Source organism: Brevibacterium sediminis (assembly GCF_024895295.1).
Taxonomy (GTDB): Bacteria; Actinomycetota; Actinomycetes; order Actinomycetales; family Brevibacteriaceae; genus Brevibacterium; species Brevibacterium sediminis.
Map to the genome: position 1 here is coordinate 1 of NZ_JAHQRN010000002.1, position 115,343 is coordinate 115,343.

The following is a 115,343-nucleotide window of genomic DNA, read 5'->3' on the forward strand; positions in this document are numbered from 1 at the left end:
GGGGAATGTCTTGGGGAATAGTCCGGAGAACCCTACTTCGGAGCAAGTCGTTTTGTCAGTAATGTGAACATTATGACGACGAACGATACTGCGCTTCACGCACAAACAGCAGAGCCGGAAGCGAAACAGGCGCGGTCACGGTCGCGCTGGATCGGTGTCCTCTGGGCCCTGCATTGGCTGCTGCGCATCGGATTGGCGATGGCGCTCCTGCCCTACGCCTGGACGAAGATCTTCCACGTTCAGATGGGCTATGCCGACTATGCCGACGCAATAGTCCAGTACGGCGAGATGAGCCCCATGGGGCTGCTGTGGCGTTTCATGGCCTTCTCCCCGACCGTTCAATTCCTGGCGGGCCTGGCCGAGCTTCTCGCGGTCATCCTGCTGCTCTTCCGTCGTTCTGCCTGGCTCGGCGCACTCATCGCAGCTCTGGACATGAGCGTGGTCTTCCTGCTCAACCTGACGTTCGACGTGCCGGTGAAGCAGCTCTCAGGAGCGATGGCCCTCGTCGGTCTCATCCTTCTCATCCCCAACGTGCCCCGAGTCGTGAGTTTCGCACTCGGGCGCAGCGTCGGGCCGGCAGTCAACGGCCTCATCTGGCACAACCGGATCTTCGTTCGCATCACCCGCTGGGTCTCCCCGATACTCGCTGTTGTCATCATCGTCGGCAGCGGACTGGCCACCGGAATCAGCCTCAATTGGGGCCGCCCTGGCGCTCCTGAGGAGATCTCAGGCGTCTATACCGTCACCACGTCAGGCAAGCCCGCCCTGATCGAGGGCACTGACCATACAACCGAGGACATCACTCAGATCGCCTTCGGGCAGATCGGATCGGGCAAAGGCAAGAGAATGAGTGTGCGGTACTCCGACGGAGACTTCCAGGATGGTGTCTACAGCGTCGATGGCCAGTCTCTCACAGCGAAGCTCTACCCCGTCCGGAAAGGCGCTCAGACGCTTATCCGCGATTCCTCAGGCACAGTCGAGTTCCAGTACTCGGAGGTAGGAGAAGGGGAGTTCTCTCTGCGAGCAGGGGAATCGGAACTGACGCTGCGCAATGATGAGGAGCGAAGGTTCCTCTTCGATCGAGGATTCCGCTGGGGACCCGAAACACCCGTCAATCGCTGAAAGCCGATAAATCAATGGGGCCCCGCCGATCGACGGGGCCCCAAGCATCCGTCAGGGATGCAACTGCTCAGCGGCGCATCAGCGTCCGAACAGCTTGGAGAACAGGCCCTTCTTCTTCGGCTTGGCGTCCTTGCTCAGTTCTTCCTCGACCGGAGTCTCCGTCTCGGCGGGTTCGACAGGCCCGTCTCCGAGTGGCCGCTCGTCTTCCGGCCGCTGCTCTCCGCGTGCGGCATCCGAAGCCTCCGCCGCAGGCTCTGCAGCTTCCTCGGTCTGAGCTTCGGCCGTCGGGGTCGCCTCCGCTGCCGTCTTCTCGTCTGGCACGGACTCCGTGGGCGCAGTTTCCGCCGCTTCCCCTGCCGAGGCCGGTGTCGGTGTCGCGGGGGTCGACGCAGGTGGTGCGGCAACATCCTTCGCAGCGGGAGCGGAAGTCGAATCGGTCGCGCGAGAGGCGGCGGCCGCCTCGGCGGGGGTGCCTGTGGGTTCCGCGGCGGCGTACTGCTCGGCGGCCTCGCCCTCCAGCGGCGCATTCAGGTCGCAGTTGGAGATGCGACGCTGATCGTCGAAGGACAGGTCGGCCGAGCCGTCGGCGAACAGCATCCGCAGGCCACCTTCGGGGAGCTCTGCCGTCGGAATGCCGCGTTTGGCGACGTACGCGTCGATGGCCGCGCGGTGGTCGGTCACTGTCGTCTGCGTCAGTCCCTGCATGAGCGCCCGCACAGAGACCTTGACCTGCGGTGCGGGCAGGGCGATCTCGGCGGCGTCGACGAGGAGCCAGACAGTGGTCCCGGCTCCGGCGGCGGCAGGGTAGTGGGCCCACTTATCGGTGGCCTCCTTCGACGCCAGGGTCAGCCGCAGTGCGAGCTCCTCATCGAGGGAGAGCTCAGGTGTCGTGAGCTCGCTGACGTCCTCGGCGGCCCCGAACTTGCGCACCTCGTGGGAGAGCCCGACGATGGCATCGGGGAAGTCATTGACGTTCTCCCAACCCCACAGCCACGTCTTCTCCCTGCCCGACTCCGAACCAAGGAGATGCGGCCGGGTGCGCAGGACGGCGCCCTCGGTCGATGTGAACGTCAGATGCGGGTCGGAGCTGAAGTCGACTTCCCACTCGGCGTCGGCGATGAGCGCACCGAAGTGCGTCTGCACCTCCGTCGAATAGAAGACGGCACGATTGACCAGGTCCTGCAGAGTTGAGCTCATGCTTTCAAGCGTATGCGGGAGCTCCCGAGAATCGAGGAGGCACGCGGTGCGAAGGCCGTGTCAGTGCCTCATGGTGAAGTGGAGGTCGTGGCAGAACGCCCCGATCTGCCGTCGGCTCGTCTATCTCTGAGAGGAGAATCAATGTAAGGTAGTCTGTTGCGCTTCGCAACTCTCACGACTCCATCATCAGCCGCTCTTCTCTCAGGACGTTCAACGTGGCATTACTCCGCCTGTCCCTGAAATACGCCAAAAACTACTGGCCGTTCATCATTCTGGTCGTCATTCTGCAACTGGCCTCGACCATCGCAGCACTGTACCTGCCCAGCCTTAATGCCCGGATCATCGACGAAGGAGTCGCCAAGGGCGATACCGACTTCATCTGGTCGACGGGCATGACGATGCTGCTCGTCTGCCTCGTGCAGGTCGTCACCGCGATCACCGCGATCTACTTCGGCGCCCGGACGGGAATGGGCGTCGGCCGCGACCTCCGCAGAGCCATCTACCGTCAGGTCGACGACCTGTCGATGCTCGAAGTCGGAAAATTCGGATCCGCCACCCTCATCACCCGCAACACCAACGACGTCCAACAGGTTCAGATGCTCGTGCTCATGACCCTGAACTTCATGGTCTCGACACCGATCATGTGCATCGGCGGCATCATCATGGCCCTGCGGGAAGACGCCGGACTGTCCTGGCTGGTGTGGGTGTCCGTGCCCGTCCTGTTCATCGTCGTCGCCATTCTCGTCTACCTCCTCATGCCGCTGTTCCGCCGCATGCAGGACCAGGTCGACGACATCAACGGCGTTCTGCGCGAACAGATCACCGGCATCCGCGTCATCCGTGCCTTCGTCCGTGAGCCCTTTGAGACCGACCGCTACGCCGATGCCAACCGTGCCCTGACCGAAACTTCGGTCAAGGTCGGCAACCTGTTCGTGCTCATGTTCCCCGCCATCATGATGATCCTCCATCTCGCGACCGCCGCCGTCCTGTGGTTCGGTGGCCACCGCGTCGACGCCGGACAGATGGAAGTGGGATCGCTGACCGCGTTCCTGCAGTACCTGCTGCAGATCCTCGTAGCCGTGATGATGGGCGTATTCATGATGATGATGATTCCGCGCGCCGTCGTCTGCGCCGAACGCATCGCCGAGATCCTCGACACCCGCAGCACGATGACCATCCCTGCCGGTGTCAGGGAGCTGCCCGGTCGCGGTGAGCTCGAATTCCGCAATGTCACCTTCGGATATCCCGGCGCCGAGGTGCCTGTGCTCGAAGGACTGAACTTCACCGCCCAGCCCGGAACGACGACCGCGATCATCGGATCGACCGGTTCCGGCAAGTCGACGATCGTCAACCTCATCCCCAGACTCATCGACCCGCAGGTCGGTGAGATCCTCATCGACGGCACCCCCGTCACCGAGTTCAACCGCCACCAACTGGCCCAGCTCATCGGTCTGGTGCCGCAGAAGCCGTACCTGTTCTCCGGCACGATCGCCTCGAACCTGCGCTTCGGGAATGAAGACGCCACCGATGAAGAGCTGTGGGAGGCCCTGCGCATCGCTCAGGCCGACGACTTCGTGGCTGAGAAAGAAGACAAGCTCTCAGAACGCGTCGCCCAGGGAGGCACGAACTATTCCGGTGGGCAGCGGCAGCGTCTGTGCATCGCCAGAGCCCTGACGGTGAAGCCACAGATCTACGTCTTCGACGATTCGTTCTCCGCCCTCGACGTCGCCACCGACGCCCGCCTGCGGGCCGCCCTCGACGAATCGACGGGGGACGCCACCGTCATCGTCGTCGCCCAGCGTGTATCGACGATCCGGGACGCCGATCAGATCATAGTCCTCGAAGCCGGGAAGATCGTCGGCCGCGGCACCCATGAGGAACTCGCCGAGACGAACCCGACCTATCGCGAGATCATCGAATCCCAGCTGACCACGGAAAAGGTGAACTGACATGGCCGACAACACCTCAACTGAGACCGTGGTGGCCGCGGAAGACGAATACATCCCCAGCGGCGAAGAGCTGGAGATGAGCGGAGGCACACCTCCGCGCAAGGCCAAGCACTTCTGGCCATCGGTCAAACGTCTGTTCGGACTCATGGCCACGGAGAAGAAGGGCATGTTCTACGTCGTCGCCCTCGTCGTCGGCTCCGTCGTGCTCACCGTCATCGCGCCCAAGGTCCTCGGCAAGGCGATGGACGTCGTCTACTCCGGAGTCATCGGCGCTCAGCTGCCCGCTGGTGCGAACATCGACGACATCATCGCCGGGGCCCGCGCCGAGGGCCGAGACGACTTCGCCGATATGCTCGCCACCGCTGAGGTGGTGCCCGGGCAGGGGATCGACTTCACGGCGCTCGGTCAGATCATCATCGCCGTCCTGCTCATGTACCTCGTGGCCTCGATGCTCATGTGGGCGCAGGGGTATATCCTCAACGCCCTGGTCATGCGCGTGGTCTACCGTCTGCGTGAGGACATCGAACGCAAGATCAACCGACTGCCGCTGCGCTACTTCGACACCCGTCAGCGCGGCGACGTGATGTCGCGAGTGACCAACGACGTCGACAACATCCAGCAGGCCCTGCAGCAGGCGTTCTCTCAGCTCGTGCAGTCTGCGCTGACGATCATAGGCATCGGCGTGATGATGTTCATCGTGTCCTGGCAGCTCGCACTGCTGGCTCTCATCGCTCTGCCGCTGTCGGCGATCATCGCCGGCGTCATCGGCACCCGTTCGCAGAAGCTGTTCAAGGCGCAGTGGAAGCACACCGGTGAGGTCAACGGGCACGTGGAAGAGTCATTCTCCGGCCTTGACATCGTCAGGGCCTTCGGTCGTGACGAGGTCATGCTCGAGGAGTTCGACCGTCGCAACGAATCGCTGTACAAGGCTTCGGCAGGAGCACAGTTCGTCTCCGGCATGATCATGCCCTCAATGCAGTTCGTGTCCTACCTCAGCTATGTCCTCATCGCTGTCGCCGGCGGACTCAAGGTCGCGACGGGACAGATGACGCTCGGTGATGCGACCGCGTTCATCCAGTACTCACGTGAGTTCTCGCAGCCGATCTCCGAAATGGCCGGTGTCGCGAATATGCTCCAGTCCGGTGTCGCCTCGGCGGAGCGGACCTTCGAACTGCTCGACGCCGAGGAGGAGGACCCCGACGAGGTGCAGCAAGAACTGCCCCCGCGCACTCCGGGCAAGGTCGAATTCTCCGAAGTGAGCTTCCGGTATGCTCCGGAGACGCCTCTCATCGAGAAGGTGTCCTTCACCGCCGAACCGGGACATACGGTGGCGATCGTCGGCCCGACCGGCGCCGGCAAGACCACCTTGGTCAACCTCGTGATGCGCTTCTACGAGATCACGGGCGGAACCATCTACCTCGACGGCATCGACACCCGCGACCTCAGCCGGGCCGACCTCCGATCACATGTGGGCATGGTGCTCCAGGATGCGTGGCTGTTCGAAGGCACCATCGCCGACAACATCCGCTACGGCCGGTTGGGCGCCACCGATGAGGAAGTCGTCGCAGCCGCCAAGGCGACGATGGTCGACAGGTTCGTGCGCCAGCTGCCCGACGGCTATGACACCGTCATCGATTCCGACGGCGGCAGCGTCTCGGCCGGCGAACGGCAGCTCATCACCATCGCTCGAGCGTTCCTCGCCGACCCCTCACTGCTCATCCTCGACGAGGCGACCTCATCGGTCGACACCCGCACCGAGGTGCTGGTGCAGCAGGCGATGGCAGCGTTGCGAACCGATCGGACGTCGTTCGTCATCGCCCACCGGCTGTCGACGATCCGTGACGCTCACACCATTCTCGTGATGGAGGACGGAGCGATCGTCGAACACGGCAACCACGAGCAGCTGCTCGCGGCAGAAGGCGCCTACCACCGGCTGTACATGTCGCAGTTCCGCGGGGAGGACGCCGAGGAGCAGTTCACTGCCGAGGTGCTCGCCGAGGCCGATGCCGACGCAGGTGCACCGCTCGACGAGGCTGCGGCCTCCGACAGCGACAGCACGGACGGACCGGATACCGAAGGTGAAAGCCACGAGGCGCCAGCAGAGGAAGGCCGCTCTCCGCAAGTCTGATCGTTCCGAGCAGTGGCAGGGTCCCCGAGCTTGAGCTCGGGGACCCTGCATCGCATTCACCGCAGAAATCAGATGGTGTGCGAAAATCCGACATAACGTTTTTCAGGGTATGAATGCCGAAGTCGATCCAAATGTGACACTGCTCTGACCGCTCTGCCGTGCGGCTCACCAGCCCCAAATAGAAGTTGTTGTGCAGGTGAGAGCACAGCCTGAGGCACGAACACGTGGGGGCACTATGACTGGGTCGCGCGAACAGTATTGCGAAGTGATAAACATTCGGCCAAACACCTCTATCACTTCTGTCATGATCTAAATGACCTAAAGTCGTGCGCTCTTCATTGCCTGCGTATGGTCCAAGCCATAACTGAAGACGGCAACCGACCAGAACTCTGGAAGGACCATCATGAAACGGTTGGCAATGGCGGCAACGTTCGCTCTGGCACTCTCCATCGGAGGATGGGGCCAGGCAGCCGCACAAGCAGATGAGCGCACAACTGCGCAGGCGGCCGACGTCCAAGCCGCAGGAGAAGCAGGAAACAGCGACGCAGATTCCCCGGGAACAGAGGACCCGCCCACGGAACCCGGTGACGACGCCGCGGATCCCGGCACACCCACCGAACCCGGTGACGGGGAGGAATCAACTGATCCGGGAGGCGACGAGAACGCAGCAGATCCCGGCGACGGTGAAGAGGCGGCCGACCCCGGCGAAGGTTCGGACGAACCGACCGAGGACTCGACCCCGATCGATGCCTCGTTCTCCCTCGACCAGTCGTCGATGCCCGTCGACGAGGCAGCCGAGGCCATCCCATACACCATCACCGGACTGAAAGCCGGAGACACCGTCACCGCCGGACCCGGCGAGAACGGCTCCATCACCGTCGACAGTGACGGAACGTTCAACGGAGAGCTCCGTGGCAACACCGAGCTCAAGGTCGGCGACGTCGTCGATGTCACCGTGACCGTCGCGCGCGACGGCGAGGAGTCGAAGACGTTCAGCGGCAGTGTGGAGATCACCGACAGCCAAAATGACTCGGATGCGGCCGTCAGCGTCGACCCGCAGAGCCAGGGGATCGACTCGTATCTCGACAACGGTGTCGACATCACCGTGAGCAATTGCGAGGCGGGCGAAGAAGTGACCGTCACCATCGTCCGCAAGGGCGAAGATACGAACATCTGGGAAGAGACGAAGACCGCCGGCGATGACGGTTCGGTCTCCACATCATTCATGCCCGGCACCGGCGGTGACGGATGGATCGGTGACTTCGTCGTCAGCGCAGAATGCGGTGACACGAGCGCAGAGACGACGTATTCCGTCACTGAAGACGACGACAGCTCCGATGCAGATCTCAGCGTCACCCCGCAGAGCCAGAAGCTCGCCGACTTCCTCGAGAACGGTGTCAACATCACCCTCGTCGACTGCCACGTCGACTCCGAGGTGAAGTTCCAGGTGAGCTCCGCGAAAGATCCCGACACCGTGATCTGGGACGAGACCCAGGAAGCCGGTGAGGACGCAGCCGGATCCGTCCAGTTCCTGCCTGATGGTGACGGCGGCAAGGGCTGGATCGGTGACTTCAACGTCCTGGCCTCCTGCGGTGACAAGAGCGCAGAGACCACGTTCACGGTCACCGATGACGGCAGCGTCGTCGATCCCAAGCTCTCGATCAATCCCGAAACGATTTCGGGGGAGGACTTCATCGACCGGGACCAAGGTGTGCAGCTGATGGTCAACGAATGCGTCCCGGACGCCGAAGTCCACTTCGAGGTCTATTCCGGGGACAAGAGCGAGAAACTCTATGAACAGACCGCGACGACCAATGAGGAAGGAGCAGCCGGAATCCACGTCTACGGACTCGGGGATGATCCCGCGTACTACTTCGGGACCTACCAGGTCTTCGCCGATTGCATGGACGTCAGCAGGTCAGGAAAGTTCGAAGTCACCGGCGGTGAGTCCGGTGGCGGCAACGGAGGAGACTCCGGCGAAGCCGGCGGCGGTTCGTCGATGCCTCGCACCGGTGCTGAACTCACCGGACTGACCGCAGGTGCCCTGCTCATCCTCGGCGGTGGAGCAGCCATCGGACTGGCTCGCAGGAAGAACAAGAGCTGACAGTGACCGGTGACCCGTCGGGTTGGTGACTCCACCCGGCCCGACGGCGAGAGGCGGTCCTGGCGGAAGCGATCGGCCCCGGTTCCTCGACTTCGAGTCGAAGAACCGGGGCCGATCTGTGCTGTCTTCACAGGCAGTGCCGAACAGTTCGCGTGCACGCCCGTTGAGTCTCGTCGGCGCCTTGCCGGTGCAGGAACAACGGGCCTAGCTTGGTGGTCGTGGAGGCAAGGAAGCTTCCACGAAACCGATGACAGAGGAGCACAACCATGTCCAATCCAGGTCAGCCCGAAACTAAACGCGGTGACAAGGGCGCCGCGGTCCTGCGTGCTCAGCGAGCACTGCGGAGAACTCCCGATCACAGCGTCGCAGTCGACGGTGATTTCGGACCGGACACCGAAGCTGGGGTCAGACGATTTCAGGAGAGTGCCGGACTGACGGTCGATGGCATCGTCGGAAAAGACACCTGGGAATCACTTCCGAACGGTGGTCCGATGCCTCTGCTGAAGACCGGGTCGAAAGGTGATGTCGTCCGCGACCTGCAGAAGGTACTCATCTCCGGTGCAGACAGCGGTGATTGGCCGTCGCCAGGCGAAGCCGACGGAGACTTCGGGGCCGGCACGAAGGAGTCTGTGGAGGGCTTTCAGAAGTGGGGCGGCGTCGACTCCGATGGCATCGTCGGGGACAAGACATGGGCCGTCCCACTGCACGCCACGAACAGCACTCTCGAGACCGCTGTCGGACTCGACTGGGCCGAGGACTGATTCCGGCCAGGGTGCTGCTGACGGTTCTGGTCCCCGGCTTCCGGAGTCGCGAGCAGGGGACCGCGGACTGAAATCTCCGAAATCGGCAATAACAATTCAGCCTGCCGAATTCCACGGAGTGATGACGATGTGATCGGCAAGCTGATCAGGACCTGTGTGCGCGTTTCACCTCGCCGTTTCTGGCAGGACCCGGTCCGACCCGGCCATGCTGGGCCAGGGGGGATGACCAGGAACGACAGTGGCGCCTCGGCGAGGGTGCCGTTGCAGGCGGCGCGTGAGTCTGAACGTCGGCTCAGCGTTCGAATCGGCAGGTCACATTGACGTCTCGAAACCGTTCGGAACGCTGTTTCGAAGTTGTCATGACCACAATGATCAGAACTCCACAGAACCATTTCGTCTTGCCTACGGTCGCATCACAACCGAATACGGCAGATCAACCCGACAACGCTTTCGGAGCATCACTGGCAAGGACGAAAGAAGGATGATCACAATGAAGAAGCTCGCACTCGCCGCAACCGTCGCCCTCGGGATCTCTGCCCTCGCAGCTGGACCGACGGCCGCTTCGAGTCTCGATGCCGCACCTTCGGGCTCTGTGCCGACCGACGGAAATCACTCGAGTGAATCTGCGGCAGCAGGGGAGGAAGCCGCGGAGGACGACCCCAAGTCTCACGATGAAGATCTGGCGCTGAGGTACGCGACGATGACACTGTACGAGGTCGCGCACGGCAAGGGTATCGAATACACCGTCGACGGACTCAAAGCAGGGGACGTCGTCACCACGAGCCTCAACGACAAGAAGTCCGTGGTGAAGAAGGACGGGCCATTCGACGGCTCGGTTGTCGTGGATGAGGAACCGGACGTCCCGACAGACCTTCCATTCACGGTCTATGTCGAACGCGGCGGTGAGACAGTGAGAGAGATGTTCACCAGAGTCGACCTCATCTCGGAGGGCGATCGAGGTGAATACGACGATGGCACTCTGTTGGTGAACCCAGAGGAGGACACGAACGACACGGCTCTCGGCACCGACGGAGTCAATCTCACAATGGTCAACTGCTCGGCCGAAGACGAGGCCGTGTTCCGCGTGTTCAAGAAGAACACGGATGGTCAGACGAAGGTCTGGGAAAAGCGTCAACTCGCCGGTGAAGATGAGTCCGCATCGGTCCGATACATAGCGGATTCAAGCAAGGACCTGTGGGGCAGATACGTCATCACTGCAGAATGCGGCGACCTCGAAGACTCGGCGCCACTGAGGGTGTACATCGACGAATAGAGGCCCGTGATCACTCCACCCGCCAACAGGATGCAAACGACGCCGGGTCCTTGACTCAGAACACTGGTTCTGAGTCAAGGACCCGGCGTCGTTCGTCTGTCGGTTTCTCCGCGGCAGCCGGTCGGCTCAGCCCTTGGCGACGAGCGTGCGCACGGCCGAGGAGAAGAACCCTTGACCGTCGATTCCGCCGCCGGACTCGGGGCCGAAGCCGGTCTCGACGGCGTGTTCGGGGTGCGGCATGAGGCCGACGACGTTGCCTGCTTCGTTCGTGATTCCGGCGATGTCTCGCAGAGACCCGTTCGGGTTGAAGCCCTGGTACCGGAAGACCACGCGTCCGGTGGACTCGAGCTCGTCGAGCACCTCGTCGGTGGCGACGAACCCGCCCTCACCGTTCTTCAGCGGAATGCGGATCGTCTGACCCTGCTCATAGTCGCTCGTCCACGCGGTGTTCGCGTTCTCCACGACCAGGTCCTGGTCGCGGCAGATGAAATGCTGGTGATCGTTGCGGATGAGCGCACCGGGCAGCAGACGGGATTCGCAGAGGATCTGGAAGCCGTTGCAGATGCCGAGCACCGGCATACCGGCATTCGCCGCGGCCACGACGGACTCCATGATCGGAGCGAATCCGGCGATCGCACCGCAGCGCAGGTAGTCACCATACGAGAAACCGCCGGGCAGGATGACGGCGTCGACTCCGGACAGGGTCGAATCCGCGTGCCACAGGTTCACCGGGTTCGCACCGGCCAGACGCACGGCGCGAGCGGCATCACGGTCATCGAGAGTTCCGGGGAACGTGACGACTCCGACGGAGACACCGGACTCTGCGGTCGCCTCGGCGGTGGGATCAGCCGCGACAGCGGTCACGATGCGTCCTCGGCCACGCGGACTGCCACAACGTTTTCGATCACGGGATTCGACAGAAGCTTCTCTGCGGCTTCGCGTGCCTGGGCGAGGACCTCCTCGGTGGCTTCGCCGTCAACCTCGAGTTCGAACCTCTTGCCCTGACGAACCTCACCGAACCCGGTGAAGCCCAGACGGGTCAGTCCGCCGGAGATCGCCTTGCCCTGGGGGTCAAGGATCTCGGGTTTGGGCATCACCTCAACGACGACACGTGCCATGCGTGTACTGCTCCTTTGTGAAAGTGTTCGGGAGTTCCTCCCGCGCTCACCCAGAGTCTACCAACCACGGCCGAATTCCCCGCCCGCGGTCCGGTCGTCGGACAGGCCGGAGCCCTCAGGAATCGAAGCCCATGCCCACTGCATCGAGGACTTTGAGCAGAGGACCGCGACGACCCTCGTTCTCATCGGCCTTGATCAGCGCATTCGTCGTCATCTTGATGCCCAGCCACGCCATCGGCTCGGGCGGGAACGGCAGGGGCAGCTTGCGCACCATCTCGAGCTCGGTCAGTTCGGTGTCCTCACCGGAGAGCAGATCGAGCATGACTGTTCCAGCGAACCGAGACGCACCCACCCCGAGGCCGGTGAACCCCGCAGCCATGGCGACCTTCTTCCCATAGGCGCTGGTGAAGAACGAGAAGAACCGTGAACAGGTGTCGATCGGTCCGCCCCATTTGTGGGAGAACTTCAGCCCTTCTAGCTGCGGAAAGGTTTCGAAGAAGTGCTCGGCGAGGGTCTCGAAGGTCTCGGGCCGCTGATCGTATCTCCACGACAGCTGCCGCCCGAAGTGGTAGACGGCGTCCCAACCGCCGAAGAGGATCCGGTTGTCAGCGCTCAGCCGGTAGTAGTGGAATCTGTTCGCACAGTCGCCGATGCCCTGACGGCCCTCCCATCCGATCGCAGCCATCTGCTCGTTGTTCAACGGCTCGGTCATCAGCGCATAGTCGTAGACGGGAACCGTATGCAGACTCACCCGCTTGAGGAGCGAGGGGAACACATTCGTCGCCAGGGCCACCCGCTTCGCCGTGACCTGGCTGCACTGAGCGGCCGCGCAGTCCTCGAGCGTCTCCGCGGTCACGCGGGTCTGGACTCGCACGCTCGTCTTCGCGTCGCTGACATCGGTGACCTTCGTACCCTCATAGACCTCGACCCCGAGTTCGCGGATGACCCGCAGCAGCTCCCAGCACAACTTCGCCGGATGGACGAGCGCGACCTCGCGAGAATCCCACAGCGCACCTTTGTACGTCGGCGACTTGATGATCCCCGCGAGCTCCTGCTGGTCGAGGAAGATGAAACCGGATTCCGGATCATGGGCCTTCCGCAGCTCGGCGACCTGGTAGTCCTCGGTGGCGACATCGAGTTCGCCCGTGCGTTCGAACTCGACGTCCATCCCGTACTTCGCCACCGCTGCTTCGATGGCGTCGAGGTTCTCCCGGCCCAGCTGCGCGAGCCGATCGTTCTCCTCCGGCAGGTGGGCTTCCCCGTTGTCGTAGCCGTGAGTGAGGCTGGCCGCGCAGAATCCGCCATTGCGCCCCGAGGCGGCCCACCCGATCGTGTTCGCCTCGACGAGCACGACCCGACGGTTCGGGTCCCGCTCCTTGGCCTGCAGAGCGGTCCACAGACCCGTGAACCCGCCGCCGACGACGAGGAGGTCGGTTTCTCGATTCTCCTGCAGCGGCGGCAGCGGCTTCGGACGGAGGTCGGTGTCGAGCCAGAACGGAATGGTCGAGGCGTCGGCCAATGCGGCATTGACGTCCATGTCACTTCACTTTCTTCGCGGTGCGAGTTGTGTGCTTCATGCGGCCATCGTCTTGATGATCTCCGTGGCGTTCCCGCCGGCCTTGCGCAGGACGAAGCCGACGAAACCGAGCGCGGCGAGGGTGAGCACGAACATCACCGTCGACATCGCCGCGACCTCGGGGCGCAGGGCCACGCGGACGGCGGAGAAGATGTAGACCGGCCACGGGGTGTAGCCCGGCTGTTGGACGAAGCTCGAGAGGATCGTGTTGTCGAGGCTGACGGTGAACGACATCAGAGCACCGGCGAGGATGCCGGGGGCCGCAATGGGCAGCGTGATGTCCTTGAACCGATTCCACGGGGTGGCACCGAGGTCGGCGGCGGCATCCTCGAGCTGGGTGTCCATTCCGGCGAGCCGGGCCCTGACGATGAACGTCACGATCGCCATGGAGAACATCGCATGCGAGATGATTAGCCTGACCAGGCCGTTGTTGAGCGGGGTGATTCCCCAATCGACGCCGACGGTGACGAACCACGGCAGGAAGGAGATGCCGTCGACGATCTCGGGGGTGACCAGGGTCAGTCCGAGGATCGCGGTCAATCCGAGTGCCCACCAAGCGCCCCTTCGGGCCCGGGCCAGAGCGACTCCGCCGAGGGTGCCGAAGATCGTCGAGACGACGGCGGTGCCGACAGCGGCCTGCAGGCTCGTGACAATGGAGGAGACGATGATGTCGTTGTTGATGCCGCTGATGTAGGCGTGCAGGCCGAAGCCGCGGAAGTTCGCGAGCACCTTGCCGTTGTTGAACGAATAGGCGATGATCACCGCGATCGGCACGAACAGGTAGATGAAGACGAGGATGCCCCAGACGTGCAGGGCGATATCGGTCGGAGTCCGACGTGCGAAAGTGTTCTTCTTCGGCATCTCAGGCCCTCCCGTCATGCAGCGGAACACTGTTCAATTTGGCCGTGATCGCCTGCCCGAGTTTGAGCAGTGCGAAGCCGACCCCGACGACAGCCAAGGTGGAGATGATGAGGATCATCGCCATGGCCGCTCCGACCGCCCAGTTCTGTGCGGTGTTGAACTGATTGGCGATGAGCTGACCGACCATGGAGCCGCTCGCTCCGCCGAGGACGGTCGCGGTGACGTAGTCGCCGTTGAGCGGGATGAACACGAGCAGGCAGCCGGAGACGACCCCGGGCATCGCCATCGGCAGCGTGACCCGCATGAAGGTCTTCACCTTCCCCGCGCCGAGGTCGTAGCTGGCCTCGCGCAGCTTCTTGCCCGAGGCGTCGATGGCGACGAACAGCGGCAGGATCATCAGCGGCAGATAGTTGTAGACGACGCCGATCTGCACCGCCGTCCGCGTGTAGAGGATGTCGAGAGGGCCGTCGAGCAGCCCGAGCCCCTGCAGCCAATTCGACAGGAACCCGTCGGGGGAGAGCATGATCTGCCAGCCGAGGGTGCGCACGAGGAAGTTCGTCCAGAACGGCACCATCACCAGGGCCAGAGCCAGCGACCTGCGGGCGGGCGCAACCTTGATCGCCAGCCAGTACGCGAACGGCAGGGCGATGATCAGGCACAGCAGGGTGCCGAGCAGCGAGATGCGCAGCGTCGCGAAGAACGTCGAGACGAAGCTTGCGCTCATCGCCTCCGGGTACCGACCGAACGACAGGCGATCGGTGGCGATGGCCGTGAACTGGTCGGGCTTGTACCCGAAGCTGTAGAAGACGATGAGGGCGAGGGGAATGATGAAGAAGAACAGCGCATAGGCCCACGTCGGAAACGACATGGCCGCCGGACCGAAGAACTTCGTCGCCGGTTTCTTCGGTCGTGGCTGCTGCGGTCGGGTCTGAGTGCTCATGCTCCGCTCCTGGCCTGGGCGTCGGTGAGGATCTTCGTCCGAATCTGATCGGCCGGAGTCTGCTTGCTCGGTTCGAGACGGTCGAGGACCTTCTGTGCCGGGAAGATGAGGTCCTGTTGGTCGAGGTCGGCCTTCTTCGCCTGCTCGGCCAGGCCCTTCGTTCCGATCGGGTAGCCGATGTAGTCGAGCTGGTCGACTGCAGTGTCCGGCGAGATCATGTGGTTGATGAAGGCGTGAGCGGAATCCGGGTGCGGGGCGCCGGTGGCGATCGCCCAGCAGTCCATCCACAGATTCGCCGAGGGGGTCGGGAAGACGAACTTCCAATTCTCCGGGTCCTTGACCTCGGTCAGGCCCTGCCGGGCGTCGCCGTTGAAGGCGTGCAGAAGGGTGAAGCTACCCTGAATCATGCTCGTGGCGGCGTTGCCGACATAGGCCTTCACGTTCGGGGCCAGATCGTCGACGATGATCTTCCGAGCCTTGTCGAGCTCTCCTTCGTCCTGAGTGTTGAGGCTGAAACCTTGTGCAGCCAGAGCGATCGCCGAGACCTCCCATGGGTCCTCGAGCAGAGCGGTCGTGCCGGCCGCTTCCTTCTGTGCGGCATCGAGGAAGTCCTGCCAGCTGGTCAGCTCCCGGGTGATCTTCTTCGTGTTGTAGACGAAACCGGTGGTGCCCCACGCCTTGCAGATCGAGTACGTGTTGTCCGGATCGAAGTACTGATGAGTGAAGTTCGGATCCATATGCTCGAAGTTCGGGATCAGGGTGAGGTCGAGCTCCTGGAGCAGGTCATGTTCGAGCATCTGCGGAATGTTCGACCCCGTCGGCACGACCACGTCGTAGCCGGACGTCCCGCGTGAGGTCGAGAGCTTCGCCACGAGCTCCTCGTTCGATCCGTAGGCGTCGACCTGGACGAGGATGTCGTTCTGGGATTTGAAGGCGTCGAGAAGTTCGGGATTGTCGTAGTCGCCCCACGAGTAGAGGTTGAGCTTCGATTCGAGCTTTCCGTCGGTCGGCGGCGATGCCGCCATCTTCGTGTTCTTGCCGCACGCGCTCAGTGCCCCGAGCCCGACGACACCGAATCCGGCCAGCAGCGCTCGCCGGCTCAACCTCGCCGAGGCGGCCCGCGGGGCCAGGAACGTCACATCGGGTCTCTTCCGGGCCATTTCAGGCACCGCCTTCGAGGAGGGACGCGACCGCGCTCGGCTCACGGTCATACACGGCGACGGCGTCGGCATTCCAGCTCAGCTCCACCTCGGTGCCAGCGCTGATCGGCTCCCGCCCGGCGGCAGGCACGCGGGCGAGGATCTCGTCGTTGTCACCGACGACGATCATGTACTGGATGACGTCGCCGAGGAACGAATACGAGATCACGGAGCCGCGGGCCGTGTTCGCCTCTCCGGAGCTCTCGCCTGCGGGGGCGACGTGCATCCGTTCGGGACGGATGGCTGCGCGCACTCGGTCGCCGACCTCGAGATTCCGGGGTTCACCGGCGGCGGTGGCCGGTTTGAGTGTCAGCGTCGGGGCCGTGAGCACAGCGTTAGCCGTGCGCAGGGTCGCGGTCGTCGAATCGGTGGACGCCACCTCGGCGGAGATGAAGTTCTGCTTGCCGATGAAGCCGGCGACGAAGCCGTTGTGCGGGTTCGCGTAGATGTCCTCACCGGAGCCGATCTGCTGGATGACGCCGTCGTACATGACGACGATGCGATCGCTCATCGCCAGCGCCTCATCCTGATCGTGGGTTACGAAGACGAAGGTCGTGTCGAGCTTCGTGTGGAGGCGTTTGAGCTCGAGCTGCATCTCCTCCCGCAGCTTCCGATCGAGCGCCGACATCGGCTCGTCGAGAAGGAGGACCTGCGGCCGGTTGACCAGCGCCCGGGCCAGGGCGATGCGCTGCTGCTGACCGCCGGAGAGCTGTTCGGGTTTGCGCCCGGCGAAGTCCTCCATCTGCACAAGGGCGAGGGCATCGCGGACGCGCTGCGCGATCTCCGGTTTCGGGACCTTCGCCTGCTTGAGTCCGTAGGCGATGTTGTCGGCGATGTTCATATGCGGGAACAGCAGGTAGGACTGGAACACCGTGTTGACCGGTCGGCGGTGCGGGGGCAGGGACACGATGTCCTTGCCGGCGAGCAGGATCGCACCGTCGGTGGGGGTCTCGAAGCCGGCGATCATCCGCAGCAGGGTGGTCTTTCCGCAGCCGGAGGGGCCGAGCAGGGAGAGGAATTCGCCCTTGCGGACGTTCAGATCGAGGCGTTCGATGGCGGTGTTGTCGCCGAAGACCTTCTTCACACCCTGGATCTCGAGGTGGTCGAGTCCGGTCTCCGCAGACGGCGTCGAGGTGGCTGTACTGGTCATGATGGCCTTTCGTCTTCAGCTGGCTGAGCCGGTGGTGGTCGGGGCGGACGGCGTGGTCGGTGCCGGTGTGCGAGGCTGCAGGTCGTCGTGGACGATGCGCCCGTCGCAGATCGTCAGTTCGTTCGTGATCTCCGCGATATCTGTCGGCGGCAGCGTGAAGGGGTTGGCGCTGGCCAAGGCGAGGTTGGCCGGCTGACCGGTGCGGATGTGGCCGTTGTCGGCCGAGCGCAGCAGGTGTGCCGAACCTGCGGTGTAGGCACGTAGCGCCGTCGTCAGGTCGATCGCCTCGTCGGGCAGCAGCGGCGACTCATCCGCGGCGGTCGGGTGCGAGCGATTGAGCGCGACATGGATCGCGTCCCACGGGTTCGCCGTTGATACCGGCCAGTCCGAACCCATCGCCAGATGGGTGCCGGAGCGGTTGAGGGACCCGAAGGGATAGAGCCAGCCGCTGCGCTCGGCACCGAGGAACGGCAGGTTGAGGTCGATCATCTGCCCGTCATAGCAGGCCCACAGCGCCTGCAGGTTCGCGGTGACGCCGAGTTCGGCGAAGCGGGGGACATCGGCGGGATCGACGACCTGGACGTGGGCGATATGGTGACGGCGTTCGCCGGTGTCAGCTGCGCCGGTCGTCCCGGTGCCGGCCGTGCCCTGGCTGCGGACGGCCTCGAAAGCGTCGAGGGCGGCCTTGACTGCAGCATCGCCGATCGCATGGCAGTGGATGTCGAAGCCGGCCGCATCGAGGGCCGCGAACGAGGCCTCGAGGTGGTCGCGAGTGAAATAGCTCGTCCCGAAGCCACCGCAGGTGCACGTGTATTCGGTCGTCATCGCCGCGGTCCGGGACTCGACGATCCCGTCGAGCATGAACTTCACCGAGGTGGCGCGGAAGCGTCCGTCGGAGCGTGCGAGATCGGTCAGTCGGGCCACCTCGGCGTCGATGTCCTCGACTCCGCGCGGCCACCACAGGCTGCCGACGACCTCTGACCGGAGCTCGCCGGATTCCGATGCGCCGACGTAGGTGTCGTACGGGTCGCGGTGGCCGCCGTAGTCGCCGACGATGGCGTCCATCCACGCGGTCACGCCGAGGGAGTTGAGGTAGCGCTGACCTTCGCGCAGACCGGCCAGGACCTCCTCCTCGGAGGCGGAGGGAACGTGGGCTGAGACGAGGTCGATGGCCGATTCGTGCAGGCACCCGGTGGGGCGGCCCGCGGAATCGGCGACGATGACGCCGCCGGCAGGTGCCGTGGACGTCTCGTCGAGTCCGGCTGCGGTCATCGCCTGCGTGTTCACCCATGCCGAATGGTGGTCGGCGCTGAGCAGGATCGCCGGCCGATCGGGGCAGGCCACGTCGAGGATGTCGGCGGTCGGGTCTCCTCCGGGAAAGTGGGCCATCGACCAGCCGCCGCCGATGACCCAGTCGTTCGCAGGGTCGGTCGCGCCGTCATCACGGTTCGTGTCGGCGACATAGTCGCGGACCATCTGCAGCGCGGTCTCGAGGCTGTCCGCTCCGCTGATATCGCAGGCCAGGGCCTCCTGACCGCCGAAGGTCGTGTGCACATGCGCATCGACGAAGCCGGGAGTGAGCAGCTTCCCGTCGGCGTTGATCGTGCGCGACGCGGGCACGGCTGCGGGTCCGGTGCCGATCTCGGTGATGATCCCGTCGCGGATGCTCACACGATCCTCGGCGCGCAGAGCCTCACCGTCGAAGATCGTGACATCGAGGATATCGAGGTCCAATGCTGCCTCCCGACTGCAGTGTCGTGGCAGAGGCGGATTGCCGAGCCCGCTCTCTGAGTGTGTTGTGGATCACTGTGAAGTCACCTTAGCGGAACATCCCCCGTGATTCCACTGATTCCGTTGCAGAAATATGCGTCAAGTGAGGGAAACTGCAACACGGATTGTCAGTAGCGCTGATTCAGCGTCTCACACTGCGATATTCGCACAGGAGTCGTTGGCGGCAATGGTGAAGCCGCGGGGCACCGACTTGTCGTCGATGCCCCGCGGCTTCTGTGGGGTTGAGAACTGAGCGCTTCAGCCGGGGAAGGTCTCTCCGGTGAGCTTCTCGAAAGCCTCGATATAGCGGGCACGGGTCTTCTCGACCACCTCGGCGGGCAGCGCCGGGGGAGGCGTGTCCGATGCCTTGTCCCAGCCGGATTCTTCGGTCAGCCAATCGCGGACGAACTGCTTGTCGAAGCTCGACTGAGCCTTGCCTGCCTCATAGCCCTCGGCGTCCCAGAAGCGGGAGGAGTCCGGGGTGAGCACTTCGTCGCCGAGGACAATCGTGCCGTCGGGCAGGGTCCCGAACTCGAACTTCGTGTCGGCGAGGATGATCCCGCGTTCCCGGGCGATCTGCTCGGCACGCTGGTAGATCTCCACGGTCAGGTCGCGCAGCCTCTCTGCGGTCTCGGTCCCGACGGTCTCGGCGACGGCCTCGAAGCTGACGTTCTCATCGTGTTCGCCGAGCTCGGCCTTCGTCGCCGGAGTGAAGATCGGAGGCTCGAGGCGATCGGCCTCGACGAGTCCGGCCGGCAGCTGGATGCCGCACACGGACCCGGTGGCCCGGTAGTCCGACATTCCCGATCCGGTGAGGTAGCCGCGGGCCACGCACTCGACGGGGAACATGGAGAGGTTCTGCACGATGAGGCCGCGGCCGGCCACGGCCTCGGGCACGTCGGAGCTGATGACATGGTTGCCGATGACATCGGCGAGCTGATCGAACCACCACAGGCTGAGTCCGGTGAGCACCTTGCCCTTGTCCGGGATCTCCGAGTCGAGCACCCAGTCATAGGCGGAGATGCGGTCCGAGGCGACCATGAGCAGCTGCTGCGCACTCGCGGCATCGGCGGCGTCGGCGGGAATGTAGAGGTCGCGGACCTTCCCCGAATACACGTGCTTCCAGCCCGGCAGCACCGGGGCGACCGGTGCGGGGGCGGCGTATCCGGAGGCGAGCTCGATACGTCCGGCGGCGGCCGCCTCGGCGATATCGGTGCGGTGCTGCTCACCGTCCCACTTGATCTGGCCGACCGCGGCATAGGCCTTCGCCCGCGCATCGTCGAGGTCGTCGCCGAGGGAGACGACGGAGAGCACGCGGCCGCCGGAGGTGACGATGTCACCGGTCTCGGCGATGTCCTTCGTGATCACGGCATCTTCGGGGGCGAATCCGCCGCTGGGACCGGTCGCGAGTTTCGTGCCAGCGTGGAGGACGCTGACGTCGGGCAGGGTCGCGACGGTGTCGAGCCCGCGGATGATGTCTCCGGTGCTCGGAGTGCCCGGGTAGTTCTCGGCTGCCATGACCACGGTCACCGAGGAGCGCGGATCCCATTCGAGGGGTGCGGTCTCGTTCAGGCGGCCCTCGGCGGCGGCGAGTAGCGTCTGGCCCAAGGGGCTGGACAGGCGGGCGAGCACCGACTGGGTCTCCGGATCGCCGAAGCGGACGTTGAACTCGATGACGCGCAGACCCTTCGACGTCAGCGCGAGCCCGCAGTAGAGGAGCCCGGTGAACGGGGTGCCGCGGCGGGCCATCTCATCGACGACGGGCTGGGCGACGGTGTCGATGATCTCGTCGACGGTGCCGGCAGGCAGCCACGGCAGCGGCGAATACGCGCCCATCCCGCCCGTGTTCGGGCCGGTGTCACCGTCTCCGATGCGTTTGAAGTCCTGAGCCGGGGCCAGGGGAACGGTGGTCGTGCCGTCGCAGAGGACGAACAGGGAGACCTCGGGGCCGTCGAGATAGTCTTCGATGACGACCCGGTCGGAGACCTCGAGGCAGGAGCTCGCATGTGTCAGCGCGGCATCGAGGTCATCGGTGACGACGACTCCCTTGCCGGCGGCCAGGCCGTCGGCCTTGACCACGTGCGGGGCGCCGAATTCGCGCAGTGCGGCCGCCGCCTCGTCGGTCGAATAGGCGACCACCGTACGTGCAGTCGGCACGTTCGCGGACTCCATGACCTCCTTTGCGAACGCCTTCGAGCCTTCGAGGTGCGCGGCTTCCGCGCTGGGGCCGAAGACGGGGAAGGAAGCTTCGCGCAGAGCATCCGCAACTCCGGCGACCAGCGGGGCTTCGGGCCCGATGACGACGAGATCGACGTCGAGGGTCTCAGCCAGCGCGGTCACGGCGGCGGCATCCGAGGCATCGACCGCCTCGGTGTGGGCGATCTGCGCGATACCGGGATTGCCGGGAGCAGCGATGACGGCGTCGACCTGCGGGTCGCGCGAGAGAGCGAGGACAAGGGCGTGTTCACGGGCGCCCGAACCGATGACAAGAACCTTCACGCCACCAGCCTAAAGGGTCGTAGGCTTGAGTGCGTGACCTTCTCGACTTTCACCCCCGCGCAGGCTGGCGAGCTCGCAGTCGTCGAGCGCTCCGGCTTCATCGAATCCCGACACATCGGGTCCGCCGTCGTCCTCGACCCGGACGGATCACCGCTGATCAGTCTGGGCGCCCCCGATGCTGCAGTGTTCACACGCTCGAGTCTCAAACCACTGCAGGCGATCGCGGCGATGAGCCTCGGGGCGCAGTTGACCGGACCCGCCGCGGCCCTGGCCGCCGCCTCGCACAAGTCCGAAGCCGGGCACGTCGAGGTGGTCGAATCGATGCTGGAGACAGCAGGGCTGAGCGTATCCGACCTGCAGTGCCCGTCCGCCCATCCCGCCGACGGAGCCTTCCGCCGCGAACTGCAGGAACGCGCACGGGCGCAGGGGGACGAAAACACCGACCCGCGCTCGCCCCTGTATTTCAACTGCTCCGGCAAGCACGCTGCGTTCCTCGCCGCCGCCCGCGCCATCGGAGCCGACACCTCCACCTATCTGTCCCCGGACCACCCCGTGCAGCAGAAGGTCGCCGAGGTGGTCGAGACCTTCGCCTCCGAGGAACCCTCCGCGGTCGGCATCGACGGCTGCGGGGCACCCGTGTTCGCGCTCAGCCTCACCGGTCTGGCCCGGGCCATCGGCCGTGTCATCCGGATGGGCAGCGCCGACGGCGCGGTTGAGGAGACGGCCGGACCATGGACTGCCTATGAGCGTGAGGCCCGCACCCTCACCGAGGCGGTCTTCGCCGACCCATGGACGATCGAGGGGCACGGCCGACCGAATTCGACCGTCATCGACCGACTCGGCGTCTTCGCCAAGGGCGGGGCCGAGGGCGTCATCGTCATGGCCACCCGGACCGGGTATGCCGTCGCCGTGAAATGCCTCGACGGATCTTCCCGGGCCACCGGGTTCGTGGCGCTGACCCTGCTCCAGCGGGCGGGAGCGTTCGACGCCGAGCCGGGAGCCGCCTCGGCGCCGGAGAACGACACGGTGGAGGCCGTGATCGCTGCGATCACGGACCCAGTCACCGGGGGCACGGATTCCGAGGGGCGGACGAACGTTGTCGGACGCCTGGAGCTCGGGGAAGATATTGCCGATATCGGTGAGAGGAAGAGGGACTGATGGCGATTCGCAGAAGGATCGACCCCGATCAGGGACGCAGCGCACTCGAGCTGTGGCTGACGCAGGCGAGGCTCGATGCGGCCCCGGCCGACCGATCGACCACCGCCACCGCAGTGCGCTTCACTCTCGAAGAGCTCGCTTCCCGTGCCGAAGGCAACAGCGTCGAAGTCCGGGTCCCGCCGTTCGGCGTCACCCAGTGCATCGCCGGTCCTCGGCACACCCGCGGCACCCCGCCGAACGTCGTCGAGACCTCCGCCGAGGTGTGGCTGGGTCTGGTCACCGGACGCACCGACTTCCAGGCCGCGCTCGCCGCCGGGGACATCGACGCCTCGGGAACCCGAGCCGACCTCGGCGATTTCCTGCCCCTCTTCACCCCTGCAGAACTCGAGGCCTGAGCATGAGCGCACAGATCACGCAGACGACGTCGTTCATCGGCGGGCGGCAAGTGCCGTCCCTGCTCACCTACGCCAATATCGACCCGGCCACCGGCGGCCAGCTCGGCGATATCGCCCGCGCCGGGGCCGATGAAGTCGACCGGGCGGTGCAGGCTGCGGCGAAAGCGCAGCAGGAATGGAAGCGCTCGAGCCCCGAGCAGCGCTCCCGTCTGCTCATCGCCACCGCGGCCGTCATCACCGCCAACCGCGACGATCTGGCCCGCATCGAATCCGAGGACACGGGCAAACCTCTCACCCAGGCCTATGCCGATGTCGATGTATGCGCCCGTTACTTCGAGTTCTACGGGCACACCATCGAGTCCTACTACGGTCATGCGATCCCGCTGGCCGAGGACATGCACGTCTACACGCGCCGAGAGCCCTTCGGCGTCACCGGCCACATCGTGGCCTGGAACTATCCGCTCCAGCTCATCGGCCGCGCCGCCGCCACCTCGCTGGCCACCGGCAACTGCGCCGTCGCCAAACCCGCGGACGAGACCCCGCGGTCGACCGTACGGCTGGCCGAACTCATCCACTCCGTCGGCTTCCCGGCCGGAGCCTTCAACGTCGTCACCGGCCTCGGCGCCGAGGCGGGAGCGGCACTGAGCGCCCACCCCGGAGTCGCACATCTGGGCTTCGTCGGATCGACGCAGACCGGCTCGGCCATCGCCCACGCCGCTGCCGATCGGGTCGTGCCCACGGTCCTCGAACTCGGTGGGAAGTCCGCGAACATCGTCTTCTCCGACGCCGATATCGATGCGGCGATCCCGTCGCTGGTGCGCTCCATCATCCAGAACGCCGGGCAGACCTGCTCGGCCGGGTCCCGGCTCATCGTCCACCGTGACATCCACGCCGAGGTCGTCGAGAAGATGGCCGCCGCCATGGCGCAGGTGACCATCGGCTACGGTCTCGACGACCCGATGCTCGGGCCCCTGATCTCGGCCAAGCAGCATGAGCGGGTGGACGGGTTCCTCTCCGAAGTCGATTCCGGGCAGATCGTCACCGGCGGAACACGGCCGGGCGGGCTGGCCGACGACCTTGTCGCCGGGGCGTTCATCACCCCGACCATCGTCGACTCCGTCGACCCGGAGTCCCGGATCGCCCAGGAGGAGGTCTTCGGTCCCGTCGTCGTGACCCTGCCGTTCGCCGACGACGATGAGGCCGTGGCGCTGGCCAACGGCACCGACTACGGTCTGGTCTCGGCCCTGTGGACGCAGAACATCTCCCGTGCCCACCGACTGGCCGCCGAGGTCGACGCCGGTCAGATCTTCGTCAACACCTACGGTGCCGGCGGGGGAGTCGAACTGCCCTTCGGCGGGTTCAAGAAGTCCGGCTACGGACGCGAGAAGTCCATCGAAGCTCTCGACGAATACACGCAGACGAAGACCGTCGCCATCAAACTGTGACTGTGCCGAAGAGGGCAGTGAGCCGATGACCTTCTCGGTCCTCGGGCTCGTCCTCATCGCCTCCGTCGCCCACGCCGTATGGAACCTCGCCGCGAAGTCCGTCACCGGCAAGGGTTTTGCCTTCGTGCTCGCCTACCACGGGCTCTCGGCGATCCTGCTCGCCCCGCTGGCAATCGTCATCATCGCCACCGGAGGCCAGTCGCTGAACTGGGGTCTGGTCGGTGCGGCGGCGCTGAGCGCGGTCTTCCACATCGCCTACTCCGTGGCCTTGCAGTCCGGCTATGACCACGCCCCGCTCGGCGTCGTCTACCCGACGGCGCGCGGCACCGGGCCCGTGGTCACGATCATCATCGCCGTGGCCTTCCTCGGTGAGCGTCCCACCCTCGCCGAGGCGGCCGGAGCCTTCACCGTCATCGCCGGGATCGCTGTCGTCACGATCCGTCCCCGCGGCGGGGTCGGCCCCACCAGCAGCCACGGATTGCGCCGCGGGCTCGCGTGGGGCGGGCTGATCGGGGCGTTCATCGCCTCATACACGCTGTGGGACGACTTCGCCGTCAACCATGTCAGCGACTCTCCGCTGCTCTACTTCGCCGTCTCCGAAGCCTGCGTCGGGCTGATCATGACCGCGGGAGCCTTCGCGCTTCCCGGCGGGCGGGAGAAGCGCGCCGATCTCAGAGAGATCCTGACGAGCCACAAGCGCGCGCTGGTGACCGTGGCGATCCTCTCACCCCTGGCGTATGTGCTCGTCCTCTATGCGATGCAGCAGGCACCGGTGGCGCTCGTGGCCCCCGTGCGGGAGACCTCGATCATCGTCGGCACCCTGCTGGCCTGGTGGTTCTTCGGAGAGAGGAACGTGGTGCTCAAACTCGCCGGTGCCCTCATCGTGGTCTTGGGTATCGGGCTCATCGCTCTCGGGTGAGAGGGCCGCGGTTCAGCGGCGGCGCCCGGGCTGTCGGCGGTTGACCCGCACCACCCGCACCGGGCACACGGCATGCGAGAGCACACCCTGCGACGTCGACCCGAGGACGGTGGCGACGAACCCGCCACGGCCGCGGGAGCCGATGACCATGAGATCGGCGGTGTATGTGGCGGACACGAGCACCTCGGTGGCGGGAGCATCGAAGACCGAGTACCGCACCTCGAGATCGAGGAAGTCGCCCTTCAGCGAGTCGGCAGCGGCAGTGAAGGACTTCGCCGCTTCGTCGTACATCCGGATGAGGTGCTCCTCGCTGGGCATCCACTCGGGCGAGAGGATGTGCGTGGCGGTGACTCCGACGAGGCGCAGCGGAACACCGTAGATCGCGGCCTGAGAGGCTGCGGCACGCAGCACCGGGGTGTCGGTCTCGAAGGGATCGACGGCGGCGACGACCTCCCCTGAGAAATCGGGTCGGGTTCGTCGGTCCGCCTCGGCGGTGGGGTCATGCGTCGTGCGGACGGGATCGTCGACGGGCAGGGGAGTCGTCGGCATGACCCGGGTCGGCCACGTGCTCGGGACGACGACAGTGGGGCACTGCGAGTGCGCGGGCATCGCCAGGGCCACGGAGCCGAGTAGACGACCGGCGAACCCGCCGCGACCGCGGGCGCCGACGACGGCGAGGGCGGCGTTCTTCGAATGCTCGACCATGACCCCGGAGGCGTCACCGGGCGCGATCGTCGTCGATACGGGAACGCCGGCCTTGGTGACGGTGGCGGCGGCCGCCTCGGCGATGTCTTCGACGGTCTTCTTCACGGCGCTGTCGAAGTCGGCGGGGTACACGATGTCGGCCTGGCTCATATTGACGCCGGGGACGGTGTAGGCGGAGACGATGCGGATCTCGGAGGAGGTCTTCTGTGCGTGCGTGATCGCCCACTGCAGGGCGCATTCGGCGTTGTCGGAACCGTCGATGCCGACGATGATCGTGTGGGACATATCGGAACCTCTGTCTTCAGTGACCGTCAATCTGGTTGAGTCCAGCTTAGTTGTGTCCAGTTTATGGGAACTGGCATGAGACTGCCTGGGAGGAACCTCAGGCTGACTCGACTAGACTGTTCGCGACCTGTTGTTCCGGGGCGATCCCGGCGTTTCATCGGCCTCAAGGCCACGTGTCCAAGGAGATCATGAAGGACCAGATCGACGTCTCCGTCCGTCGCAGCCCCAAGTACTCGGTGTTCATGGGCATCGGCGCGGTGCTCGGCATCGTGCTTGCTGGAATCCTCGCGGTCTTCGTCGACCCGGCCGATATGCCGATGGGCTACACGGTGGCCAAGGGACTGGGCCTGCTGCTGCTCGTCCTCGGGATCGGCGGACTGTTCCTCGGCGGACTCGTCGCACTCATCCTCGATTGGCGGGGACGGAAGAAGTCGAAGGAGTTCCGGGTCGGTGCGCAGATCGACATGGTCGACGACCCGAAGGAGATCGCGCGCCGTCGCATCGCCGAAGCCCGCGGGGAGGACCCGGATGCCGGCGCCGCCGAGGGTGGGACCGCCTCGGCGAGCCAGGATGCCGCACCCGAGGCGGATGACTCCGCACCAGCGGCAGACGATGTTGAGCCCACTGCCGACGATGCGGACGAGGCGGGAACGGGCCGGGATACGGCCCCCGGTTCCACAGTCTGATCACCGGGTCAGAGCGCCGTTGCGGGTATGAGACAATTTCACTCGTGGCAAGAGGAGACGGGCAGCTGACGCACGAAATCGACCCCCAGGACCGCGGACCGCAGGACGAATGCGGTGTGTTCGGAGTCTGGGCCCCCGGCGAGGAAACCGCCAAACTCACATACTTCGGGCTCTACGCCCTGCAGCACCGCGGACAGGAGTCCGCGGGAATCGCTGCCAGCAACGGCAAGCAGATCCTCATCTACCGTGACATGGGCCTGGTCTCTCAGGTCTTCCATGAGCGCGATCTCGAGCTTCTGCAGGGCCATATCGCCGTCGGGCACACGCGGTATTCGACGACCGGATCACCGTCGTTCGAGAACGCTCAGCCCACCCTGGGGCCGACTCCGTTCGGCACTGTGGCGCTGGCACACAATGGCAATCTGACGAACTTCGACGCCCTCGAGGCCATGGCCGATTCCCGTCGCGACCACGCGACGAAGGTCGTCGAGGAGGCCACGAAGAAGACGTCCCGCACCCGGCCCTTCCGTGATTCGTCGAACGACACCTCCCTGGTCACCGAGCTGTTCGCGACCGAAGAGGGTGAGAACCTCACCGAGGCGGCCCTGACCCTGCTGCCCCATGTCGAAGGTGCGTTCTCGCTGGTCTACATGGACGAGCACACCCTCTACGCCGCCCGGGACCGGCACGGGGTGAGGCCCCTGTCACTGGGACGGCTGGAGAACGGCTGGGTCGTGGCCTCGGAGACCGCGGCGCTCGACATCGTCGGTGCGAAGTTCGTCCGCGACGTCGAACCCGGGGAGCTCATCGCCATCGACGAGGACGGTCTGCGTTCGCACCGCTTCGCCGAACCGGACCAGGCCCGCTGCGTCTTCGAATACGTCTACCTCGCGCGTCCCGACAGCATGCTCGCCGGCAAGAACGTCCACGCCGCGCGCACCCAGATGGGCCGGCAGCTCGCCGAGGAGTACCCGGTCGACGCCGACCTCGTCATCGCCACTCCCGAATCCGGAACGCCGGCGGCCGTCGGCTATGCCGAGGCCTCGGGCATCCCGTTCGGCCAGGGGCTGATGAAGAACGCCTATGTCGGACGCACGTTCATCCAGCCGTCACAGACCCTGCGGCAGCTGGGCATCCGCCTCAAGCTCAATCCGATCCGGGAGAACATCGAAGGACGACGTCTCGTCGTCGTCGACGATTCGATCGTGCGCGGAAACACCCAGCGGGCGCTGGTGCGCATGCTGCGGGAGGCCGGAGCGGCAGAGGTCCACGTGCGCATCTCCTCCCCGCCGGTGAAATGGCCGTGCTTCTACGGCATCGACTTCGCCACCCGGGCCGAGCTCATCGCCAACGGACTGACGACGAACGAGATCTGCGAGAACCTCGGTGCCGATTCTCTGGGCTATATCTCTCTGGACGGCATGATCGCCGCCACCCAGCAGGAGCGCAGCCAGTTGTGCACCGCCTGCTTCTCGGGCGAATACCCGATTCCCGTCAACAACACCCCCGCCGACAAAGGATGCTGAGTTGAGTTCCGACGCGAACCCGAAGTCCACCACCTATGCCGCCGCAGGCGTCGACGTCGAGGCCGGAGACCGCGCCGTCGAACTCATGAAGGCCGCGGTCTCGGCCACCCACAACTCCTCGGTCGTCGGTGGGATGGGCGGATTCGCCGGACTCTTCGACGTCTCCGTGCTCAAGGACTTCGAGCGTCCGCTGCTCGCCTCGTCGACCGACGGTGTGGGTACGAAGGTCGCCATCGCTCAGGCCATGGACAAGCACGACACCATCGGCTACGACCTCGTCGGTATGGTCGTCGACGACATCATCGTCTGCGGTGCCCGGCCTCTTTTCATGACCGACTACATCGCCTGCGGCAAGGTCGTGGCCGAACGCATCGCTGATATCGTGCGCGGAATCGCCGACGCCTGCGCCTCGGCCGGTGTCGCACTGGTCGGCGGGGAGACCGCCGAACACCCGGGTCTGCTCGGGGTCGATGAGTACGATGTCGCCGGTGCCGCCACCGGAGTCGTCGAGGCCTCGAAACTGCTCGGCCCGGAAAAGGTCCGTGCCGGGGACGTGCTCATCGGTCTGCCGTCCTCGGGCATCCACTCCAACGGATACTCGCTGGTCCGCCACATCATCGCCGAGGCGGGATGGGGCCTGGATACGCATGTGTCGGAATTCGGGCGCACCCTCGGTGAGGAGCTGCTCGTTCCCACTCATGTCTACACCGGCGAGCTCGCCGCTCTCTTCGACGCACTGCCCGACGCGGTGCATTCGGTCTCGCACGTCACCGGCGGGGGACTGTCGGCCAATGTGGCCAGGGTGCTTCCGCAGGGTCTGGTCGCGAAGATGTCGCGCGCCTCGTGGGAGATCCCGGCCGTGTTCTCCGTGCTCGGCGACCTCGGCGGAGTGCCGCAGGACGACCGGGAGCGCACCTGGAACCTCGGCGTCGGCATGGTCCTCGTCGTCGACGCAGCGTCGGTCGATGGTGTGCTCAAGGCGAGCCCCGGAGCCTGGGTGCTCGGCGAAGTCGCCGCCGATGACGGTTCTCTGGCGACCGATCCCTACTATGTGCAGGGCGCCAAGGGCGTCGACGGCGGCGCCGCGATCCTGCAGTAGCTTTCGAGTGGCTCGCGCGGCGGCTCAGCAGATCTCAAGCGGCTGGCCTGGTCGCGGGGCATCCCTCACCGTTAGTCTCGCCCTCTCGGCGCAGAGGCTTCGCACACCGTTAGTCTCACACCCTCGTGTTCCTGCACGGGGGTGTGCTGCTTGCGGTTTGTGATGGCCGCGGGAGTGGAGGAATTGCACTCAACGGCGCGTGATGCTCCTCGGTCACAGCCGCCTCGGCGAGGGGATGGAACTCGAGTTCTCGGTCATTCGGCGCGGTTGCGCATGGCGGGCGCCGCCTCGGCGGGGGAATGCCCACGAGCGGATGGACCGGCGGGCCTACGACCGTCTGCGCGCACGACTGAGGGCGGGGACCGAAGTCCCCGCCCTCTGTGCGTGTCAGATCAGCCGTGTGCGGCTGGACTCATCCGAGATCAGTTCTCGTACTCGTCGTCATCGTCGACATTGTACTTGTCGGCGTAATCCGAGTAGTCGGGTTCATCGTCGTACGGATCGGACGGACCGGACTTGCTCGCGTCGGCGCCCAGCTCCTGCTGGAGTCTATTAAGGTCGGTATCCGGGCTGTAGTACTTCAGCTTCCGAGCTACCTTGATCTGCTTTGCCTTTGCGCGGCCGCGACCCACTGGCGTGACCCCCTCCGTCGTCAATGGGGCGAATGGCCCCGGACTAGATCTCTGCTATGCGCTTAAATCCTACCTGTTCATACTGGGAAGTTCCATTTTGTGAGTGGACCTTGGATAGGCTGAACCCATGGCCTACCGTCGCGATTATGTCGTCACCCTGCGGATCTTCGAACCCCTTGTGGTGCATTCCGAATTGCAAGACAGGCAGGTGGAGGACAACCGGTCACGCATCGAGGAGCAGATCTCCCACGACGCTGACAAGCGCTTGATCTCCCTGCCGCCTTCGCCCGTGGCTGATTCCTTTCGGCGCACTCCGATCTACCTTCCAGCGTCTCAGACCGCGGACGGGGTGGACCGCTTCTGCCCTGCTCAGGAAGACATTCGTGGATGGGAGGCGCTCGATTCGCTGGCCGAGCACACCTCGAAGGCGACCTTGGACATCGTCGCTCCGAAGTCCGCTCGCCGACGTGCCGCCAGCCGTCGTGCGGAGTGGCTGCAGGACGCCAAGGACACGCGGATCTTCACCCGCGTCTCTGCCTGGGACGTGCCCCCGTCGTGGTGGCTGTTCTTCTCTCTGACCGAGGATCAGATCATCACCGAGGAGACCGACGAGGGCCTCCGGGTGCTCATCCGTACGGATATCCTGGCCGCCTCGGCGCGCATGGAATGGGCCTCGGAGACGATCGCGGACACCTCGAAGGTCGTCGATATGGTCGAGCAGACCTCGGTTCTGGCCGAGTGGATCGACACCTTCGACATGAACTCGGTCCTCGAACTCGACCTCGGCGGGATGTCCGATGTGCTGTGGCCGAGCGAAGCCGCGGAACTCGTCGACTCGTGGGTCACGGCGCTGAGCAACAACGATTCCGAGTCAGCGGTCGCTGCCTTCCAGAAGTATGCGGCCGGCTGGGAGCAGCTCAACCTCTACGCCCGCAGCTCCTGACCCCAATTACTACCTGACGGGGGCTGAGCAACCTGGCGCCAGGTTGCTCAGCCCCCGTCAGGTAGTAAGAAGGGCGGATAGGATTGTCTGCGAACGAGCCGCACCCGAGAGGACGAGTCCCGCAAGCGTATGGAAGAGAAGAAGCGACGTCTCCTGACGAGCCAGGACCCCGCTGCTCAGGGGCCCGACCCCGCCGGTGCGTCCGATGGCCCCGGCGCCGGTGAGTCCGCGACCGACATCGCCAGGTCCGCTGGTACCCCGAAACCCGCGACCCGGGTGAAACCGCTGTCGAAGGTCTCCATCGGCTGGCGCATCGTCGTTCCCGCCATCGCCTTCGTCATCCTCACCTGCGGACAGTTCCTCAACACGAACGACTTCTTCCCGCTCGGATCACTCACCCAGTACGCCACCGCCAAAGACCTCAACGGAACCGTGAACTCCACGTGCATCGAAGCTCAGTTCCCCGGCGAGGACGAACCGCGCCGCCTCGGGTTCAATGCCGCGACCGTCGGCATCGAACGCGGTGACGTCGAATCCCAGCTCGACAGAGTCATCGCCCACCCCGAACTCCTGCAGTCGATGGCCGACTCGTACATCCGGCTGCACCCGGACGAACCGAAGCCCGAAGCGATGATCCTCTGCCGCACCACCACACAGCTGAAGAACGGCCTGGCCGTCGGCGAACCCGAACAGACGACGCTGGCGAAGTGGGAGGTCCGATGAGCAGCATCCCGACCCTGAGGTCGACCCCCACCGAGGCGGCCCCCACAAATCCGTTCCTCCGCTGGTTCATGCCCGAGGTCCCCCTCGCTCGGGTGGCCGTGTTCCGTGTCTTCATCTACCTGTTCATCATCATCGATGTGCTCACGATCTCCGGTGATGTCATCGCCCACGGCTGGACGCCGGAGTTCTACCAGCCACTGTGGCTGGCCCGGTTCCTTCACATTCCCGCCGTCAGCGTCCTCGGCGCACAGATCCTGCTCACCCTCATCATCGTCTTCTCTCTGCTCGCCGCCGCCGGAATCATCCAGCGCCTCAGCGGCTGGGCGGTGGCGCTCAGCTTCGGCGCGTGGATGTTCTACACGCAGGGCTACGGTTACGTCGCCCATGATCATATGGCGCTCGTCATCGCCGCCTTCGTCCTGCCGACGGTCGGAACGGCGCGCTTTCGGGACGTCGGCACCGCCTCGGCGCGGGCCGGCTGGGCGCTGCGGATGGTGCAGATCTCCGTCGTCCTCACCTACTTCTACTCGGTGGTGATGAAGTGGATCGCCTCAGGCAACATCACCCACTGGGCCAACGGTGCGGTCATCATCTGGGCGCTCATGCGCCGCGGCGCCGAATGGTCGAAACCGTTCCTCGAGATGCCCGGCCTCCTCATCGCCGCGCAATGGGCGACACTCGTCTTCGAGTTCCTCTCACCCGTCGTCCTGTTTCTCAAGCGCAAGTGGCTGTACGGGGCCGTGGCCTTCTTCTTCCTCTTCCACCTCATGACCTACCTGGCGCTGGGCATCCACTTCCTGCCGACCGTCATCTGCTGGGCGGCGTTCCTGCCCCTGGAGAAGCTCGTGCCCAAGCGCTTCACCAGCACGGGCACCGCCTAATCCGCGGCGTCGTCGACCCGGCTGAGCGCGCTGATCACAGCACGCACCGCGACACGTTCGGCCGTGTCCGGACGCATCACGGCTACGATCCAGCGTGTCGTCGTCACCCCCGTCAGCGGCACCAGTGACAGTCCCGCATCGCGCGGCGTCGTGAACCGGGGGAGGAGCGCGACCTGGTCCGAGGAGGCGACGATCGCTTCGATGAGCCGGTTGTCCCGGATGCGTTGGACGACGTCGAGGTCGCGACCGGTGAGATGCTCGATCGAGGTGAGGATCGTGTCGAAGGGGTATCCGCGGGGCACTCCCACCCAGCGACAATCGACGACATCGTCCGGGGTCAGCGCGGCGCGATCGGCAAGCCGATGGCCGACGGCGAGGGCCACGTCGATCGGTTCGCGGGCGAGCGGGACGACGGTGAGTCCGTCGGTACCCAGGGGGCGTTCGGCGACGAGGCTGTGTGCGACAACGATATCGACATCTCGGGTCAGCCCCGCGAATTCGTGCTCGGCGAGGTCGACATCGTCCATGCGCAGATCGATGTGCGGGTGGTCCTCCCGCAGCCTGCGCAGCGCATCGGGGAGGAGGTGGGTGAGCGCGCTCGGCAGCCCGGTCAGGGCGATCTCTCCGACAGCTTCGCCGAGGTGGCCCTCCCATTGGGCCTGCACCCGGGCAAGCGTGCGGGCCACGTCCCGACCGCCGTCGGCGAGCAGTCGTCCCGCGGCTGTGAGCGTGAGTCCGCGACCGGCGGGTTCGACGAGAGCGTGGCCGATCTCGCTCCCGGCCTGCCTCAGCTGCTGAGAGACGGCCGACGGGGAGCGATGGGTGACATCGGCGACGGCGGTGACGCTGCCGTATTCGTCGAACAGGCGCAGCAGCTCAAGATGCTTCGGATCGATGACCATGAAGCCATGCTACAGAGTCGATGAAGCACTCTGCGATTGTGCTTCATTGTTCTCGAAGTTGAGAATGGGGCCATGTCGTTCAAGCACTGTCTGCTCGCCGCCTCGGTGGCGGTGATGTGGGGACTGAATTTCCTCGCCATCGATCTCTCCCTGGCCCAGTTCCCGCCCTTCTTCCTCGTGGCTCTGCGCTTCGCCCTGCTCGCGGTCCCCGCGCTGCTCTTCGTGCCGAAGCCCGACGTCAAAGCGCGGTGGATCATCGGCTACGGACTCGGCTTCGGACTGCTGCAATTCCTCTTCCTCTACTGGGCGATGGCCGCCGGCATGCCCGCGGGCCTCGCGTCCCTCGTCCTCCAAGCCTCGGGCCCCTTCACAGTGCTGCTGGGCATGACATTCCTGCGCGAGAGGGTCCGCGGCTCGCAGATGGCCTTCCTCCTCATCGCGATGGCAGGGCTCGCCGTCGTCGGCTGGCAGCGCTTCGACTCGAACGCGAGCTTCCTGCCCTTCCTCCTCACCCTCGCCGGCGCCTTCGGATGGGCGATCGGCAATATCTGCAACCGGCAGGCTCACACCACTGAGCCGATCAAGCTGACGATGTGGATGTCGCTCGTCCCGCCCGTGCCGATGCTCGCCCTCTCCCTTGCGGTCGAAGGACCCGACCGGGTCGGGGCGTCGTTTTCGGGACTGACCACCCCAACCGGACTTCTTGCCATCGCTGGGCTGATCTATACAGTGGTCATCGCGACGATCCTCGGTTCGGGCGTGTGGTCGTGGCTGATGTCGCGCAACCCCGCCGGGGTCGTCGCCCCCTTCTCGATGCTCGTGCCCGTCGTCGGAATGAGCGCGGCGTTCGTCTTCCTCGGCGAGCGGGTCACCGTAGGCGAGCTGTGCGGGGCCGTCCTCGTCATCATCGGGGTCCTCGGCGCGGGTTTGAAGGCCGCGAAAGGGGCGCGGATTCTCGCCGCCGCTGAGGCGGTCGTGCCGGTGAGCGCGCCAACGGAGGATTCGACGCGGGCGATTCCATCAAGGCCAGTTGACAAGGGTTCGCGTAGCCTGGGGTCATGACCGCCGATGATGCGCCTCCGACCCTTCATGACGACTGCCTGTCCGCCGAGGATCTGCTCGCGTCCCCGCGGGGACGCTCGCTCGTGTTCGGGCTGGCCCTCGAGCAGGTCGAGAGTTTTCCGTGGACTGGCGATGAAGAAGCCCCAGGCGCGGAGGCGGTGGTGCGCAATCTGAGGTGCCTGTGCCCGATTGCGCCGACTTGGAGTGCAGTTAAGGAAGCCATGTCCGACGTAGTCGACGCTGCAGTGTATTGGCAGCCTCCTGATGATGACGATTGGGGGACCGCGGAAATCGGCGAGGTGCGCGAGGCTCTGCGTCCCTTCGCCGAGATGCTCGTTTCCACGGGCTTACTAGATGCCTGGTCGAAGCCACTCGATCCCGATGATCAGTGGGCGCTGGGCTGGGACGTCAAAGAACTCAATGAAGTCAATGGACGCCACACAGGACTGCCCGCGGTCTTCGACCTCGAGACAGGCCCGACGGATGAGCGCATAGAAATCACTCTGACCGATCTATACCCGCCTCTTGACGAAGACGGGGCGAGTCTCTCATGGGGATTGGACGAGTGGCTTGCAGATGTCCTCACCACGGAAACCCGTTACCGTCACGATTTCGCCAAGAACCCGTATATGGAGCTCAGCGGCGAATGGTGGTCGACTCCGCCAGACGGGCTCTGGTCGTCGACGGGGACCTGGCCGGACGGAACCCTGATCGGCGTCGAACTCGTCGAGGACGATTTCGGTCTCGAGCGTGCCCGAGCCTGCCGTCTGCGACTGCGCCCGGACGCTCGCATCGCCGAGATCCGGACACCCGAGGATTGGGCCGATCTGTGCCGCCGCTACCCGCTCGACGTCACCGCCCAGCGCCGCTATGTCTGGTCCGAGACCACCGGGCGCAAGGGCCGCTGGGTCATCCCCGACTGGTCACGGGTGGCCGAGGAATTCGACGGTGTCCACGTCGGTCTGGCCGGCTATCTGCGCACGGCCGGTGCGGTCATCGACGTGGCGGAGGGCCGCCTCGGCGAGAAATCGGAGACCATCCCCACGGCAGGTAACACGGACGATCGGACCGCGAGTCTCGTGGCGGGCTGGCACCCGGATACTACGTACTGGCTGAACAACGTCATCGAAGCCGTCACCGAGGTGGCCGAATGGCACTATGACAGCGACGCTGATCGGTGGGTGCAGGACTGAGTGAGCTGAATGAAAGTCAGTCGCCCGGGGCCAGGCTCGGGGCCTCCGTGATCCCGAACCGGGACTTGAGAGCCCGGCGGGCGGCGAACCAGCCGTTCATCCCGTGCACGCCCGGTGCCGGCGGGGTCGCTGCCGAGCACAGGTAGGCACCGGGGACGCCGAGGCTGTAGTTGTCCCAGCTGGTGCGCGGGCGGGCCATCATCCGGTAGAAGGAGACGATGCCGGTGGCGATGTCCCCGCCGATGTAGTTCTGGTTGTGGCCGGCCATCTCGGAGGCGGGGATCGCGTTGTGTGCGACGATCCGATCGCGGAAGCCGGGAGCGAAGCGTTCGAGCTGGCGGGTGATGTACTCGGTCGGGTCGAGCGGGCAGTCGAAGGGCACGTGCGCATACGTCCACAGCGGTCGCAGGCCGTTCACCTCGCGGGATGGGTCGAAGACGGTCGGATCCGAGATCAGGCACACGGGATCGGCGGGCATGCGACCGGACATCACCTGTGCCTCGGCGGCGGCCATCTGCGCCCGGGATCCGCCGATGTGGATAGTGCCGGCACGGCCGACCTCGGGGTCGGACCAGGGGACCGGTCCATTGAGGACGAAGTCGACCTTGGCAGCGGCGTTGCCGTGTTTGAAGCTGCGCAGGGCTTTGTCGACGTGGCTCGGGATGAGGCCGGAGAAGATCTGCGCGGCGTTCAGCGCCGAGGTGTCGAGCAGGTAGGCGCGGGCAGCGGGCATGTCCGATACGTGGTCGATGCGCGCATCCGTGTGCACGGTTCCGCCGTGGGCTTCGAGGTCGGCGACGAGGTAGTCGATGATCGACTGCGATCCGCCGATGGGGGAGGGCCAGCCGCCCGCGTGGGCGACGGTCGAGAGCATCGTGGCCGTGGCCGCGGTGCCCATCGCCGGCAGCCCACCGATTGCGTGCGCGGCGACGCCGGTGAACAGGGCCTGGGAGGATTCGTGGGAGAGCGGAATGTTCCACGCGGGACTGGCCTGGGACAGGAGCCGCAGGCCGAACTTCACGACGTTCGCGATGCCGGGAAGATCGCGCAGGGTCTCTGGCACAGAACGTTTGTCACCGAGGGAGAGCCAGATCGCGTCATCGACCCGGTCGAGCAGCGGAGCGAAGAAACGCCGCCATTCCGGTCCTGCCGCGCCGAGGTGGTCGACCGTCTTTTCGAGATCGTGGAAGGCCAGCGCGGCGGGTTTGCCGTCGAGGGGCTGGGCGTAGGAGATCTCGGGGGTGGTGAACTCGAGGCCGCGGGCACGCAGGTCGAAGTCGACGAAGAAGGGGCTGGCGATGGCCAGTGGGTGGACGGCCGAGCAGATGTCATGAGTGACGCCGGGGGCCAGACCGAGGTCGAGGGTGCGGGCGCCGCCGCCGATCGTCGGCTGAGCCTCGTAGACTTCGACGCTCAGCCCGGCACGGGCCATGGTGACGGCGGCGGCCATGCCGTTCGGGCCGGATCCGATGACGACTGCATCTACACCTGTGCTCATGGGGCCAGTCTAGGGGAGGAACGGCGCGGCCTATTTTCGATCGTCAGCCTCGTGGGACGCGTTTTTCTTCTTGTCGACGACGATCGACACCAGCACCAAAAGCAAGAGCACCGAAATTGAGCTGATCCAAGTGCTGGTCAGACCAGCGTTTGTTGAGACAGCGCCGATGGCAACGAGCACGGCCGTCAATGTCAGATAGACATATCGACGGTCGTTGAATTGTTCGTTCGTGTTGTCGCCGGCCGCGAGTGCGAGGGCTATCGCTGCGCTGAGCACCAGCGGAGCGAACTGAGTGATCGGAATTACTCCGTCCATCACCGGAATGATGATGCCGAATGCGAGAAAGGCGCAATCGGCAACGAGCAGCATCACCATTCCGGCCCGGTACGTCGTCAGCCCGGCGAATCTCATTCTGCGATTCCGCAGCCGTAGACATCGTCGAAGAACGCGCATTCGAGGTCGACGGCGTGCCGCCACACGCGGGTCAGGGACTCGGCGGCTTCGGCGTCGCCGGAGGGGAAGACGCGTTCGAGTTCGTCGACGAGGAACTGCACCCACCCGTGAAAGGCCTCGCCTCGGTGGAGATCGATCCAGCCTCGGTGAATATGTCGCGGCGGCATGTCCTTCCGGGACTCGGCCCAGTCGAGATAGAGCCATTCGGCGACAACGAGGACGACGAGCAGCTGCGGATACGACGCCGAAGCGACTGACGAGTCCATGAGATTGCGGAACCCAACCGTCGGGGCGGTCAGTTCCGGGTGGAGATAATCGGCTGTATCGACTCCCAATTCGGCGAAGGAGTCGACGAAATAGGTGTCCTCATCGGCGACGAGCATTCCCAGCTGTCGGGCGAACCGCAGCTTCGCCTCGAGTTCATCGGCGTGGGCCACGCACGCGCCGAGCATCGACAGAAACGACTCGAAGAACTGATAGTCCTGCACCAGATAGTCGCGCATCACTGCGTCGTCGATGCTGCCGGCGAAGAGCTCCCGGACGAACCGGTGATCGACGGCTCCCGCCCACTGCCGGCTGGTCGAACTCACCAGTGCTGATACCGCTCCGTCGGCGTCCACGGTGATCGATGTGTCGAAATCTGTGGTGGTCATTGCTTGTCCACTCCCTCCGCCGGTGTTCACCGGATCAGGTTCAAAGGGTCTGCATGCGCACTCTCAGCGCCGGTCCTTTCGGCGCTCCCCTGTAGCACTTCGACACTATCATCGGGATAAGGTGTGCTGTCAGAGCGAACGGGCCAGGGCTGGCAGATCAGGGCCGGTCGGGCCAGGGCTGGCAGATCAGGGCCGGTCGGGCCCGGACCGGCGGATCAGGGTCGGCCGTTCCAGATCGCGATTGTCGAGCACCCATGTGGCGTTTTCCCACGGAGCAGCCTCGGCGAAGTAGAGTCGCTGACCACCGACGTAGCGGAGATTCGACTCATCCTCGGGATCGGTATCGAACCGTCCGGCAAATCGCTCGTTTCCTCGTGGGACCGAGACTTCAAACGGAACATCGACCCAGATGCTCGCATCCCAGAGATCCACAAGCTCGGGACGATGGAGGAAGATTCCCTCGACCAGGAGGACGCAGTCGTTCGGCAGGCTCCGAGGTTCGGGCGCTATCGGCCGATCCTTGTCGACGTCCCACACGGCTGGAACGACCGAGTCGCCTCGTCGAAATGGTTCGACGACGGATTCGACGAAGGCTCCGTAATCATAGGAACGGCGATAGAAGGTGTCTGGCCCCTTGCCTTGGGCGTAGCGAATCGCCCGAGGGAAGTGGAAGCCGTCGATGCTGATGGCGGTGACCCGGCGGTCGGAATCTTGTCCAGGAACGTCCGCAGCGGTCTTGGCCAAATTCACGAGCTCGTGAGCGAGCATCGTCTTCCCCGCACCGTCGACCCCATCGAGGGCCACGAGAGCGCGTTGCCTAGGCCGGACTACGCGGAGATCGGCGAGCAGGTGACGTAGGACCGTGTCCCGGGACCTCACCGGGCTGTGGACCCGGCGGGGGATACCGACTGTGGGGCCGCCTCGGCGAGGGTGTCGGCGATGAAATCGGCGATACGGTCCGCGGCAGGCTGACGACCTGCCGACTGTTCGGCGGACTCGACGGACGGGTTGTAGTTCGTGTTCGTGTTGATGTCGTAGACGACCTGACGGCCGTCGGCGGTCTCGATGAACTCGACGCCGGCGATCTCGATGCCGAGGTCGGCCAACAACGTTTCGAGCCGAGCGATGAGCGGTGTTCCGGCCGTGATCTCCTCACGGCGGGCGAACTGGGGGACCGCCTCGACGTCGGGATCGGCCCCGGCACTCGGAATCGTGCAGGCATCGGCCGGGCACAGCTCGAACGACCCACCTGAGACGTCGACGCGCACCGCATAGTGGAAGCGTCCGCAGATGAATTCGGCACGGGTGATGAACGGCTGAGCTGGCTGCACATACTCCTGGATGAGGGTGATGCCGTCGATCGGCGCATTCGCTCCACCGGGCGCGAACTCATCGGCGACCGCCTCGAGCTCGGCGTGGGAGTCGAAGCGACGCACACCGAGGCCCTTGCCGCCCTGATTGTGCTTCGTGATGAATGGGGGAGTGAAGCCGGCCGCGGCGTCGACGAGCGCCCGCGGTCCGAACGCGGCGACGGTGCGCGGAACATCGAAGCCCCGGCCGGCCAGCTCGCGATGCTGACGGACCTTGCTCACCTCGAGCTCGTAGACATCGCGTCCGTTGATGACTCGGCGGCCGGCGGCGGCGAGCCAGTCGAGGACCGCACGCCCGTACTCCTTCACATGCGGATCGGTCCGGGTGTGCGCCGACGCCGACAGCCGCGACCAGAAGATCCCCTGTGGAGGCTCGGCGTCGAGATCGATCGTGGTCTCGGGCAGCAGCCATTCGACATGGGCGACGCCGAGGCGGTCGAGCGCATCCGTGAACGGAGCGATCCATTCCGGATTGTCGTGGATGATGTGCACCGCCGGACCGTCGCCGACGGGCAGGGCATGAGAACTCATCGCGAACCTTTGCTCGGGGTGCCGGCGCGATCGCTCGCCCGGCGGATCTGCTCAACGAGCCTACGCCACCCCGACCGTCGTTGGCCCCTTCGTCATGTCCGTGCTGCGGCGTAGACTCAGGTCATGGCTATCGCAAAGCAACCTGTGGTCGTACTCGATGCTCCCGACGCCGCCGAACTCGCAGAGTTCTACGGGCAGCTCCTCGATTGGAAGGTCGCGGTCGAGGAGGACGGCACCTGGGCGGAAGTCACCTCCGATTCCTGGCCCCCGCTGTGCATTCAGCAGGTCGAGGACTATCACGCGCCCAGCTGGCCCGGTCAGGCCCACCCTCAGCAGATGCACCTCGACGTCATCGTCGACGACCTCGATGTTGCTGAGAAATCCGTGCTCGAGATCGGTGCGGGCAAAGCCCCCGAACAGCCCGGCGAGACGTTCCGGGTTTTCCTCGACCCTGCCGGTCACCCGTTCTGCCTATGCAAGGGATGACCGGCCCCGCCCAGAGCTGATCCGGAGAGACCATCGGCGCTGACACGCGCCGGCTCAGACCAGGTCGGCCTCCTCGTTGAGCTCCTGGGCGAGGTCCTTCGCCTCTTCCTTCGACGCCGCCGACGGAGTCGAACCCCACAGCGGACGACGATTGCTCTCAGGCACGAAGTGGATCGTGACGAGCCCGATGACTCCAGCGGCCATGAGGTAGATCGCCGGCCACATGAGGAATCCGGTGGCGTTGATGAGCGAGGTCATGACGAACGACGTCGTGCCGCCGAACAGCGAGATCGAGACGTTGAACGCGATCGCCAGTGCACCGGCGCGGACCATCGTCGGGAACAGCGACGGCAGAGTCGAGGGCATCGTAGCGCTGAAGCAGATGAGGCTGAGCCCCATGATGAGCAGGCCGAGGAAGACCACGAAGTCGTTGTGCCCGCGGATGAGCCACAGTGACGGGAACGAGAGCACGATGAGCGAGAGCGCTCCCGCGCGCACAACGGCCTTGCGGCCCAGCCTGTCCGAGAGCTTGCCGATGACCGGGATCAGCGCCAGACAGCAGGCCATGACGATGATCTGCAGGACCTGCGAGGTCAGTTCTGAGACTCCGCCGCTGCCCTGGAGGTCTTCGACCATCGGGAAGTACACGGGAATGAAGGAGGTGAGCATGTAGTTCGTCACGTTCCAGGCCAGCACCAGACCACAGCAGGCCAGCAGGTTCGGCCACAGCTTGAAGATCTTCTTGAACTCGCCCTTAGCGTGGTTCTTCTGCTCCTCCTGTTCGGAGAGCTTCTCCATCTCCTTGTAGGCAGGAGTATCCGCGAGCTTCGTGCGCAGGTAGACGCCGATGAAGCCGAGAGGCAGAGCGACGAAGAACGGGATCCTCCAGCCCCACGACTCGAGGAACTCGGGAGTCGAAACAGCCTGCATGATCGTGGCGACGAGTGCACCGAGGACGTAGCCGGTGAACGTTCCGACCTCGAGCAGGCTGCCGAGGAAGCCGCGGCGCCGGTCGGGTGCGTATTCGGCGATGAAGGTCATCGCATTCGAGTACTCGCCGCCGGTGGAGAAGCCCTGGAGCAGACGGCAGGCCAGCAACAGGAACGGTGCCCAGAGGCCGACGGTCGCATAGTCGGGGATGACACCGATGAGGAAGGTGCCGGCGGCCATCATGATCATCGTCATCGCCAGCACCTTGTTGCGCCCGATCTTGTCGGCCAAAGGGCCGAACACCAGACCGCCGAGCGGACGGACAAGGAAGGCGACGGCGAAGAGTCCGGCGACGATGACGGTCCCGATCGGTCCTGAGTCCTCCGGCAGGAAGATTCCCTCAATCACGACGGCGAGGTAGCCGTAGACACCGAAGTCGTACCATTCGGTGATGTTGCCGATGGCCGCGGCGCCGATGGCCCGCTTCGTGACGTCGGGCTTGGTCACTGTGATCTCTTCCGGCCGCCACCGCCGGCGGACATTATCCGGTCCGAACATGTCCCTCCCTCCGATTGCCGGTGAGAGGCTTGCGGGAACGCGACCCGGGCGCGAATCCACAGAGTGTGAGAATCACGCGCAGTCGTCTCCGCGAGCCCCTCATCGTTCTGGTTGATGTCGTTGTTCTCAGCCGGGTCGCCCCGACGAAAAACACCACTCAAGGCTAGCCCTCTCAGCTCTCATGGCAACCCCGATTGCGCGGGAACCCCCGATTCCGAGGTTGTGAACAGCCCGTCGCAGGTCCGTCTAAAGTGGTTCCATGCGCCTTCTCACCAGCTTTGATGATCGTGATCCCGTTCCCTGGGCCAACGGTGCCGGGGAGACGACCGAGCTCGTCTCCCTCGCCGACTCCGAGAATCTGACCCCGCTTGCGCGGCCGTGGCGACTGAGCATCGCACGGCTCGATCGCACCGCCGAGTTCTCCGTCCTGCCAGGGATGGAGCGCACCTTCCTGCCCACCGCCGAGGTGGTGCTGTCCGTCGACGGTCGAACACACCGCATTCCCCGGCTGACTCCGCTGCGCTTCCGCGGGGACCGAGCCGTCGTGCTCACTGAACTGGGTGAGCCGTGCTTCGCAGTCAATCTCATAGTCGCTCAGTCGGATTCGGTCGACCCGCCTCGGCGAGAGCTGGCGATGATCGGCCCCGACGAGGAACACGCAGTGAGGGCGGACGACGGCGCCGCCTTCCTCCTCACCCTCGCGTCGAGCCCGGACCGCCCGCGTTTCCAGCTGTTCGAACTCACCGGTTCCGACGGTCCGGCGGACCGCCTCGGCGGAGTCCTCCTGCGTTGAGGGAAGACGGGGCCCACACCGCTGGGGAAATGGTGTGAAGCGCGTGTCTGCCGCATCACACCGGTCGTCGTTTTCGCAGGTCAACACGCCTATCCGCGGTCGGGTGGGTCAGCGATCTCCCAGACTGCGAGGGGGTGGGTCAGGATGCCCGCACACTCGAGTCCGATACTGGTGAGAAGTACGTGTTTATGGAGGACCATTGGCATCGAATCACGGCGAAACCGACCAGACGGACAAGCAGCGGACGACTCCCGGCAGTGAGGCTCCGACGAGCGCGCCGCGGCACTCTCAGACTCTGCCGCTCATCACCGAGGAGATCGCGGAGAGGCCTCGTGCCGAGGCGGCGCCGACCGAGCATGTCACTACTCCGGTGATGCCGCCCAATCCGATCCGCAGTGACGATCGGACCGGAGCAAGTCCGGCGAGGAGCGTGTCGGCGGAGACCGTGGGCACCGAGGACGGGCAGCGGACCGCCTCGGTGCCGTCGGGGGACGGAAGCCCGGCGAGAGAAGCGACTGGCGGTGCCGACGAGAAGAAGTCCGAAGGGCGCATTTCGGCCACCCAGCTGATCGCGGGTGCCGGTGCCGCGGCGACCTCCTCGGTCATCGGCGGTCAGCTCGGCGTCGCCGGCACCGTCGTCGGCGCGGGCATCGCGAGCATCGTCACCGGTCTCGCCGTCACCCTCTACGGCCGCAGCCTCGACAAAGGCAAAGAGAAGATCCAAGAGGTCGGCTCCAAGCTGGCCCCGGCCGTCAAGGCGAAGATCGCAAAGAACCCCACCGCGAAGACCGCAACTGTCGATCAGACACTTGCCGAGGATTCGGCCTTCGCCCCGCCGGAGCCCACCGGTGGCCATGCGACTGCATCAGCCGCCTCGGCGCCGGATGACAGAACAGCCGAGGACGGCGACGGCAGTGAAACCGAGAGCGAGCCCCGCTCCTGGTGGCAGAAGCTGCGTCGGAAACGGGTCCTCTACCCGTTGACGATCGGCGTTGCTGCCTTCGGAATCGGACTCGGTGCGGTCGTTGTGGCCGAGAACTTCACCGAAGCCGATATCTCACCAGGCACCTCGCAGATCTCACGATCGGTGACCGGGCAGTCGACGAACGACGAATCCGTCACCGACGACGGGGCCTCGGACTCCGGAAGCAGTGGAAACGAATCGTCGAGCGGATCCGGGTCGGGCGCCGACGGCGGTCAGAGCTCATCGAACAGCGGATCGAACACCCAGAACGGTCAGTCCACCTCGGCGGGGGAGACCGACACCGAAGGTGCGGCCGAGGGCCAGGACTCTCAGGGCACGGACACGACGACGGGCACGAGCGATTCCACCGGCAGCTCGACGAGCACCGACGGCACCGAAACGAGCAGCGGTTCCACCTCGACCGATGGCACCGGCACCACCGGGGACACCAGCGGCGGGACAAACAGCAGCACAGGCTCCGGATCCGGCTCGGACGGGTCGGGCAGCGGTTCCGGCAGCGGCTCGTCGGGTTCGGGCGGATCCGGAACCGGCGGCTCGACCGGCGGTTCCGGTGGTGGGTTGGCCGCCTCGGCGGAGGGGTGAGCCGGACAACGTCGAGGACGGGAATTTAGACAGCCCACCCTTGGTTGTATGAAGTAGAGAACATCGCTAGGTTGAAACCAACTCCGACAGTGTTCTGCCGAAGTCGGGATAACGAGACTGGGCGAACGGCGCTCAGCCGATCGATCAGCTGCACCGGCGGGAACCGCATCTCACCGGTGGCCGTGATCGCGGGCTGGGCGACGACGCCTGAAATCAAACGGTTGAAGGAGATGTTATGACGCAACATACAGATCATGAATATGCCGGTCACGACAATACGAAGGCATCGACGACCGAGTCCGGTGCGCCGCGGGAATCCGATGCTCACTCGCTGAGTGTGGGCGCGAACGGGCCGCTGCTGCTCCACGATGTGGCTCTGGTTGAGAAACTTGCTCGCTTCGACCGTGAGCGTGTTCCCGAGCGCAGCCCCCACGCCAAGGGATCCGGCGCATTCGGTGAGCTCGAAGTCACCGAAGACGTCTCCAAGTACACGAAGGCCGACTTCCTGCAGCCGGGCAAGAAGACCCCGATGCTGGCCCGCTTCTCCACCGTCGCCGGTGAACTCGGCTCGCCCGACTCCTGGCGCGACGTGCGCGGATTCGCACTGAAGTTCTACACCGAAGAGGGCAACTTCGACATGGTGGGCAACAACACCCCCGTGTTCTTCGTCCGCGATCCCATGAAGTTCCCCGACTTCATCCACTCGCAGAAGCGCACCCCCGATTCGGGTCTGCGCAGCAACAACATGCAGTGGGACTTCTGGTCGCTCTCGCCAGAGTCGGCTCACCAGGTCTCCTACCTCATGGGACCCCGCGGCCTGCCCAAGAGCTGGCGCCACATGAACGGCTACTCCTCGCACACCTACATGTGGGTCAACGCCGAGGGAGAGAAGTTCTGGGTCCAGTACCACTTCCACACCGACCAGGGCGTGGAGAACATGAGCAACGAGGAAGCCGGTCGGATGGCTGGCGAGGACGCGGACATGCACCGTCGCGATCTGTTCGATGCCATCGAGCGCGGGGACTACCCGTCCTGGACCTTCAGCGTGCAGATCATGCCGTACGAAGAAGCCAAGGACTACCGCTTCAACCCCTTCGACCTGACCAAGACCTGGTCGAAGAAGGACTACCCGCTCATCAAGGTCGGCAAGTTCACCCTCAACGAGAACCCCTCGAACCACTTCGCGCAGATCGAGCAGGCTGCCTTCAGCCCCTCGAACACCGTGCCGGGAACCGGGCTCTCGCCGGACAAGATGCTGCTGGGACGTGTGTTCTCCTACCCGGATGCACAGCGCAACCGCATCGGCACGAACTTCAACCAGCTGCCGGTCAACGCCCCTGTCACGAAGACGAATTCGTATGACAAGGAAGGCCAGATGCAGTACCACCACTCGGGTAATGCACCGGTCTACGCCCCGAACTCGTACGGACGTTCCTTCCAGGACGAGCAGGGACCGGTCGACAACGGCTGGGAGGCCGATGGCGAGCTGGTCCGCAGCGCCTACAGCCTGCACGCCGAGGACGACGACTTCGGCCAGGCACACACCCTGGTTCGCGAGGTCTACTCCGAGGAGGAGCGCCAGGGGCTCATCGAGACTGTGGCCGGCGCACTCTCCGACGGAGTCGAGGAGCCGGTGCTGTCGAACGCGATCCAGTACTGGAAGAACATCGACGCCGAGGTCGGCGCTGCCATTGAGGCCAAGGTCAAGGGCTGAACCAGCCTGAGATCTTGAGCGCCTGACGCATCGAGCGCTCGGCACAAGACGGCGGCCCGGAACCTCCCCACCGCGGGAGCGTCCGGGCCGCCTTCTCTTTTCCTCTCTTCCAATTACTACCTGACGGCGGCGCAGCAACCTCGCGCCAGGTTGCTGCGCCGCCGTCAGGTAGTTCGTGGAGTCAACTGAGGTGGGCGGCGCGTTGGGCGATGCGACCGCCGGCGAGGACCATCTCGACCTGACGCGGCGACAGGCCATGGCGGAACTCGAACTTTCGGCCGGCCGCCTCGGCGGTGATCGTCGTCCCTTCACCGAGCTCATCGCGCAGACCACGGAACTCAAGCACATCACCCTGGGACAGGGATTCATAGTCGGCCTCGTTCGTGAACTCGAGAGCGAGGACGCCGAAGTTCGCGAGGTTCTGCCAATGGATCCGCGCCAACGATTTCGCCACCACGACCCGCAGGCCGAGATAGCGTGGAGCGATGACCGCATGCTCGCGTGAGGACCCCTGACCGTAGTTGTCCCCACCGACGATCGCGTGCCCTCCGTCGTGCTCGGCGGCGCGGGTGGCATAGGTGTCATCGACCTGGATATAGACGAACTCGGAGATCTTCGGGATGTTCGACCGGTACGGCAGAACGCGGGATCCGGCGGGCATGATCTCGTCGGTGGAGACGTTGTCGCCGACCTTGAGCAGGATCTCCAGATCGATGTCATCGGGCAGCGGTTCGAAGTCCGGCAGGGTCGAGATGTTCGTTCCTTTGACGAGCTCGACCGACCGGGCTTCCTCCGGTTCCAGCGGTGGGACGAGCATCTTGCGGTTCGCGGAGTACTTCTCGGGCAACCGCACCTCGGGATAGTCAATGTCGAGATCGCGAGGATCGGTGATCTTCCCAGTCAGCGCGGCAGCGGCCGCGGTCTCCGGCGAGCACAGCCACACGGCGTCCTCGTCGGTGCCGGACCGGCCGGGGAAGTTCCTCGGCATGGTGCGCAGACTGTTGCGCCCGACCGCAGGAGCCTGACCCATGCCGATGCAGCCCATACATCCGGACTGGTGGATCCGGGCCCCGGATCCCACCAGAGAGGTCAGCCACCCGCCGGCGATGAGGTCGGCAAGGACCTCCCGTGAGGTGGGATTGATGTCGAGTGAGATCTGCTGGTGGATCTGGCGGTCGGCAAGTGTTTCGGCGACGACGGCGAAATCCCTCAGACCCGGGTTCGCCGAGGAGCCGACGACGACCTGGAAGACGTCTTCGCCGGCGACCTCGCGCACCGGAGTGACATTGCCCGGCGACGAAGGTGCGGCGATGAGTGGCTCGAGCTGGGAGAGGTCGATGACGTCGGAGAGGTCGTATTCGGCGCCCTCATCGGCCTCGATGCGCGTGAAATCCTCACCGCGGTCGACGGCTTCAAGGTAGTCGCGGACGGCATCGTCGGCGGGGAAGACCGTGGCGGTGGCGCCGAGCTCGGCACCCATATTCGCAATCACGTGACGGTCCATGGCCGTGAGGTTCTTCAGTCCGCCCCCGTGATATTCGATGATCTTTCCGACTCCGCCCTTGACGCCGTGGCGACGCAGCATCTCGAGGATGACGTCCTTGGCCGAGACCCAGTCGGGCAGGGTGCCCGTGAGCTCGACGCCCATGATCTGCGGCGCGCTGATGAAAAGGGGCTCACCGGCCATAGCCATGGCGATCTCGAGCCCACCGACGCCGATGGCGAGCATTCCCAGGGCGCCGGCAGCGCAGGTGTGCGAGTCGGAACCGATGAGAGTGGCTCCGGGCTTTCCGAATCGTGACTGGTGAACGGGGTGGGATACGCCGTTGCCGGCAGGGGAGAACCACAGACCGAACCGTGCCGCGGCAGAGCGGAGGAACTCGTGGTCCTCCGGGTTCTTCTCATCGGTCTGCAGCAGGTTGTGATCGACGTACTGCACGGACAGTTCCGTGCGGATGCGGTCGAGGCCGAGCGCCTCGAGCTCGAGCATGACCAGGGTGCCCGTCGCATCCTGGGTGAGAGTCTGGTCGATCCGGATCCCGAGTTCGTTTCCGGGAGCGAGCTCCCCGGACTCCAGATGTGACCGGATGAGCTTCTGAGCAACGTTCTCAGCCATTGTCCGCCTCCTTCGGCAGTCAGCGATCCACCGAAGCCACTCGGTTTGCGGTGGTCAATCCACGCTAGTCCTCGACCGACGGGTTCTCAAGGTCGGTCACCTCCTGCGACCGGGTTTGCGCGTCTCAGAACTACCCGACGGCGGCTCACCAACCTCGCGCGAGGTTGCTGAGCCGCCGTCAGGTAGCAATTGGGGACTGTTGGGATTGGGCGGTGAGGAGGATACTGGGACTATGCCGGAGCTGCCCGAGGTCGACGCGCTGGTCGACTTCCTGCGTCCGCGGCTGGTCGGGGACTTCGTCACCCGCGCGGACATCGCCGAGCTCAGCCTGCTCAAGACCGTCGACCCGAGCATCGATGCGCTCGCCGGACTTGAAATCACCGAGGTGGCCCGCCGTGGGCGAGCCCTCATCATCGGCTTCGACGGACTTAACCTGGTCTGCCGGTTCGCCCGAATGGGCTGGCTGAACTGGCACGACACCGCACCGAGTGGTCCGATCCGGATGGGCAAAGGGCCGTTGGGAATGCGCGTAGCCCTGGCCTCGGGAGCCGCCTTCGACCTCATCGAACCCGGATCGAAGAAGAACGCCGCCGTCTCCCTCGTCCGCGACCTCTCCGAGGTGCCCGCCCTCGCATCGCTCGGCCCCGACGCCCTGAGTCTCACCGTCGACGAACTCGCCGCGGCACTGTCCGAGTCGACCTCCCGGATCAAAACGGTCCTCGAAGATCAGAGAATCATCTCGGGCCTCGGCAATGCCTATACCGATGAGATTCTCCACGCTGCGAAGCTCTCCCCGTTCGCAACCGCGAAGACCGTCGACCCGCAGACGTTGCACACCGCCATCCATGAGGTGCTCGATGTCGCTCGCACAGCCCTCATCGGCCTGCCGCCGGGCAAGATCAAAACCGCGAAGAAACGCGGATTCTCCGTTCACGGCCGCACAGGTGAGTCCTGTCATGTCTGCGGGGAGATCATCGCCGAGGTGTCCTTTGCCGACAAATCCCTCCAGTACTGCCCCGGCTGTCAGACCGGCGGAAGGAAGCTCTCCGACCGTCGAATGGACCGCCTCCTCAAGTGATGCGCCTCCTCAAGTGAGGTCCGACCACCGGCATGGACGGCACCATCGACAGGATCTGTACCGCGCTCACCGCACTCTCACGCTGGGCGGAGGCGAAAATGGCGGTCGGCGATGCCATGGGCACGCAGGGCCACCTCGGTGATGGCGGTGAGGAACTCATCCCGGGATGATCGCTCATCGGCGGGAGTGTGAATGCGCTGCACGAGCGTCTCGGTGATTCCGCCGACGAGGACGATGCTTGTGAGGTCATTCGACGCCGCCGGCGCGGTCAGGCCGTAGGCGTGATCGAGTTCGTCGAAGGCTCCCTGCACCGAGGCGGCCAGCAGTCGCATCGTCTGATGACGCCGTTCCTCGAGTGAGTCGCAGATGCCGACGGCTTCGACCTCGAGGACGCGAGCCTTGCGCTCGTCATCGAGCATCGGCGACAGGGCCGCGCCGACGATCAGCCTGGCAGCTTCGGCCAAAGTGGCGTCAGAGGGGATCTGCGCCTCGTCGAGGACCGTGGTGATCTCCTCGTTGAGTTCGATGTAGAGGTCCTCGAGAAGACTCTCCTGAGTCGGGAAGAGCTCGTAGAAGGACCGGCTGGAGACCCCCGACTCCTGACACAGGGCTTGCACCGAGGTCTTGCGGAACCCGATCGTTCCATAGAGCTCGAGCGCCGCGTCGAGCAGGCGCGTACGACGCGCCGAATCCCGTTCCGACCGCAGGGTGCCGTGCCAGCGACGTGGGGAAGAAGGCTGGGCCGGAGAAGAATCCATCCTCCCATTATAGTGAAAATTCATATTTTCACTGGCATACTCTGTGACATGGCTTACATGATTCGACAAGGTCGTCGCGCACCGGCCCCCACCGCCCCGGTCGCCCCGGACCCTTCTCTGCCGAAGGTCTGCATCATCGGAGCGGGATCCTCCGGCATCGCCGCCGCGAAGACGCTCTACACCTCGGCCATCCCCTTCGACTGCTTCGAAAAGGGCAGCGAAATCGGCGGCACATGGCTCTTCGACAACCCCAATGGTCAGAGCGCCTGCTACGAGACCCTGCAGATCAACACCTCGTGCCCGCGCATGGCCTTCTCCGACTTCCCGATGCCCGAGCACTACCCGCACTACGCCAGCCACGATCAGGTCTTCGACTATTTCCGTGACTACGTCGACCACTTCGGATTCGGTCACACGATCACCTTCAACACCGAAGTCACCGATGTTCGCCGAGGCGGCCGTGGCGGTTGGGATGTCGACATCAGATCCGGAATAGGTCAAGATGCCGTGTCGGAGACCCGGCACTACGATGCCGTGATGGTCGCCAACGGCCACCACTGGGATGCCCGCTGGCCCGACCCTGCCTACCCGGGGGACTTCGCCGGCGAACAGATCCACGCCCACGACTACCGCAGCGGTGACCAGCTCGAGGGACGTGATGTGGTCGTCGTCGGTGCCGGCAACTCGGCCATGGACATCGCCGTCGAAGGCTCGCGCCGGGCGAACAACGTCACCCTCTCGATCAGACGCGGCCAATGGGTGATGAAGAAGACGATCATGGGCATGGCGGCCGACCAGATCGTCCTGCCCGGGTGGGCCCCGTGGTGGATGACCTCGGCCCGGCTGCGCCTCGGCGCGATCCTCTCCGGCGGGTTGAAGAAATACGGACTGCCGGTGCCCGGCCACACGCCGGGCCAGTCCCACCCCGTGCAGTCGGATGCCATCCGGGATCGCCTCAAGGCCGGTGCCGTGACGGTGCGTCCCGGGATCGAACGCCTCGAGCGCGACCGCGTCGTCTTCACCGACGGAACCTCAGCCCCGGCCGACCTCATCGTCTGGGCCACCGGGTACCGGGTGTCGTTTCCGTTCCTGTCCTCCGACGTCGTCGATGTCGCGAACAACGACCTGCCGCTGTGGAAGCGGTGTGTCCACCCCGACCGGCCGGGTCTGTTCTTCATCGGCCTGCTCCAGCCGGTGGGTGCGGTCATGCCGCTGTCCGAAGCCCAGTCGAAGCTGGTGGCGAAGATCCTCACGGGATCCTGCGAACTGCCGAGCCGTCGGGACATGGTCAGACAGATGGCTCGCGATGACTGCCGGAACAAGAAGCAGTTCTACGATTCGCCCCGGCACACGATGGAGGTCGACTTCGACCACTACCTGTGGGAGATCGACCGGGAGATGAAGAAGGGATCGATCGCCGCATGAAACGCTTCGGCACGACCCGCGGGAAGATCGTCGCCGTCACCGGAGGGGCACGCGGAATCGGCAAGGCGATCGCCGCACAGTTCACCGCGGCCGGCGCTCGAGTCGCCATCGGCGACCGCGACCTCGAAGCGGCCGAGGACACCGCCGCGGAACTGGGAGTGCGCGCCTTCGGCCTCGACGTCACCGATCCGGACTCCTTCGCCGATTTCCTCGAATTCGTCCGCCGCGATCTCGGCCCCGTCGATGTGCTCGTCAACAATGCCGGCATCATGTGGGTCGGTTCCTTCGACGAGGAACCGAACGGAGCGGCTCGCGCTCAGCTCGAGGTCAACCTCCTCGGCGTCATCAACGGAATCAAGACCGCAGCACCTGCCATGCGCGAGGCCGGGCACGGTCATCTCATCACGGTCGCCTCGGCGGCATCGATCCTGCCCACCCCGGGCGAGGCGACATACGCGGCGACCAAACACGGAGTGCTCGGCTACCTCAAGGCTGTGCGCACGGAGATGCGCGGTACCGGGGTGCACTTCACCGCCGTCATGCCCGCCGTCGTCGACACCGTCCTGGCCGCGGGGACCGGCACCGGTGCGGGTCCGCTGCTGCGTCCCGACGATGTCGCGGTCGCCGTCGTCCGTGCGGTCGCCCGGCCCCGTTTCGAGATCACCGTACCCGGCTTCATCGGTCCCGTGACCCGCCTGGCCGATCTCCTGCCGCAGCCGGTCAGGGACCGTATCTTCGGGGCCATGGTGCCCGACCAGGTCGCGCAGGTGAGGGCCGACGCCCGCACCGGTTACGAGGTCGCGGCGTTCACGACCTCCCGCGCGGGGCGCGGTCAGGGGTGGGCCGCCTCGGCGGAATAGTCCTCCAGATCTATCCGTTGTGCAGAGGTGCGGGCCATCTGAGGCCCGGACATTCTGCGAATGGAGGAAAATTTGACGTCACGGAAGCAGATCCCCGGCACCGACCTGTCCGTCTTCCCGATCAATCTCGGCACGAACACCTTCGGGTGGACGGCCGATGAGGCGCAGTCCCATGCCGTCGTCGACGCCTTCGTGGCAGGCGGCGGCAATTTCCTCGACACCGCCGAGTCCTACCCTGCGTGGGTGCCCGGCAACACCGGCCGCGAATCCGAGGCCATCATCGGCACCTGGTTGGCCTCGCGGGGCAACCGCGATGACGTCGTCATCGCCACGAAGGTCGGCGACCATCCCGAGCACAAGACGCAGGATCCCGAATATATCCGCACCGCCATCGACGCCTCACTGGAGCGTCTGCAGACCGATCACGTCGACCTCTACTACGCCCACCGTGACGATGAGGTGACCCCCATCGCCGAGGTGGCCCGCGTCTTCGATGAGATCGTCCGTTCCGGTAAGGCCAAGCACACCGCGGTGTCGAACTATTCGCCGGCGCGTCTGGCCGGGTGGTTCGCAGCGGCTGAGGACGAAGGGCTGGTCAAGCCGGTCGCGATCCAACCGCAGTACAGCCTCGTCTATCGGCGGGAGTTCGAGACCGATCTGCGCCCAATCGCCGAGCGGCGGGATCTCGCGGTGTTCTCGTACTTCAGCCTTGCCGCCGGCTTCCTCACCGGCAAATACCGCACCGAAGCCGACCTCGAGGGGGCCGATCGGGGTGGCATGGTGCAGGGATATTTCAATGCCGAGGGGCTTAAGGTCGTCGACGATCTCGTCGCGATCGCTGATTCGCACGATGTCGCTCCGACGACTGTGGCGCTGTCCTGGCTGCTGGCTAAGGGCGTGACGGCGCCGATCGCCTCGGCCCGCACACCTGAGCAGCTCGAGGCGGTCATGGCCGCGCCCGGGCTCGAGCTCAGCGCCGACGAGGTCGACCGTCTCGACCGGGCCTCGACACCGTTCGCTGTAGAAGAACCGTCCTGACTTCCCTCCCAATTACTACCTGACGGCGGCTCAGCAACCTCGCGCGAGGTAGCTGAGCCGCCGTCAGGTAGTTCTAGGGGTGTCTCAGGCGACGATTTCGTCCTTGGGCTCGACGGTGTGGGCAATGGCGGCGCCGATGACCGTGCCGATGGCGATCGTGAAGAACGTGGTCGCAGCCGCCAGCATGCTGCCGGCAACCCCAGCGCCGTCACCGAATTCGATCTGTGAGGCATTAAGGAGCCCGAACGACCCGGGGGCGACGACGAGGAACGCGGGCACGAAGCTGATCCGCCAGATCGGGCCTTTCGGCAGGCGCGAGAGCACGACGGCCACCACCGATGCGGTCAGAGCGCCGGCCAGACCGCCGATGGCCGCACCGAATTCGGCACCGATGCCCAGTTGCGCCAGCGCGGCCGCAGCGATGGTGAGGACGATCGGCACGGTGTGCTCGAGCGGAGTGTGCAGATAGATGATGAGGCCCAGCGTCGCGGCGGCCACGCCCAGGGCGGAGAGCCACCATGTCGAGGAGGTGAGCTGGGAGTTCGCAAGCGCCTCGGCGCCGGTGCCAGTGACGACGGCGGCACCGGCGACTCCGGCGATGAACATCGCCAACTGGACGGTGGCCGAGACGAGCCGGGAACTGCCTGCCGAGAGGGCACCGGCGGAGATCTCGGTCAGCCCGGTGACCACGGCGCTGCCGGGCAGCAGCAGCGCCAGGGTGGCGACGATCGTGCGCAGGGGACTGTCCAGCCAGTCGAGTCGGAAGCCGATGAGGATGAGCACCGCGACGATGAACGCCGAGGCGACCGGCAGCAGCGGTCCCAGGCTGGGGTGGCGGGCGTTGACGGCGAGGACACCCGCGACGATGAGTGAACCGAGAGCGGCGAAGGCGAGGTTGACCAGTCCCGGTTCGAGCAGCAGGCACAGCCCGACTCCGACGGGCACCGCGCCGAGGCAGGTCACCCATCCGGGCCAGCGCGGGGGAGTGCCGTAGACCTCGGCCTCGATCATGCGACGAGCGGCGTCGATGCCGAGCCGACGTGACCGCACGGCGTCGACGATGTCGAGCAGCTTCGCTGTCTGGTCGAACCGCAGGTCAGGGCCGATGCGTTCGAATCGGGTGGGACTGCCGGGGCCGATGGTGAGGAAAAGGCCCTTGGGAAGGGCAGCGACATTGATGGACTTCAGGCCGACCGCAGGTGCCAGTCCGGTGAGAGCGTCTTCGACATCGACCGAGGAGATCCCACCGGCGAGCAGCCCCGTCCCGATCGTCACCAGCAGCTCCTGTGCGGGGACGGTCTTTTCGCTTGCCTCGTGCACTCCCAATCCCTCTCGTCTGCAGATCGGCCGACGAAGTAGAAGATACCAGCCTCTTACTACCCGACGGGGGCCCAGCAACCTGGCGCGAGGTTGCTGGGCCCCCGTCGGGTAGCAATTAGGGGAATCAGTGGGCGGCGGGTGCGGTGATTCCTTCGGCGGGGGAGCCGACGAGAGCGGCCGCGGCGCGTTCGGCGATCATGATCGTCGGAGCGTTCGTGTTTCCGGTCGGCACGAGCGGCATGATCGACGCATCGGCCAGCCGCAGCCGGCTCACGCCCCGGACCTCGAACGTGGCCGGGTCGACGACAGCCTCGGCGTCCGTCCCCATCCGGCAGGTCCCGGCTTGGTGATGATAAGTCACAACCGACCCGCGGACATAGTCCTCGAGGTCCTCGTCGGCCACCTCGGGGCCCGGGTGGATCTCGGTGGGCTGCCACGATGACAGCGCCTCGGCGCGCCCGATCTCACGGCACTGCCTCACCGAGGCGACGAGAGCGTCGACATCGGCCTGTGCCGAGAGCACCTGCGGGTCGACGACGAGCGGATCCTGTGGATTCGGCCCGCTGAGCCGCACCTCTCCGCGGCTCTCGGGGCGAACCAGGCCGCCCTGCAGAGTGAATGCTCCGCCGGGTCCTGGTCCGGTCTGCGCGGCCGGCGCCGCATCCTGGGCATACATCGGCACGGAGAAGAACAACGGTTGGGTGTCGGGGACCGGCAGATCCGGTCGGGACTTCGCAAAGAAGTGCACCTCGGCGGGCGCCACCTCTCCCATCGGCACCTCCCGATCTCCGGTGGAGAAGATGACCGGCGAGAGCCAATGATCCTGGAGATTCTTGCCGACGCCCGGCAGATCGACCACCGAGTCGATGCCGACCTCGGCAAGCTCCTCGGCGGGACCGATGCCCGACCGCAGAAGCAGCTCGGGAGAGGCCAGGGCACCTGCGGAGAGGACAACCTCGTCGGCGGACACGGCGCCGACGCGGCCGCGGAAATCAATCTCGAGTCCGGTGACCGTGGTCCCGTCGAGGAGAAGCCGACGGGCGTGCGCGGTGGTGAGAATCGTGAGGTTCTCATCGCCGAGGCGGGGCTTGAGGTAGGCGCGCCATGTGTTGAGTCGTTTGCCGTCGCGGACGTTGAGCTGGATCTTTCCGATGCCTTCGACGGATCCGGAGTTGTAGTCGTCATTGACGGGTATGCCGGTCTGTGTGGCGGCCGTGAACATGTCCTCCTGCAGCGGGTTGCGCGCATAGTCGACGCGCACATCCATCGGACCGTCGGTGCCTCGATTCTCAGCGATGTCGCCGTCGAAGCTCTCGATTGCGGCGAAGACCGGCCAGACCTCGTCCCAGGACCATCCCGGACACCCGGATTCGACCCACTGTTCGTAGTCCCAGGCATCGCCGCGGACCCAGATAACGGCGTTGAGGGCATTCGACCCGCCGAGGACCTTGCCGCGGGGGAGGTGGATGCGGCGGTTCATCGCCGCCGGCTGCGGGGGAGTGTAGTAGTCCCAGTCCTGCTGCGAATGCCAGATCAGGCCGAGGTTGTTGAGATGGTCGATATTCGGATTGGTCTCGTCTCCGCCGGCCTCGACGAGGCAGACCTTCTTTCCGGCATCGAGCAGCCGACGGGTGAGGACGCACCCGGCCGATCCCGCTCCGACGACGACGTAGTCGAATCGCTCGTTCGGGATCTCAATGGGGAACGTGTCCGGGTGGTCTGAGGTGTTCGAGGCCACGGTGCCTGATTCATACTCGGTTGTCATGGCCTCAGGCTAGTGACGTCGGTCACTGGTGAGGAATGCCTGCGGACGAGGTGTGCACGATTCGGCAAGCCGTCGGCGACGGTCGTGCGCGCATCGTCAATTCCGGTCCCACCCGACCTCTCCGTGCTACCCGACGGCGGCCCAGCAACCTGGCGCCAGGTTGCTGGGCCGCCGTCGGGTAGCAATTGGGGAGGTACTGAAAGGCGGGAAGGGTGTGTCGTCGACGGCGAGAATGATTAGGCCCTATCGGATTCCGCCTCGTAAACGAGTCTGCCCTCGAAGTAGGTTCGGCAGACTGTCGTTTCGTGGATCGCTGCAGGGTCGACTGTGAAGAGGTCGCGGTCGAGGACGATGAAATCTGCGGACATTCCGGCTCGCAGCATTCCGGTCTCGTCTCCCAAACCCATGGCCTCAGCAGGGTTTCGAGTAAATGCGGCAATGGCCTGATCGATCGTGAGGGCCTCTTCCGCGTTGAGCTGGCCAGGCACAGTCGAGTCCGGGTTCGCCCGGGTGATGAGAGTGGCCAGGCCGGTCCATGGATCCGGCGTCGGCGCCGCGCAGGGCCAGTCTGATCCGCCAGAGACGGCTGCCCCCGACTCCACCAGCCGGCGCAGCGGCCATGAACGGTCAAACGTTTCCGCTGGTACCTGCTTCTTCATCGACTCCTGCATCACTGACGGAAACCATAGGTACGGTGACGCGTCGGGGACCACGCCGAGTTCGGCGAAACGGTTCAAGTCATCGTCATGGACGAACTCGACGTGAGCGATGTGGAATCTTGCCGTCCATCCCCGCAGCCTGCGTACCTCTTGAACTGCGTCGAGGATCATCCGCACTGCGCCGTCGCCGGTGGCATGGAGCTTCGCATTGAGCCCGCGATCGACGAGCGCGAGCAGTGAGGAAGTGAGCTCGTCGGCATCCCACAGCGGTTCGCCGGTGAAATTCGGATCGTCGTCGGGGTGATTGCACCTGTATGGGTGGATCAGGGCCGCTGTCCGAGTCATCGGCACACCGTCGAGGACATACTTCGCGAAGGTCGGATGCACGTGTTCGGAGTGGTTCTGGTCTCCGACATCGTAGAGTTCTTCGCCGTTGATCCCCTCCTCGAGGAAAGGGCGAGAGGGCATCGAAGCGACCACATGCGCGGTGAGTTCCCCTGCCTCGTCGATGTCGTGGAGAGTGCGCAGGGCGTAATCCATCGTCGCTGATTCCTGCACCGCAGTGATCCCATAGGAATTCAGCGTCTTCACCGCAGTGGTGAAGGCCCGCGCATGAAAATCCGCGATGTCGACGACGGTGTCCATGACGGCTGCTTCCGCCGGACCGCACGCGAGCTCGGTGAGCACACCGTTGAGCCTGCCGTCACGGTCCCGGACATAGGACCCGCCCTTGGGGGCGTGGGATGTCTCATCGATGCCGAGGATCTCGAGAGCCGCAGAGTTCACCCACCGGTTGTGCATCGTGTCGTCACGGAGCAGGACTGGGCGGCCGTCTGCCGCTTCGTCCAGAGTCGCGAGATCCATGTGGGTGAGATCGTCCATGACTGTCGAGCCGACGATCCCGCCCACGACCCACTCGCCGGGAGCCAGATTCTTACTCCAGTCCCGGACCTTGACAGCGATCTCAGCCACATCGTCGCTGGGCAGGACCGGCAGTTCGAAGGCCAACTGTCGTCCGCCGAGCCCGAGGTGGGCATGGACATCGACGAGTCCCGGCATAGCGAAGCTGCCGGCAAGGTCGATGATCTCGGGTTCACTTTGCAATGAGGCCCGAACCTCGTCGAGGGAGCCGAGTGCGCCGATCCTTCCGCTGCTGACGGCGAACGCATCGACGAACGGTTGCTCGGAATCACCGGTGAAGATTCGACCATTGGTGACGATGTACTCCTGCATCGTGCTCATCACTCCTCGCAGCAGTGGCCGCCGGACTCCGGGGCGGGGACGTCGAGGACGGGGGAGCGGTCGAAGAATCCCTCGGGTCGCAGCTTGAAGCCGACGGTGTCGACGGGCATGATCGGCCAGTCCTCGACCCGTGGGAAGTGGGTGAGGCCGAAGCTGTGCCAGACCACGATGTCCTCCCCGTCGACGCTGCGATCTGCCGCCGTCCACGCCGGCAGCCCCGCGTGACCGGGATGCTGGTTCGGGAAATCCCCGGTCGGGTACCGCTCGTCCTCCTGATACTGCGAGACCCACAGCGACTTCGACGCGAACGTGGCACGGCGATGAATCGACGAATCCTCGGCCGCGAGCAACGTGGGCAGGCCCGTCGGGTGCAGTTTGTATCCGACCGGTTCGCCGAGGCGGTTGGTCGACTCCGGGTTCGTCACCACCCATGTCCGCGCCTTCGACTGATCCGCATCCCGCTGCGCAGCCAGTTCGGTCGCCAGGACGGTCCGGGACCGGCTGAACGCATTGCCGCGGGGATTGTCCTGCGAGACCGGCAGACGCACCACGTCCTCCTCCTCGACCCGGCATTTGCCGCCGTCGAGGGCGAAGTCGAGTCGAGCCCCGAAGAGATGCTGGTGGAACGGGGCACCGAGTCCGGGCGCGATCTCCGAGGCGAAATCCGTCGACCCGTTCGGCAGCGCCGAGGTGAAGACGACACCGGTGGCCTTGGCCTCGAACTCGATCGTGCCGTCGAGGTAGAGATACCAGTAGAACCCGTAGTCGTAGTTGCCGACCGTGGTGAAGAACGAGACGACGAAGCGACGGTTGCGCCGGGTATAGGCGACACCCGACCACAGGTCCGAATGCTTGGCCAGAATCGACGCATCCTCCTCGTGCATGCAGATGCCGTTCTTGATCTGCCGAGGTTCGCCGAGGTTGTTCGCCACCCACGGCGACAGATAGGTGATGTCGCCGAGGCAGTCACACCCGAGCTCGAGCGAGTTCGCCCATTGCCCGACGAGGTATTCGCCGGTGTCGAAATAGTTCTGCCACGACCGCACCGGTGAGGGGTCACCATAGGGAACGACCATCTCGGCGATCGCCGCCCGATCGAGGATCGTGCGACGGCGCTCACCGTCGTCGAAGGCGATGTTGTGCAGGACGAGTCCCTCGCGCATGTCGAAGCCGACATCGAACGACCACTTCTCCCACTCGATGTGGTTGCCCTCGGTGACGGTGAAGCTCGGCCCCTCCGGCTGCGTGATGGAGATCGGCTTCTGCGTGGTCCGCACGGGCCCGGTGAGCTCCGGATCCGTGTAGTTCCCGTGCTCGGCCGGCACCGGAACGTTCTCGAGGTCAAGGACCTGGTCGACGGTTTTGTTCGTGACATCGACATAGGCGACGAGTCCGTCGATCGGGTGTGCCCACGCCGAGTCCGACTCATGCTGCTGGTGGAACGCCAGCCCGCGCAGGATCCTCCGTCCCTTCTCCTCCGGGTATTCGAAGACTCCGGCCGACAGCGGCGCCACCCGGACCTCTGCGACGGACAGCCCGCGCCTCTCGATGCTCGCCCGCCACGTCGGATCGGCGGCGAGGACCTCTTCGACGACCTCGAACTCCTCTTCCATGACGGGGAACTCGCCCTCTTCGGTGGAGTCCACCTCGGCGACGGATTCGACCGTCTCACGGGTGGCCGAGACGACGATATCGCGGGCAGTGCCTGCGGACTTGTCGAGGATGAAGGCACGGAAACGGCGATCCACCTCGGCGATGGCTCGCTTCGTACCGCGCAAGGGATCGAGCAGGCCGACGTAGGCCATGCGCGCGGTATCGGGGAAGTGCCCGGCCGCGCGCAGCACCGCGGTGACGGTCGAGATCTCGGCCTCGGTCGGCAGTGTGAAGGGGGTGGCGGTGGTCGCCTCGGCGACGGAGGGGGAGGAATGGCAGGACATTGTGCACCTTTGCAATCTGGGCCTGTGGGCTGAGTCACGCTAAAATCTACACTCGTAGGAAATAAAGTCAAGACCCGATCTGCATCGCTGTGGAGGAACCATGCCCAAGATCGTCGACCACGACCAGCGGCGACTGGACCTCGTGCAGGCGACCCTGCGCCTGATCGTCCGCCAGGGCCTCAGTGGGGCGACGATGCGCGATATCGCGGCTGAGGCCGGGTTCGCCAATGGGGTCGTCAAAACGTATTTCGGTTCGAAGGCGGACCTGCTGGCGGCCACCTACCTGTACGTCTTCGAGGCCACGAACGTCAGGGTCGCGACCTCGACGATGGGCCTGCGCGGGCTCGACGCTCTGCGCGCTTTCGCGCACGAGGTGCTCCCGGTGACCCCGGCGCTGCATGACGAAGCCCGCGTCGTCCTGTCCTATCTCGCCGAGGTGGCCCAGAACCCTGAACACGCCCGCGCGACCGCTGAGACCATGGAGCTGTGGAGGGCGTGGATCGTCTCCTGGCTAGGCGAGGCCGACGCCGACGGTCGTCTGCGTGCCGAGGTCGATATCGAATCCGAGACCGAAGTGCTCCTGACGTATCTGCTCGGGGCGCAGACCAGCGCGATCATCGGAGGCCGCGGATTCGACTTCGCCGGCTTTCGGGCCCAGCTCGACTACGTCATCGCCCGACTCGACCTGCCGAACTGAACCGGTAGGCCGGGCCGAACCTTGGGCGGAGGGAGCCTTGCCGGAGCGGGGTGACCAAATGGTCGGTAATCGTGCTCGGGGTCGTGACTGGCGCGGCGGTTGGGGATAGAGTGACCGGACAACGGGCCTTCGGCGAAGCGGTCGGGGCTGAGTGAACTGAGGACGACGATGTTGCTTGAAGACACCGCGAACGACTTCGACGGCTGGCAGGGCCTGGTCTCGGACTCGTTCGTCCCGCTCGATACGGAACCCCAGCGCCGAGGCGGATTCCAAGGTCGCATCAGCGCGCGCGACTACGACTCCGTGGTGATGTCGCAGATCAACGCCAATCCTCATGCCGTCCTGCGCACCCCCGAGCTGATCGCCCGCGCCCGATCGGCGGCGCACGGCTGCGCGGCCGGCACGAACTACTTCAAGGTATCGCTGCAGCTCGACGGGCACGGACTGCTCATCCAGGACGGACGTGAGATGGCTCTGGCGCCCGGATCGCTGGCCATCTATGACACGTCACGACCGTATACGCTCAGCTTCGATTCGGACTTCTCGTCCTACGTCATGATGTTCCCGCAGTCACGGGTCAACCTGCCTGCCGGAACCGTCGGCCAACTCACCGCCACCCCGATCGGAGCCGACCACCAACTCGGCGCGGTCGTCGCCCAGGTCATCTCCCAGGCCGGGGCCATGCTGCCGACCCTCAACCGGGCGACCGGTGTGCGGCTGGCCGGCAACGTCGTCGATCTGCTCACCACTGTGATGGCCGACGAGCTCTCTGCCGCGGGCGGCGAGATCGACGAACGGCAGCGACTGTGGGCCGAGATCACCGACTACATCGATGTCCACCTCTCCGACCCGCAGCTCACCCCCTCGACCATCGCCGCCGCCCACTTCATCTCGGTGCGCACCCTGCACCAGATCTTCGAAGGCACCGGGGAGACCGTTGCCGGAGAGATCCGACGACGCCGCATCGAGAAATGTCGAGTCGACCTCGCCGACCCCGGGCAGCGCCAGACCCCGGTGGCCGCCATCGGCGCCCGTTGGGGACTGAGCGATCCCGCACACTTCTCCCGGCTGTTCCGCAGTGCAGTCGGACAGCCGCCCGCCGGGTACCGCCGCAGCATCCACGCCGACTGAACCAGTCTTCGCACCGGTTGAACCGAAGCGCCCCGACGCGGATGCGCGAATCGTCAAGAACTCTGCCTGCAAAGCCAAGACGCGATCGGCAGGCGGCACCCACACTGGCAGTAATCACTTTGACTGTTAGGTGGATCACATGAGCACTCTCAGCTCGGACCCGGCCAAAGGCGGCCTGGGTTCCCCGATCGGCAATGCCGCCGATCGGGCCTCCACGGACGTCGGGCAGGCACCCTCGGCCACGGCCTCACTCGATGCCCGCCGCATCGGAATCCCCGCGCTCGTCTTCATGATCATCGCCGCCTCGGCGCCGTTGACCGTCGTTGCGGGCGGAGTCCCCAGCAATTTCGCTGTCACCGGCCTGGTGGGGATTCCGCTGTCATTCGTCGTCCTCGGGATCATTCTCATCCTCTTCGCCATCGGCTATGCGGCGATGAGCCGCCACGTCCACAACGCCGGGGCCTTCTTCGCCTACATCTCGAAAGGTCTGGGCAAGCCCGCCGGGATGGGAGCGGCGATGACCGCGCTCGTCGCCTATAACGCCATGCAGATCGGCATCGCCGGAATGTTCGGCTTCGTCTTCTCCTCGTTCCTCGACACCCTCTTCGGCATCTCCTGGTCCTGGTGGGTCTGCGCCCTCATCGCCTGGGTCATCGTCGGCATCATGGGAGTGCTGCGCGTCGACTTCTCCGCGAAGGTGCTCGGCATCATCGTCGGCGCGGAGTTCCTCGTCGTCATCGTCTTCGACATCATCGGACTCGCGCACAGCCCCGAAGGCATCACCGGCGACGGGCTCGCGTTCGACCAGCTGTTCGCCCCCGGAGTCGGCGCGGCCCTGGCATTCTCGATCGCGGCTTTCATGGGCTTCGAATCCGGGGCCATCTACAACGAGGAGGTCAAAGATCCTCGTCGCACGGCAGGCCGGGCCACCGTCATCGCCGTGAGCATCATCGCGGTGTTCTACGCGTTCTCAGCTTGGGCGATGGTCGTCGGCGAAGGGGCCTCGAAGGTCATCGGCCGGTCCCAGGAATTCGGGCCCGACCTCATGTTCGTCTTCCTCGGCGAACACGCCCCGGTGTGGTTCGTCGACCTCGGCAACCTGCTGTTCCTCACCTCGCTGCTGGCCGCGCTCGTGGCTTTCCACAACATCGTCGCCCGCTACGTCTTCGCCCTCGGTCGAGACCGGGTTCTGCCATCGTCGCTGGCCAGGACCTCGCGGCGCACCGGTGCTCCCGTGGCCGGCTCCCTCACCCAGTCGGGACTGGCGCTTGTCATCATCCTCGTCTTCGCCGTGGTCGGCTCCGGCAGCGATGACCCGCTGTTCCCTGTCGTCACGCTCTTCACCTGGCTGACGAACATGGGGGCCTTCGGACTCGTCCTGCTCATGGCGCTGACTGCGCTCGCCGTCGTCGGATTCCTGCGCACGAAGTCGGGGGAGTATTCGCTGTGGACCCGCGCGATCGCCCCGGGCCTGTCAGCCATCGGACTCCTCGTCCTCTTCGTCGCCATCGTCATCAACTTCAACGTTCTCATCGGCGCAGAGGGCACCACGGTCCTGTCCTGGCTGCTGCCGGCCATCGTTCTCGTCCCCGGGCTCATCGGCACGATCTGGGCCATCGTCCTCCGCTCGTCGTCACCGAATCTCTATGCAGGAATCGGTTCGGGTGGTTCCCTGGGATGACGTAGGCGTCCCGACCGCCTGAAACAGCCGTACACACCGCCAGAAAATGACCACACCAACCGCCGCCGACCACCCGGTCGCCGATCAAAGGAGCACCATGACCGCCGAGGCAACCGCCACCGAAATGACCACCACCGCTGGAATTCTCGCCGCCATCGTCGACCCCTCCGGACGCGAGATCCACGACCCCGCCACCGGTGAGGTCGTCGGCCGCACCCACGAAGGCACACCGGCAGAGATCGACGCTGCGGTGACAGCAGCGCGCCGGGCTCAGCCTGCTTGGGCAGCGCGCAGTTCCCAGGAGCGCAGCGACCTGCTCAACCGAGCAGCCGACGCCATCGAAGCCTCCGCCGAGGCGCTGGCTGAGCTGCTCTCACGCGAACAGGGCAAACCCCTCAACGGACCCAACGCCCGCTTCGAAGTCGGTGCCTGCGCGGCCTGGCTGCGTGCGAACGCGTCCTTCGAACTCGAACCCGAGGTCCTCGTCGACGACGGCGAAACGCATGCTGAACTCCATTACAAGCCCGTCGGCGTCGTCGGTGCGGTCGGTCCCTGGAATTGGCCGATGATGATCTCCGTCTGGCAGTTCGCGCCGTCTCTGAAGATGGGAAACACCGTCGTCCTCAAACCCTCGGAGTACACGCCGCTGTCCGTGCAGGCGCTTGTGGCTGTGGTCAACCAGGTGCTGCCGGCCGATGTGCTCTCCGTCGTTCCCGGTGATGGTTCTGTGGGCGCTGCATTGACCAGCCACGAGGATGTCGACAAGATCATGTTCACCGGGTCGACGAAGACCGGACAGGCGATCATGCGCACCGCCGCGGACAACCTCGCCCGCATCACCCTCGAGCTCGGCGGCAACGACGCAGGCATCATCCTCGAAGACGCCGATCCGGCCCAGATCGCGGGAGACCTGTTTTGGGGCGCGTTCATCAATACTGGACAGACGTGTGCTGCGATGAAGCGGCTCTATGTCCCCGAATCGCTCTACGATCAGGTCTGCCAGGCCCTCGTCGAGGTGGCCGGACAGTCTCCGATGGGTGTGGGGCTGGAAGAGGAGAATGTGCTGGGGCCGTTGCAGAACAAGCAGCAGTACGACATCGTCGCTCGCCTTGTCGACGCAGCCAAGGACGGGGGAGCGCGCGTGCTCATGGGCGGCGATCCCGTCGCCGATCAGCCCGGCTACTTCTACCCGACGACCCTCGTCGCCGACATCGACAACGACAACCCGCTGGTGGCCGAGGAGCAGTTCGGGCCGGTCCTGCCGATCATCAAGTACACCGACCTCGACCAGGCCGTCGAATGGGCCAACGAGCTCGAAGTCGGCCTCGGATCCTCGGTGTGGGGCACAGATCTCGACGCCTGCCGACAGGTCGCGGACCGTCTCGAGGCGGGAACCACGTGGATCAACAAGCACGGCGCGGTCGACCCCCGCGTGCCGTTCGGTGGGGTGAAGAAGTCCGGCTTCGGTCTCGAATTCGGTCTCGAGGGCCTCAAGCACGTGAGCATCCCCCAAGTCATCTCCTGGTAATTGCTACCTGACGGCGGCCCAGCAACCTCGCGCGAGGTTGCTGGGCCGCCGTCAGGTAGCACGGAGGGTTTCTCCAGCCCTGGAAACTTAGCCGATCACTGCCCCGCGGAGGACGAGCGGCTCGAAGACCGGGGCGGCCTTGGCGAGGTGGCAAGGGTCGATTCCGACGATTCGGCGTCCCGAGTGTTCGAATGCGGCATGTCGGCGATTGAGGTCGAGTCTGATCTGCGGCCGGATCCAAGATTCGGCCGACCACCGACTGCGGTTCCAATCGAAGGCACTCGAATGGCCGTGTATCTGATTGAACGGCAGCTGGGCCTCGAGGCGCGGCCAGGACGGGTAGACCTCTGTCCCGGCGGCCGCCCATACCGGGCCGGCATTGTCGTCATCGACGCCGAGGAGCATCGTCCCGGGATGCCAGAGCGCCCCGTCGTCGGCGGCCTCCTTCAGCGCCTCCACCGTCGCCCCGGCACTGTCCGGGGCGCCGACCCCCTGGCGCCAGAAGCTGGCGGTCAATCCAGCGTGAGTGATCAGCCACTCCTCACCTGAGTTGTCGGTGACTGCCGCTGCCGCCCGGAGGCGACCATCCGCCCACCAATCCCGCAGCTGCGTCTGGGAGGTCTCGTCGATGGTTTCATTCCAACCGAAGACTGGACGGTCGACGTAGAGCTGTTCGTGATTGCCTACGATCTGAGTCCACACGCCACGTTCCAGAAGACCGGCGACGAGGGAGACGACTTCGGCGGATGCCGGACCACGATGGACCAGGTCGCCGACCTGGACGACGTGAAGGTCATCCGGCCAGTCGATATCGGTGCCGAACCGTACTCCGAGCTCCCCGAGGAGGTGGACGAGCGGCGCGAAGTGTCCGCCGACATCTCCGATCACTGCAATGCGAGTGCGGCTATTCATGCGCCCAATCCATCTGTGAAGCAGGGGAGTCGTGACGCTGCGCTATTGTGTCGCGGTCGCGTAGTGCGTGGATCCCGTCGGGCCCATCGGCGGAGTGGCGGATGCCCGGGGCGACGTAGACGCTGACCGACCATGGCGAGTCGGCTTCGAAGTCGCCGAGGTGCCAGTCGCTGTAACGCTGCGTGAGACTCAGCGATGTGGCTGCTGCACAGTCGTCCAGATCGGCGGGGCCGCCTCGGCGGTGGGTCGTTGTCCCCACGACGAGTCGGCCACCGGGAGCCAAGAGCCCGGCTATGACAGAGATGGTATGCGCAAGCTCGGATTCGGAGAGGAAGGCCGGTACATTGCCCGACATGAGCACGATGTCGAAACGGGTCGGCAATCGGCGATCCGCCAACGTCTCCGAAGTCAGTTCGGTCGCCGACAGCTCGTGGAACCACGAAACTTCATGGAGTTCCCTCGCCACCTGCAGGACCTCGGGTGCCGGGTCGATTCCGAAGGTTTCGTGACCAGCTGTGCGCAGCGCCGCGACCGCGTTGCCGATCCCGCACCCGATGTCGAGCACGGTCGCCCGCCGAGGCGCGAGCATGTCGACGAAACGGGCATCGACGGCCAAGTCGGTCCCGTTCGATGACATCCGCCGCATCTTCGCTGCATAGTCCGATAGATTGCTCGGATCAGTCATGATCTCAGTCTCTCACTGCTGGCCTACCCTCCCGTACTACCTGACGGCGGCCCAGCAACCTCGCGCGAGGTTGCTGGGCCGCCGTCAGGTAGTAAGAGGAGCGCGCGGGGGCCGCGACTGGTCACCCCTGAGTCAGACGCCACCCCTGCGCTGAGGCTCGTTTGTCCCAGAACTCACGGTAGCGACCGCCGCCGGCGAAGAGCTGCTCATGAGTGCCCTCCTCAGCGATACCGCCTTCCCCGTCGAGGACGACGATGTGATCGGCCCGCTGTACGGTCTCGAGCTTGTGAGCGATGACGAGCACAGTCGAAGACCTCCGCAGCTCGTCGACGCTGCGCATCACATTCGCCTCGTTCTCCCCATCCAACGCACTGGTGGCCTCGTCGAAGAGAACGATCGGTGCCTTCTTCAGCAGAGCCCTGGCGATCGACACCCGCTGACGTTCGCCGCCGGATAGAGACCGTCCGCCCTCACCGACGACCGTCTGCCATCCGTGTGGCAGCACCTCGGCGATCTGGGTGACCCCGGCGAGCTCGGCCGCGGCGTACACCTCGGCGTCGGTGGCATCAGGGTCGCTCATCGCGACGTTCGACCACAGCGAATCGTTGAACAGGTACACGTCCTGGAAGACCATCGTCAGCTGCGCCATCAGCTGTGAGGTCGGCATGTCCCTGATGTCGGTGCCGCCGACGCGCACCGTCCCGGAATCGACATCCCAGAACCGGGCGATGAGCGCCGCCGCCGTCGACTTCCCCGACCCCGAGGCACCGACCACAGCCGTCATCGTGCCCGCAGCGATGCGCATGCTGAAGTCCTCGAGCACGCGGGACTCGGGCACATAGCCGAATGAGACCCGGTCGAACTCGACCTCGCCCGGTTTCGGCAGGGGGCTCGCGGTCTCGATCTCCGGCAGGGTCTCCGCGGTCAGGATCTCTCTGGCCTGCCGCAGCGGAATGCGTCCCATCTCGATGCCGACAACGGAGTTCGACAGATTCTGCAAGGTGATCGCGAACCGCAGCATCACCCCGATGAACGCAACCGTGACCAGTGGGGCCAGCGCCCCAGCGAGGGCGAGCAGGCCGGAGACGACGATACCGGAGGTGATGAGCAGCTGCACCGCGACCGCCCCCAGTGCCAGCGCAGCGCTGCTGATCCACAGGCTGTTGTGCTGATTGCGAGTATCTTCGGCCGCGGCGTCATCGAGAGGGGCGAACCCGTGGGAACGCCCCGCAGCGCGCAGAGCCGGCTGACACGTCGCGAACTCGACGATGCGGGAGGAGACCTCATCGGCAGAGGAATGGGTGCGAGCGTCGATGGTCTTCTTGATCCGCTGGCTGAGCCACAGCAGCAGAACCGTGAGTGGGGCGAGGACAGTGAGGATCAGCCCGAGCCGCCAGTCGAAGACCCACAGCCCGGCGATGACGGTCAGCAGGGTCGCGAATCCGGAGACCAGCGCCGGCAGCAGATGAGCGATGCCTTCACCTGCCGTCATGAACTGGTGGGACACGAGGCTCGAGATCCTGCCGGTGCGTCGCCGGTCGAACCATCCCAGGGGCAGCTTGGCCAGAGCGTCGCCGATCGCGTGATGCGCGAACCGGATGAAATCCACCGCAGCCAGGTAGCCGACGCGAGCTTCCGCGTAGCGGACGGCGAAGGCGATTGCCGCGAGCACACCGAGGCTGATCAGCCATCCGGTGGTGCCCATGCCCCACGCCGTGTCTCCAGTGCCCAAAGTTCGTGCGAGGGGGAGGAAGGCGAGCAGGGCGAGGCCCTCGAAGCAGCCGGTGACGGTGTGGAGGACCAACGCCGCGCTCAGGCTGCGATTGCCCGAGTCCGACATCAGTTCCCGGTAGGAGCGGATGAGTGGGGTCTTCACCGGGGAATCGGCGGCGGGTGAGTCAGTCATCGTTTCCCTGTCCTTCCGTGATGGTGGCAATGGATTCGCCGAGGCGGCCCGGCCTCCCGATGTCCCGATCGTCCATGATCCGGTGCAGCTGCTCTTCGTCCGGGGACTCGAAGACAGTATCAATGCGCCCCGAGCGCATGAGCACCACACGATCGGATCCGATGACCGATTCGCTGCGATGAGCGATGACGAGCACTGTGCGTCCCCGCACCAACTGCGACAGGGCGCGCTGGATCTCGTCTTCCGAATCGGGGTCGGTGGCGGCGGTGGCTTCATCGAGGACAAGGATCGGAGCATCGGCGAGGATCGCTCGGGCGATCGCGATCCGCTGCTCCTGTCCTCCGGAGAGGCGGACCCCTTCACCCCAGATCGTGTCGAGGCTGTCCGGCAGATCGCGGATCTCCTCAGCGATGAAGGCTCTCTCCGCGGCCGCCCAGACCGCGTCGTCGTCGGCTGCCGGGCGAGCCAGCCGAATGTTCTCCCTCAGGCTCAGGCGCAGCAGCTGCGGGTTCTGCAGCACGAAGGCCACCTGTGAGTAGAGTTCGGCGGTGCCGAATGTGCGTACGTCCCGGCCCCCGATGAGCACTCGCCCGGTGTCGGGATCCATGAACCTGGCGGCGAGCACCGCGAGCGTCGACTTCCCCGATCCGGAGGGACCGATGAGCGCGGTGACCGAACCTTTCGGCACTTCGAGACTGACCCGATCGAGGGCATTGACCGTACCCGTATAGGAATAGCTGACGTCGTCGAAGGCGATCGCCGGTACGTCATCGACAGCCGCGACCGGGGCCGTGCCCGGCAGCGCTCCGGGATCGGTGTCGAGGATGTCGGTGGCGAGGAGATCGCCGAGGCGCTTGGCCGAGCTGCCGGCGATCTGGTAGGCCCACATGGTCCGCCCGATGATCTGGATCGTGTTGGGAAGGACGAGGGCGATGAGGGTGGTGACGATGACATCGGCGGGGGTCACCTCGGTGGCAGAGACGAGGGCGGATCCGACGCAGATATTGAGGACGATGAGCACAGGCACGCTGACCAGGGCCTCGCCGATCGCGGAGGCCCGCAGCATCGGTCCGACCCAGCCGGTGTAGAAGGCGGAGAAGGCATTTGAGGCTTCCGTGTACCGGGCGTGTGCCCGCCCGGTGCGGCCGAACGCCTTGATCACCGCGATGCCGTCGGCGAACTCGACGGCCGTGGACGAGACGTCGGAGAGTCGGGAGTCCATCTCCGCGGTCTTCTCCCCCATGCCGCGCATCGTGACCATCTGAACGATCAGATACACCGGCACCGAGGCGAAGGCGAGGAGTCCGAGACGCCAGTCGACGACGAATGCGTAGACGAGGAGCGCAAGCGGGGTGACGATCGCCATCGCCGATTCGACAGGGGCGTGGGCGACGAGCTGGTGGAGGGTCTTCGTATCGTCCTGCACCGCCTTGCGGATCCGCCCCGAGGAGGTCGAGGAGAACCAGGAGAGGCGGATGCCGGCGATGCGGTTGACGATGCGGGCCCGCAGAACTCGTGTGAGCTCGACATCGGCGAAATGCGTGACGAGCAGGGCCGTGAACGTCAGCAGCATCTGCAGGCCGGCCCCGCCGAGGACGAAGCCGATCGCGGAATGGACGGTGCCTTCGTCCGGGGCGGTGCCGGCTAGGGCGGCGCGAACCAGCACATCGCCGAGGTGGACGAGCGCGATATAGGGCGCTAGGGAGGCCACCCCGGCGGCCCCGCCGAGGATCCGCCCCAGCCACAATCGTCCGCGCACGGGCTTGAGCATCTGGGAGAGCATCTCGTTCTCCTGCGCGCGTTTCGTCTTCGGGTCGAGGACCTCGCTCGCCTTTTCGAGGGCAGCCATGGTCATCCTTCCTGCAGTGGGGTGAGTGAGAAGACGGAGTCGGCCGCTTCGGCGATGAGCTCGTCGTCGTGGGTGATGACGATGACGACGGCTCCCTGGTCGGCCAGGGCGCGCATCTGCGCGGCGATGCCGATCAGGTGGCTGAAGCCCAACCCCGAGGTGGGTTCGTCGAAGACGAAGATGGGTGAGTGCGTCGCGGCGGTGGCAGCGATGGCGACCCGCTGTCGCTGCCCACCCGACAGCGACTGCGGGTGTCTGTCCTCAAGGCCGGTCAGGCCGGTGGCGTCGAGCAGTGTCGGCAGGTCGAGGGCTTCACGTTCGGCCACCGTCAGACCCATCGTCACATCGGCTCTCACGGTCTCTCCGAAGAGCTGGCGACCGACGTCCTGCATGACCATCGAGGCGGCCCGGTTGCGTGCACGCGGTCCCAGGGTCTTCCCGCCGAGGCGGATCGTTCCGGAATCCTGCTTGGCCAGTCCGCAGATGAGCCGGGCGAGGGTGGTCTTGCCCGCTCCGTTGGGTCCGGTCAAGGCCGTGATCCTGCCGCGCGGGAACACCATGTGCGGGATGTCTGTGACGGGGGTGCTGCCGTAGGAGAAGCGGAGGTCCTCGATCGCCAGTCCGCTGTTCGAGGTCGTGTCGACCATCGGCTGAGATTGCGGTACATGCGCCGATTGCAGCCGACGCAGACCTCGTTCGCGCCGCTGCTGATCGGTCTGAGCGAAGAAGTCCTCTGCAGACATATCTTCTGCAACCCGGCCATCGGCGAGCAGCACTGCCCGGTCGATGACGCCGTCGAGGTAGGCCAGTCGGTGTTCGGCGATGACGAGGGTGTGGCCGGCCTGCTTGAGTCCGTGCATCACCGCGACGAGGATGTCGACCGAGGCCGGGGACAGGTTGGCGCTGGGCTCGTCGAAGAGGATGACTCCGGGGCGCTGAGCCAGTGCCGCTGTGCAGGCGACGAGCTGGAGCTGTCCGCCGGAGAGCGAATCGAGACGTCGGTTGAGGAGTCCGCCGATCCCGGTCACCGCGACGGCGGAGCGGATCCGGTCGAGTATCTCGTCTCGCGCCAGTGCTTGGTTCTCGAGCCCGAACGCCAACTCCCCGGCCACCTCGGTGGTGAAGAACTGGGTGCGGGGGTTCTGGAAGACGGTGGCCGCGACCTCGACGACCCGGTGGACGTCGAGGGTCGTCATCTCCTGTCCGCTGACGGTGACCGTCCCCGAGGTGGTCCCGGCGTGCAGCTGTGGGGCGAGCCCACCGAGCAGGCGAAGCAGGGTCGTCTTCCCGCTGCCGGATGGACCGCACAGCACCACCGCTGACCCCGGCGCAATGTCGAGGTCGATATCGGAGATATCGGCCGCCTTTGTGGTGGACTCTGTGACGGCCAGCTGCGCGAGCGCGGACTGGGCACCGTAGGTGAACCCGGCACCGTCGATCGTGATCTCTCCGGCCCTCATCCTGCTCGTCCTCCGGTGGTCAGGGCGAGAGTGAGGAGGCCGACGCCGGCGAGTCCGAGGAGGAGGTCGGCGACGGAGAAGCGGAGGTCGTAGACGCTGCTGGGACGTTCGGGACGACCGAGCCCGCGGACGAGCGCTGCGGCAGTGAGTTCGTCACCGGAGCGGATGACCGAGGTCAGCAGCGGAATGATGAGCAGTTCGCCGGTGCGGATCGGGTGGGCGAGGAACGACAGCGGGTCCGGGTGGAGGCCGCGCAGGGTCATGGCGTCGCGCACGGCGGCGGCTTCGCGCAGGATCGTGGGGAACATGCGGAAGATCACGGTGACGGGAACCACGATGAAGCGAGGGCAGCGGGCTCGGCGCAGTGCGGCGACGAGGACCGTGGGCCGGATCGCGATGAGGGCGTAGACGGCGAAGGCGACGGTCGCGGTGAAGCGCATCGTCCAGTGTCCGATGACACCGGCGAAGACGAACACAGGATTGGGCCAGATGCCTGCGGCAAGGGCGATGCCGGTGCCGATCGCCGCGACCGTCAGCGCAGTGAGCGCGTAACGGGGGCGGACCGTGGCCAGGCAGACCACGGCGAGCAGCACCGCGGCGTAGGCGAGGATCTGCGAGGTCGAGGCGAGCACGGTGGCATTGATGATGAGGAGGACGATGATGATCGTGCGCGGATCGGGCACCTTCGCCGAGGAGCGGAAAGTCGAGTCGAGGTCGACCCGAGAGGGTGACTCGGTTCCGACGATCGACGGGACCGCGGCAGTGCTCCCGGACCCGGCGGTGTGCTCAGGCAAGACCGGCCCTCTCGAAGTGCTTACGGGTGACCCGCACGCCGAGGAGTCCGCCGGTCAGCCCGAGGCCGAAGCTGATGACCGTCCACGCGGGCAGCACCCAGGCCTGCATGAGGGAGGCGAACGCGTCGGCGTAGTCCTGACCCATCTGCTCGGCCGTGGACGCGAAGTAGGCCTGTGAGTCGAAAGCGATCGGCAGCAGCGGAACGACGGTGGTCATGGCGAGGACAGCGTAGGCCCAGGGGATGCGCCGCGGTAGGCGCGCAGGGTCGCCGCGGGTGACGACGAGGTCGGCGAGGAAACCGGCGATGAGTCCCGCAGGAACGACCAGCCACGTCTGGCCGGAGAAGACGAGGAGCACGCCGTTGATGCCACCGAGGAGGGTCAGCGCACCGAGCTTCGGGGTGCGGACGACGAAGAGGGCGACGACGATTCCGTCGAGGATGATGCCGATTCCGAAGCCGACGAACATCGCCAACGGACCGAGGAAACCGACCATCGCGAAGATGAAGACGATGGCGAAGTAGAGCGCCGTGAAGATTCCGACGCTGATTAGGTCGCGAGCAGTGAGATTCAATTGTGTCCTTGAGTCAAGATAATAGCTGAGGCTAACCTAACATTCATTTGAATCGACGACTACTGCAGTGATGCGCATAAGTTGATACGTCACAATTACTACCTGACGGGGGCCCAGCAACCTCGCGCCAGGTTGCTAGGCCCCCGTCAGGTAGTAATAGGGGAGGGGAAGAGCTCGCGTACGATGTCGAGCACCCTCGCCAGCGCCTCGGACGGGTTGTTCCGGCGCCAGCCGAGGGCGAGCGTGAACGAATCCCCGCCCTCGTCGAGGCGGACATAGCGCACTCCGTCGATGCGGATGTGATCCGAGGACTCGACGACGACGGCCATGCCGACCTGCGCGCCGACGAGCGCCAGAAGACTGTAAGGATCCGGTGCCTCCTGGACGACCTGCGGAAGGAAACCGGCGTCGTCGGCCAGCCGCATCATCACCTCTCTGACCTGCGATCCGTGCGACGGGGCATAGGAGATGAACGGCTGACCGGCGAGCTCACCCATGCTCACCGACTCACGCTCGGCCAGCTCATGCCCCGAGGGCATGGCGATCATGACGCTCTCCTGTCGGATGACGTGGACCTCGACACCGGCCGGTACCGGCGGGCTGATGATCGCGAGATCCGTCTCCCCGTCGCGCAGCGCGATCGCGGCTTCGCCGCAGTACATCTGCGGCTGCAGGTCGAGGCTGATGCCCGGGTGCCGTTCGCCGACCTCGCGGGCCAGTCTGGAGAGGATGGAGTAGCCGCTCGTGCCGCCGAATCCGATGCGCACCCGGCCCGCCAGGCCCTGTTGAGCGGCCCGGGCGATGCGCCGGGCGCCGTCCACCTGAGTCCCGATCGCCGCAGCTGGTTCGAGCAGCGCCTCACCCGCCGGCGTCAGTCGGACCCGCCGGGTCGTCCGCTCGAACAGATCGACGTCGAGGTCGCGTTCGAGCGCGCGGATCATCTGGCTGAGCGCGGGCTGCGCGATGTGCAGACGTTCCGCAGCTCGCCCGAAATGCAGCTCCTCGGCGACGGCGAGAAACGCAGTGACCTGCCTGAACTCCATGTCATGCCCCCACTGACCGGATTGATAAGAATATACGCTTAATCGCCTCGATATTACCTCTTGGACTCTGAGTAATTCCGATGGCACTGTTGAAAGCGAACTCGAACCCCAAGGAGACCTCCATGACTGCCGCCACCACCGACCCCTCCGACCTGCTCGACCTCGCCGGACTCCTCACCGACGACGAGCTGGCGCTGCGCGAAAAGGTCCGCAGCTTCGTCGACGAGCGGATCCGCCCGAACATCGCCGAATGGTACGAAGGCGCGATCTTTCCGACCGAGATCGTGCGTGAGATGGGCGAGCTCGGCCTCCTCGGCATGCATCTGCAGGGGTACGGCTGCCCGGGGCGTTCCGCCGTCGAATACGGTCTCGCCGCCCTCGAGCTCGAAGCCGGCGACTCCGGGCTGCGGACCTTCGTCTCCGTCCAGGGATCGCTGGCGATGTCGGCCATCCACAAGTTCGGCTCCGAGGAGCAGAAGAACCGTTACCTGCCCGGAATGGCCGCCGGAGAGATCATCGGCTGCTTCGGACTGACCGAACCCACCGCCGGATCCGACCCCGCCTCGATGGCCACCACCGCTACCCAGGGCGCCGACGGATCCTGGACGCTCAACGGTGCCAAACGTTGGATCGGTCTGGCCTCGATCGCCGATATCGCCGTCATCTGGGCAGCCACCGACGACGGCATCCGCGGCTTCCTCGTGCCCACCGACACCCCCGGATTCACCGCCACACCGATCACGCAGAAGCTGTCGATGCGGGCCTCCATCCAGTGCGATATCGACCTTGCGGACGTGAAATTGCCCGCCGAGGCGGTCCTGCCCGAGGTCACGGGACTGAAGGGGCCGTTCTCCTGCCTCAATGAGGCCCGGTACGGAATCATGTGGGGCGCCATGGGGGCCGCCCGCGACTCCTTCGAGGTCGCCCTCGACTACGCACAGAACCGCCTCCAGTTCGACAAGCCGCTCACCGCTTACCAGATCACTCAGGAGAAGCTGGTGAACATGGCCCTCGAGATCCAGAAGGGCACCCTCCTGGCCATCCAGACAGGACGGCTCAAGGACGCCGGGACCCTCGATCCCGTGCAGATCTCCGTCGGCAAGCTGAACAACTGCCGCGAAGCCATCGCCATCTGCCGGGAGGCCCGGACGATGCTCGGCGGCAACGGCATCACCCTCGAATACTCACCGCTGCGGCACGCGAACAACCTCGAATCCGTGCGCACCTACGAAGGCACCGACGAGGTCCACACCCTCATCCTCGGTCGCCACATCACCGGCCAGCAGGCCTTCCGCTGATCTGCACCCCGCCGACCCACACCTCGGCGGGGGTGCGCAGACCCTCCAGATCAGCCAGCGGATCGGTCCCGAGGACCAGCAGATCCGCACGACCGCCTTCGACGATCCGCCCCCGGTCACTCAGCCCGAGCGCATCGGCTGCGCCCGAGGTGGCCGACCGGATCGCCTCGGCGGCAGTCATCCCGGCGTCGATCAGGTAGCCGAGCTCACCGTGCAGCGACGCCCCGTGGGGCACGGGCGCGAACGGCGTCTCGTTCGCATCGGTGCCCGCAATGATCCGCGCCCCCGCTGCATGCAGGGCGCGCACATTCGACAGGGCGAGAGCGAACGCGGAATCGGCATGCTCGCCGAGGCGGGCGTCGGCAATCGCACGCATCATCACCAAGGTGGGGGAGACGATGGTGCCCGTCTCGACGATCCGAGAGATCGTCGCCTCGCTCAGCCGTGCCCCGAAAGGGACATGCGTGAGCACATCGACACCGGCCTCGAGGCCGCGATCGAACGCCCCCGGAGTGACCGCATGGGCGACGGTGAGCAGCCCCGGTCGTGGGCGCCGTCGACGAGCGCCCGCAGCGTCGGAATATCGAGGGCGGGCACCTCGGTGGCGTCCGGATCCTCGATGATGATCTTGATGAGATCTGCTCCGCCGGCCTCCCGCCAGTCGAGGAACCGCTCGGCATCGTCGGGCCCCGTGACACCGGATCCGACGGGGAATCCCATCAGCTCGATCTGTGAGCTCCCCGGCGCCGAGGCGGCCGATCCGGCGCTGACGATCCCCGGGATTCCGCGGTCGGACCGGAAATCGTCGACAAGCGAGTCCGGATGCGTCCCGAGATCGACGAGCGTCGTCAGCCCCGTGCGAAGAGCACCGACGAGCGGCTCCCGTGATTTCAGGTGCACATGGGTGTCGATGAGTCCCGGCAGAACGAAGCCGTTCGACTCCGCAGACGGGGCCTCGGCAGGGCGGATTGTCGTGATCGTGTCGGCGAAGTCGATGTCGACGGCATCGCCGATGGCCGCGGTGTCGACATCGATGATGTGCACATTGCGCAGAGTCATCATGGACCCACCCTAGTCACCACAGGCATCTGCAATCTTCACAGTTCCGGGAAGCAGACCCCGGTCAGCTCTTCGGACACCGCCCACAGTCGGCGGGCCGCCTCGGTGTCGGTGGACTTCGCCGAACGGGATGCGAACCCCGGCTTGCCGCGGATCTCGAACGCCCCGGTCGGGCCGATGTAGCTGCCACCTGGCAGATCGGCGACGGCGGCGCAGAGGATCGGCCGTGCCCCGTTCTGCTCGCTCTGAGCGACCACTCGGGTGAACGCACGGCTGACTCGCGCGTCCAAAGAGTTGTCGTCGCTGGAGCCGAAGAGGTTCGTCGCCGCCATCCCCGGATGGGCGGCCGTCGCGATCACCGAGGATGACTGTTCGGACAGCCGGCGCTGGAGTTCAGAGGTGAAGAGCAGGTTAGCCAGCTTCGACTGACCATAGGCGGCCATCGGCCGATACGATCGGCCGGTCCACTGGAGGTCGTCGAACTCGATCGTGCCGAACCGGTGGGCGATGGAGGCGACGGTGACGATGCGCTCGCGCACCTGCGGGAGCAGCAGGTTCGTCAGGGCGAAATGGCCGAGGTGGTTCGTCCCGAACTGCGATTCGAATCCGTCGACGGTCCAGTACAGGGGCGGGATCATGATCCCCGCATTGTTGATGAGGAGATCGACCGGATCGGTGAAGTCCGCAGCGAAGTCGCGCACCGAGGACAGATCGGCGAGGTCGAGGTCGCGCACCTCCGTGCTGCCGGGCATCGTCTTCGCGGCGGCTTCACCCTTCGCGCGGTTGCGGACGGCCAAGATGACGTGGGCACCGCGGCCCGCGAGAACCCGGGCAGTCACCCGGCCGAGTCCGCTGTTCGCGCCGGTGATGAGGACCGTGCGCCCTGTGAGATCTGGAATGCCGAAGTCGATCGGAGAAGTCATGAAGCCATCCTAGATTTCCGCCCTGGCAGTCAGCTGTCCACCCGAGCCGCCACCGCACCACCGAATTTGTTAGGGTAGCCTTCGTGCCGAAGACCCCTGAAACCGGTGCGCAGATTCTGCGCCGAGCCGCCCGTCGGCGCATCCGTCCCCTGCTCGGCGGATCGGCGGCACTGTCGATCTGGCAGGTCTGCGAAGCGCTCGTGCCGGTGGCGATCGGCATCATCGTTGACCGGGCGATCATCCCGCTGTCGATCCCGGCCCTCATCATCTTCATCATCGGACTCGGCCTCCTCTTCACCGTACTCAGCCTCGGCTACCGTTTCGGTGCACGTCTGTGCAACTCCGCCCGCGAGCACGAAGCCCACGCCCTGCGTGCCGAGATCACACACGCGGCGCTGACCGCCCCGAGCCTTCCAGCCGACCGCACCTCGGGCGAGGTTCTGTCCATCGCGTCCGCCGATGCCGACACCGCGGCCACCGCATTTCAACAGGCCGGACGCGGGATCGCCTCGGTGCTGGGCATGATCACCGCCGCGGTCTTCCTCCTCATCGCCGACCCCGTGACCGGACTCGTCGTCCTCATCGCCGTGCCCATCGGCCTGATCGTCGTCGCCCTGCCCGGCCGGTCCGTCTCCGCGCGCGCGACCGCGCAACTCGAAGCCGTCGCCTCCGCCGGACGCTCGGCGTCTGACCTCATGCACGGACTGCGCGTGATCAAGGCGATGGGAGGCGAGCCGTGGGCGGTCCGTCGCTACCGCGCCACCTCCGATGCGGCCGCCGAAGCCGGCGTCGCCACAGGTGAGAAAACCGGACGCCTGGCCGGGCTCGGGGCACTCGTCATGTCCGCGGTGCTGGCGATCGTCCTCATCGTCGCGGGCCTGCGCCTCATCGACGGCCAGATGAGCGTCGGCGCGCTGATCGGCATCCTCGGCATGACCGCCTTCCTCACCGAGCCCATGCGCGCACTCGCCGATATCGTCGGCCTCTTCGCCCAATCCCACGGCGCCGCCGAACGGATCGCCCGCCTGCTGACCAGCATCGATGCTGAAGCTGGCACCGGCGATGCGACAGACACCAGCGCCGAGGCGGCCCCCACCACCCGTGATGCCGCCGATATCCGCCCGAGCGTGACCACCACCGAATCCGGAATCACCATCACCGGATGGCCGACGACCGCCGAGTCCCGGGCACTCACCACCGCCGGGGGAGCGCTGACCTGCATCGTCTCCGACGACGCCGAGGACGCAGCCATGCTGCTGGCTAAGCTGACCTCCCACGCCAGGAGCCTCGGCCCCGCCCGGATGCTCGTCGCACCCCACGACGTCGATCTGTTCGAAGGCACCATCGGATCGAACATCACGATGGTCGTCGCCGACGACAGTACAGACACCGACGACGATCCGGACGCTGCCGGTCACCCACCGATCTCGGCCGAGGTGCTCGCCGCCTCGGGAGTCGACGAGCTGCTCGACCTCGTCGATGGGGGACTCGGCTACCGAATCCAGGAACTCGGCGGGAACCTCTCCGGCGGCCAGCGGCAGCGCGTCGCCCTGGCTCGAGCCCTGAACGCCGACCCGCAGATCCTCGTCCTCGCCGAACCCACCACCGCTGTCGACGCGGTCACCGAAGCGAAGATCGCCCACGGGCTCAGCCGACTGCGCCGCAGGAGAGGAGACCAGGCCACGATCATTCTCACCTCATCCCCGGCCTTCCTCGCCGCCGCCGACACCGTCGTCTATCGCCCCACGTCGGGCCCGCTGCTCATCGGCCGCCATGCCGATCTCCTCGAGACGGACACTGACAGTGCCGAGGCCTACAGAGACACGGTGACCCGATGACGCCGCAGACAACCCTGACGATCGCCTCGCGGCGTCGCTCCTTCGCCCACCTGGCCCCGCTGCTGCGGCGCCGCGCCGGCTGGATCGTCCTCCTCGTCGTCGCGGGACTGGCCAATGCCGGGGCAGGCCTCGTCGGGCCGTGGGCGATCGGCCGTCTCGTCGACGAACTCCCCGCCGGAGCAGACCCCGAACTCGTGTGGGTCTGCGCCATCGCCGTCGCGATCGCCGGCATCGTCATGGCCGCCGGCACATGGATCGGCGCCTGGGCGCTCGCCCGCATCGCGATGCCCGTCGTCGCCGAACTGCGCACCGAAGTCGTCGACTCAGCCCTGACACTCGAGTCCCAGCGGATCGAACGCACCGGCACCGGCGACCTCGTCTCCCGCGTCGCCGACGACTCCCGCAAGATCGGCGAGGCCGCCGGCCAAGTGCTGCCGCTCGTCGTCGAATCACTCCTCGTGGTCGTGGTCTCTGCCTTCGGCCTGGCCGCCATCGATTGGCGTCTCGGCCTCACCGGGCTCGTCGCCGTGCCGATGTACTGGCTCACCCTGCGCTGGTATCTGCCCAGATCAGAACCCATCTACAAAGAAGAACGCGCCGCTTTCGGCAGGCGCGCCGGCCGCCTGCTCGGCGGCCTCACAGGCAGCGCGACCCTGCGCGCCTATCGCGCAGAGGCCGGGGAGATGCGACGCATCGACTCCGCCTCCGCGCATGCCCGCGACCTGTCGATCGACGTCTTCCGATTCGTCACCCGCGCCTTCGGCCGCAACAACCGCGCCGAGGCAGTCGTGCTCTCTCTGCTGCTGGCCGCCGGCTTCGTCCTCGTCTGGTTCGGGGAGTCCACCGCCGGCGCCGTGACCACGGCGGCTCTGGTCTTCCACCGCCTCTTCAACCCCATCGGCGCCCTCGTCGGACTCTTCGACCAGGTCCAATCGGCCGGCGCCTCCCTGACCCGGATGGTCGGAGTCATCGACGAAGCCAGAACCGTGCCGAAGCGCTCGGCCCAGGCCGCACCCGCCGCCCCGTGGCTCGTGCTCGAGGACCTGTGGTTCACCTACGACACCGACCCGGATACGGACAATCACGTGCTGCGCGGGGTGAACCTGAGCATCGCGCCGGGTGAGCGCATCGCGGTCGTCGGCACCACCGGTGCCGGGAAGACGACGCTGGCGAAGATCGCCGCGGGACTGTCCGCACCCGGTCACGGACGGGCACGGCTGACGGACGGCGGTTCCGCCTCGGCGAACGGGGTGGACGTGGGATCGATGGACGAATCCGCGCTGCGCCGGCATATCGCCATGGTCGCGCAGGAGGTGCACACCTTCTCCGGCAGCCTGCGCGACAACATCACCCTGCCGCGTCCGGACGCAAGCGACGACGAGGTGCGCAATGCCGTGGACATGGTCGGCGCCGGGTGGGCGACATCCCTGCCGAACGGCCTCGACACGCAGATCGGGGAGGGTGGGGTCCGCCTGTCCGCGGTCCAAGAGCAGACGATCGCGCTCGCCCGCCTCGTCCTCGCCGACCCGGACTTCGCGATCCTCGACGAAGCCACCGCCGAGGCGGGATCGGCCGGAGCCCATGTCCTCGAATCCTCCGCCGAGGCGGCCCTTTCCGGCCGTGGTGCGCTCATCGTCGCCCACCGGCTCAGCCAAGCGGAGAAAGCCGACCGGGTCCTCGTCATGGAGCACGGACAGGTCGTCGAGGAAGGCACCCACGCCGAACTCGTCGGTGCGGGCGGCCGCTACGCCGAGCTGTGGGAGGCGTGGTCGGGCTGAGGCCGTCGGACAGGGGGCATCAACTCAGGCCGAGCACCGTCGTGGCGATCGTGAAGTAGAGGATGAGGCCCGTGGCATCGCAGAACGTGGAGATGAACGGGTTGGAGAACACTGCCGGATCCGCCCCGACCTTCTTCGCGATGATCGGCATCAGCCCTCCCACCGTCGCGGCCATGATGCACACCGACAGCAGCGTGAGTCCGATGACCAGGCCGATCGCCCAACCGTAGACGAGTCCGGCGACGACGAAGCCCAGTGTGCCGAGCACGGAACCGAGTACCGCGCCCACGCGCAGCTCTCTCCAGATGACTCGGCCGAGGTCGCGGACGCGCACCTCACCGACGGCCAGGGCTCGCGTGACGGTGGTGGCCGCCTGGTTGCCGGTGTTGCCGCCGGTACCGGTGAGCAGCGGAATGAAAAGCGCGAGGACGACGACCTGATCGAGCCGGTCTTCATAGACTTCGAGGACCTGGACGGTGAGGATCGCCGATACGGCGAGGACGAGCAGCCACACGATGCGGCTCTTGACCAGACGCATGATCGTCGAGGACAGGTAGGAGCGATCCAGCGGTTCCGTACCGGACCCGCGGGCGAGGTCCTCCGCGTCCTCCTCGTCGACGATATCGAGGACGTCGTCCATGGTGAGGATGCCGACAAGCCGCTCTTCCTGATCGGTCACCGGCATCGCGATGAGTCGGTGGGAGAGGAACTCACGCGAGGCTTCCTCACGGTCCGTCAGCGCATGAGTGCTCAGCGAATCACGAACGATGTCCTCGATGATCGTGTCCTCATCGGCGGCAAGCAGGTTGCGCAGCGACACCACTCCCCGCAGCACCCGGCCGGGACCGACGACGGGCAGCAGGTAGACGGTCTCGGGTCCGTCGATGCGGGCGCGCACGACCTCCATGGCCTGGGCCGCCGTCCAATCCTCGTGGATGCCGAGGACCTCCGGAGACATGTACCGTCCGATCGCGGACTTCGGGTATCCGAGCACCGCGGACGTCATCTCCCGCTCGTCCGGGGTCAGCCCCTTCATCAGGCGGCTGGCCACGCTGGCGGGCAGCTCGCCGAACAGCTCGGCACGGTCATCGGGGTCGAGGCCCTCGACGATATCGGCGACCTCGGGTTCGCGGAGATTGCCGATGAGCTCGGCCTGGTACGCCGGAGGGAGGTCCTCGAAGACGTCGAGAGCCTCCTCCTTCGTCAGCACGCGGAAGAGCATCGCAGACTGCAGCGGGGTCGAGGTGTGGACGAGGCGTCCGATCTCGGCACGCGGGACTTGTTGGGCCAGACCAGCGATCTCATCGAGCGTACCGGGATCGATTCTGCCGGTGAGTGCGGATTCGAGTCGGTCGGCCGCCTCGGTGCCCTCTGTCGTATCGGCCACGCATGCCCCCTCACCTCGGACGGAAACTTCCGCCCTCAACCTTAGGCCATCCACGAGGCGGCGCCGGGCTCGCCTCGACAGCGCGCAGCCGCGACATTTCGGGCACCACCGAAACAACACAGCCCTACGATGGTGGCATGACGAGGAGATTCCCGGAGTCCGCACCGAACATCGCCGCCCTGGCGTCGGCCATCGCCGACCCGAGGCGCGTGATGATCTGTGCCATCCTCCTCGACGGCCGTGCCTGGACGCTCACCGAGCTCTCCCGCGCTCTGTCGATTCCGATGTCGTCGATGTCCGAACACGCCGACGTCCTCATCGACCACGGCGTCCTCGTCGAGCGACGAGAAGGCCGACACCGCTATGTTCAGATCGCCTCGACCGACGTAGCCGACTGGCTGGAGCACACCGGAGCTCTGGCCGGCGGAGCGATGACCTCAGCACCGACGCTGGCTGCGAAGACCCGTGACCGTCAGCTCATCGAAGCCCGCACCTGCTACCGGCACATCGCAGGCCGGTTCGGCACTCAGCTCTTCTCCGCACTGATGCAGCGAGAATGGATCGATCCGTCTCTCACCATCACCGAATCCGGGAGGGCCGGGCTCGCAGAGGCATTCGGGCTCGAAGTCGGTCAACCGACCGCCTCGTCGCGCCCCCTTGTGCGCCGGTGCCTCGATTGGACGGAACGTCGTTCCCACCTCGGCGGTCGCCTCGGCGACGACATCTGCAGCACGTTCTTCGACCGCGGGTGGATCCTGCGCCGCCCGCACTCGCGAGCTCTGACGATCACCGCGGACGGGCGCGACCGCCTCGACTGGGTGTTCAGCGCACAGAGAGATCATCTCTGACCCCCAACGAACAATCCGACCGCGAACAACGGAGACCGACGATGACCGCACCCACCGACACCACGAGCGCCTTCCGCGAACTGCACGTTCCCGGCGACCCGTTCATCCTGCCGTGCGCCTGGGACGTGGCCAGTGCGCAGCTCTTCGCCGAGGCGGGGCACCGGGCCGTCGGCACCACGAGTCTGGGCGTCGCGGCTGCCATCGGCGCCGCCGATGAGGACCGTGAGACGCTGACCGCCACCGCGGATCTCGTCGCCGCTCTGCGTCGGGCGCTGCCGGAACAGCCGCTGACCTGTGACTTCGAAGACGGGTACGGTGACGGCCCCGAACCCGTCATCGACTCCGTGTCCGAGGCTTTCGCCGCCGACCCCACTGGCCGACTCATCATCGACGGCATCAACATCCAGGACTCGCGGCACGCACGGATGAGCGAGCCCGTGGTCTTGGCCGCGAAGGTGGCGGCCGTCAAGGAAGCGTGTCCGGATCTGTTCGTCAACGCCCGGATCGACACATTCTGGCTCGGCCAGGACAGCCTCGGCGAGGTTCTCGAACGCATCGACGCCTACGCGGACGCGGGAGCCGATGGCATCTTCGTCCCCGGCGACCTCGAGCTGTCGACGATCGAGACGATCACCGTCCGCAGTCGGGTTCCGGTGAACGTGCTGGCCAGTCCGCGATACTCGCGGACGACGCTCGCCGAGGCGGGGGTGGCCCGGATCAGCACCGGGTCCCTGATCTACCGTGCGGCGATGTCGGAAGCGCTGCGCTCCCTCGCCGTCCTTGCCGACGACTCCCCGGCGGAGACTGAGAACGTGCTCTCGTACCGGGCTTTCACCGAACTGGGCTGAGTCACCGTCAGCGCCCGTCCTGCCGGACGGTGAGCACGGGCACGGGGGAGCGCAGGATGAGCCGCTGCGCGACCGACCCGAGGATCATCTTGCCCACGCGCGATCGGGCACGGACACCGAGGACGAGGCGATCGACCTCCGCGTGATCGCCCAGTTCGTCGATGACGGCGGTGACCGGGTCACGATCACCGCGGCCGGACCGATTGATGACGGTGATCTCGAGCCCGGAGGGGATCTCATCCTCGGTGAAGTCATGGAGGGTGAGGTTGATGAGCAGCAGCCCGGTGCCGAGGTTCTGCGCCTCGGCGACGGCCGATTCGAGGGCAAGCCGGCCCTCGGGGCTGTCGGTGACGGCGACGGCGACTGACATGGAGGCTCCTTATCTGCGTCCGTACTCGGCTTTGAATTCGCGTTCGAACTCCGCGAGGTCCTTGTCCTTCGTCTCCGGCAGCATCAGTGCCAGGAAGACGAAGGCGATCACGGCGAGGCCGGCGAACATGCCGAAGGTCGCCGTCATGCCCAAGGCCTCGATGAGCGGCGGGAAGAACTGGGCGACGATGGCGTTCATGATCCACAGCACGAACACGCAGATGCCCATTGCGAAGCTGCGGATCTTCATCGGGAAGATCTCCGAGAGCATCAGCCAGGTCAACGGGCCGACCGTTCCCTGCATGGAGAAGACGAAGAGGACGAGGAACGCGAGCACCGTCCACGCCTGTGCCGGTCCGGGCGGAACGATGACCGCGGTCAGGGCGATGAGCGTGTGGAAGACCGCGATGAGGGCGTAGCCGGTGAGGAACATGACCCGGCGCGGCAGCTTATTCAGCAGATACATGCCCAAGGAGATGCCGGCCAGGGAGAACACGCCGTTGGCGATGTTGCCGATGATGGCGACACCGGAATCCAGGCCCGCGCTCGTGAGCAGCTGAGTTCCGTAGTACATGACCGAGTTGATTCCGGTCAGCTGCTGGAAGAAGCCGAGTCCGGCACCGATGATCACCAGTCGCAGCACCCACCGGGTGCCGAGGTCGGAGAGCCCGCCCGTGGCCTCCTTCGCATCCTCGGCTGCGAGGTGGGTGACCTCATCGATCTCGGCTTCGGCACGTTCGGGGGAGCGGACCTGCTTGAGCACGGCCAGAGCTTCCTCGGTGCGTCCTTGCGAGATCAGCCAGCGCGGGCTCTCGGGCTGGAAGATCATGCCCACGAGGAGGGCGATCGCTGGCACCAGGGCAACGAGCAGCATCCACCGCCAGATCGAGTCGACATGCCCGAAGAAGTTGAAGATCACGGCGTTGATGACGAACGCCGCAAGCTGACCGCCGACGATCATGAGCTCATTGCGGGTGACGTAGCTGCCGCGCTTCTCCGACGGGGCGATCTCGCCGAGATAGACGGGCACCGTCGCCGAGGCACCTCCGACTGCGAGTCCGAGGACGAAGCGGGCGCCGATGAGGAACTCCGCCCCGGGCGCGAGCACGCAGCCGAGGGTGCCGATGATGAAGACTCCGGCCAGGAGCAGGATCGTCCTGCGACGGCCCCAGGCATCGGCGACTCGACCGCCGAAGACCGCACCGAAGGCGGCGCCGACCATGAGAGAGGCGACGACGAGGCCTTCGCTCAGCGCGGTCAGGCCGAAGTCCTCGCTCAGCGGTTCGAGGGCTCCGTTGACGACTCCGGTGTCATAGCCGAAGAGCAGACCGCCGAAGGTGGCGACCGTGGCGATGATGCCGAGGCGGTGGACGGGGCGACCCGTGCCGACGTGGGGGAGTTCGAAGTTCGTGCTGGCGGTGGACGTCGATCGGCGACGCGGGGATCCGGGTGGCATGGGCGACTCCTTTCCCCTTCAGTCCTAACACATGGGAGCCTGCCGCAAGCGGAGGGGGTGGAGCTCAGTCCTCCTGATACGAGTCGTCGATGACTTCGGGCATGCCGTCGATGACCGAGACCTCTTCGGTTCCGTCGTCGGCCAGGGCATCGACATTGAGGTCGTCGCCATCGAGCTCGGCGACTTCGAATTCGTCATCATCGTCGGAGACCATCCCGTCGCCGACACGATTGCCCTGTTCCGCGGCAGGTGACTGATCGGTGTTGAACTCGTCGGAGAGGCCTGGAGCCTCGTTCTCGTCGTCCCAGCCGGCGTCGTCGATGAGAGCATCGTCGGCCCCTTCGATGCCCGTGCCTTCCGGCCCTTCGGCACCGGGCTCGACGGTCGCCTCGGCGGGCTCATCGTCGATGCCGGAGTCGACGTCGACCTGGTCGGCCTCGGCTTCGGCGGCGCTGAGTTCGGGATCATCCAACTCTTCGGCCGTCGGATCGTCGAGTTCAGGATCGTCGAGGATGGGGTCGTCTTCCAGCCGGTCGGCCGCGTCCGAATCGAACTCGCTCATGATCTCTCCTTCGCTCGCAATCAGGTTCGGGCCCTCATTCTTGCACGTCGATCGATCGCGGGCCATGGGCGCGCACTCACTTCCGGTCGAAGCGCTCTTTCCACTCCCGCCAATCCCAGTGCGCCAGAAACTTCTCTCCGGCCATTCGGCCCGACGAGATGAGATCGAGTTTGTCGGCCGTTGTCAAAGCGAAGTCCGTGCTGCTGTGGCCGGTCGTGTCGACGAACACCGTCCTTTCGGTCACCGAAGGGTCGTCGATGTGCCGCCGGTCGTGCGCGTTGATCATCGTTGACAGCAGGGACTTCGCGTATTGGAAGGTCGTCGCGTTGGGCCGCCATTCCGCGGCCGCCGTCCGCCGGGCCGAGAGCATGACGCCGAAGGTCGGCCACCGTGCCGGCAGCGCGTCCTTGCGGTCGAAGACGTCGACGGGAAAGTTCGAGAGCAGTCCGCCGTCGGCACCGAGCACGGAGTCTCCACCGGCCACATTCGGCCGGGCGGGCAGAGCGCGCGGTCGGAAGAAGAACGGGCTGGCCGCCGACGCGCACACCGCCTCGGCGACGGACTGACTGTCCGCATCGACGCCGAGGGCCTCCTCGTAGTCCCAGGGGAGACGGAGCATGCGGCCCCGGGAGACATCGGAGACGATGACGACGAGTCGATACGATCGCTCCGGCCCGATGGCGCTGTCCGGATCGTCGAACTTGAGGTCACCCCATGTGCGCACCCCCTGATCGGCCAACGCCGCGGCGAGGAAGTCGTGGAGTGCCTGCCCCACATACATTCCCTTGTGCAGCAGCAGTCCCTGCACTCGGCCCAGCCAAGGGAGGAGGCGGAAGGCAGCAGAAAGGTCCTCGAACTCGGTGAAATCCTGTTCGAGGACCTTCTGCCGCAGAGTCTGCGGGCCGATGCCCGCCGCGGTGAGCGCACCGACGATGGCCCCGGCCGAGGTGCCGGCGATCCGGTGGAAGTCGTAGCCGTCGTCGGCGAGAGCTTCGACCGCGCCCACCAGGCCCGGCAGCTTCGCACCGCCGCCCTCGAGAACGAGATCTGTCATCGCCATGGCGGCTCCTCTCCTTCGCACCCTGATTCCATTGTGGACCAGCGCCGAGGATATGCCGCCTAGTGACGTGCGACGGTGACGGGCACGTCTCCTTCCGGTGACCTGTGCTTCTGGCCCGGACCGGTCCGGCCGGTGAAGTGGTCCATCGTCTGGTTGACGCCGAGGAAGTCCATGACCTTATCGAAAGCACGGGTCGGCAGGAGGCGGGCACCCGGAACCAGGCGGACGAGTGAGGGCATGACCAGCTGCTCACGACCGGATTCGACGGAGTCGAGGACCCGCGTGGCCACATCGTTCTCTTCGAGGATCGGGAGCAAGCGGGGGAATTTCGTCTGCACTCCCTTGAACATGCCGGTGTTGATATAGAAGGGGCACACGGCAAGCGTATTGACCCGGCTGCCGTCGGCGCGCAGCTCTCCGCGCAGTGACTCGGTGAAGCCCACCGCCGCCCATTTGCTCGCCGAGTAGTCGGTCTGTCGAGCGACTCCGGTCAGGCCGGCAGCGCTGGCGATGGTGACCACCGAACCGCGGTCACGTTCGATCATTCCGGGCAGGAAGGCCTGGGTCGTCCAGTACAGGGCGAATGTGTTGACGTCGTAGAGGCGACGGATCGCCGCTTCCTCCATGTCGAGAAGCTTCTTGCCGGAGACGATGCCGGCGCAGTTGACGAGGATGTCGATCTGACCGGTCTGCTCGGCCATGGCGGCAACCTGGTCGGCATCACCGACGTTGAGGGTGAAGGATCGGGCCCTGGTTCCAGCGGCCTCCACCTCGGCGCGCACAGCGTCCCCGCGTTCGTCCGAGAGGTCCCAGATGATGACCTCGGCCGCGCCGCGGGCCGCCGCGTCCAGAGCCATGAGTCTGCCGATTCCGCTTCCGGCCCCTGTGATGAGGATGCGGCTGCCGGCGATCTTCGTTCCACGCGTCATGTCTGTGCGTCCTTGCAGTTAGGCGTCAGTGCTGTCCCTCGCGAGCAGAACCCGCCCAAGCGGACCTCACGAGATGTTACTCAACAGTACATCAGTGTGCCGTGGGTCACGCAAGGGCGGGTTGGCCAATCGCCCGTCGCCCGGGAAGGTCAGCTCTCCTTCATGCCCTTCTGGATGAGGTCCATCACCGAGGAGTCCGCGAGGGTCGTGACATCGCCGACCTCGCGATTCTCGGCCACGTCCTTGAGCAGCCGTCGCATGATCTTGCCCGACCGGGTCTTCGGCAGATCGGGCACGATCATGATCGAACGGGGAGTTGCGATCGGTCCGATCGAGGACCGCACATGACTTCGCAGCTCACCCACGACATCGTCCCCGCCGTCGTGCGCGCTCTCCCGGAGGATGACGAAGGCCTCGATCGCCTGCCCTGTCATCTCATCAGCAGCCCCGACCACGGCCGCCTCGGCGACCTTCGGATGAGCGACGAGGGCGGACTCGATCTCCGCGGTCGACATCCGGTGACCGGAGACGTTGAGGACGTCGTCGACGCGGCCGAGGACCCAGAAATCACCGTCGCGGTCGATCTTCGCACCGTCCCCGGCGAAGTACGCGTCCGGGTACTGCGACCAGTAGGTCTTCTTGAACCGTTCCTCATCGCCCCATAGGGTGCGCAGCATCGACGGCCACGGCTCCTTGATGACGAGGTAGCCGCCGTTTCCTGGCTCGACGGAATTGCCCTCATCGTCGTAGACGTCGGCGACGATGCCGGGCAGCGGACGCATCGCCGAGCCCGGCTTCGTCTCGGTCACGCCCGGCAGGGGGCTGATGAGGATGCTGCCGTTCTCCGTCTGCCACCAGGTGTCGACGACGGGGCAGCGGTTCCCGCCGATGTGCTCGCGGTACCACATCCACGCTTCGGGATTGATCGGCTCACCGACGCTGCCGAGCAGACGCAGGCTGGACAGGTCGTACTGCGCGGGGATGTCGCGGCCCCATTTCATGAACGAGCGGATCGCCGTGGGCGCGCAGTAGAGGATGGAGACCTTGTACTTCTGCACGATCTCCCACCACCGGCCCCGGTGCGGTGTGTCCGGGGTGCCCTCATAGAGCACCGAGGTGGCCCCATTGGCCAGCGGACCGTAGACGATGTACGAATGGCCGGTCACCCAGCCGATGTCTGCGGCCGTCCAGTAGACGTCCGTCTCGGGTTTGATGTCGAAGACCGCCCAATGGGTGAAGGAGGCGCCGACGAGGTAGCCGCCCGTGGTGTGCATGATGCCCTTCGGCTTTCCGGTCGTTCCCGAGGAGTACATGATGTAGAGCGGATGCTCGGAATCGAAGGCGTCTGGAGTGTGCGTCTCCGGCTGCCGATCGACGACCTCGTGCCACCACAGATCACGGTCGCCATTCCAGTCCACGTCCTGGCCGGTGCGGCGGACGACGAGGACATTGCGCACCTCGGGGCAGTCCTCCATCGCCTCATCGACGACGGATTTGAGACCCGAGGGCTTGCCCTTGCGATAGCCGCCGTCTGCGGTGATGACGAATTCGACTCCGCAGTCCTTGACGCGGTCGGCGATCGCCGAAGCGGAGAATCCGCCGAAGATGACCGTGTGCGGGGCGCCGAGGCGGGCGCAGGCCAGCATGGCGAACACCGTCTCCGGGATCATCGGCATGTAGATGGCAACGCGGTCGCCGGTCTTCACGCCGAGTTCGGTGAGGGCATTCGCGGTCTTCGAGACCTCGCGCAGAAGATCGGAGTACGTGATGGTGCGGGTGTCGCCGGATTCGCCTTCGAAGTAGTAGGCCACACGATCGCCGAGGCCGTTCTCGACATGGCGGTCGACGCAGTTGTAGGAGGCGTTGAGCCTGCCGCCGGTGAACCACTTCGCGAAGGGCTTCTCCGACCAGTCGAGGACCGTGTTGAAGGGAGTCTCCCAGCTGATCCGCTGTGCCTGCTCCTCCCAATAGCCGATGCGGTCGGCCGCGGCCTTGTCGTACTCGTCGGCCTTCGCATTCGCATTCGCGGCGAAGTCTGCTGGGGGTGGGAAAGCCCTGTCCTCGTGGCTGAGTTCCTGAATCGTCGGATTGTTCGTCATCGTGCTCTCCTTTCACCCCGCACCACCACGACGTGGGCGGGTCATCGAACTCACCTTCAACCTACTCCAGTCGGTTGGGATTTCAAGAGGTGCAGGATGCCCCGCGGCCCCGATCCCACGCCAGGGAAACCGAATACTCGGCCGTCGCGGAAAGTGCCGCGACGGCAGAGACCGTTCTGATGCGGCGGCCCCTCAGGGTTCGAGGTCCGGGGCCGACCCTCACCTGCGCGGGATCGATTCTCAGTCCTGTTCCCCGCAGCTTGAGGACGGCTTCGATCCGAGTCCAGATCGTCGTCACTCGTCGCTGTCGAGCGATCCCGGCAACACGGCCTGCGGCGGCTCGGTCGCGCGGGTGGAAGAGAGTGATCAGGTCGTGGCTCTGCTCCTCGGTCTGAGTCGCTTCGATGTCGACTCCGATGGGGCGGCAGCTGACGGCTGCGGCCACAGCGCCATCGGTTCGGGAGATGGAGGTGAAGACCCGGGCAGTGCCGGTCCGAGTGGTGGCGATGCTGGGTCGGTGCCAGACGATGTCTTTGATCGGGACGGCGAGTTCCCGGGACAGCAGGCTCAGCAGCAGATCGACAGCCCCCGAGGCGGTCTCCTCGGTCGGGCAGATGAGCACATGGGTATGCGGTGGCAGCCGGCGATCGGTCCATCGGAAGACGTCGGCCGCCGGTGCCCGGACGGTCGCCATCTCAGCTCCGTGTCACTGATCTGTCCGATGGTGTTCCGAGTCCCAGCAGCTTCGTCAGGACACGAGTGATTGAGGTGATGACCGCCTCGACGGGGCCGCGCTTGAAGAAGCGCAGCCACAGGGCCGTGAACCCGAAGGCGAAGAGGCACTGGACGATGAAGAGGCGGATCGCCCCGAAGTCAGCGGGCGCCATGGTGAGGAGGATGAGGTGGCTGACGTAGAGGGACATCGGGATCCGACCGATCTGGACGAGCGGCCGCAGCAGGTTGCTGCGGCGGGCGATGAGGATGAACGCGCCGATGGCAACCATGGCGAAGCCGGCTCCGATGATGAACGCGAACGGAGTGTTCGTGTGCGGGCCGCCCGAGATCAGCCAGCCCGGGGACGCGGTCGGCAGCGGACCGGTAGGTCCGTAGACGAGGAAGTCATCGACGTCGTCGGTCGATCTGCCGGGGAAGGAGGTCCGCACGGTCGTGTAGCCGCCGAAGCGGTTGAGGTAGACCAGGAGACGCGTGACGGCGATCGCGAACAGCAAGGCAGCTCCTCCGGCGACGATGATGAGCATCCGCGGAGTCGTGAAGTGCAGCTGGAGCCGTCCGATGCCCATGCCGATGCACACGAGAGCGAACCATGTCAGTGCCGGATAGGCACCGGTGATGAGCAGCGAGGTGACCACATCGACAGGGGCGCTGACGATCTCTCCGAGCGTCGGGTTCGGATGCCAAGCGAGTCCGTCGACCTGGCGGTGGATGAGGAAGCGGAGAATCGGGAGGGCGACGATCAGGACAGCTCCGGAGATGAGCAGCGTGCGCGCCCGCAGCGGCAGCAGGGGGATGGAGAGGAGGAACATCACCCCGAAGTAGGGGAGGATGTCGAATGCTGCCAGGCCGATCTGATTGAGTCCGACGCCGAGAGCGATGAGGAGGAGACCGCGGATGGCGACGTTGGCCCGTGAGCGGTTCATCTGCGTCCCGGTGAAGGGGCGTTCGGCACCGCTGTTGAACGCCAGAGAGACCCCGGCGAGCACGGCGAAGAGGGCCGCAGAGTTGCCGGCCAGCAGCTGCCAGACCACGGTCGGCTCACCGTCCTCGCGTGCGGCGGGCAGCATATGGATGGCGAACATGCCGATGAGTGCGAAGCCTCGTGCGGCATCGACTCCGGAGGACCGGGCGCGTTTGCGCCGTCGCTCTCGATCGACGACGTTCGTGAGCATCCGGTTCGAGACCCGCAGGCCTCCGCCGGCGACATTGCGCATCGGTTCGGCCGGATCTGAGGAGACTTCGGACAGCCAGACTTCGGACCGGCCGGTCCAGATCTCACGGGGCCGCCTCGGCCCGGGCATCGGTCGCTCAACGGTGGTGCCGGTCATACCGGAACTCCCTTCGTGATCGGTTCGACGGGATTGCCCTGCCAATGGGAGTCGGCGGGCAGCTCTTCGTCGCGGAGGACAAGCGACCCGTCGCCGACGACGGTGCGCTCGCCGACGACGGCTCCGGGGAGGATGAAGCTGTTGACGCCGAGGGTGGACCCGGTTTCGAGGCGGGTGGGGACGAGGGACATCACACGGTCGTGGAAGAGGTGAGTCTGGACGACGGTGCCCCGGTTGACGCTCGTGCGTTCCTCGATGTCGATGAGGTCGAATTCCGGCAGCCACCACGTCTCCAACCAGACGTCCCTGCCGACTCGAGCCCCCATGATCCGGGCGTACCAGACCGCCAGCGGGGAGCCGATGGCGATCTTGATCAGCGATGCCACGGCCAGGGATTCGGCGAAGACATCGGCGAGCTCATTGCGCCAGACGAAGCTGCTGAACAGCGGGCGCTCCCGCGCCGTGAACCTCCCGACGAGGATCCATTTGGCGGCGACGGCGATGAGCACGGAGAGGATTCCGGCGCTCAGGGTCAGCGGGAACGCCCACAGGGTGGCAGTGAGGAGGCTGTGCACAGGGGAATCAGTGGAGAAGAGCGTGCTCATATAGATGGCGTTGAGGCCGGCGACGAGACCCAACTCGATCCAGTTCGTGAGGATGAAGGGGATGAACCGTCCGCTCTCCACCGCGGCACGTGCCCATTTCACGGCAGTCGAGGGCCGATAGGTGCGTTCCGACTGGGAATCGTTGCGGGAGCGGGGGATCGCCTGCGCGGTTCCGCCGATCCAGGAGGTGCCGACAGCGGCTCGGACCGGGCTCGAGCCGAGGACGGCGACGAGGGAGTCCGGAGGCAGATCGATATCGGCCCCGACGATCGCCGAGTTGCCGACGAAGGTTCCGCGTCCGACGACGGTCGTGCCGATGTGGATCCAGCCCCGATAGTGGCGAGGAGCGTTGAGGAGGGCATGATCGGCAATGAAGGACCGGTCCTGGATCCAGGTCAGGTGGGGAATGGTCTCGAGAGTGGAGATCTCCGTGTCCTTGCCGACGCGAGCACCGAGGCAGCGCAGGAACAGGGGAGTGGCGATCGATGCGTAGATCGGATACGCCGAGATCAGGGTCCGATCGAGCAGGGTCTGCGTCAGCCACACCGCCCAGCCGGTGACCGAATCCTGTGGGTAGTAGCCGGGCTGAACGTAGTGGGCCAGCGCCCGCACGGTGATGACGACGAGTGTCAGCCAAGTCAGCGCCGTGAGCACCGCCGTCAGCGGAACCCAGACGGCCAGAGTCTTCGCGACGGTCGGGAAGTCGCCGATCCCGATGACTTGGGGCAGGACGATGGCGATGCCGGGGATGAACGCCAGCAGCGGCAGCAGGCCGATGAGGACGATGCCGGCGGATTCGGCGACGGACCGAATCGCTGACGACCAGGTACCGGTTTCCTGCGTGTCCAGCTGGTTCTGTTCGGGCCAGCTCAGTCCCGCCTCGGCGAGGAATTCCAGCGGTGAACCGCCCCAGGACTCATCGGCGTCGATGTCGATGTCGACGAGGGATCCGGCCCGGATCTCGCTGCGACATCCGACGGAGACGCCGGGTTCGACGGCCGAACGGGTCCCGATCCGGGTGGAATCGCCGATGGTGACGGGGCCGATGTGGACGGTGTCGCCGACGATGCGGAAGCCGCGCAGATCGACGTCGCGCTCGACGACGGAATGGTCGCCGATCCGGGCGAGCCCGGATGTCGGCGGCTGGTTGGCCAGGTGGGCGCCGGCGCCCACCGAATTGCCGAGGAGACGGTGGATGAGGACATTCAGGTGTGTGCCGGCGAGATGCTCGAGGCGGAGGAAGACGTAGAAGCGATCGGCGGCCCACAGACGCACGTGCGTCCAGCCGCCTCGGCGATATCGTCCCGGTCGCAGGCCGAGAGTCAGAATTCGGGCGACGACGACGGCCTGCGCGATGCGTCCGATGGGGGAGAAGATGAGGATCCAGGCTGCGGCGACGGGCAGGAACGGCACGCGCGGAACCCACGAAGCGGCGAGGAAGAAGTCGAGAGCCCAGACCACAGTCACCGTGGCAACGATATAGCGGACGGCGTTGAGGGCGTAGATTCCGCCGAGGAAGCCGAATTGGAAGATCCTCGGCCCCACCGGCAGTCGGCCGGGCATCGGGTTCCGAGCCTGTGATGATGACAGGGTGCCGATGTAGTCCGCCATCGCCGCCAAAGTGGGGTGGGCATAGAGTTGGGCGATCGAGGCGCTCGGGTGGCTGCGGCGGATGCGCGCGACGAGACGGGCGACCTGGACGGATCCGCCGCCCACTTCGAAGAAGTTCGTGTCGGCGTCGATGGCGATCGGTCCCAGCTGTTCGACCCACAGGTCCCGCAGCCACTGCTGATCGGGGCTCAGCCCACTCACCTCGGTGCCGGGGGCCGACAGCGGCCACGGCAGCGCCTTGCGATCGACCTTTCCGGAGCTCTTCATCGGCATCTCGTCGAGGACGGTGAGGACGGGAACGACTCCGGCCGATAGCTTCTGTGTCAGTTCCACCCGTGCGGCATCGATGTCGATGCTGCCGGGTTCGGTCTCTGTGAAGTAGCCGACGAGGACATCGGAGCCGCCGCTCGTCTTCTGCACGGCGGCGGCGCCGGCGTTGGCTCCGGGGATCGCGGCGAGGTAGCTGTCGACCTCGCCGAGTTCGATGCGTTTGCCGCCGAGCTTGACCTGGTCGTCGATCCGGCCCTCGAAGAGGAGCCCGTCTGCCTCGGCACGGACGAGGTCGCCGGTGCGGTAGGCCCGGTCCCAGCCGAGTGCAGGCAGGGGTGCGTATTTCTCTGCGTCCTTCTCGGCGTCGAGGTAGCGGCCGAGGCCGACTCCGCCGACGACGAGCTCTCCGGATTCGCCCCAGCTCACCGGATGTTCGGTGTCGGGATCGACGACGGTGAGCTCCCACCCGTCGATGGGTCGGCCGATGCGCACGATGTCGCCGGGAACGAGGAGGGCGGCGCTGACGATCACGGTCGCCTCGGTGGGGCCGTAGGAGTTCCACACCTCTCGCCATGGTTCGTGGAGGCGGGCGATGAGTTCGGCCGGGCAGGCTTCCCCGCCGAAGATGAGCAATCGCACGTGTTCCAGGGCTTCGGCGGGCCAGAGCGAGGCCAGCGTCGGCACGGTTGAGACCGCGGTGATCCGCTGCGCAGTCAGCCAGTCGCCGAGGTCGGGGCCGGAGCGCACGATGTCGCGGGGTGCGGGCACGAGCACGGCGCCGTTGCGCCACGCCAGCCACATCTCCTCGCAGGAGGCGTCGAAGGCCACGGACAGTCCGGCCATGACGCGGTCTGCGGGGCCGAGCGGGTCGGAGGCGAGGTAGAGGGAATGCTCGGTGTCGACGAGGGCGGCGGCCGAACGGTGCGTGATCGCCACTCCCTTGGGCTTGCCCGTCGAACCCGAGGTGAAGATGATCCAGGCGTCGTCCTCGAGACCGGGCGGTCCGACGGGCGCTGCTGAGGCGGGATCCGTCTCGGCGGTGGGGACGATCTTCAGCTTCTCTCCGATCACGGCGGCCACGTGGGCTTCGTCGAAGACGGTGGCTGCGCGCTCCTCGGAGTCGTCCCAGTCGACGGGGACATAGGCGCAGCCGGCGGTGAGGATGCCGAGGACGGCGATGTAGAGGTCCGCTGTTCCGGACGGGACGCGGATGCCGACCCGATCACCATGGGTGATCCCGCAGCGGTGCAGTCGCGCGGCTAACTCCCGGGCCGCCTCGGCGAGCTGGCGGTAGCTCAGGGTGGCATCGGCGGAATCGAGAGCCGTGGCATTGGGATGGGCGCGAACGGTTTCGGCGAAGATTTCGACGAGTGTGCGCGGGGCCGGGACCGATCCGCGGTCGAAGATGGCAAGTGAGGGGTGGTCTCCAGTGCTCGTCTGACCGATTTCGACTGAAGTGCGCACGTTGAGTTCCTCCTGCTCACTTTGGGGATGAGAAGACCTGAGCTCCCAGGGGATTCTGCGGGAGGCGGTCTGCCCGGGGAGGAGCAACCACTCCCGAGGGCCTGAATCAGCGTAATGGCGGGGGTATGCCGAAATTCCGCAGGACTACGCGAATAATCCGCAGAGTCACCGCAAAGGTAGTCAGGAGTCCCGAATGCGGGGCGCAGATCACGTCGGGCAAAGTGGCGGTCGAGATGGGACGCAGACGCGAAGAAGCCCCGCTTCCCAGTTTTCACTGGGAAGCGGGGCTTCCGTGTTGTGGCTCCGACCGGCGTCGATCCGGTGACCTTTCGATTTTCAGTCGAACGCTCTACCAACTGAGCTACAGAGCCGAGCCGCCGACATACTCAATAAGTATGTCGAGAGAAACAAAGGCTCTTCCGAAGAAGAGCCTTATGCTCCGCGACCCTGACGGGACTCGAACCCGCGACCTCCGCCGTGACAGGGCGGCGCGCTAACCAACTGCGCCACAGGGCCTTGCTGTTGTGATGGAAGACCTTACGATCTTACACCGTACCCCCAACGGGATTCGAACCCGTGTCGCCGCCGTGAAAGGGCGGTGTCCTAGGCCTCTAGACGATGGGGGCCCAGGTTGTCCTCGGATTCCCCGTGGGCAACGACGTTAAGCTTATCCCACCCGATTCGAGGAATGCAAAACGAAAAGGAGTGTCCTCGGTCACACGACGGAAGCGGTGCTTTTCGACGTTCCGCAGGGCCGCCTCGGCGAGGGGATCGGAGTCGCTAGAGTGGGAGGCATGGAGGCCCTGAGTGATGAGGAGTTCGACGCGATCCTCGGCGAAGCCCTGGATCTGCTGCCCGCCGGGGTGACCGAACAGCTGGACAATGTCGCCCTGTTCGTCGAGGATCGGCCGGAGAACGGTGATCGACACCTGCTCGGCCTCTATGAGGGCACACCGATCGGGGAGCGGGGAGTCGCCGGGTTCGAGATGCCCGACAATATCTTCATCTACCGTGACAACCTCATCGACTTCGCCGAGGATCGGGATCACCTGCGCGAGGAGATCGTCGTCACCATCGTTCATGAGATCGCCCATTTCTATGGGCTCGATGACGATCGGCTCCACGAACTCGGATGGGGGTGAGCGTCTCCGGCCGAAGGGGTTGAGGGGCTTACCGACGAGTCACTTGACGTCACGGGAATTGGCGTCCGCAAGCCTACTTCGCCTATTGTGGGCGGGTACCTATCAGCACCGATACAACATTCCGTCCGTATCGATGCGGGGACACGGAGCCGTGAAAGCTGCGCCTCCTGGCCCCGCTGACCTGCGGGCAGGAGGCACTACCCCCTTATGACAGTTGCATCCAAGACTTCCAGCGCGGCGACCCCGGCCGTGCGAGTACTCAATCTGGCAGGCATCGACTACAGCCTGCGCAGCTTCGACCACGACCCCGCCACCCGCCGTTACGGTTCGGAGGCCGCCGACAAACTCGGCGTCAGCTCCGACCAGGTGTTCAAGACTCTGATGATCCAGGTCGACGGGCAGCCCGTGACCGCGCTCGTCCCCGTCTCCGGTCAGCTCGACCTCAAGGCGCTGGCCTCCGCGCGCGGAGCGAAGAAGGCCCAGCTGTCCGGCGTAGCCGAAACCGAACGTCGTACCGGCTACCCCGTCGGCGGAGTCTCTCCGTTCGGACAGCGCCATGCCGTGCCGGTCGTCGTCGACCGCACAGCTCTCGACCATTCGACGGTGTTCGTCTCGGCCGGCCGTCGCGGTCTCGAGATCGAGATCCGCCCCGAGGATCTCGTCATGCTCACGAACGCCCAGGTCGCGAAGATCGCCGCGCTCGACTGATCAGCTCTCGCTGATCAGAACGTCGATCCCCGGCCTCACACCCATTCGACCTCACCGACCTCGGGCTCTGCCCGACCGGCGGTGAGGTCGGCGTACATCGCCACGGCATCGGCCACCTCGGCGAGGGGAACCAGGACATCGAGTCCGACCTCACCGCCGTAGTCGGCCCGCGTCGTCCACCCCCGGTTCCCGGCCGCCCGCTCCAGGGCGTTGGCCTGGGCATAGTCGACGGCTGCTGACACCGGGACGCGCTCACGACGGGTGACAATCCGAGCCTCATCCACGGCCGCCGAGGTGGCCTGACCGTAAGCGCGGACGAGCCCGCCCGCGCCCAACAGGGTGCCCCCGAAATACCGGGTGACGACGGCGACGACGAAGGTCAGATCATGACCGGTGACCACATCGAGGATCGGAGCGCCCGCAGTGCCGGCCGGTTCCCCGTCATCGCTGAAGCGCTGAGTGCGCGAATCGGTGTCGAGGACGAACGCCGAACAATGGTGGCGGGCCTTCGGATGCTCGGCGCGCGCCTCGGCGATGACGGACCTGGCCTCGGCCTCATCCGCGGCGGGGGAGAGCCGGGCGAGGAAACGGGATCTCTTGATCTCGATCTCGGCCTCGACGGGGCTGACGATGGTCCGGTAAGACATGCTCGTCACTGTAGTCGAATGTGTTCTACGATGAGCCCACGGGCGCGGATTCCGCGCTCATCCCCAGTACTTCAGTGAAAGGGTGACAATGGTGCACCATCTCGACGACGCCGACCTCGCAGCGCTCAAGGACGAATCCGCCCGAGCCCGTGAACTCGACCGCGCGCACGTCTTCCACTCGTGGTCGGCACAGCGACTCATCGACCCGCCGACCGTCGCCCGCGCCCACGGGTCGACAGTCATCGACGGTGAGGGTCGGGAATTCCTCGACTTCTCCTCGCAGCTGGTGAACACGAATATCGGGCACCAGCATCCGGCCGTCGTGCAGGCGATCAAGGACCAAGCCGATGTGCTGTGCACGATCAGCCCGGCCACCGTCAACGCCGCCCGCTCCGAAGCGGCTCGCCTCATCACCGACCGGACCCCGGCCGGGCTCGATCACGTGTTCTTCACCAACGGCGGCGCGGATGCGAACGAGCACGCCATCCGCATGGCACGTCTGCACACCGGCCGGACGAAGGTGCTCTCCCGCTACCGGTCCTACCACGGTGGAACCCAGACTGCCGTCAACGTCACCGGTGACCCGCGCCGGTGGGAGAACGAGACCGGAGAATCGGGCGTCGTTCACTTCTTCGGACCCTTCCTCTACCGTTCGGAGTTCCACGCCACCACTGAGGCCGAAGAGACCGAACGAGCGCTGCAGCACCTGCGTCGGACCATCGAATTGGAAGGACCGGCGACGATCGCCGCGATCATCCTCGAATCCATTCCCGGCACCGCCGGCATCATGGTGCCCAGTCCGGAGTACATGCAGGGTGTGCGGGCGCTGTGCGACGAGCACGGGATCGTGCTCATCGCCGACGAGGTGATGGCCGGGTTCGGACGGTCGGGCAAGTGGTTCGCCTTCGAGCACTTCGACATCGTCCCCGATCTCATCACCTTCGCCAAGGGCGTGAACTCCGGGTACGTGCCTCTGGGCGGAGTCGTCATCAGCGAGGCGATCTTCGAGACCTTCGCCGAACGCGTCTACCCCGGCGGGCTGACCTACTCCGGGCATCCGCTGGCGTGCGCGGCGGCGGTCGCGACGATCAACGCGATGGCCGAGGAGGGCATGATCGAACACGCCGCTCATATCGGGGAGACGATCATCGGGCCCCGTCTGCGGCAGATCGCTGAGAATTCGAAGCATGTCGGCGAGGTCCGCGGCACCGGAGCGTTCTGGGCGATCGAACTCGTCCGGGACAAGGAGTCCAAGGAACCGCTGGCCCCTTACGGCGGAGGATCACCTGAGGTCGCCTCGGTGGTGGCGGCGCTGAAGGAGCACGGCGTCATCCCGTTCAACAACTACCACCGGCTGCACGTGGTCCCGCCGATCAACATCAGCGAAGAGGACCTCGAACGCGGCCTCGGAGTCTTCGAGAAGGTCCTCACCGACTTAGACTTCCCCCACTAATTACTACCTGACGGCGGCCCAGCAACCTCGCGCGAGGTTGCTGGGCCGCCGTCAGGTAGTAGTTAGGGGGTTTGGTGGGTGTAGTTGCCGCCGAGGATTGTCGCGCGGACCGGGATTGCTGCGATCTCGTCGGGGGCCACGTCCCGCGGGTGGGTTTCCAGGGCGACGAAGTCGGCGAGCTTGCCTCGGCTCAGCGTTCCCTTGTCCGCGCCCTGGCCCGAGGCCTTCGCCGCCTCGACCGTGTAGGCCGCGATCGCCTCATCGACGCTCAAACATTCGGCCGCCGAACCCATGACGTCCCCGTCGCGGGTCTTCCGGGTGACATAGGCTTCGATCCCGCGCAGCACATTCCCGTCGGCGCACGGCCGGTCCGAGCTGCCGGCCATCGGCACACCCGCATCGACGAATGACTTCGCCCGGTAGATCAGGTGCCGGCGGTCCGGCCCGAGCGAAGCGTTCATGCCGTCCCCGATGCCGTCGGCGAACGCCGCCTGCGGGGTGACGACGATACCGTGCTCGGCCAGCGTCACCAGGTGCTCGTCATGGACCAATGCGGCATGCTCGATCCGGTTCGGCACCGCCCGGCGGCCATAGCGCTTCTGCGCCTCGACGATGTTGGCGATCGCAGCATCGACGGCGGCATCACCGATGGCGTGCACGGCCAACGACCAGCCGGAGGCATAGGTGTCGAGGATCTGCTGACGCAGCACCTCGGCGTCGTCCTGCAGATAGCCGGGGTGGTCCTTGCCCGCGTAGTTCTCCCGCAGCGCCGCGGTCTCGCCGGACAGGGCACCGTCCATGAAGAACTTCACGGGCCCGATCGAGATGAGATCATCGCCGAGGCCGGTCCGCAGTCCCGCATCCAGACCGATGCCGAACCCGTCGGCGGAGTTCGCCGCGATCGGGTGCAGCCCGTCGGCCTGGGGCATGAGCTGCGCTCGCGCCCGCAGCTTCCCCTCCTCCCGAGCCCGCAGATAGCCGCTGATCTCAATGGGGGAGTGGCCGATCCAGCCGTAGGCGATACCGCATTCGCCGAAGGACGTGATGCCTTCCTTCGCGTAGTACGCCGTCGCCAGATCGAGGGCGTCGACGACGGTGTCGAGCGAATACGGGCGGATGAGATCCTGCACCAGAGTCTGCGCGGTCTCTTCGATCAGCCCCGTCGGATGTCCGGCCGCGTCACGCACGACCTTGCCGCCGACCGGCTCCTCGAAGCCGGGGTCCAGAATCCCCGCCCGACGCATCGCCTCGGTGTTGGCGATCGCGGCATGACCGGACGTCTGCCGCATGAACAGGGGGCGGTCCCCGGTGATCTCGTCAAGACGGTTCAGGTCCGGGTACTGCCCGTCGTAGTCACGGTGGGCATACCCCGTGGCTTCGATCCATTCCCCGGACGGAGTCGTCGCCGCGGCCTTCTCGAGTGCGGCATACACATCGGGCAGACCGCCGGGCAGCGCCGTGACATCGACCGAGGCCAGGGTGAGACCGAACCAGGTCGTGTGGCAGTGGACGTCGTTGAAGCCCGGCAGCACAGTCGCCCCGCCCAGGGACTCGACACGATCGGCATCGATGCCGTCGAGCTCCTCGTCGAAGCCGACGATCCGGTTGCCCCACACCCCGATCCTCTGCGCCCGCGGGCGCGTCGGATCAAGGGTGAATGCGTCGAGGTCGGTGAAGATCGCGTCGATTCTCATACCGCCACCTTAGTCAGATTCGCACGACTGCCGCGCCGCCGTTCACGGCAGGCAGTTCACAACAGATCTTTCACGGCAGGCGCGCCCCGCGCACGGCCGGATCCGTGATGCAGTGGACGAGCGAGAGCCCCTTGTGTGCCAGCGCCCGCTCGAACGCGTCGCGGAAGTCTTCGGTCCGCTCGACGCGGATGCCGAGACCGCCGAACGCCGTGGCCATGGCTGCGAAGTCCGGATTCTGCAGTGCGGTGGCCGTGGCCCGGCCCGGATATTCGCGGTCCTGATGACCGCGGATCGTGCCGTAGACCGAATTGTCGTTGAGCACGACGGTGATGTCCGCGCCGTACTGGACGGCCGTGGCCATCTCCTGCCCGTTCATGAGGAAATCCCCGTCGCCGGCGATGCAGAACACCGCCCGTTTCGGATGGACGAGGGCGGCGGCGACCGCAGCAGGCAGACCGAATCCCATCGATCCGTTGCGCGGGCCCAGCGCCGAGGGGAACCCGTGCGTGGGCAGGAACCTGGTCGCCCATCCGGAGAAGTTCCCCGCCCCGTAGGTGATGATCGCGTCGTCCGGCAGCAGGTCCTGCACATGGACGAATGCTTCGTCCATGTCGACGAACCCCGCCGAGGCGGCCGACCCCGAGCCTGCCACCTGCGGTTTCCGCCACGCCTCGAGTTCGGCCCGGGCCTCTGCGACCCAAGCCGGCAGCGGCACGGCGTCCCCGGCCGCCTCGGACAGGGCATCGCCGAGCGGCGGTTCGTCGATCGACCCATCGGAGGACACCGAATACGTGCGGGATCCCTCCTCGGTGAACAGGGACTGGGCGAACCGGCCGACCGAGGTGACGATGTGCTGGTCGAGGCGACCGAAGTGGCCGTGCGCATCGGCGTCGGGGCCGATGACGACAGTGCGCTGGTCGACGCCGTTGCTGAACCCATCGGTGGCCACATCGGTGCGGACACAGCCCAAGAAGATGTGCAGGTCCGCCTCGGCGAGGACCCTCTTCGCCACGGGGGACGCACCGTAGCCCAAGATGCCGAGGAAGTTCGGACTGTCGTGGTCGATGCCGTCATAGGCGCGGAAGGTGCCGAGCACCCCGAGCCCGCGGTCGCGTGACCATTGGGCGATGCGCCGCGAGGTCGACGGGGACCAGTCCTCGCCGCCGATGATGAGCACGGGACGGTCGGCAGCGGTGATGCGGGCACGCAGCTCCGTGACGTCCCCGGCATACGGTGAGGCCGATCCGTGCACGCGAGGGGGCAGCACCGTTCCCGAACTCGAGCGGACGAGGACCTCTTCGGGCAGACCGACGATGACGGGACCGGGCCGCCCGGTCACGGCGGTGTGCATGGCGTCGACGACCACCTCGGCGGCCTTATCGGGATCATCGAGGGTGAGCACCTTCTTCGCGGTCGAGGAGAACCAGCCGTCCAGATCGAACTCCTGGAAGGATTCGCGGCCGCGATGATCGGTGGGGATGAGGCCGACGAAGACGACGAGCGGGGTCGCATCCTGGTACGCGGTGTGGACGCCGACCTTGACGTTCGCCGCACCGGGACCACGCGTGACCATGGCGATTCCAGGCACTCCGGTCATCCGCCCCTCGGCGACGGCCATGTATGCGGCCCCGCCCTCTTGGCGGCAGACGATCGGGGTGATAGCCGAATCGCGGAGTCCGTCGATGACGTCGAGATACGACTCGCCGGGAACCAGATAAGTGCGAGTGACTCCGTGTGCTTCGAGTTCCTCGACGATGAGATGACCTGCAGAAAGAGACGCGGAGGTGTCCATACCCCATGCTTATCATCATTTCTCCTCCTGTGGTTGTCTCAACTGCCCACCACCCTGCCCATTCGAAACTGTGAGGTCGTATGATCGTGCAACAACGGAATCAGTACGGTCCGCCGACTGAGCCCGTGAGCAGGAATTCCACACCGGACCGGGGTGGGGACTGAGACTGACAGCCAGGAGGCTCTCGCATGACCGGAATCGACTCCGACCAGGCAGCGGCGCAGGAGTTTGAGCCCACCGACCTTGGCGGCGGCCGCAGGCACGGTCGCGTCGGAGCCCCCTCGACGCCGCGCCGGGCGCAGCTCGAACGGGATCCGGGAATGCCGGCGAGCACGTGGCGGCTGCGTTCGGACGCGTGGGAGTACCTGAAGTTCGCGATCAAACGCCTGGCCGTCAGCGGCGGGGACTTCTCGATGATCGCCGAAGACGGCGAGGTGTGGCGCTCGCTGCGTTCGTTGAAGACGATCGAGCTCTATTGGGCAGGTTTCGGTCAGCGCTATGTCGAGGAGATCACCGACCTGCTCTCGAACGGCGAATTCGACCGCGCGCACGACATGATCACACGTGCGGTCAATCGGCTCCGGGGCACCACCGTGCCCGACACCGGTGAAGACGACCTCACCGAGGATGAGCGCGCCGAGCTCAAGGACCGCCAGGACACCCGTCCTCGCTTCGAGGTCCTCATCGTCGACGAGACCACCGAGGGCGGCCGCGATGAGCTGCACACCGACCTGCTCAAACTCCGCAACGCCTCCGACCAGTTCATCTACGACTACGTCATCGTGCCCACCGCCGACGATGCGGTGGCGGCGGCCCTGACGAACCCGAACCTGCTCGCCTGCGTCATCCGCCCCGGTTTCACCGACAACACCCGCGAGGTGCTCAGTCGTGACCTGCGCGATTCCATCGAGTTCGCGCACACCTCGACGAAGGAATCGCCGACGGCGCCGATGAGTCCGCTCAATTCGGTGCGCCGGGTGCTGCGGCTGGCCGACACCCTGGCGAATCTGCGCCCCGAACTTGACCTCTACCTCATGGCAGGCGCCCATATCGAAAGCCTCGCCGGTGCCCTGACCCACCGGTTCCGTCGCGTCTTCCGCCGCGAGGACCAGTTCGAACTCCACCTGTCCCTGCTGCGCCGCATCCAGCACCTCTACGACACACCGTTCTTCGACGCGATCCGTGAGCACGCCCGCCGTCCGGCCGGTGTCTTCCATGCGCTGCCCGTCTCCCGCGGCGGCTCCGTCGTCGGGTCGAAGTGGATCGGCGACTTCGTCGACTTCTACGGGCTCAACCTGCTGCTGGCCGAATCCAGTGCCACCTCCGGTGAGCTCGATTCCCTGCTGGCACCGGTGCACACGCTGAAGAAGGCGCAGTCGCTGGCTGCCCGCGCCTACGGTGCCAAGCGCACGTACTTCGTCACGAACGGCACGTCGACGGCGAACAAGATCGTCCACCAGGCGGTGGTGTCACCTGACGAGGTCGTCATGGTCGACCGCAACTGCCACAAGTCCCACCACCATGCGCTCATGCTCACCGGAGCCCGCACCGCCTACCTCGAGGCGTACCCGCTCAACGACGTCGCCTTCTACGGGGCGGTGCCGCTGAACAGGATCAAGCAGCTGCTGCTCGACTACCGGGCCGCCGGCCGCCTCGACGAGGTGCGGATGATCACCCTGACCAACTGCACCTTCGACGGAATCGTCTACGACCCCTACAAGGTCATGTCAGAATGCCTGGCGATCAAACCCGACCTCGTCTTCCTCTGGGACGAAGCGTGGTTCGCCTTCGCCCGGTTCCACCCGGTCACCCGCAAGCGCACCGCCATGGTCGCCGCGGAGACCCTCGAGGAGAACCTCGCCACCAACGCCCACGCCGCGGCGTACCGGGAGCAGCAGAAGCGCCTGTTCGATCCCGAGACCGGTGCCCCCGCCCCCGATTCGGTGTGGCTGGAGGAGGACCTGCTGCCCCCGCCGGATGCGACGATCCGCGTGTACGCGACCCAGTCGACGCATAAGACGCTGACCGCGCTGCGCCAGGGATCGATGATCCACGTCTACGATCAGGAGTTCTCTACCGGCGCCGAGGAGGCCTTCCACGAGGCGTACATGACCCACACCTCGACGTCGCCGAACTACCAGATCCTCGCCTCCCTCGACCTCGGCCGCAGGCAGGTGGAGATGGAGGGCTTCGCGCTCGTGCAGAAGCAGCTCGACCTGGCGATGAGCCTGTCCTCGGCGATCGCGCGTCACCCGCTGCTGAAGAAGACGTTCAAGGTGCTCACAGCCGCCGATCTCATCCCCGAGGAGTACCGGGTCACCGAACGGACGATGCCGCTGCGCGATGGACTGTCGACGATGTGGGACGCCTGGGTCCGCGACGAATTCGTCGTCGATCCCAGCCGCATCACCGTCGAGATCTCGGGCACGGGAGTCGACGGGGACACGTTCAAGCACGAACACCTCATGGACCGCTACGGCATCCAGGTGAATAAGACGAGCCGGAACACGGTGCTGTTCATGACGAACATCGGCACCTCACGCTCGGCCGTCGCCTACCTCATCGAGGTGCTGGTCAAACTGGCGGGGAAGTTCACCGACCCGCACGAACTCCAGGAACAGGATGCGCTGACCGAACCCGCCGCGGTGATGCCCCCGCTGCCGGACTTCTCGGCCTTCGCCCCCGACTACGCGGCCGAGGCGCCCGCCGACGACCCGTCGAAGCAGCTGCCCGACGGCGACCTGCGCACCGCCTACTATGCGGGTCTGCGCCGGCAGAACATCGAGCACGTGCTGCCGCATGAGCTGCGACGCCGCGTCGAGAACGGGGAACAGCCGGTCTCAGCCGGATTTGTCACCCCGTACCCGCCCGGGTTCCCGGTGCTCGTGCCCGGACAGGTCATCACCGCCGAGGTACTCGACTTCATGTCCGCGCTCGACACCCGAGAGATCCACGGCTACGACTCCCGCCAGGGCTACCGCGTCATCCTCAAAGAGGTCCTGGAGAGCTGAGCGAGATCGACCGTGCAGACCAACCGTCTCATCCAGACCGTCGAAGCCCACACCGAGGGGCTGCCCGTCCGCGTCGTCACCGGGGGAGTGGGGCCACTCCCCGGTGAGTCCATGGCCGAACGCCGGGAGTGGTTCATCGAGAACTCCGACGATCTGCGGACCTTCCTCATGTGCGAACCCCGCGGCCACGGGTGGCTCTCGGGAGCGATCCTGCAGCCGCCGACCCGTGCCGACGCGGACTGGGGAGTGCTCTTCATCGAGGTCACCGGCGTGCTGCCGATGTGCGGGGCCGGCACGATCGCTGTGGCGACCGTGCTCGTCGAGACAGGCATGGTGCCCGTCGTCGAACCCGTCACGACCGTGCGCCTCGACGCTCCGATCGGGCTCATCACCGCCGAGGTGGTCGTCCGGGACGGTCGCGCCGAGTCGGTGACCATCGTCAACGTTCCCTCGTATGCGCACGCACTCGACCAGACCGTCGAGGTGCCCGGGCGAGGGACGATCGCCTGCGACATCGGCTTCGGCGGGAACTTCTACGCCTTCGTCTCCGCCGCCGACGTCGACATCCCGTTCGAGCGCGACCGGGCTGAGGACTTCATCTCCGCTGGTCGCGAGATCATGGCTGCGGTCAACGAACAGCTCGACCCCGTGCATCCGGTGACCGGATTCCGCGGCTCCGAGCACGTCGTGTTCCTGACGCCGCCGACGGAGCCCGGGCCCAATGGAGAAGTGCCGGATGCCCGCCATGTGCTCATCAATTATCCCGGCTGGCTCGATCGGTCGCCCGGTGGTACCGGGACGAGCGCGCTCATGGCCGTCCGGCATGCCCGTGGGCAGTTGGGCCTGAACACGGATTTCGTCAATCAGTGCTTCATCGGCACCTCGTTCACCGGACGCCTCGTCGAGGAGACGAGAGTCGGCGAACATGTGGCTGTGGTGCCGACGATCACCGGCAGCGCCTGGCTGACCGCGACCTCGCAGTTCATGCTCGACCCTAGCGACCCGTTCCCCGCCGGCTTCACGCTCTGAAGTAGGACCGGCGGCTACCCTAACTGGCCGGGGTGGAGGACGCGGGAGAGGAAGTCCTTCGTCCGCTGCTCCTGCGGGTTGCCGATGACGTCCTTGGCCGGTCCAGCCTCCACGACGACTCCGCCGTCCATGAAGACCACGCGGTCAGCGACCTGCCGGGCGAACTCCATCTCGTGGGTGACGACGACCATCGTCATTCCCGCCTCGGCGAGGTTGCGCATGACCTGGAGGACGTCGCCGACGGTCTCCGGATCCAGCGCCGAAGTCGGCTCGTCGAAGAGCATGACGTCGGGGTCCATGCTCAGTGCCCGGGCGATCGCCACGCGCTGCTGCTGACCGCCGGAGAGCGAACCGGGCTTGGCCTCCATCTTCTCGGACAGCCCGACCTTCGCGAGGTTCGCCTCGGCGACCTTGTTGGCCTCGGCCTTCGATCGCCTGAGGACCTTCGTCTGCGCGATCGTGAGGTTCTCACGCACGGTGAGGTGGGCGAAGAGGTTGAAAGACTGGAAGACCATGCCGATGCGGGTGCGGGCGGCATCGATGTCGAGATCGAGGTCGGTCATGTCCATGCCATCGACGACGATCGACCCTCCGGTGGGAGTCTCGAGTGTGTTGATGCATCGGAGCATCGTCGACTTGCCCGAGCCCGAGGGGCCGATGACGCAGACGACCTCTCCCTTGTCGACGTCGAGGTTGATGTCGGTGAGGACCTGGTTCGTGCCGAAGCTCTTCTGGAGGTTGCGGATCGCGATGATCGGCGTCTTTGTTGACGCATGCGAGGTGGTGGTCATCATTTCACTCCTGAATCGGCGGAACCGTATTTGCGCTCAAGCACCCGCGACAGATACGACAGCGGAATCGTGATGATGAGGTAGCACAGCGCGATGACGATGAAGGGGGTGAGGTTCGCGGTGTTGACGATCTCGGCGCGGCCGAGTGCCGCGAGCTCACGGCCGTCGACCGAGGAGCCGAGGATGTAGGCCAGCGAGGAATCCTTTGTCAGCAGGATAAGCTCGTTCGTCAGGGGCGGCAGGATGATGCGCATCGCCTGCGGCAGGACGATCGTGAACATCGCACGTGACGAGGACATGCCCAGCGACCGGGCGGCTTCGATCTGGCCCTTGGGTACGGCCTGGATGCCGGCGCGGATCGTCTCGGCCATATAAGCAGAAGACACGAGTCCGAGGGCGATCATGATGATGACTAGTTGCGGGAGGATGAAGCCGGGGAAGGCCACCGGCAGTCCGAATCCCATGACGAGGAAGACGACGAGAGCCGGCAGTCCGCGGAAGAACTCGATGTAGATCGTCGCCAGCCAGCGATAGACGCCGACCGAGGACAGGCGCATGAGGGCGACGACTAGGGCGATCGCCAGGCCGAGGGCGAAGCCGAGGATTGTGAAGACGACAGTGTTCTTCAGCGCGCCCGTGATGACGTCGGGGAACATGCCGGCGGCGATGTCGAAGCGTCCGAATGTGTCGATGAGCGTCGGCCAGTCGGCGACCAGCGCGACGATGATGGCGATGACGACGAGGATGGCGTATTGGATGCCGCGGGAGAGCTTCGCCTTCTGGCGTTTGCTCATCTTCGCTTTCGGAGTGGCGGTGGCGGCCGGGACGGCGGGGCCGGTCTGGCGGCCGTCCTCGTTCGCTGTGGGAACTGACATGGTTGTCCTTCGAAAAACTGTGGCGGGGGTGTCCGCCGGGAGTGCGTGCCGTGAGGGTCGGATGGGGCTCAGGCAGGTCGGTCGAACTCAGCCGAACGGGCGGCCCGTCACAACGACAGATCGCAGCGGGCCGCCCATTCGCGGGTGATCACTTCGGTGCTTCTCCGAACCACTTCTTGTAGATCTTGTCGTACTCGCCGTTGTCCTTGATCTCGGCGAGGGTGTCGTCCACGGCCTTCTTCATCTCGGTGTTGCCCTTCTTCATCGAGATGCCGTAGTGCTCGTCGGTCTTGATATCGAAGCCGATCGCGAAGCCCTTGTTTTCGGTGTTGTAGTTGTAGAGCACACCGTTGTCATTGATCACGGCGTCGACCTGACCGGTCTTGAGCGCTTCAAGTGAGAGCGGCAGATCCTCATAGGTGATGACCTCGGAGTCCTTGAAGTGCTCGGTCGCGTAGTCGAGGCCCGTGGTTCCGGCCTGAGCTGCGATCTTGAAGCCCTTAAGCGCCTTCTCGTCCTTCGCGGTCTTGTCGGCCTTTGTCAGGATCGCCTGGTTTGCATCGAAGTACGGTTCGGAGAAATCGGCTGCTTCTTCACGCTTCGGTTGGATTGTCGTCGCCGCTGCCGCAACATCGCACTTGTTCTGGTTGAACTCCGCGCCCGAGGTGATCGTCTCGAACGAGGTGTTGATGATCTCCTGTTCGACACCGAGCTTCTTCGCCACGGCATCGACGATGTCGACGTCGAAGCCGACGACCTCGCCGTCCTTCTCGAACTGGAACGGCTGGTAGGACAGATGGGTGCAGGTGGTCAGTTTGCCTTCCTTGACCAGGGGGACTCCGCCTTCGGCGGTCGCTGCAGGTTCGGAATCGCCTCCGCCGCCGCAGGCGGACAGGGCGAGCATGGCGCCGGCTGCCACAATGGCCAGGCTCGAGCGTCGTTTCATGGTTCCTCCAGGGGATCGGTGACGGTCTCGTCACGCAAACGGATTGCCCGGACATCCGTGTCTGGGCAATGTCTGAGAGGAATCCTACCGTGAACTGGGTCACACCTATGACGCTTTGATGATCGCCGAGGCGGTTGTGACGAAATCGTAGTCTTGCCGCCTTCGCGGTTGGCTGACCTGCGATGCCGGTGAGTTGTGGTCACAGAGCCGAGGCCCGACCGCCGAAAACGGCGATCGGGCCTCGGATGAGTGACCAGGTTCGGACGGAGGCTCAGCTCAGCTGATCCTCCATGTCGAGGTCAGAGGTGTCCTTGGCCAGCCACAATGCAATGAGCGTGAGGATCGCGGCGGCGATGATGTAGAGGCCGCAGTAGAAGATCGACCCTCCTTCGGCCTGCCACAGGGCGACCATCGCGAACGGTGCGGGTCCGGCCCCGATGACGCTGGACATGTTGTACGAGATCGCCGATCCGGTGTAGCGGACGTTGGCGGGGAAGAGCTCCGGCAAGTACGCGGCCATCGGGCCGAAGGTCAGTCCCATGAGGATGAAGCCGACGATGAGCCCGACGATGACTCCCGGGGTGCCGGCGTTGAACAGCGCGTTGACGACGAGTCCGTAGGCAGCGATGAGCACGGTCACACCCAGCAGCATCTTCCGGCGGCCCAGCTTCTCGGCCAGGGGGCCGGAGACGACGGTGAAGATGCCGAAGAAGACGACTCCGATGATGAGGTAGGTGAGGAATTCGTTCTTCGTGTACCCCAGCCCCGCGACGAAGCCTGCGGGGTCGAAGGACTTTCCTGCCGCCTCGGCGGCGGTCTGGGCCTGCTCCGGGGTTGCCGGTGAGGTGCCGTAGGTGAGGGTGAACGCGGTCATGAAGTAGAAGATCACGTAGGTCGCGAGCATGATGAACGTGCCCAGGATGAGCGGCTTCCAGCTCGTGGCGAAGACCCGCCCGAGCGGGGCCTTCGAGATCTGCTGCTTCTGAGCGACGAGCTGGAACGCCGGGGTCTCCATGAGTGACATGCGGACATAGAGGCCGACGGCGACGAGCAGCGCCGAGAGCAGGAACGGAATGCGCCAGCCCCAGGCGAGGAACGCCTCGGGGGAGGTCCAGGTGCCGAGGGCGACGAAGAGCAGGTTCGCGATGATGAAGCCGACGGGCGCGCCGAGCTGTGGGAAAGTGCCCCAGATGGCGCGCTTGCCCTTCGGGGCATTCTCGGTGGCCAGCAGTGCCGCGCCCGACCATTCGCCGCCGAGGCCGACGCCCTGGCAGAAGCGCAGAAGAACGAGGAACAGCGGGGCGAGGACGACCCAGCCCGGCGTGCTGGCGGTCGGCAGCAGGCCGATGAGGAAGGTGCCGATGCCCATGATGAGCAGGGAGGCGATGAGCGTCTTCTTCCGGCCGATGCGGTCACCGAAGTGGCCGAAGATGATCGAGCCGAGGGGGCGGGCGACGAAGGCGACGCCGAAGATCGCGAACGAGCTCAGCAGCTGAGTCGTCGATGTCTGATTGGGGAAGAAGAGGGCCGGGAAGACCAACGAGGAGGCCGTGGCGTAGGCGTAGAAATCGAAGAATTCGATCGTGGTGCCGACCATCGAGGCGGTCAGGACCTTGCCGCGGGTGTTGTTCTTCCGAGTCGCTGCGATTGCGTCGTCGTCGACTCCGGGTGCCGAAGAGGGATTCTCCGGCTGTGCTTCGGTGGACATGGTGGTGGTGCTCCGCTGTTTCGTGAGTGCAGGCACGGGCGGGTGGTCCGTGCCAATGGAAAAGGCCGTCGGCGCTGTGTCTGGCACAGCGTCGACGGCGACGAACCGACATTACGCTCGTCTCACAAAACGTGATTTCCGAGTCTCACCGAATGAGATTACTAGGTGGTCGAAGTGTTCTGGACAACTCGGACGGGCGGTCAGTCCGCGGTGGTGACCTCGGTGATCGTCACCTTCTCCTTGGGTGCGCCGTCGCCGGCACCGGAGTCCGTGCCCTTGGCAGCGAGATCCGCGACGGTCTTCGTGCTCTTCTCATCCAACTGTCCGAACACGGTGTAGTCGGGCGGCAGCGAGCTGTCGTCGTAGACGACGAAGAACTGGGAGCCGTTCGTATCCGGACCGGAGTTCGCCATGGCCAGAGTGCCGGCCGGGTAGGTCTCGGAGCCGTCGAGCTCATCGGCGAACGAGTAGCCTGGGCCGCCCGACCCGGTGCCCGTGGGATCGCCGCACTGGAGGACGAAGATGCCCTCGGTGGTCAGACGGTGGCATTCGGTGTCGTCGAAGTACTTCTGCGCGGCCAGAGACAGGAAGCTGTTGACGGTGCACGGGGCGCGGTCGGCATCAAGAGTCACCGCGAGGTCCCCGGCGCTCGTCGCCACGGTGGCGTCGACGCTGCCTTTTGCCTGCGGCTTCTCCTCAGGAACGTCGACTTCCTTCGCGCCCGGCTGCGAGTCAGCAGGGTAGGAGCAGGTTCCCGCAGCGGCCGAGGAATCCGAGCTCCCGGAGGACTCGCCGGAGTCCCCTTCGGAATCAGACGATCCGCATCCGCTCAGCAGCAGAAGGGCGAGGACGGCGAAAGCAGCGAGGGTCAGCAGCAGAGCTGGTTTCGGGCGACGGGTCAGGGCATGAGAGCGACTGGGCGCAGGGTGATCCATGCGTTCATCGTATCGGCACTTTCACCGAGAAACGGGCTGAGCGTCGAGACACGGGCGTGCACACCCGTTTCTCGACACGCAGCCCGTTTCTCGGCGGAACTCAGGTCTCGACGGAGGTGCGGGTGCTCGGGTCGGGTGAGCCGCCTCGGCGAAGGAAGATCGCAACGGAGATGACGATGAGCCCGGACACGCACAGACCCACACCCACCCACGCCGGTGCACGGTAGCCGAGGCCGGCGGTGATGACGATTCCGCCGAGCCACGCGCCCAGGGCGTTGGCGAGGTTGAAGGCGGCGTGGTTCATGGCCGCGGACAGGCTCGGGGCGTCATGGGATTCGCGGAACAGACGCATCTGCAGGGCCGTGGTGATCATCGACCCGGAGATGCCGATGAGGAAGAGGGCGATGATCGCGATCGCCGCTATGTGGGTGAAGGCGCCGAATGCGGCGAGCACGAGGGCCGAGAGGATCATGCCGCCGGTGGCCGAGCGTTCGATGGACTTGTCGACCAGGGGTCCTGCAATCAGCGATCCGGCGGTCATGCCCAGGCCGTAGACGGCGAGCACCCACGGGATCGCGACGCTGGGGACGCCGGCGACGTCGGTCATCGTCGGGGTGATGTAGGTGTAGACGGCGAACATTCCGCCGAAGCCGACGGAACCGGCAACGAGGGTGAGGATGATCTGCACACGTCCGAGCGCTTTGATCTCCCCGCGGGCCGAGGGCACTGCGCCGAGCTTCACGCGCGGTACGCCGACGGCGACCATGATGACGGTGAGCACGCCGAGCGCGGCGACGAGGGCGTAGGCGCTGCGCCATCCGAACATATTGCCGAGTGCCGCAGCGAAGGGAACGCCGAAGATGTTCGCGATCGTCAGGCCGAGCATCACTCGTGACATGGCTCGGCCGCGGCGGTTGGCCGGGACGAGGGAGG

95 protein-coding genes, 3 tRNA genes and 1 riboswitch (1 of these 99 running past the window's edge) are annotated in these 115,343 nt (G+C 65.7%); of the genes, 40 read left to right on the top strand and 58 right to left on the bottom strand.

Annotated features, from left to right (window positions below; translation table 11 throughout):
• Positions 1-72 precede the first annotated feature (72 nt).
• Positions 73-1,122 (top strand): DoxX family protein, encoded by a 1,050-nt coding sequence (locus tag KTJ89_RS04390; protein WP_259356877.1) that lies wholly within the window; start codon positions 73-75, stop codon positions 1,120-1,122.
• Positions 1,123-1,200: 78 nt separating this feature from the next.
• Here the strand turns inward: KTJ89_RS04390 and KTJ89_RS04395 are convergent, their stop codons facing one another.
• Positions 1,201-2,319 carry a DUF6882 domain-containing protein gene (locus tag KTJ89_RS04395; protein WP_259356878.1) on the bottom strand — a complete coding sequence of 373 codons (1,119 nt, stop codon included), beginning with the start codon at positions 2,317-2,319 and terminating at the stop codon, positions 1,201-1,203.
• 215 nt (positions 2,320-2,534) lie between these two features.
• Between KTJ89_RS04395 and KTJ89_RS04400 the strand changes: the two genes are divergently transcribed.
• From KTJ89_RS04400 to KTJ89_RS04420, 5 genes are all read left to right on the top strand, one after another.
• Positions 2,535-4,268, top strand: a complete 1,734-nt coding sequence (locus tag KTJ89_RS04400; protein WP_259356879.1) for an ABC transporter ATP-binding protein — start codon at positions 2,535-2,537, stop codon at positions 4,266-4,268.
• Between the two features lies 1 nt (position 4,269).
• Positions 4,270-6,396 carry an ABC transporter ATP-binding protein gene (locus KTJ89_RS04405; protein WP_259356880.1) on the top strand — a complete coding sequence of 709 codons (2,127 nt, stop codon included), beginning with the start codon at positions 4,270-4,272 and terminating at the stop codon, positions 6,394-6,396.
• 403 nt (positions 6,397-6,799) lie between these two features.
• Positions 6,800-8,500: a hypothetical protein gene (locus tag KTJ89_RS04410; RefSeq protein ID WP_259356881.1), complete on the top strand. Its 1,701-nt coding sequence runs from the start codon at positions 6,800-6,802 to the stop codon at positions 8,498-8,500.
• A 266-nt stretch (positions 8,501-8,766) separates the two neighbouring features.
• Positions 8,767-9,261: a peptidoglycan-binding domain-containing protein gene (locus KTJ89_RS04415; protein ID WP_181272285.1), complete on the top strand. Its 495-nt coding sequence runs from the start codon at positions 8,767-8,769 to the stop codon at positions 9,259-9,261.
• A 490-nt stretch (positions 9,262-9,751) separates the two neighbouring features.
• Positions 9,752-10,534, top strand: coding sequence for a hypothetical protein (locus KTJ89_RS04420; protein WP_259356882.1), 783 nt, complete (start codon positions 9,752-9,754; stop codon positions 10,532-10,534).
• Between the two features lie 126 nt (positions 10,535-10,660).
• Here KTJ89_RS04420 and purQ read toward each other — a convergent pair whose 3' ends face one another.
• The 9 genes from purQ to purD all read right to left on the bottom strand — a co-directional run bounded on the left by purQ (position 10,661) and on the right by purD (position 21,647).
• On the bottom strand, positions 10,661-11,398 hold the full coding sequence (gene purQ, locus KTJ89_RS04425) for a phosphoribosylformylglycinamidine synthase subunit PurQ (protein WP_139470425.1): 738 nt from the start codon (positions 11,396-11,398) through the stop codon (positions 10,661-10,663).
• Positions 11,395-11,652: a phosphoribosylformylglycinamidine synthase subunit PurS gene (gene purS / locus KTJ89_RS04430; RefSeq protein ID WP_025780534.1), complete on the bottom strand. Its 258-nt coding sequence runs from the start codon at positions 11,650-11,652 to the stop codon at positions 11,395-11,397. The genes purQ and purS overlap by 4 nt, the downstream gene beginning before the upstream one ends.
• Positions 11,653-11,767: 115 nt before the next feature.
• Positions 11,768-13,189 carry an NAD(P)/FAD-dependent oxidoreductase gene (locus KTJ89_RS04435; RefSeq protein WP_259356883.1) on the bottom strand — a complete coding sequence of 474 codons (1,422 nt, stop codon included), beginning with the start codon at positions 13,187-13,189 and terminating at the stop codon, positions 11,768-11,770.
• 36 nt (positions 13,190-13,225) lie between these two features.
• Complete coding sequence (locus KTJ89_RS04440; RefSeq protein WP_259356884.1) at positions 13,226-14,089, bottom strand: ABC transporter permease; 864 nt, start codon at positions 14,087-14,089, stop codon at positions 13,226-13,228.
• Position 14,090: 1 nt separating this feature from the next.
• Positions 14,091-15,029, bottom strand: a complete 939-nt coding sequence (locus KTJ89_RS04445; protein WP_139470422.1) for an ABC transporter permease — start codon at positions 15,027-15,029, stop codon at positions 14,091-14,093.
• Positions 15,026-16,189 carry a polyamine ABC transporter substrate-binding protein gene (locus KTJ89_RS04450; RefSeq protein WP_181272281.1) on the bottom strand — a complete coding sequence of 388 codons (1,164 nt, stop codon included), beginning with the start codon at positions 16,187-16,189 and terminating at the stop codon, positions 15,026-15,028. The genes KTJ89_RS04445 and KTJ89_RS04450 overlap by 4 nt, the downstream gene beginning before the upstream one ends.
• A gap of 1 nt (position 16,190) precedes the next feature.
• Complete coding sequence (locus KTJ89_RS04455) at positions 16,191-17,378, bottom strand: ABC transporter ATP-binding protein (protein ID WP_139906998.1); 1,188 nt, start codon at positions 17,376-17,378, stop codon at positions 16,191-16,193.
• 15 nt (positions 17,379-17,393) lie between these two features.
• A complete protein-coding gene (locus tag KTJ89_RS04460; protein ID WP_259356885.1) occupies positions 17,394-19,112 on the bottom strand; it encodes an amidohydrolase in 1,719 nt (572 codons plus the stop codon).
• A 294-nt stretch (positions 19,113-19,406) separates the two neighbouring features.
• Positions 19,407-21,647: a phosphoribosylamine--glycine ligase gene (gene purD, locus KTJ89_RS04465; RefSeq protein ID WP_259356886.1), complete on the bottom strand. Its 2,241-nt coding sequence runs from the start codon at positions 21,645-21,647 to the stop codon at positions 19,407-19,409.
• Between the two features lie 33 nt (positions 21,648-21,680).
• On the opposite strand from purD, the gene KTJ89_RS04470 reads away from it, so the two are divergent.
• The 4 genes from KTJ89_RS04470 to KTJ89_RS04485 are packed head-to-tail and all read left to right on the top strand — an operon-like array spanning position 21,681 to position 25,564.
• The gene (locus tag KTJ89_RS04470; RefSeq protein WP_172175337.1) at positions 21,681-22,805 is read left to right on the top strand and encodes an asparaginase; all 1,125 of its coding nucleotides are present in this window, start codon (positions 21,681-21,683) and stop codon (positions 22,803-22,805) included.
• Positions 22,805-23,200 (top strand): sterol carrier family protein, encoded by a 396-nt coding sequence (locus tag KTJ89_RS04475; RefSeq protein ID WP_172175334.1) that lies wholly within the window; start codon positions 22,805-22,807, stop codon positions 23,198-23,200. Before KTJ89_RS04470 ends, KTJ89_RS04475 begins: the two co-directional genes overlap by 1 nt.
• 2 nt (positions 23,201-23,202) lie before the next feature.
• Complete coding sequence (locus tag KTJ89_RS04480; protein WP_259356887.1) at positions 23,203-24,645, top strand: aldehyde dehydrogenase family protein; 1,443 nt, start codon at positions 23,203-23,205, stop codon at positions 24,643-24,645.
• Positions 24,646-24,670: 25 nt separating this feature from the next.
• Positions 24,671-25,564 carry an EamA family transporter gene (locus tag KTJ89_RS04485; RefSeq protein WP_259356888.1) on the top strand — a complete coding sequence of 298 codons (894 nt, stop codon included), beginning with the start codon at positions 24,671-24,673 and terminating at the stop codon, positions 25,562-25,564.
• Between the two features lie 12 nt (positions 25,565-25,576).
• Here KTJ89_RS04485 and KTJ89_RS04490 read toward each other — a convergent pair whose 3' ends face one another.
• Positions 25,577-26,554 (bottom strand): universal stress protein, encoded by a 978-nt coding sequence (locus KTJ89_RS04490; protein ID WP_259356889.1) that lies wholly within the window; start codon positions 26,552-26,554, stop codon positions 25,577-25,579.
• Positions 26,555-26,742: 188 nt separating this feature from the next.
• Here KTJ89_RS04490 and KTJ89_RS04495 point away from each other — a divergent pair, with 188 nt between their 5' ends.
• From KTJ89_RS04495 to purM, 3 genes are read left to right on the top strand one after another with little or no spacing between them, the layout of a single operon-like run.
• Positions 26,743-27,240 (top strand): hypothetical protein, encoded by a 498-nt coding sequence (locus KTJ89_RS04495; RefSeq protein ID WP_259356890.1) that lies wholly within the window; start codon positions 26,743-26,745, stop codon positions 27,238-27,240.
• Between the two features lie 44 nt (positions 27,241-27,284).
• Positions 27,285-28,766: an amidophosphoribosyltransferase gene (gene purF / locus KTJ89_RS04500; protein ID WP_139470412.1), complete on the top strand. Its 1,482-nt coding sequence runs from the start codon at positions 27,285-27,287 to the stop codon at positions 28,764-28,766.
• A gap of 1 nt (position 28,767) precedes the next feature.
• Complete coding sequence (gene purM, locus KTJ89_RS04505; RefSeq protein ID WP_259356891.1) at positions 28,768-29,865, top strand: phosphoribosylformylglycinamidine cyclo-ligase; 1,098 nt, start codon at positions 28,768-28,770, stop codon at positions 29,863-29,865.
• A 422-nt stretch (positions 29,866-30,287) separates the two neighbouring features.
• Here the strand turns inward: purM and KTJ89_RS04510 are convergent, their stop codons facing one another.
• The gene (locus KTJ89_RS04510) at positions 30,288-30,497 is read right to left on the bottom strand and encodes a DUF3073 domain-containing protein (protein ID WP_139470410.1); all 210 of its coding nucleotides are present in this window, start codon (positions 30,495-30,497) and stop codon (positions 30,288-30,290) included.
• A gap of 127 nt (positions 30,498-30,624) precedes the next feature.
• On the opposite strand from KTJ89_RS04510, the gene KTJ89_RS04515 reads away from it, so the two are divergent.
• The 3 genes from KTJ89_RS04515 to KTJ89_RS04525 all read left to right on the top strand — a co-directional run bounded on the left by KTJ89_RS04515 (position 30,625) and on the right by KTJ89_RS04525 (position 33,044).
• Positions 30,625-31,440, top strand: coding sequence for a DUF8083 family protein (locus KTJ89_RS04515; protein ID WP_172175322.1), 816 nt, complete (start codon positions 30,625-30,627; stop codon positions 31,438-31,440).
• Positions 31,441-31,569: 129 nt separating this feature from the next.
• Positions 31,570-32,163: a hypothetical protein gene (locus KTJ89_RS04520; protein WP_259356892.1), complete on the top strand. Its 594-nt coding sequence runs from the start codon at positions 31,570-31,572 to the stop codon at positions 32,161-32,163.
• Positions 32,160-33,044 (top strand): HTTM domain-containing protein, encoded by an 885-nt coding sequence (locus KTJ89_RS04525; protein ID WP_259356893.1) that lies wholly within the window; start codon positions 32,160-32,162, stop codon positions 33,042-33,044. The genes KTJ89_RS04520 and KTJ89_RS04525 overlap by 4 nt, the downstream gene beginning before the upstream one ends.
• On the opposite strand, the gene KTJ89_RS04530 is transcribed toward KTJ89_RS04525, so the two are convergent.
• Positions 33,041-33,946, bottom strand: coding sequence for a LysR family transcriptional regulator (locus tag KTJ89_RS04530; RefSeq protein WP_259356894.1), 906 nt, complete (start codon positions 33,944-33,946; stop codon positions 33,041-33,043). The two genes, KTJ89_RS04525 and KTJ89_RS04530, sit on opposite strands and share 4 nt — an antisense overlap.
• Before the next feature lie 72 nt (positions 33,947-34,018).
• Here KTJ89_RS04530 and KTJ89_RS04535 point away from each other — a divergent pair, with 72 nt between their 5' ends.
• Both KTJ89_RS04535 and KTJ89_RS04540 read left to right on the top strand, forming a co-directional pair.
• On the top strand, positions 34,019-35,008 hold the full coding sequence (locus KTJ89_RS04535; protein WP_259356895.1) for an EamA family transporter: 990 nt from the start codon (positions 34,019-34,021) through the stop codon (positions 35,006-35,008).
• Complete coding sequence (locus tag KTJ89_RS04540) at positions 35,005-36,201, top strand: hypothetical protein (RefSeq protein WP_259356896.1); 1,197 nt, start codon at positions 35,005-35,007, stop codon at positions 36,199-36,201. The genes KTJ89_RS04535 and KTJ89_RS04540 overlap by 4 nt, the downstream gene beginning before the upstream one ends.
• Before the next feature lie 16 nt (positions 36,202-36,217).
• On the opposite strand, the gene KTJ89_RS04545 is transcribed toward KTJ89_RS04540, so the two are convergent.
• The 5 genes from KTJ89_RS04545 to KTJ89_RS04565 form a co-directional block, all read right to left on the bottom strand.
• The gene (locus tag KTJ89_RS04545) at positions 36,218-37,699 is read right to left on the bottom strand and encodes a phytoene desaturase family protein (protein WP_259356897.1); all 1,482 of its coding nucleotides are present in this window, start codon (positions 37,697-37,699) and stop codon (positions 36,218-36,220) included.
• A 30-nt stretch (positions 37,700-37,729) separates the two neighbouring features.
• Positions 37,730-38,074 (bottom strand): hypothetical protein, encoded by a 345-nt coding sequence (locus KTJ89_RS04550; protein WP_259356898.1) that lies wholly within the window; start codon positions 38,072-38,074, stop codon positions 37,730-37,732.
• Between the two features lie 32 nt (positions 38,075-38,106).
• Entirely contained in the window at positions 38,107-38,805 is a 699-nt protein-coding gene (locus tag KTJ89_RS04555; protein ID WP_259356899.1) for a TenA family protein, read from the bottom strand.
• Positions 38,800-38,906: riboswitch (TPP riboswitch) on the bottom strand. (Overlaps the previous gene by 6 nt.)
• A gap of 85 nt (positions 38,907-38,991) precedes the next feature.
• Entirely contained in the window at positions 38,992-39,609 is a 618-nt protein-coding gene (locus tag KTJ89_RS04560; protein ID WP_259356900.1) for a nucleoside/nucleotide kinase family protein, read from the bottom strand.
• 71 nt (positions 39,610-39,680) lie between these two features.
• A complete protein-coding gene (locus KTJ89_RS04565; protein ID WP_259356901.1) occupies positions 39,681-40,706 on the bottom strand; it encodes an ATP-grasp domain-containing protein in 1,026 nt (341 codons plus the stop codon).
• A gap of 123 nt (positions 40,707-40,829) precedes the next feature.
• Here KTJ89_RS04565 and KTJ89_RS04570 point away from each other — a divergent pair, with 123 nt between their 5' ends.
• Positions 40,830-41,192 carry a VOC family protein gene (locus KTJ89_RS04570; protein WP_259356902.1) on the top strand — a complete coding sequence of 121 codons (363 nt, stop codon included), beginning with the start codon at positions 40,830-40,832 and terminating at the stop codon, positions 41,190-41,192.
• A 54-nt stretch (positions 41,193-41,246) separates the two neighbouring features.
• Here the strand turns inward: KTJ89_RS04570 and KTJ89_RS04575 are convergent, their stop codons facing one another.
• Complete coding sequence (locus tag KTJ89_RS04575) at positions 41,247-42,629, bottom strand: MFS transporter (RefSeq protein WP_229664224.1); 1,383 nt, start codon at positions 42,627-42,629, stop codon at positions 41,247-41,249.
• Positions 42,630-42,939: 310 nt separating this feature from the next.
• Here KTJ89_RS04575 and KTJ89_RS04580 point away from each other — a divergent pair, with 310 nt between their 5' ends.
• The 3 genes from KTJ89_RS04580 (at position 42,940) to KTJ89_RS04590 (ending at position 46,754) form a co-directional block, all read left to right on the top strand.
• Positions 42,940-43,473 carry a HutD family protein gene (locus KTJ89_RS04580; RefSeq protein WP_259356903.1) on the top strand — a complete coding sequence of 178 codons (534 nt, stop codon included), beginning with the start codon at positions 42,940-42,942 and terminating at the stop codon, positions 43,471-43,473.
• Positions 43,474-43,672: 199 nt separating this feature from the next.
• The gene (locus KTJ89_RS04585) at positions 43,673-45,040 is read left to right on the top strand and encodes a hypothetical protein (protein ID WP_259356904.1); all 1,368 of its coding nucleotides are present in this window, start codon (positions 43,673-43,675) and stop codon (positions 45,038-45,040) included.
• 235 nt (positions 45,041-45,275) lie between these two features.
• The gene (locus KTJ89_RS04590) at positions 45,276-46,754 is read left to right on the top strand and encodes a catalase (protein WP_259356905.1); all 1,479 of its coding nucleotides are present in this window, start codon (positions 45,276-45,278) and stop codon (positions 46,752-46,754) included.
• A gap of 181 nt (positions 46,755-46,935) precedes the next feature.
• Here the strand turns inward: KTJ89_RS04590 and KTJ89_RS04595 are convergent, their stop codons facing one another.
• The gene (locus KTJ89_RS04595; protein ID WP_259356906.1) at positions 46,936-48,870 is read right to left on the bottom strand and encodes an aconitate hydratase; all 1,935 of its coding nucleotides are present in this window, start codon (positions 48,868-48,870) and stop codon (positions 46,936-46,938) included.
• Positions 48,871-49,102: 232 nt separating this feature from the next.
• On the opposite strand from KTJ89_RS04595, the gene KTJ89_RS04600 reads away from it, so the two are divergent.
• The gene (locus KTJ89_RS04600) at positions 49,103-49,948 is read left to right on the top strand and encodes a DNA-formamidopyrimidine glycosylase family protein (RefSeq protein ID WP_259356907.1); all 846 of its coding nucleotides are present in this window, start codon (positions 49,103-49,105) and stop codon (positions 49,946-49,948) included.
• A gap of 77 nt (positions 49,949-50,025) precedes the next feature.
• Here KTJ89_RS04600 and KTJ89_RS04605 read toward each other — a convergent pair whose 3' ends face one another.
• Positions 50,026-50,706: a TetR/AcrR family transcriptional regulator gene (locus KTJ89_RS04605; RefSeq protein WP_259356908.1), complete on the bottom strand. Its 681-nt coding sequence runs from the start codon at positions 50,704-50,706 to the stop codon at positions 50,026-50,028.
• A gap of 48 nt (positions 50,707-50,754) precedes the next feature.
• Here KTJ89_RS04605 and KTJ89_RS04610 point away from each other — a divergent pair, with 48 nt between their 5' ends.
• From KTJ89_RS04610 to KTJ89_RS04620, 3 genes are all read left to right on the top strand, one after another.
• On the top strand, positions 50,755-52,131 hold the full coding sequence (locus tag KTJ89_RS04610) for a flavin-containing monooxygenase (RefSeq protein WP_259356909.1): 1,377 nt from the start codon (positions 50,755-50,757) through the stop codon (positions 52,129-52,131).
• Complete coding sequence (locus KTJ89_RS04615) at positions 52,128-52,991, top strand: SDR family oxidoreductase (protein WP_259356910.1); 864 nt, start codon at positions 52,128-52,130, stop codon at positions 52,989-52,991. Before KTJ89_RS04610 ends, KTJ89_RS04615 begins: the two co-directional genes overlap by 4 nt.
• A 72-nt stretch (positions 52,992-53,063) precedes the next feature.
• The gene (locus tag KTJ89_RS04620) at positions 53,064-54,029 is read left to right on the top strand and encodes an aldo/keto reductase (RefSeq protein ID WP_259356911.1); all 966 of its coding nucleotides are present in this window, start codon (positions 53,064-53,066) and stop codon (positions 54,027-54,029) included.
• An 84-nt stretch (positions 54,030-54,113) separates the two neighbouring features.
• On the opposite strand, the gene KTJ89_RS04625 is transcribed toward KTJ89_RS04620, so the two are convergent.
• The 4 genes from KTJ89_RS04625 to KTJ89_RS04640 all read right to left on the bottom strand — a co-directional run bounded on the left by KTJ89_RS04625 (position 54,114) and on the right by KTJ89_RS04640 (position 60,952).
• Positions 54,114-55,349, bottom strand: a complete 1,236-nt coding sequence (locus KTJ89_RS04625) for a threonine/serine exporter family protein (protein WP_259356912.1) — start codon at positions 55,347-55,349, stop codon at positions 54,114-54,116.
• 124 nt (positions 55,350-55,473) lie between these two features.
• Positions 55,474-57,114, bottom strand: coding sequence for a GMC family oxidoreductase (locus KTJ89_RS04630; protein WP_259356913.1), 1,641 nt, complete (start codon positions 57,112-57,114; stop codon positions 55,474-55,476).
• A gap of 236 nt (positions 57,115-57,350) precedes the next feature.
• Complete coding sequence (locus KTJ89_RS04635; RefSeq protein ID WP_259356914.1) at positions 57,351-59,015, bottom strand: amidohydrolase; 1,665 nt, start codon at positions 59,013-59,015, stop codon at positions 57,351-57,353.
• Positions 59,015-60,952, bottom strand: coding sequence for a primary-amine oxidase (locus KTJ89_RS04640; RefSeq protein WP_259356915.1), 1,938 nt, complete (start codon positions 60,950-60,952; stop codon positions 59,015-59,017). Before KTJ89_RS04640 ends, KTJ89_RS04635 begins: the two co-directional genes overlap by 1 nt.
• A 100-nt stretch (positions 60,953-61,052) precedes the next feature.
• On the opposite strand from KTJ89_RS04640, the gene KTJ89_RS04645 reads away from it, so the two are divergent.
• The 4 genes from KTJ89_RS04645 (at position 61,053) to KTJ89_RS04660 (ending at position 65,989) form a co-directional block, all read left to right on the top strand.
• Positions 61,053-61,649: a TetR/AcrR family transcriptional regulator gene (locus KTJ89_RS04645; protein ID WP_259356916.1), complete on the top strand. Its 597-nt coding sequence runs from the start codon at positions 61,053-61,055 to the stop codon at positions 61,647-61,649.
• A 168-nt stretch (positions 61,650-61,817) separates the two neighbouring features.
• Complete coding sequence (locus tag KTJ89_RS04650) at positions 61,818-62,780, top strand: AraC-like ligand-binding domain-containing protein (protein ID WP_259356917.1); 963 nt, start codon at positions 61,818-61,820, stop codon at positions 62,778-62,780.
• A 289-nt stretch (positions 62,781-63,069) separates the two neighbouring features.
• The gene (locus KTJ89_RS04655; RefSeq protein WP_259357219.1) at positions 63,070-64,461 is read left to right on the top strand and encodes an APC family permease; all 1,392 of its coding nucleotides are present in this window, start codon (positions 63,070-63,072) and stop codon (positions 64,459-64,461) included.
• Positions 64,462-64,585: 124 nt separating this feature from the next.
• Positions 64,586-65,989 carry an aldehyde dehydrogenase family protein gene (locus KTJ89_RS04660; protein ID WP_259357220.1) on the top strand — a complete coding sequence of 468 codons (1,404 nt, stop codon included), beginning with the start codon at positions 64,586-64,588 and terminating at the stop codon, positions 65,987-65,989.
• 87 nt (positions 65,990-66,076) lie between these two features.
• On the opposite strand, the gene KTJ89_RS04665 is transcribed toward KTJ89_RS04660, so the two are convergent.
• From KTJ89_RS04665 to KTJ89_RS04700, 8 genes are all read right to left on the bottom strand, one after another.
• On the bottom strand, positions 66,077-66,901 hold the full coding sequence (locus tag KTJ89_RS04665; protein ID WP_259356918.1) for a metallophosphoesterase: 825 nt from the start codon (positions 66,899-66,901) through the stop codon (positions 66,077-66,079).
• Positions 66,894-67,586: a class I SAM-dependent methyltransferase gene (locus tag KTJ89_RS04670; protein WP_259356919.1), complete on the bottom strand. Its 693-nt coding sequence runs from the start codon at positions 67,584-67,586 to the stop codon at positions 66,894-66,896. The genes KTJ89_RS04665 and KTJ89_RS04670 overlap by 8 nt, the downstream gene beginning before the upstream one ends.
• A gap of 121 nt (positions 67,587-67,707) precedes the next feature.
• Positions 67,708-69,492 carry an ABC transporter ATP-binding protein gene (locus KTJ89_RS04675; RefSeq protein WP_259356920.1) on the bottom strand — a complete coding sequence of 595 codons (1,785 nt, stop codon included), beginning with the start codon at positions 69,490-69,492 and terminating at the stop codon, positions 67,708-67,710.
• Entirely contained in the window at positions 69,485-71,341 is a 1,857-nt protein-coding gene (locus KTJ89_RS04680) for an ABC transporter ATP-binding protein (protein WP_259356921.1), read from the bottom strand. The genes KTJ89_RS04675 and KTJ89_RS04680 overlap by 8 nt, the downstream gene beginning before the upstream one ends.
• 2 nt (positions 71,342-71,343) lie before the next feature.
• Positions 71,344-72,801, bottom strand: a complete 1,458-nt coding sequence (locus KTJ89_RS04685; protein ID WP_259356922.1) for an ABC transporter ATP-binding protein — start codon at positions 72,799-72,801, stop codon at positions 71,344-71,346.
• Positions 72,798-73,595: an energy-coupling factor transporter transmembrane component T gene (locus KTJ89_RS04690; RefSeq protein WP_259356923.1), complete on the bottom strand. Its 798-nt coding sequence runs from the start codon at positions 73,593-73,595 to the stop codon at positions 72,798-72,800. The genes KTJ89_RS04685 and KTJ89_RS04690 overlap by 4 nt, the downstream gene beginning before the upstream one ends.
• The gene (locus tag KTJ89_RS04695) at positions 73,588-74,169 is read right to left on the bottom strand and encodes an MptD family putative ECF transporter S component (RefSeq protein ID WP_259356924.1); all 582 of its coding nucleotides are present in this window, start codon (positions 74,167-74,169) and stop codon (positions 73,588-73,590) included. The genes KTJ89_RS04690 and KTJ89_RS04695 overlap by 8 nt, the downstream gene beginning before the upstream one ends.
• Positions 74,170-74,315: 146 nt before the next feature.
• A complete protein-coding gene (locus tag KTJ89_RS04700; RefSeq protein WP_259356925.1) occupies positions 74,316-75,212 on the bottom strand; it encodes a LysR family transcriptional regulator in 897 nt (298 codons plus the stop codon).
• 122 nt (positions 75,213-75,334) lie between these two features.
• Here KTJ89_RS04700 and KTJ89_RS04705 point away from each other — a divergent pair, with 122 nt between their 5' ends.
• Complete coding sequence (locus KTJ89_RS04705; RefSeq protein WP_259356926.1) at positions 75,335-76,510, top strand: acyl-CoA dehydrogenase family protein; 1,176 nt, start codon at positions 75,335-75,337, stop codon at positions 76,508-76,510.
• Here the strand turns inward: KTJ89_RS04705 and KTJ89_RS04710 are convergent.
• From KTJ89_RS04710 to KTJ89_RS04720, 3 genes are read right to left on the bottom strand one after another with little or no spacing between them, the layout of a single operon-like run.
• Complete coding sequence (locus KTJ89_RS04710) at positions 76,485-76,982, bottom strand: amidohydrolase family protein (protein WP_259356927.1); 498 nt, start codon at positions 76,980-76,982, stop codon at positions 76,485-76,487. The genes KTJ89_RS04705 and KTJ89_RS04710 overlap by 26 nt on opposite strands.
• Positions 76,949-77,572 (bottom strand): amidohydrolase family protein, encoded by a 624-nt coding sequence (locus tag KTJ89_RS04715; protein WP_259356928.1) that lies wholly within the window; start codon positions 77,570-77,572, stop codon positions 76,949-76,951. The genes KTJ89_RS04710 and KTJ89_RS04715 overlap by 34 nt, the downstream gene beginning before the upstream one ends.
• A gap of 35 nt (positions 77,573-77,607) precedes the next feature.
• A complete protein-coding gene (locus KTJ89_RS04720) occupies positions 77,608-78,492 on the bottom strand; it encodes an oxidoreductase (RefSeq protein WP_259356929.1) in 885 nt (294 codons plus the stop codon).
• Positions 78,493-78,575: 83 nt separating this feature from the next.
• Here KTJ89_RS04720 and KTJ89_RS04725 point away from each other — a divergent pair, with 83 nt between their 5' ends.
• Positions 78,576-80,330 carry an ABC transporter transmembrane domain-containing protein gene (locus KTJ89_RS04725; RefSeq protein ID WP_259356930.1) on the top strand — a complete coding sequence of 585 codons (1,755 nt, stop codon included), beginning with the start codon at positions 78,576-78,578 and terminating at the stop codon, positions 80,328-80,330.
• Entirely contained in the window at positions 80,327-82,108 is a 1,782-nt protein-coding gene (locus KTJ89_RS04730; protein WP_259356931.1) for an ABC transporter ATP-binding protein, read from the top strand. The genes KTJ89_RS04725 and KTJ89_RS04730 overlap by 4 nt, the downstream gene beginning before the upstream one ends.
• Positions 82,109-82,127: 19 nt before the next feature.
• Here the strand turns inward: KTJ89_RS04730 and mgtE are convergent, their stop codons facing one another.
• Positions 82,128-83,495, bottom strand: coding sequence for a magnesium transporter (mgtE, locus tag KTJ89_RS04735; protein WP_172175214.1), 1,368 nt, complete (start codon positions 83,493-83,495; stop codon positions 82,128-82,130).
• A 137-nt stretch (positions 83,496-83,632) separates the two neighbouring features.
• Here mgtE and KTJ89_RS04740 point away from each other — a divergent pair, with 137 nt between their 5' ends.
• Both KTJ89_RS04740 and KTJ89_RS04745 read left to right on the top strand, forming a co-directional pair.
• Positions 83,633-84,343, top strand: a complete 711-nt coding sequence (locus KTJ89_RS04740) for an ArsR/SmtB family transcription factor (RefSeq protein ID WP_259356932.1) — start codon at positions 83,633-83,635, stop codon at positions 84,341-84,343.
• A 41-nt stretch (positions 84,344-84,384) separates the two neighbouring features.
• Positions 84,385-85,191: an isocitrate lyase/PEP mutase family protein gene (locus tag KTJ89_RS04745; RefSeq protein ID WP_259356933.1), complete on the top strand. Its 807-nt coding sequence runs from the start codon at positions 84,385-84,387 to the stop codon at positions 85,189-85,191.
• A gap of 7 nt (positions 85,192-85,198) precedes the next feature.
• Here KTJ89_RS04745 and KTJ89_RS04750 read toward each other — a convergent pair whose 3' ends face one another.
• The 12 genes from KTJ89_RS04750 to KTJ89_RS04805 all read right to left on the bottom strand — a co-directional run bounded on the left by KTJ89_RS04750 (position 85,199) and on the right by KTJ89_RS04805 (position 98,305).
• Complete coding sequence (locus tag KTJ89_RS04750; RefSeq protein WP_172175205.1) at positions 85,199-85,561, bottom strand: universal stress protein; 363 nt, start codon at positions 85,559-85,561, stop codon at positions 85,199-85,201.
• Between the two features lie 9 nt (positions 85,562-85,570).
• A complete protein-coding gene (locus tag KTJ89_RS04755; protein ID WP_259356934.1) occupies positions 85,571-87,016 on the bottom strand; it encodes a sugar porter family MFS transporter in 1,446 nt (481 codons plus the stop codon).
• Between the two features lie 64 nt (positions 87,017-87,080).
• Complete coding sequence (locus tag KTJ89_RS04760; protein ID WP_259356935.1) at positions 87,081-87,578, bottom strand: hypothetical protein; 498 nt, start codon at positions 87,576-87,578, stop codon at positions 87,081-87,083.
• Between the two features lie 76 nt (positions 87,579-87,654).
• The gene (locus tag KTJ89_RS04765; RefSeq protein WP_259356936.1) at positions 87,655-88,638 is read right to left on the bottom strand and encodes a patatin-like phospholipase family protein; all 984 of its coding nucleotides are present in this window, start codon (positions 88,636-88,638) and stop codon (positions 87,655-87,657) included.
• Between the two features lie 59 nt (positions 88,639-88,697).
• Positions 88,698-89,567 carry an SDR family oxidoreductase gene (locus tag KTJ89_RS04770; RefSeq protein WP_259356937.1) on the bottom strand — a complete coding sequence of 290 codons (870 nt, stop codon included), beginning with the start codon at positions 89,565-89,567 and terminating at the stop codon, positions 88,698-88,700.
• Between the two features lie 149 nt (positions 89,568-89,716).
• The gene (acs, locus tag KTJ89_RS04775) at positions 89,717-91,666 is read right to left on the bottom strand and encodes an acetate--CoA ligase (protein WP_259356938.1); all 1,950 of its coding nucleotides are present in this window, start codon (positions 91,664-91,666) and stop codon (positions 89,717-89,719) included.
• 82 nt (positions 91,667-91,748) lie between these two features.
• The gene (locus KTJ89_RS04780) at positions 91,749-92,360 is read right to left on the bottom strand and encodes a 4'-phosphopantetheinyl transferase family protein (RefSeq protein WP_259356939.1); all 612 of its coding nucleotides are present in this window, start codon (positions 92,358-92,360) and stop codon (positions 91,749-91,751) included.
• A 1-nt stretch (position 92,361) separates the two neighbouring features.
• The gene (locus KTJ89_RS04785; protein ID WP_259356940.1) at positions 92,362-93,729 is read right to left on the bottom strand and encodes a heparan-alpha-glucosaminide N-acetyltransferase domain-containing protein; all 1,368 of its coding nucleotides are present in this window, start codon (positions 93,727-93,729) and stop codon (positions 92,362-92,364) included.
• On the bottom strand, positions 93,726-97,679 hold the full coding sequence (locus KTJ89_RS04790; RefSeq protein WP_259356941.1) for a Pls/PosA family non-ribosomal peptide synthetase: 3,954 nt from the start codon (positions 97,677-97,679) through the stop codon (positions 93,726-93,728). The genes KTJ89_RS04785 and KTJ89_RS04790 overlap by 4 nt, the downstream gene beginning before the upstream one ends.
• Positions 97,680-97,977: 298 nt before the next feature.
• Positions 97,978-98,050 (bottom strand) — tRNA-Phe (locus tag KTJ89_RS04795).
• A gap of 71 nt (positions 98,051-98,121) precedes the next feature.
• Positions 98,122-98,195 (bottom strand) — tRNA-Asp (locus tag KTJ89_RS04800).
• 37 nt (positions 98,196-98,232) lie between these two features.
• A tRNA-Glu gene (locus tag KTJ89_RS04805) sits at positions 98,233-98,305 on the bottom strand.
• A 168-nt stretch (positions 98,306-98,473) separates the two neighbouring features.
• On the opposite strand from KTJ89_RS04805, the gene KTJ89_RS04810 reads away from it, so the two are divergent.
• Both KTJ89_RS04810 and ybaK read left to right on the top strand, forming a co-directional pair.
• The gene (locus tag KTJ89_RS04810; protein ID WP_172175184.1) at positions 98,474-98,821 is read left to right on the top strand and encodes a metallopeptidase family protein; all 348 of its coding nucleotides are present in this window, start codon (positions 98,474-98,476) and stop codon (positions 98,819-98,821) included.
• A gap of 207 nt (positions 98,822-99,028) precedes the next feature.
• On the top strand, positions 99,029-99,529 hold the full coding sequence (ybaK, locus tag KTJ89_RS04815; RefSeq protein WP_101546357.1) for a Cys-tRNA(Pro) deacylase: 501 nt from the start codon (positions 99,029-99,031) through the stop codon (positions 99,527-99,529).
• 35 nt (positions 99,530-99,564) lie between these two features.
• Here the strand turns inward: ybaK and KTJ89_RS04820 are convergent, their stop codons facing one another.
• A complete protein-coding gene (locus tag KTJ89_RS04820) occupies positions 99,565-100,176 on the bottom strand; it encodes an IMPACT family protein (protein ID WP_259356942.1) in 612 nt (203 codons plus the stop codon).
• An 88-nt stretch (positions 100,177-100,264) separates the two neighbouring features.
• Here KTJ89_RS04820 and KTJ89_RS04825 point away from each other — a divergent pair, with 88 nt between their 5' ends.
• Positions 100,265-101,629 carry an aspartate aminotransferase family protein gene (locus KTJ89_RS04825; RefSeq protein WP_259356943.1) on the top strand — a complete coding sequence of 455 codons (1,365 nt, stop codon included), beginning with the start codon at positions 100,265-100,267 and terminating at the stop codon, positions 101,627-101,629.
• A gap of 62 nt (positions 101,630-101,691) precedes the next feature.
• Here KTJ89_RS04825 and KTJ89_RS04830 read toward each other — a convergent pair whose 3' ends face one another.
• Together KTJ89_RS04830 and KTJ89_RS04835 are read right to left on the bottom strand one after the other, a co-directional pair.
• Complete coding sequence (locus KTJ89_RS04830; protein WP_259356944.1) at positions 101,692-103,323, bottom strand: amidohydrolase; 1,632 nt, start codon at positions 103,321-103,323, stop codon at positions 101,692-101,694.
• Positions 103,324-103,393: 70 nt separating this feature from the next.
• Complete coding sequence (locus tag KTJ89_RS04835) at positions 103,394-105,115, bottom strand: thiamine pyrophosphate-dependent enzyme (RefSeq protein WP_259356945.1); 1,722 nt, start codon at positions 105,113-105,115, stop codon at positions 103,394-103,396.
• A 188-nt stretch (positions 105,116-105,303) separates the two neighbouring features.
• Between KTJ89_RS04835 and KTJ89_RS04840 the strand changes: the two genes are divergently transcribed.
• Positions 105,304-108,126, top strand: a complete 2,823-nt coding sequence (locus tag KTJ89_RS04840) for an aminotransferase class I/II-fold pyridoxal phosphate-dependent enzyme (RefSeq protein WP_259356946.1) — start codon at positions 105,304-105,306, stop codon at positions 108,124-108,126.
• Between the two features lie 12 nt (positions 108,127-108,138).
• Positions 108,139-109,155, top strand: a complete 1,017-nt coding sequence (locus KTJ89_RS04845; RefSeq protein ID WP_259356947.1) for a proline racemase family protein — start codon at positions 108,139-108,141, stop codon at positions 109,153-109,155.
• Between the two features lie 14 nt (positions 109,156-109,169).
• Here KTJ89_RS04845 and KTJ89_RS04850 read toward each other — a convergent pair whose 3' ends face one another.
• The 6 genes from KTJ89_RS04850 to KTJ89_RS04875 all read right to left on the bottom strand — a co-directional run.
• The gene (locus KTJ89_RS04850) at positions 109,170-109,949 is read right to left on the bottom strand and encodes an amino acid ABC transporter ATP-binding protein (RefSeq protein WP_310650274.1); all 780 of its coding nucleotides are present in this window, start codon (positions 109,947-109,949) and stop codon (positions 109,170-109,172) included.
• Positions 109,946-110,740, bottom strand: coding sequence for an amino acid ABC transporter permease (locus KTJ89_RS04855; RefSeq protein WP_259357222.1), 795 nt, complete (start codon positions 110,738-110,740; stop codon positions 109,946-109,948). Before KTJ89_RS04855 ends, KTJ89_RS04850 begins: the two co-directional genes overlap by 4 nt.
• Positions 110,741-110,969: 229 nt before the next feature.
• The gene (locus KTJ89_RS04860; RefSeq protein WP_259356948.1) at positions 110,970-111,767 is read right to left on the bottom strand and encodes a transporter substrate-binding domain-containing protein; all 798 of its coding nucleotides are present in this window, start codon (positions 111,765-111,767) and stop codon (positions 110,970-110,972) included.
• 271 nt (positions 111,768-112,038) lie between these two features.
• A complete protein-coding gene (locus KTJ89_RS04865) occupies positions 112,039-113,475 on the bottom strand; it encodes an MFS transporter (RefSeq protein WP_374990249.1) in 1,437 nt (478 codons plus the stop codon).
• Between the two features lie 200 nt (positions 113,476-113,675).
• Positions 113,676-114,410 carry a peptidylprolyl isomerase gene (locus KTJ89_RS04870; protein ID WP_259356949.1) on the bottom strand — a complete coding sequence of 245 codons (735 nt, stop codon included), beginning with the start codon at positions 114,408-114,410 and terminating at the stop codon, positions 113,676-113,678.
• A gap of 100 nt (positions 114,411-114,510) precedes the next feature.
• Positions 114,511-115,343, bottom strand: partial view of an MFS transporter gene (locus KTJ89_RS04875; protein ID WP_101546367.1) — the 3' portion only. 379 nt of this gene lie beyond the right edge of the window; the window shows 833 of its 1,212 coding nt (coding positions 380-1,212); its start codon lies beyond the right edge, outside the window; its stop codon occupies positions 114,511-114,513.

Excerpts from the sequence above, each read along its gene's own strand:
- KTJ89_RS04825 (WP_259356943.1), top strand. The coding sequence starts at position 100,265 with ATGGTGCACCATCTCGACGACGCCGACCTCGCAGCGCTCAAGGACGAA.
- KTJ89_RS04810 (WP_172175184.1), top strand. The coding sequence starts at position 98,474 with ATGGAGGCCCTGAGTGATGAGGAGTTCGACGCGATCCTCGGCGAAGCC.
- KTJ89_RS04565 (WP_259356901.1), bottom strand. The coding sequence starts at position 40,706 with ATGAGTTCTCATGCCCTGCCCGTCGGCGACGGTCCGGCGGTGCACATC.
- KTJ89_RS04630 (WP_259356913.1), bottom strand. The coding sequence starts at position 57,114 with ATGACAACCGAGTATGAATCAGGCACCGTGGCCTCGAACACCTCAGAC.
- KTJ89_RS04555 (WP_259356899.1), bottom strand. The coding sequence starts at position 38,805 with ATGACCACCACAGATTTCGACACATCGATCACCGTGGACGCCGACGGA.
- KTJ89_RS04665 (WP_259356918.1), bottom strand. The coding sequence starts at position 66,901 with ATGAATAGCCGCACTCGCATTGCAGTGATCGGAGATGTCGGCGGACAC.
- KTJ89_RS04675 (WP_259356920.1), bottom strand. The coding sequence starts at position 69,492 with ATGACTGACTCACCCGCCGCCGATTCCCCGGTGAAGACCCCACTCATC.
- KTJ89_RS04780 (WP_259356939.1), bottom strand. The coding sequence starts at position 92,360 with ATGGCGACCGTCCGGGCACCGGCGGCCGACGTCTTCCGATGGACCGAT.
- KTJ89_RS04755 (WP_259356934.1), bottom strand. The coding sequence starts at position 87,016 with ATGCCACCCGGATCCCCGCGTCGCCGATCGACGTCCACCGCCAGCACG.
- KTJ89_RS04600 (WP_259356907.1), top strand. The coding sequence starts at position 49,103 with ATGCCGGAGCTGCCCGAGGTCGACGCGCTGGTCGACTTCCTGCGTCCG.
- KTJ89_RS04520 (WP_259356892.1), top strand. The coding sequence starts at position 31,570 with ATGGAAGAGAAGAAGCGACGTCTCCTGACGAGCCAGGACCCCGCTGCT.
- purS (WP_025780534.1), bottom strand. The coding sequence starts at position 11,652 with ATGGCACGTGTCGTCGTTGAGGTGATGCCCAAACCCGAGATCCTTGAC.
- KTJ89_RS04420 (WP_259356882.1), top strand. The coding sequence starts at position 9,752 with ATGAAGAAGCTCGCACTCGCCGCAACCGTCGCCCTCGGGATCTCTGCC.
- KTJ89_RS04865 (WP_374990249.1), bottom strand. The coding sequence starts at position 113,475 with ATGTCCACCGAAGCACAGCCGGAGAATCCCTCTTCGGCACCCGGAGTC.
- ybaK (WP_101546357.1), top strand. The coding sequence starts at position 99,029 with ATGACAGTTGCATCCAAGACTTCCAGCGCGGCGACCCCGGCCGTGCGA.
- KTJ89_RS04730 (WP_259356931.1), top strand. The coding sequence starts at position 80,327 with ATGACGCCGCAGACAACCCTGACGATCGCCTCGCGGCGTCGCTCCTTC.
- KTJ89_RS04830 (WP_259356944.1), bottom strand. The coding sequence starts at position 103,323 with ATGAGAATCGACGCGATCTTCACCGACCTCGACGCATTCACCCTTGAT.
- KTJ89_RS04680 (WP_259356921.1), bottom strand. The coding sequence starts at position 71,341 with ATGGCTGCCCTCGAAAAGGCGAGCGAGGTCCTCGACCCGAAGACGAAA.
- KTJ89_RS04480 (WP_259356887.1), top strand. The coding sequence starts at position 23,203 with ATGAGCGCACAGATCACGCAGACGACGTCGTTCATCGGCGGGCGGCAA.
- KTJ89_RS04745 (WP_259356933.1), top strand. The coding sequence starts at position 84,385 with ATGACCGCACCCACCGACACCACGAGCGCCTTCCGCGAACTGCACGTT.
- KTJ89_RS04410 (WP_259356881.1), top strand. The coding sequence starts at position 6,800 with ATGAAACGGTTGGCAATGGCGGCAACGTTCGCTCTGGCACTCTCCATC.
- KTJ89_RS04635 (WP_259356914.1), bottom strand. The coding sequence starts at position 59,015 with ATGAGCACGATGCAGGAGTACATCGTCACCAATGGTCGAATCTTCACC.
- KTJ89_RS04685 (WP_259356922.1), bottom strand. The coding sequence starts at position 72,801 with ATGAGGGCCGGAGAGATCACGATCGACGGTGCCGGGTTCACCTACGGT.
- KTJ89_RS04855 (WP_259357222.1), bottom strand. The coding sequence starts at position 110,740 with ATGAGCAAACGCCAGAAGGCGAAGCTCTCCCGCGGCATCCAATACGCC.
- KTJ89_RS04540 (WP_259356896.1), top strand. The coding sequence starts at position 35,005 with ATGACCGCCGATGATGCGCCTCCGACCCTTCATGACGACTGCCTGTCC.
- KTJ89_RS04485 (WP_259356888.1), top strand. The coding sequence starts at position 24,671 with ATGACCTTCTCGGTCCTCGGGCTCGTCCTCATCGCCTCCGTCGCCCAC.
- KTJ89_RS04475 (WP_172175334.1), top strand. The coding sequence starts at position 22,805 with ATGGCGATTCGCAGAAGGATCGACCCCGATCAGGGACGCAGCGCACTC.
- KTJ89_RS04705 (WP_259356926.1), top strand. The coding sequence starts at position 75,335 with ATGACTGCCGCCACCACCGACCCCTCCGACCTGCTCGACCTCGCCGGA.
- acs (WP_259356938.1), bottom strand. The coding sequence starts at position 91,666 with ATGACGAACAATCCGACGATTCAGGAACTCAGCCACGAGGACAGGGCT.
- KTJ89_RS04785 (WP_259356940.1), bottom strand. The coding sequence starts at position 93,729 with ATGACCGGCACCACCGTTGAGCGACCGATGCCCGGGCCGAGGCGGCCC.
- KTJ89_RS04405 (WP_259356880.1), top strand. The coding sequence starts at position 4,270 with ATGGCCGACAACACCTCAACTGAGACCGTGGTGGCCGCGGAAGACGAA.
- KTJ89_RS04720 (WP_259356929.1), bottom strand. The coding sequence starts at position 78,492 with ATGACTTCTCCGATCGACTTCGGCATTCCAGATCTCACAGGGCGCACG.
- KTJ89_RS04525 (WP_259356893.1), top strand. The coding sequence starts at position 32,160 with ATGAGCAGCATCCCGACCCTGAGGTCGACCCCCACCGAGGCGGCCCCC.
- KTJ89_RS04870 (WP_259356949.1), bottom strand. The coding sequence starts at position 114,410 with ATGGATCACCCTGCGCCCAGTCGCTCTCATGCCCTGACCCGTCGCCCG.
- KTJ89_RS04715 (WP_259356928.1), bottom strand. The coding sequence starts at position 77,572 with ATGATGACTCTGCGCAATGTGCACATCATCGATGTCGACACCGCGGCC.
- KTJ89_RS04770 (WP_259356937.1), bottom strand. The coding sequence starts at position 89,567 with ATGACGCGTGGAACGAAGATCGCCGGCAGCCGCATCCTCATCACAGGG.
- KTJ89_RS04590 (WP_259356905.1), top strand. The coding sequence starts at position 45,276 with ATGACGCAACATACAGATCATGAATATGCCGGTCACGACAATACGAAG.
- KTJ89_RS04860 (WP_259356948.1), bottom strand. The coding sequence starts at position 111,767 with ATGAAACGACGCTCGAGCCTGGCCATTGTGGCAGCCGGCGCCATGCTC.
- KTJ89_RS04820 (WP_259356942.1), bottom strand. The coding sequence starts at position 100,176 with ATGTCTTACCGGACCATCGTCAGCCCCGTCGAGGCCGAGATCGAGATC.
- KTJ89_RS04530 (WP_259356894.1), bottom strand. The coding sequence starts at position 33,946 with ATGGTCATCGATCCGAAGCATCTTGAGCTGCTGCGCCTGTTCGACGAA.
- KTJ89_RS04850 (WP_310650274.1), bottom strand. The coding sequence starts at position 109,949 with ATGATGACCACCACCTCGCATGCGTCAACAAAGACGCCGATCATCGCG.
- KTJ89_RS04490 (WP_259356889.1), bottom strand. The coding sequence starts at position 26,554 with ATGTCCCACACGATCATCGTCGGCATCGACGGTTCCGACAACGCCGAA.
- KTJ89_RS04835 (WP_259356945.1), bottom strand. The coding sequence starts at position 105,115 with ATGGACACCTCCGCGTCTCTTTCTGCAGGTCATCTCATCGTCGAGGAA.
- KTJ89_RS04395 (WP_259356878.1), bottom strand. The coding sequence starts at position 2,319 with ATGAGCTCAACTCTGCAGGACCTGGTCAATCGTGCCGTCTTCTATTCG.
- KTJ89_RS04650 (WP_259356917.1), top strand. The coding sequence starts at position 61,818 with ATGTTGCTTGAAGACACCGCGAACGACTTCGACGGCTGGCAGGGCCTG.
- KTJ89_RS04640 (WP_259356915.1), bottom strand. The coding sequence starts at position 60,952 with ATGTCCTGCCATTCCTCCCCCTCCGTCGCCGAGGCGACCACCGCCACC.
- KTJ89_RS04610 (WP_259356909.1), top strand. The coding sequence starts at position 50,755 with ATGGCTTACATGATTCGACAAGGTCGTCGCGCACCGGCCCCCACCGCC.
- KTJ89_RS04435 (WP_259356883.1), bottom strand. The coding sequence starts at position 13,189 with ATGGACGTCAATGCCGCATTGGCCGACGCCTCGACCATTCCGTTCTGG.
- KTJ89_RS04645 (WP_259356916.1), top strand. The coding sequence starts at position 61,053 with ATGCCCAAGATCGTCGACCACGACCAGCGGCGACTGGACCTCGTGCAG.
- KTJ89_RS04545 (WP_259356897.1), bottom strand. The coding sequence starts at position 37,699 with ATGAGCACAGGTGTAGATGCAGTCGTCATCGGATCCGGCCCGAACGGC.
- KTJ89_RS04605 (WP_259356908.1), bottom strand. The coding sequence starts at position 50,706 with ATGGATTCTTCTCCGGCCCAGCCTTCTTCCCCACGTCGCTGGCACGGC.
- KTJ89_RS04660 (WP_259357220.1), top strand. The coding sequence starts at position 64,586 with ATGACCACCACCGCTGGAATTCTCGCCGCCATCGTCGACCCCTCCGGA.
- KTJ89_RS04450 (WP_181272281.1), bottom strand. The coding sequence starts at position 16,189 with ATGGCCCGGAAGAGACCCGATGTGACGTTCCTGGCCCCGCGGGCCGCC.
- KTJ89_RS04700 (WP_259356925.1), bottom strand. The coding sequence starts at position 75,212 with ATGGAGTTCAGGCAGGTCACTGCGTTTCTCGCCGTCGCCGAGGAGCTG.
- KTJ89_RS04550 (WP_259356898.1), bottom strand. The coding sequence starts at position 38,074 with ATGGTGATGCTGCTCGTTGCCGATTGCGCCTTTCTCGCATTCGGCATC.
- KTJ89_RS04535 (WP_259356895.1), top strand. The coding sequence starts at position 34,019 with ATGTCGTTCAAGCACTGTCTGCTCGCCGCCTCGGTGGCGGTGATGTGG.
- KTJ89_RS04670 (WP_259356919.1), bottom strand. The coding sequence starts at position 67,586 with ATGACTGATCCGAGCAATCTATCGGACTATGCAGCGAAGATGCGGCGG.
- KTJ89_RS04570 (WP_259356902.1), top strand. The coding sequence starts at position 40,830 with ATGGCTATCGCAAAGCAACCTGTGGTCGTACTCGATGCTCCCGACGCC.
- KTJ89_RS04495 (WP_259356890.1), top strand. The coding sequence starts at position 26,743 with ATGAAGGACCAGATCGACGTCTCCGTCCGTCGCAGCCCCAAGTACTCG.
- KTJ89_RS04765 (WP_259356936.1), bottom strand. The coding sequence starts at position 88,638 with ATGGCGATGACAGATCTCGTTCTCGAGGGCGGCGGTGCGAAGCTGCCG.
- KTJ89_RS04760 (WP_259356935.1), bottom strand. The coding sequence starts at position 87,578 with ATGAGCGAGTTCGATTCGGACGCGGCCGACCGGCTGGAAGACGACCCC.
- KTJ89_RS04440 (WP_259356884.1), bottom strand. The coding sequence starts at position 14,089 with ATGCCGAAGAAGAACACTTTCGCACGTCGGACTCCGACCGATATCGCC.
- KTJ89_RS04655 (WP_259357219.1), top strand. The coding sequence starts at position 63,070 with ATGATCATCGCCGCCTCGGCGCCGTTGACCGTCGTTGCGGGCGGAGTC.
- KTJ89_RS04445 (WP_139470422.1), bottom strand. The coding sequence starts at position 15,029 with ATGAGCACTCAGACCCGACCGCAGCAGCCACGACCGAAGAAACCGGCG.
- KTJ89_RS04580 (WP_259356903.1), top strand. The coding sequence starts at position 42,940 with ATGCGCCTTCTCACCAGCTTTGATGATCGTGATCCCGTTCCCTGGGCC.
- KTJ89_RS04515 (WP_172175322.1), top strand. The coding sequence starts at position 30,625 with ATGGCCTACCGTCGCGATTATGTCGTCACCCTGCGGATCTTCGAACCC.
- KTJ89_RS04840 (WP_259356946.1), top strand. The coding sequence starts at position 105,304 with ATGACCGGAATCGACTCCGACCAGGCAGCGGCGCAGGAGTTTGAGCCC.
- KTJ89_RS04615 (WP_259356910.1), top strand. The coding sequence starts at position 52,128 with ATGAAACGCTTCGGCACGACCCGCGGGAAGATCGTCGCCGTCACCGGA.
- KTJ89_RS04740 (WP_259356932.1), top strand. The coding sequence starts at position 83,633 with ATGACGAGGAGATTCCCGGAGTCCGCACCGAACATCGCCGCCCTGGCG.
- KTJ89_RS04455 (WP_139906998.1), bottom strand. The coding sequence starts at position 17,378 with ATGACCAGTACAGCCACCTCGACGCCGTCTGCGGAGACCGGACTCGAC.
- KTJ89_RS04415 (WP_181272285.1), top strand. The coding sequence starts at position 8,767 with ATGTCCAATCCAGGTCAGCCCGAAACTAAACGCGGTGACAAGGGCGCC.
- KTJ89_RS04595 (WP_259356906.1), bottom strand. The coding sequence starts at position 48,870 with ATGGCTGAGAACGTTGCTCAGAAGCTCATCCGGTCACATCTGGAGTCC.
- KTJ89_RS04750 (WP_172175205.1), bottom strand. The coding sequence starts at position 85,561 with ATGTCAGTCGCCGTCGCCGTCACCGACAGCCCCGAGGGCCGGCTTGCC.
- KTJ89_RS04390 (WP_259356877.1), top strand. The coding sequence starts at position 73 with ATGACGACGAACGATACTGCGCTTCACGCACAAACAGCAGAGCCGGAA.